Raw genomic sequence first — 84802 nt, forward strand, 5'->3', positions numbered from 1 at the left:
GGTGTCCTGTATCCACCCAAAGAGAGACGGGCGTGAGGGAGGAGTGCGTCCAAAATCGAGCCGATCGGGCCAATGATGCCGGTCGCGCCAGGGCGACAGGGCGAGGCCTTAGACGCCTTCAAAAGACGCCCAGTAGGCCAATCAGGTTAAGCACACCCCTTCATGCAAAGCCCTCCTTGTGGGAGAAGGTGGATTGGCGCGCAGCGCCAAGACGGTTGAGGGGTGCTGGACGGAGTGCCGTCCTTGCCAAGCTGGAACACCCCTCATCCGACCGAGCTTCGCTCGGCCACCTTCTCCCACAAGAGGAGAAGGAAGAAAGCGAACCGCCCTACTCCTCCGGCTCCGTCGTGAACATCAGCGGGTAGCCCTTGGCCTTGCCGGCATCGGTTGCCCGCGCCGCCTTGGTCTCGGCGACATCCCTGGTGAAGACGGCGACAACGCAGACGCCGCGCCGGTGCGCGGTGATCATTATCCTATGCGCCTGGTCTTCGCTGAGCTTGAACTCGGACTTCAGCACCGTCACGACGAACTCGCGCGGCGTGAAATCGTCATTGACCAGGATGACCTTGTAGAGCTTCGGCCGTTCGACCTTCGGCTTCGTGCTGGTACGGGGTTTTGTCGTGATTTCAGGCATTGGACCGGCAATTGCGTACGACAGCTTTGCGGTCATTTTGACATGGGCAAAAGCGGTCGTCCATTCAACCGCGCGCGATCGGCTTCCCGGCAGGCGCAGTTCAAAGTCCGTGCCTATGTGGGAACTGCCGTCTGGCGTTCAACCGGGGGTGTGGGCCGGGCCTGGCCCTATTGTATGCACGCAACAAAAAAGACGACCGCTCCAGGCAAATCGCAACTGGAGCGGTCTTCTCATAGGGTAGAAAGATGTCGCTTGATCAGGCCTTCGGGGCTGCCTTGACCGCGTGCTTCTTGTGCTTCTTGACGGTCTTCTTGGCAGCGACCTTCTTCACGGCCTTGGCCGGCGCAGCGGTCGTCGTTGTCGTCGCAGCCGGGGTGGTGGTCGCGGCATTGGCGCTGCTGGCGCCGAGAACCGGCATCGAGACGGCCAGCGCGATGGCGAGACCGAGGGCGGAGAGGAGGGACTTTTTCATGGCTTCACTTCCTTTTTGTGCAGATCGGATTGAGTGTCACTGAACGGGATCGATCGGTGTCACTCCAAGCAGCTTCAAAGCGTTCGCGAGCATCCGGATTCCCTGTGCCTGTTTCTTGTTGGCGCAGAACCGGTTTCCCTTTCTTTGAAGTGCTTTCGCCGCGGTGACCTGCGTTGCCGCGGCATGGGTTTCGAGGGCTTCGTCAAACTGGCGGTTCAGATCGATGCAACGCTCGCTGCGGGTGGTCGCCACCTTTGCATCGGCCGCCTTTGCATTGGCCACCTTCGCATCGGCCAGTTTTGCATCGGCATGTTCGACCGCGACCGTGACGAGCGAAATGGAAAGCAACGCACCCATCAGACTGATCGAGAACCTTTGCATTGGTCTGTCCGTAATCCCGTAACGCGTGTCGCAGCCGATGACCTGACCGCCACGGCACCACTTATGCCTTTGATTTTTTTCGGCAGTTTTTCCGGATTGTAGAATTTTGTTTCTGGATTGTTTCTGGGCAGCCCGGATCGGGCCGCCGATCTCCACTGGCCAACTTATGGCCTGAATTCTATCGTCTGGCTGACAGCCGAAGCAGCGCTTGGGCGATCCACAAATGACAGGTTCCCTGTGAAATCCGACCCCCACATACTGATCGTCGACGACGACAAGGGCATTCGCGACCTGCTTCAGGAATTTTTCCAGAAGCGAGGGCTGCATACATCGGTCGCCGCCGACGGCACCGAGATGGAGACCATCCTACGCCGCGCCCAGGTCGACCTGATCGTCCTGGACGTCATGCTGCCCGGCAAGAGCGGGCTGGAGCTCTGCCGCGAGTTGCGCGCCAATTATTCGACGCCGATCATCATGCTGACCGCGGTTACCGAAACTACCGACCGCGTGGTTGGGCTGGAGATGGGTGCCGACGACTACGTGCCGAAACCCTTCGATCCGCGCGAGCTGCTCGCACGCATTCGTGCCGTCTTGAGACGCAATGGCGCCGCCGAACCGCGACGCGCGGCCTCGCGGCAGATCTACCATTTCGCCGGCTGGACGATGGACTGTTCGCGCCGCCGGCTGATGGCGCCCGGCGACGTCAGGATCGAGCTGACGATGGCCGAATTCAATCTACTGCAGACCTTCGTCAAGAGCGCGCAACGCGTACTGAGCCGCGAGCAGCTGATCGAGCTGTCCGGCGGCGACAGCGGCTACAGTTTCGACCGCAGCGTGGACATTCTGGTCAGCCGGCTGCGGCGCAAGATGGAGGATGACCCGAAAACGCCGAAGCTGATCTTGACTGTGCGCAGCGGCGGCTATCAGTTCCTGCCTGAGACGACCGCCGAATGAGACGTATTCTGCCGCAAACACTGCCGGTCTGGGTGCTGCTCATCGTCATAGCCGGCCTGCTGATCAGCCAGATCGCGACCCTCTACATCGTTTCGCGCGACCGTGCCGCCGCCAATGACGTCGTCGATCTCTACCGGCTGAACGACCGCGCCTTCTCGCTGGTACAGCTGATGCATGACGCCACCCCCGAACAGCGCAAGGCGACGGCCTCCGGCCTGTTCAACGCCACTTATGCGCTCACCGTTTCCAACACGCCCGCCGTTACTTCCTCGATAGCCGGCGACGACGAGCTGGCCGAATTGGAGGACATATTGGTCGGCCGGCTATCGAAGTTCGGCATCACCGACGCGCGGGTCCGCCGCGACCCGGCAACGCACGAAGCCGACGCTCCCGGCGGGACGGTCGCCGGTCCCGATATTGGCCAGGTCGAGCGCGACCTGCTGGTGCTGGCGGCCGATTTCGCCCAGAGCGACAAGCTGACCGCTTCGCTTCGCTTTGCCGACGGCCAATGGCTGAACTTCACCGAGCCGAACACGCCGGCCGGGCCGATACTGAGCTTCGATAGCCTGCCACTCTATGCCTTGATCGCCGGGCTGGTGGTGGCTTCCTCGATCTGGTCGCTGCGCCGGCTGACGGCGCCCTACCGGATGATGGAGACCGCGGTGAAGCGGATCGGCGAGGACCTGAAGAGCCCGCCGATCGCCGAGAGCGGCAGCCGCGAGGTGCGTACCGCGGCAAAGGCGGTCAATGCCATGCAGGCAAGACTGCGCGCCTACGTCGAGGACCGCGAGCATCTTGCCGCCGCACTGGCGCACGACCTGCGCACGCCGCTGACCAGGATGCGGCTGCGCCTCGAGCTGCTGAGGAATTCGTCCGTGCGCGCCGCACTGGCGCACGACCTCGCCGACATCGAAGGCATTGCCAGCTCGGTCATCGACTTCGCCACTTTCGAGGTGACCGAGGAGAAGAGCGAGAGGATCGATTTCTGGTCGCTGGTAGAATCGATCGCCGACGGCTTCGACGAGGTCTCCTTCGACAATGAGGACGCGCGCTCGCGCGGCCTGATCTGCGTCGCGCAGCCGGTCGCGCTACGGCGCTGTGTCACCAACCTCGTCCAGAACGCGGTGACCTATGGCAAGAGGGCGCATCTCAGCCTGCGTCAATCAGGCAAGACAATCACGCTGGCGATCCATGACGAGGGTCCGGGCATCCCGCAAGCCGAGCTCGACGCCGTGTTCGGCTCGTTCGTGCGCCTGGAACAGTCGCGCAGCCGTCAGACCGGCGGCCTCGGCCTCGGCTTGACCATCGCCCGCAACATCGCCCGTAGCGCCGGCGGCGAAGTCAGCCTGTCCAACCATCCCGATGGCGGCCTGATGACGGAGCTGCGCCTGCCGCTGGCGGTTTAGCTTGCGTATCGGGCTAAGCCGGCGTTCCTTCGCGCCCCCTCTGTTCTGCTGGACACCTCCTCCACAGGTGGGGAGATTGGCCGTCATCGCCGATTTCGTCAATTACAAACGTTGGAATGTGAGAGCCGTCCGCGAAGCCGCCGATCTCCCCCCAAGTGGGAGAGATGTCCGACAGGACAGAGGGGGGCGCGACAGAACTCGGCGTTTGGTCTTGGTTCTCTCCCCAAGGAGAAAAACTATCTTCGCAGCACCGCGCTCAACACATCCCTGACGCCGATGGCGCCGACGAAGCGCGACTGCTCGTCGAATAGCGCGACGGGTGCGGTCTGCGAGCGATGCATGGCCAGCATCACGGTCTTCAGCGAGGTGCCGGGATTGGCCCAGAATACCTGAGCCGTCTCCTCCGGCTGGGCTTCGACATCGGCGCAGGACACCCAGACCGCCGGCTTGCCGTCGCGCTCGGCCGCCGCCACCAGCCCATGCTCGTCGATCTTGAAACGCGTCGTCCTGCGCCGGTCGAGCCACACCCAGCCGTTCTCGCCATGTTCGAGGTCGCGTCGGTCGCGCATGACGTTCCACGCGGTCAGCACCGAGAGCGGGTTCACATTGGCGATGAAGTCGCGGACATAGTCGTTGGCGGGCCGCAGCACGATGTCTTCCGGCGCGCCTGTTTGCACGATGCGCCCGCCTTCCATGATGGTGATATGGGTGCCGATCTTCAGCGCCTCCTCGAGGTCGTGGCTGACGAAGATGATGGTCTTCTTCAGCTCGGCCTGGAGCTGCAGCAGCTCGTCCTGCAGCTTGGTCCGGATCAGCGGATCGAGCGCCGAGAACGGCTCGTCCATGAGCAGGATCGGCGCCTCGGTGGCAAAGGCGCGCGCCAGGCCGACGCGCTGCTGCATGCCGCCGGAAAGCTCATGCGCATATTTCTTCGACCACTGGTCGAGATGAACCAGCTTCAGTTGCTTGTTCACCCGCTCCTTGCGCTCGGCTTCGGGTACGCCGGCGAGCTCGAGGCCAAGGCCGACATTCTCCTCCACCGTGCGCCACGGCAGCAGCCCGAACTGCTGGAACACCATCGCCACCTGCTTCTGCCGCAGCCGCCGAAGCGTCGCCTCGTCGCAGGTGACGACGTCGACCGTACCGTCGCCGTCCTTGACCAGCACCTGGCCGCGCGAGACGACGTTCAGCCGGTTGACGGCTCTGAGCAGCGTCGATTTGCCGGAGCCGGAAAGCCCCATCAGCACCGAGATCTCACCCTCATGCACGGTGAGGCTGGCGCCGGCGCAGCCCAGCACGTTGCCGGTCTGTTCGAGGATCTCGGCGCGGGTGGCGCCGCTGTCGATCAGCGCCAGCGAGCCTGCCTGGTCGGCGCCGAAGACGATGTCGACATTCCTGAAATCGACGGCGACGGTCATTTCTTGCCTCCCACGCCGATGCGCGTCATCCGGTCGAGCACGATGGCGAGCACGACGATGGCCAGCCCTGCCTCAAGCCCGAGGTCGATCCTGCGCGAACCGAGCGCCCGGTTGATTTCCGTACCGAGGCCGCCGGCGCCGATCAGGGCGGCGAACACCACCATCGACAGCGACAGCATGATCGACTGGGTCAGCCCAGCCATGATGGTCGGCAGCGCTGAAGGCAGCTCGACCTTCCACAGCAGCTGGCGCTTGGTGGCGCCGAATGCCTCGCCCGCCTCGACGATCGATTTCGGCACCGAGGTGACGCCGAGATGGGTGAGCCGAACCGAGGTCGGGATGACGAAGATGATGGTGACGATCAGGCCGGGCGCGTTGCCGAGGCCGAACAGGGTCAGCACCGGGATCAGGTAGACGAAGGTCGGCAATGTCTGCATCAGGTCGAGCACCGGCAGCATGACGCGATACACCTTCGGCTTGTGCGCGGCCCAGATGCCGAGCGGCACGCCGATGGCCATCGACACGGCGGCGGCGGCGACCACCAGCACCAGCGTCTCCACCGTCTGCTTCCACAGGTTCTGGTTGAGGATGAACAGCAATCCGATGAATACCGCCAAAGCCAGGCCTTTCGAGCGCTGCAGGAAATAGGCGAGCAGAGCGATCAGCGCGATCAGCAGAACCGGCGGCAGCAACAGCAGCCCGTCGACGATGCCGTCGAGCAGGAAGTTGAGGCTGTTGGAAAAAGCCCTGAAGATGGTGTCGAAATTGTCGGTGAGAAAGCCGAAAAACGCCTTCCCCCATGCCCCGATGGGAATCTTGTAACTGACCAGGAATTTGGAGATCGGATCCATCTAGCCCCTCTTCTGCCGGCGCCGTCCTTCGCCGGACGGTCATCTTGTCACAGGATATGAAAAAGGGCAGCCATTTCTACCGTGGCTGCCCCTTGTCTCGTCATGCCAGATGGTCGGGTCAGCTTCCGAGCGCCGTTTTCACCGCAGCCGCCGCATCGCCGCCGTCGAAGGTGGTGACGCCGGCGATCCAGGGAGCGACCGCGTCCGGGTGCTTCTTCAGCCAGTCGGTCGCGACCGTATTGGCATCGCCGCCCTTCAGGATCGCGTCCATCATCTCGCCTTCCATGTCGAGGTTGAACTTCAGATTGGCGATGAACTTGCCGGCGTTCGGGCATTCGCTCATGTAGCCCTTGCGTACATTGGTATGCACGGTGGCAGCACCAAAGCCGCTATCTCCCATCCCCTCGAGATAGGTGATCTTCATGGCGCCCATCACCGGATGCGGCGTCCAGCCGAGGAAGGCGATCCATTCATTGTTCTTCATCGACTGCTCGGCCTGGGTGAGCATGCCGGCCTCGGAAGATTCGACCAGTTCGAAGCCTTCGAGATTGGTCTTCGGATCCTTGATCATGTCGAGGATGATCCGGTTGCCGTCATTGCCGGCTTCAATGCCGTAGATCTTGCCGTCAAACTTGTCCTTGAACTTGCCGAGATCGGTCAGCGTCTTGACACCGGCATCGGCGACATAGGTCGGAACGACGATGCCGTAGCCGGCACCGCTGAGATTTTCGCTGACGGTCTCGACCGAGCCTTCGGCGGCATAGTCCTTGATGTCGTTGGTCATCGACGGCATCCAGTTTCCGAGGAACACGTCGAGGTCTTTGTTCTTCAGCGACGCATAGGTCACCGGCACCGAAAGCTGGATCACCTGCGGCTCGTAGCCGAGCGCCGTGAGCAGCACCGAAGCGACGCCGGTGGTCGCCTGGATGTCGGTCCAGCCGACATCGGACAGCCGCACCGTCTTGCAGCTTTCCGGATCGCCGGCGAAGGCCCCAGTCGTGGATAGAAAAGCCGCCAGGCCGAGGCCGGCGACGAATGAACTCATACGCGACATGAAAATTCTCCCATTTCAGTTCTCGGTGAAACGACGCGACGGTTTTATCTCCGCCTTTGTTCCGTCAGCCAAACATCATTCTGCTGCGGTTTCAAGCACTAAGGCAATCACGAACAACGGCGCAGGCTGGCCGATCAGCGACACGCCCGCCGCTTTCCGGATGGAAGCCGTCTTTTCCCGGTGGAATGTAGGCGCTCCCCCTCCCCGCTTTGTTGCAACTCGGCTTAAAAGGACGGCATGGCCAAGCTGTACTTCCATTATGCGACGATGAATGCCGGCAAGACGACGATGCTGTTGCAGGCCTCGTATAATTACCGCGAGCGCGGCATGACGACGATGCTGTTCATCGCCGGTCACTACCGCAAGGGCGATACCGGGCTGATCTCGTCGCGCATCGGCCTGGAGACGGAAGCCGAGATGTTCCGCGACGGCGACGATCTGTTTGCCCGGGTCGCCGAGCATCACGACCACGCCACGGTCCATTGCGTCTTCGTCGATGAGGCGCAGTTCCTCGAAGAGGAGCAAGTCTGGCAACTCGCCCGCATCGCCGACCGGCTGAACATCCCGGTCATGTGCTACGGCCTGCGCACCGATTTCCAAGGCAAGCTGTTTTCCGGATCGCGCACCCTGCTGGCAATCGCCGACGACCTGCGCGAGGTGCGCACCATCTGCCGTTGCGGCCGCAAGGCGACGATGGTGGTGCGCCTCGGCGCCGACGGCAAGGTGGCGAAACAGGGCGAACAGGTGGCGATCGGCAAGGATGTCTATGTCTCGCTCTGCCGCCGCCATTGGGAAGAAGAAATGGGCCGCGCCGTGTCCGACGATTTCATCGGCTTCACCAAAACCTGACCAGCGCTATTGCTTTCATCCGACCTCCCGGCCGACATTCGTTCGCCAATCGCGCCATCGTGCGGCGCTTGTTTAAGGCCTGCTTGCTATTCAGAACCTCTCAGCCAGAGCCGTCGGGGAGTTCCCATGCTTCGAGCCATTTCGTCTGCCGCTGCTTTCCTCATCGCCGGCGCTCTTGCCGCGCATGCCGACGGCGATGCCGCTCTCGGCAAGAAAGTCTTCAACAGATGCATGGCCTGTCATGAGGCAACGAGCGACCACGACAAGGTCGGGCCGCATCTGCTGGGTGTCGTCGGCCGCACCGCCGGCACCGCGCACAGTTATCTCAGCCGTTACTCGCAGGCGATGAAGGACGCCGGCGCCGCCGGCCTGGTCTGGGACGAAGCAAACCTCGCCGAATACCTGCGCGCGCCGCGGCAGAAGGTCCCCGGCAACAAAATGGCCTTCTCCGGCCTGACCAGCGACGACGACATCGCCAATGTCATCGCCTACCTCAAGGCCGATCCCAAGCCCTGAGCGTCGCTCCCGACCTAAAGTCCAGCCGCGGTTGAAGCGGTGTCTGACCGGACGGCAGTTACACCGTAATCATTGCCTGACTATCCTGCGGTCGGCCTCCTGAAATTCTTTTGTTTTCCTGTAATCCCATGTCTTCCGTCTTTCATTCGCCAAACCCGGCACATATATTCGCGGCGGTTTGCGAAACGAAACCGATGCCGAAGCGGGAGGCCCCAATGGCGACATTGCAGAATTTCGACGCCGAGATTGCCAAGACCAAGCAGGTCGTAGAGGACATGCGCACCAAGATCGAGCAGTCTGGTACTGTGCTCGACACGCTCGCCACCGCCGACAAGAAGATCGGCGACGCCAATTTCGACATCGAGAATGCCCGCATTGAGGATGTGCTGAAGCAGCAGAAGGTGATGGAAGGCAATATCGCCGACCTGATTATCGGCCTCGAGGACGCCACCAACGTCTTCGGCGCCGAATTCGAGAGCATGAAGAACTACACCGGCTGGGAAAATTTCGTCGGTGTCTTCTCCAGCCAGCGCAAGCAGCGCCTGCGCACCGACCGCGTCCGCAACATGTCGCTGGCCGGCAATCTGCAGGAGCTGCTGGCGAAATCCGACACCATCGTCGGCATCCTCAAGGCGCAGAAGCAGGTTCTCGACACGCGCTACAAGACCTCCGAGGCCAGCCTGTCGCAGGTGATCGAGCGCCGCAAGACCACCATGTCCAATCTCGAGACCGTGCAGAAACGCATAGAAGAACTCAACCCGATGCTGCTCGACATCGAGAACAAGATCGCCGCCTCGACCAGCCAGAAGGAGCGCACGCAGCTGGAAGGCGAACGCTCGAAACTAGCCACGGAATACAACGAGAAGCAGGCCAAGGAGCAGGAATTGCTGGCCGAAAGCCAGACGCTGGAGCGCTACACCTCGATGTTCCAGACCTTCGTCGATTCGCTCAACAACCAGATCGCGGCGCAATCGACGCTGATCAACAAGCTGACCATCGATACCGAGCAGCGCATCGTTCTGTACAAGGCGCTGGAAGATTCGCTGAAGACCGCCGCCCAACAGGATGTCGCCCACAAGATCAACACGCTGGGCAGCCAGGTCGACAACACCGCCGAAGAGACCATGGCCGGCATTGGTGCCGCCTCGCAAAAGCACATCGGCGATCTGCTTGAAATGCACGAGAAGAACATGGTCGCCACCGCCGACATCCAGCGCCGCAAGAAGCTCGCCGACGATGCCTTCGCCCGCCGCTTCGACGATGTGATGAAGAAGCACAATTCGGCAAATTACGTGCAGTCGTAATTGCTGCACGTGCATTGTTCCCAAGGGCTGGCAGCATGACCCCCGAAAACGAAGCTGCGGCGCGCTATTTCTCGGCGATCGCGGCGGCACTTGGCGGCCTCGAAGTGTTCATGCGCGACGATCGCTCGCCGCTCTACCGGCACGGCATCGTCGCCAAGGTCGTCGCCGAATATATTGCGCGGCTCGACAAGTCGTTCTCGTGCTGGCGCAACCGGCTGGGCTTCACCGAGACGTTCCGCATCTCGCGCGCCGAAAGCGGTTTTCCGGTTTTCCAGAACCTGCTCGAACTGGAAAACGACCGACTCCAGGCCGACAGCCGTCTCGCCGTCATCCCTTCAGCCAGCGAGCTGCGCGAGGAAATGGCCGACTTCATCCTGCGCCACAAGGAATTCCCCGAAGCGCTGCAGAAGTCGATGGCCGAGCGGCTTTACCTCGAGGACGTCAAGAGCGAGACCACCTTCGGCCCGTTCACGCTAGCCCAGACGGTCAAGGTGTCGGTCAATCCGAAGACGTTGCGCCCCTATTATCTGGTCCACTGGGCCTGCTTCGACGGCAGCGCCAACCTGCCGCTTGTCTATATGGTGACGGTCGAGGATTCCTCGGACGACATGATCCGGCAGCTTGTCGACTCCAGCGGCAAACTTAATGAGAGGGTCGACATTCCGCTGCCGGTCGACGGCTTGCTCAATCCCGAGCTTGCCCACCGTTTCGACGATTTCACCGAGAAGAATTCCGCCTACGCGCTGTCGCCGGCGACCATCGCGGTCAACCTCGACAAGGATTTCGAGCCGCTGCATCCCAAGCAACTGCGTCGCGTCGTGCTCGGCCCGTTCTATTCTGCAGGGATTACCGACAACAATTCGACGGTGAGCGAAGTGCTGGCCAAGGTGCGCAAGCCGGAAAACGCCTGGCTGCTGACCTGGACCATCCAGGAGGTCTTTTCCAAGGCCGAAAAGCCAGGCCGCAAGGGGCTGTTTTCGAGCGAAAAGACGACGCAGGAATTCTTCATCAATACCGACGATCTCGAGGCCGCGCGGCAAGGCGTGTCGAGCTATGAGAACCATGCGCTGATTCCGCACGAGGCCTATCAGGCGCTCTATGCCGCCGGCGAGGCGCAGAAGATCTTTTCGGGCTACAAGGTCCACATCCTGTCCAAAGGGCAGGTCATCAGCGACGTCTGACCGTCAAATCGCGGAGCATCCTCCATGGACACCGGCCTGACCACCATCCCGGAAGCGGCAATTGAAAAGCACCGTGGCACTGCGCAAAGTTTCATCACTCGCATCGTCGTGCTGGAGGACCCATCGCGCGAGTCCGGCACCGCGCTTGCCGGCACCAACCGCCGCTTCGTCTCTACCGTCTCGGTCGGCTCGGTGCGCCGCACGCGCGAGGTCGAGCTCGCCAAAACCGTCGCCGCCGTCCATTCCGACGACCAGTTGCTGACCATCCCGCAGCACACGCTGTTGTTTCGCGCCCGGCGCGGCACAGCGATAGCGCTGGCCATATCGGATGTCTTCGCCGAGGGCTCGGACCTCGAAAGTCTGCAGGCGAAAAACGCCCGCACGCCGCTCGAAGGCGATGAAGCTGCCACCTTCAAGAAGCTGCTGTCGGCCTCTGCCTACATCTCCGCCTTCAGCCTTGCCTCCTATTTGTTCCAGCTGATCGACAGCGACGGCGAGGCGCCGAACGACACGCCCGAGCCGGACTTTCTGTTCGACACGCCACAGGATGCGGTGAAGTCGATCGTGGCCGGGCTCGACAGGGCGATAGCAGGTTCGAAGGACGATGCCGACCTGATGACCCGCGCCCGCGCCTTTGCCCGCGTCGCCATCGACGGGCTGTTGGCGCGAAAGGGCCGCTTCGACGGTATCGGTCCGTTCGAGAACGCGCATATCCGCATCGACGTCGACGATTTTACCCTTGACGGCTTCGACGTCGCGCCGGGTAAGCGGGCAAAGCCGCTGGTGATGACCTTCAAAAAACCGGAAGAGGTCGTCGGCAACCACATCGCCAAATACCAGTCGGTCAAGCTTGCCAAGATGCTGATGGCCTACGATTTCGAGCGTGAGCTGAACCCATTCGTCGAGCTCGGCGGCTTCCTGTTCACCTTTATCGGCGATGGCGCGCCCGGCACCGGCAAGACAACGTTGATCCAGATGATCGCCGGCCTTCTCAATGGATATTGCCAGGTCGCCGGCTATCCCTTCGCCTACGAGAATTTCGGCGTCGACCAGATCTCGTCCTACCAGGGCAAGTCCGGCCAGAACTGCCGCCAGTTCATCAACAATGTGCTGAACCCGCGCGTCATCGGCTTCGGCACCATCGACGATATCGACCAGGTGGCGGCACGCCGGTCCGACGACCGCGCCTCGGCCGGCCAGCAGGAAATCACCGGCGTCCTGATGGACGCCTTTGGAGGTGCGGCGACCGTGGTGCGCGGCAACTGCTCGTTCGGCATGTTCTCCAACTATCCCGAAAACGTCGACGACGCGCTACGCCAGCGCGCCGGCGCGCGCTGGCTGGTCGACGGCCCGCAGAGCCGCGACGACTACATCGACATTTTCGTCCTGCTCGCCGGCAAGAACCACAAGATCCCGCTCGGCGACCACAAACTCTACGCTGCCCAGGAAATCCAGCGCGCGGTGATGGAAGCCTACGAGGAACATGAAAAGCCGCAGGAAGACGGGCTGATGAAGGTCTATGAGCGCTACATGAAGGAGAATGGCGCGCCAAAGACGATGGCCGACATCGGCACCTATCTGCACTTGATCAAGGATGCCGAGCCGCGCTTTACCGGCCGCGCCATCAAGAACGTCACCGATGCCATCAAGATGCGCGCCATGGACATCGAATTGCCCGACGAGTGGTTCGAAAAGCCGGAAGCCTTCATTCACAAGGGTTACGACGACAAGAAAGCCATGATCGAGGAGCTGCGCGGGCCATTCTCGATGGACATGGTCATGCAGGAGATCAACCGCTACGCGGATTCCGAATTCCGCTATTCCGACAAGTCCGATGATGCGGCGGTGACCAAGATGATCCGCGACACCCGTCTGCGGGAGCGTGCCGTCCGCGAGATCGAGGGGTTGAAGAAAAAGGGGCTGTGGAATGCGTGAGATGCGCCGACGCCACCTTCTCCCCTTCTGGGAGAAGGTGGCGTCGAAGGCGACGGATGAGGGGTATTCGTCAAGCTGGAACACCCCTCATCCGACCGAGCTTCGCTCGGCCACCTTCTCCCACAAGGGGAGAAGGAGCGTTCGCGCCCCTCATCCGCCCTTCGGGCACCGTCTCCCCGTGAACGCGGAGAAGGAATAATGGCCAAGAAACCCGATCTGTTGCGCGACAACGAGCTGATCTACGGCCGGCTGCTGACGATCGACGAGCCGCACCTGATCCAGCGCTACAACAAGGCGATGGTCGCGTTCGGCTTGAAGCCGACCAAGTTGAAAAGCTTCGAGATCGACCGCACTGGCTTCTCGCCGCAGGTCGCCGAGGAATGCGGCGACTACAGCTACCTCGATCCGAACGAGGTCAACCGCCGCTTCATCATCCTGACGCCGTCGCAGATCGACCTGCCGGTGGTGCACACGGCGTTCTCCAACACCTCGCTGCTGATGTACGAGTTCATGTCCAAGAACCAGCGCGCCATCGATGCGCTGACGATCAAGGACGTCATCTACGGCGAGATCGAGGATTCGGTCCCCAAGGTCGACGACATCGAGGACCTGCTGTCGATCAACCAGGTCGAGTTCAAGGTGCTGTCGGCCGAGGATGTGCTCGGCAAGGCCGCCGAGCTCGGCAAGCTGGTCGACCGGCTGAAGCAGGAGCCGGATGCCTGGCGCGACAACGCCATGCTGGCCCACATGGTCGAGCTGGCGAAGGTCTGCGGCGACATCCGCGAGAATGCGCTGGTGCCGGACCAGGTGATCTTCCGTCACAATGCCTATTGGACCAGCCATTTCGGCGGGCTCTATGTGTTCGTCGATCCCGACGTGACGACGGTGATCAGCGACCCGGCAGCGCCCGGTTTCCGCCGCTCGCGGCCGTGGCAGGTGAGTTACCTTTCGATCCACGATGCCGACAAGGTGTTCAAGTTCCTCGCCTCGACCGGCCGCATCGAGCTGCCGCGCGCCTCATGGATCGAAACCTCCGGTTATCTCGAGCATCGCGCCGAAATGGTGGTGCGCGCGCTGATCCGCGACGCCGATCCCGACCGCAATCTGGCCGACGTCGACAAGGTCTGGCTGCAGACCTGGATCCACGGCCATACCGATCTGATCACCAGGGACGGCAATTTTCCCTTCCTCAACGCCGCCAAGCGCGAGATCGCCCAGCTCGGCCATCTCAAGATCGAGGACGTGTTCCCGCAGCAGCGCTTCCTGGTCATCCGCGCCAAGCCGGACCATCCCGACGCCTGGCTGACCAACCAGCTGATCTCGGACTTCGTGCCGCAGGACTTCGTTTCGCGTTACGTCTTCAACAAGCCGGGCTTCTACAGGGACTATGAGGGCTTCAGCGACGCCTGGCGATCGCATGTTGTGGACGTTCTGAAAACCACATATCTGAAGGACAAGGTGGCGTTTCGCACACGCCTCTACGGCTTGACTGACTGAGGGGTGACATCGCCATGCTTGATCCGATCGTGAGTTTCTTCACCCGGATTTTCCAGTGGATTGGCCGCGGCATCGGCCTGCTCATCGGCGCGATCCTGTGGCCGTTCCTGTGGGCGGGGCGCTGGTACACGCAACGCGGCTGGATCCTGAAGGCGGTGCTCGGCCTGGCTGTGCTCGTGCTGATCGGTCTCTATGTCAACTTCTTCTACGCCACCCAGTGGTGGAACAATTTCGACCCGAATTACGTCGACAAATACACGTTCGAAAAACGCAACAGCTCCGCCGGTGAACAGGTTTCCGCCGGCGCCGGCACCGACACGGCCAAGACCTGCGGAAATTCAGCCATTGCCCAGGTTGCGGCCGACCTGACCGACTTCAACGTCAACCAGAATGCCTGGGTGTCGTCGATGATCCTTTACAAGCTCGGCCTGTTCGGCATCGACTGGGATCACACGCCGTTCATGGACAACAAGGCTTCGTTCCAGCGCGGCATCAACCAGGCGGTGCGGCGCACGGCGACCGAGCTTGCCGATAATCTCGGCCGCGTCCGCACCACCTCGCAGATCGACGCCGACCTGCAGGATGCCCGCGGCAATCTGCAGTTCGACGAGGAAACCTGGTATTTCGGCTTGAACCCGTTCGGCCCCAAGACGCCGACGCCGAGCTACTATCGCGACGCGGTGCGCAAGCTGCGTTCCTTCAACGCCCGCCTCGCAGCCTGCCAGGCGACGTTCGATGCCCGCGCCGACAATCTCAAGCAGTATATCGACCGCATCTCGTCCGACATCGGTTCGACCTCGGCGATCCTCAAGGAGCGTGCCGAAAACCACAATAATGGCTGGTTCGACACTCGCGCCGACGACCGCTTCTGGTTCGCCTATGGCCAGCTCTATGCCTATTACGGGCTGATGAAGGGCGCACAGGCCGACTTCGAGGACGTCATCAAGGAAAAGCACCTGCAGAACCTGTGGGATACGATGGACGCGCAGTTCGTCTCGGCACTGCGCATCCAGCCCTTCATCATCGCCAATGGCCGCGAGGACGGCTGGCTGTTGCCGACACATCTGACGACTATGGGCTTTTACATACTCAGGGTGCGCTCGAACATGGTCGAGATCAGCAACGTCCTGACGCAGTAGCGGATCGTCCCGCACAGCCGGCGCTGGTGAATTTGCGCCGTTGCTTCTGTCGCTTTTCGCGTATTACGCGGCTGTTTTGAGACGGCGGAACCGCGCCTGCTCTGGCTTCTATACGGCGCGGCAACCGGCGCGAAAAGAACCTGTAGCAGGGCAGCCGGCCGCAGAGGCATTTTCTTCGTAGGAAACATAGTTGCATGAAAGTTGACGCCGCGGCAGCGACAGGGGTAGAACATGCCCGCGCCTGCAATGCCGGGCTATTCTTGCGACCACACTAGTCAAATCCGTCCAATTCAGAGGGAAGTCGTCCATGGCCGAAGTGAAGTCCGACATCGAGATCGCGCGCGGCGCCAGGAAGAAGCAGATCCAGGAGATCGGCCAGAAGATCGGCATTCCGAGCGAACATCTTCTGCCCTACGGCCACGACAAGGCGAAGATCTCGGCCGAGTTCATCAAGTCGGTGAAGGGCAACAAGGATGGCAAGCTGATCCTCGTCACCGCCATCAACCCGACACCGGCCGGCGAAGGCAAGACGACGACGACGGTGGGCTTGGGCGATGGCCTCAACCGCCTCGGCAAGAAGGCCATCGTCTGCATCCGTGAGGCTTCGCTCGGACCGAATTTCGGCGTCAAGGGCGGTGCCGCCGGCGGTGGCTACGCGCAGGTCGTGCCGATGGAGGACATGAACCTCCACTTCACCGGCGATTTCCACGCCATCACCACCGCCCATAACTTGCTGTCGGCGCTGATCGACAACCACATCTACTGGGGCAACGAGCTCGGCATCGACACCCGCCGCGTCGTCTGGCGCCGCGTCATGGACATGAACGACCGGTCGCTGCGCGAGATCATCTGTTCGCTCGGCGGCGTCGCCAACGGTTTCCCGCGCGAGGCCGGTTTCGACATCACAGTCGCCTCGGAAGTCATGGCCATCCTGTGCCTGTCGACCGACCTGAAGGACCTGGAAAAGCGCCTCGGCGACATCATCGTCGCCTATCGTCGCGACAAGTCGGCCGTCTATGCCCGCGACCTCAAGGCCGACGGCGCCATGGCCGTACTCTTGAAGGACGCCATGCAGCCCAATCTCGTGCAGACGCTGGAGAACAACCCGGCCTTCGTGCATGGCGGCCCCTTCGCCAACATCGCGCATGGCTGCAACTCCGTCGTTGCCACCACGACGGCGCTGAAGCTTGCCGACTACGTCGTCACCGAAGCCGGTTTCGGCGCCGATCTCGGTGCCGAAAAGTTCTTCGACATCAAATGCCGCAAGGCCGGCCTGAGGCCCGCCGCGGCGGTCATCGTCGCCACGGTTCGCGCCTTGAAGATGAATGGCGGCGTCAAGAAGGAGGACCTCGGCAAGGAGAACGTCGAGGCGGTCAAGAAGGGATGTGCGAATCTCGGCCGCCACATCGAGAACATCCGCCAGTTCGGTGTGCCGGCTGTGGTCGCCATCAACCATTTCTACTCCGACACAGAGGCCGAGATCCAGGCGATGAAGGACTACGTCGCCTCGATGGGCGAAGAGGCGATCCTGTGCAAGCACTGGGCCCAGGGATCGGCCGGTATCGAGGAACTGGCCAAAAGAGTCGTGGCGTTGGCCGAATCCGGCGCGTCGCAATTTGCCCCGCTGTATCCCGACGCCATGCCGCTGTTCGAGAAGATCAACACCATCGTCCAGCGCATCTATCGCGGTTCGGAAGCGATCGCCGACAAATCGGTGCGCGACCAGCTCCACGCCTGGGAGCACGCCGGCTACGGTCATTTGCCGGTCTGCATGGCCAAGACGCAATATTCCTTCTCCACCGATCCGAATCTGCGCGGCGCGCCGACCGGCCACACCGTACCGGTGCGCGAGGTCAGACTGTCTGCCGGCGCCGGCTTCGTCGTCATCATCTGCGGCGAGGTGATGACCATGCCCGGCCTGCCCAAAGCGCCATCCTCGGAAAAGATTTTCCTGAACGAAATGGGCCAGATCGAAGGCCTGTTTTAGGGATAATCAACGCTTGAACGGCAAAGGGCGCCGCAACGCTGCGGCGCCCTTTTTGGCGTCTTCGCGACGATCTCGTCCCTACGCCGCGCTTCGCGCCAGCGCGCGCTGGTTGGAGGCATAGGGTGTGTCGTGCTGGGGTACCACGCCGGTCTTCAGACAATCGATCCACTCGGCGGTTTTGAGAACGGCCGCGAAGCGCGACTGCAATACGATCGTCACGACGCGATGGATTTCCTCCCCCGAAGCGTAACCGGCGCTGTTGGCGTACGGCAACGACCCCGTTGCGTCCGACAGGAACTCGACCTCAAAACCCATATGCACGGCGTGGATGACCGTCGACAGGTCGCAATTATGCGTCATGTAGCCGATGACTGTGATCGTATCGATAGAGTTGGCGCGCAGCCACTCCTCGAGGTCCGTGCCGGTGAAGGCGCTGGGCAAGTTCTTTTCGATGTAGTGGTCGCGGTTTCGCCTGGCGATTTCCGGGTGCAACTCGGCGCCATGGCTGCCCTTGGCGAACACCGGTGAGGTTTCCGGCGCCAACTGTTTGATGACCACCACCTTGACACCTGCCTCGGTGGCCGCATCCATCGCTCGCGCCACATTGACGACGCTATCGCGGAAGGGCGGATGCTGGATGGCGAGGTTGCCGCCGTCATAGTCGTTTTGAACATCGATGACGATGAGGGCGCGGCGTGGAGCTTTGCCTTTGGCTGGTTGCGACATGGGGTTTTCCTTTCCCGTTGGACATTGACGGGTGCACGATAAGCTCGGCACCGGATTGCAAGAAGTGTCCCGATTGACATTATTCGAAAGAATTGGGACAATCGGCCTCACCCGTTGCTGGAGCTCCCATGACCGATCCTGCCGTTGCCGCCATCGCCTTCGATGGCATCAGCCCGTTTCATCTCTCCGTGCCGTGTCTCGTGTTCGGCGCGGATCGCACGGAGCTCGGCCTGCCGCGCTTCGACTTCCGGGTCTGCGCGATTGAGGACGGGCCGATCCGCACCGATGCCGGGCTGACCATCAGCGTCCCGCACCGGCTTTCCGCGCTCGATGACGCCGACATCGTCATCGTGCCAAGCTGGAAGGATCTCGGGAGCTCGCCTCCAGCCGCATTGATCGACGCGTTGCTTGGCGCGCACGAGCGCGGCGCGCTGATCGTCGGACTGTGCTTGGGAACGTTCGCTGTTGCGGCGACCGGACTGCTTTCGGGGCGGCGAGCGGCGACGCACTGGGCCTACGCGGATCAGCTGCAGGAACTCTATCCCGACATTCTCGTCGAACCGGAAGTGCTCTACATCGACAATGGCGATGTCGTGACATCCGCCGGTGTCGCCGCCGGGCTCGACTGCTGCCTGCACGTCGTACGGGCTCGTTACGGCGCCGAGGCGGCACTTCGCCTTGCCCGGCAGATCGTGCTTTCTCCGCACAGGCAGGGCGGGCAGGCGCAATTCATCGAACGTCCCATCGCCAGGACCGGCAATGCGGACCGCTTCACCCAGGCTCTCGAAACGGTGCGCAAAACCCTGGGTGGTCCGCACAGTCTGGACAGCGTTGCCGGTCTCGCCGGCCTCACCCGCCGGACGTTCACGCGCCGTTTCCAGAAAACGATCGGCACCAGTTTCGGCGACTGGCTGACCGACCAGCGTGTCCAGCTGGCGCAGCAGCTGCTGGAAGCAACGGAAAAATCGATGGACACGGTTGCCTTCGAGGCCGGCTTCGGCAGCGCTACCTCGCTGCGCCAGCACTTCGCAGCGCGCCTCAGAACCTCGCCGGCGCAGTACCGGCGCGAATTCTCGAGGAGTGCTCAGGAGCAGCGCGTGGCGCACATGCCGAGGTGAAATTCGGCTCGCGCTCGATTCCAGGGCAATCGCTTCAGGCCGACGTTGGACTGCCATCTGGCCCGAGTAGGCTATCTTTTCTCTCGAAGCGATTGCCCTGCTCTCGATCCTGTCGTGCTTGAAAGGCTTTGCGTCATCTGTCATATATTAAAGCGACAGATGACGCGAAGAGGGCTCGCCGTGGCGATGGCATTGGAAAAGGCTGCGCCAGCAGCAAAAAACAATGAACTTCAGAAGGTGGCGAAATTGCTAGGCGGCAGCCGCATTCTGGCAAGGCGCCTCAGCAGCGCTTTGGATGCCCACGAGTTGCTTCTGCACGGCCTGCCGGCTTCAGCGCTGGACCATCTTATCGGGCAACTCGTCTTCATCCAGAAGACCGATTCGCTGGAGAAGGCCATCGGCATGAGCCTGCGCACCTACCAGCGCCGCAAGGATGCTCCGTCCAAGCCTCTCAGTCAGGACCAGAGCGGACGAACCTGGAAGTTCGCGGAGATCCTGTCGAAAGCGACCGACGTGTTCGGTTCGCAGGCGGAGGCAGAGCAATGGCTGGAGCGCCCGGCGATTGGGCTCGACCAGCGTCGTCCAATCGACCTTCTGGCGACGCCGGCGGGGATCGAGCTTGTAGAAGACTATCTGGAACGGCTTGAATATGGCGTTTATGCATGACGCCGCTGCCGGCGGCGCTTGGTGGCTCCGACCTCATCGGATGGCGCCTCGATCAAGCCGCGTTTGCGCCTACATGGGATAGTGGCGAGGGCGCATACAGGGTGGGCGGACGCTGGAACAGCAAGGGCGTGCGCGCCGTCTACTGCTCGATCGATCCGTCGACTGCGATCCTCGAGGTTGCGGTCCATAAGGGCTTCAGGGCGCTCGACACGATTGCGCATGTCATGACGGCAGCAATCGTCAGCGATGTCGCGGATGTGCATATCGTCGACCCCGCCGCCGTGCCCAACCCCAACTGGTTGCGCCCGGGCATTCCGAGCTCCGGGCAACAGGCGTTTGGCGACGATCTTCTGCAACGGCACCGGTTCGTGGTGATTCCGAGCGCCGTATCGCAGCATAGCTGGAACCTGATCTTCGACGCGAGCCTCGCCAGAGGGGCATACGCCATGAAGACCCAGGAGGCGTTTGCGCTCGACACACGGTTGCATCCACCTCCGGCCAAGTGACATAGCCGCCCCCATGTCCATCAGAACGAGGACGTGACCGGCGACAGAAGCACGGTGCTCAGTTGTTGCTGATTACCCGTGCCGGATTGCCGACCACCGTGGTGTTCACCGCGACGTCGCGCGTCACCACAGCACCGGCGCCGACGACGGCGCCATCGCCGATCCTGACTCCGCCGAGGATGACGGCACTGCCGCCGATCCAGGCATTGTCGCCGATCTCGACCGGCTTGGCGATCTCCAGCCCTGCCCGTCGCCCGGCAGCCTCCTTGTGGTGCTCGGCACAATAGATCTGCACATTGGGGCCGAGCAGCGTTCCCTTGCCGATGCGCACTGGCGCCGTATCGAGAATGGTGCAGCCGGCATTGAGAAAAACGCGGTCGCCGAGAAAGATGTTGAAGCCATAGGCGCAGTGGAACTGCGCCTCGATCCGGGCGCCCTCGCCCGCAGCGCCGAGCAGCGTCCGCAATCCAGGCCCGATGTCGCGACGCTGCCGGGGCGGCAGGCTGTTGTGCTCGAACACCGCGTCTCGCGCCGTGATGCGCAACGCCTCCAGTTCCGGATCGAGGCAGCAATACCACTCGCCCGCCGCCATTTTCGTGCGTTCGCTTTCGGCCATGGCCGCAACTCCAGTCTCAATCTTTGCCAAAGCACAAGTGCTGCAAATGCGGAAGCGCCGGCGGCGACACCACCTCTGGTCAAATACCGGACCTATGGTAGCTTGCTCTCTCGGACCTGTCCCAAGCCGGCCATCGAGGGGATCAATCATGCTGTACATTTTTGCACTCCTGATTGGCATCGTTGCCGGGCTTCGCGCCATGACCGCGCCCGCCGCCGTCGCCTGGGGCGCCTGGCTTGGCTGGTTGCCGGTCGCGGACACCTGGGCGAGCTTCATGGGCCACTGGATCGCCGTCGGCATCTTCACCATCCTGGCCATCGCCGAACTGGTCACCGACCAGCTGCCCTCGGCGCCGAGCCGCAAGGTGCCGCAGCAATTCGGCACGCGCATCGTCTTGGGCGCTTTCACCGGCGCGGTGATCGGCGCGACCGGCGGCGCCACCATCGGCGGCCTGATCGCCGGCGCCATCGGCGCGGTGATCGGCACGCTGGGCGGCGCCGAGGCGCGTAAACGCCTGGCCGCCGCCTTCGGCAAGGACCCGCCGGCCGCCTTCATCGAGGACGCGGTGGCGATCGTCGGCGGGCTTCTGATCGCGGCGGCGGCGGCATGACGGCAAAGACATTCGACGCCATTATCGTCGGTGCCGGGCAGGCCGGCCCACCGCTCGCCGGCCGGCTGAATGCGGCCGGCATGAGCGTGGCGCTGATCGAGCGAAAGCTGGTCGGCGGCACTTGCGTCAACACCGGCTGCACGCCGACCAAAACGATGGTGGCAAGCGCCTATGCCGCGCATCTCGCCCGCTCGGCCGCGGATTACGGGGTGACGCTGTCCGGTCCCGTCGGCGTAAACTACAAGGCGATCAAGGCGCGCAAGGACAAGGTCTCCAACGACGCCCGCGGCAATCTCGAAGACTGGATTGCCGGCATGGACAAATGCACGCTCTATCGCGGCCATGCGCGCTTCGTAAGCGCCAACACGGTGCGCGTCGGCGACGATCTGCTGAGCGCCGAAAAGATATTCCTCAACACCGGCGGGCGCGCCTCGGTGCCCGACCTGCCCGGCATCGACGGCATCTCTTACCTGACCAATTCCTCGATGATGGATCTCGACGTGCTGCCGCGCCATCTCATCGTCGTCGGCGGCAGCTATGTCTCGCTCGAATTCGCGCAGATGTTCCGCCGCTTCGGTTCCGAAGTCACGGTCATCGAAAAAAGCCCGCGTCTGATCGGTCGCGAGGACGAGGATGTCTCGGACGCCATTTTGTCGATCCTCGAAAACGAAGCCATTGCCGTCCATCTCGGCGCCGACGACATCCGCTTCGCCAGGCGAGGCAACGAAATCGCCGTGACCTTCTCGCCAGGCAAGGCGGCTGCGGTCAGCTCGCATGTGCTGCTGGCGCTCGGCCGCACGCCAAACACCGACGATCTCGGCCTCGACAAAGCCGGCGTCGAGGTCGACAAACGCGGCTTCATCGTCGTCGACGACCAGTTGCGCACCAGCGTGCCCGGCATCTGGGCGATGGGCGACTGCAACGGCAAGGGCGCCTTCACCCACACCTCGTACAACGATTACGAGATCGTCGCCGCCAACCTGCTCGACAACGATCCGCGCAAGGTCAGCGACCGCATCGAGGCCTATGCGCTCTATATCGACCCACCACTCGGCCGCTGCGGCATGACCGAAGCCGCGGTAAGGAAATCCGGCCGCCGCGCCCTGGTCGGCCAGCGGCCAATGACCCGCGTCAGCCGTGCAGTCGAAAAAGGCGAGACGCAAGGCTTCATGAAGATCCTGGTCGATGCCGACACCAGGGAGATCCTCGGCTGTTCGGTGCTCGGCCCGGGCGGCGACGAGGCGGTGCACTGCGTACTCGACCTGATGTATGCCAAGGCGCCGGTCAGCACGCTGGCGCGCGCCGTGCACATCCACCCGAACGTCTCGGAGCTTCTGCCGACCATCGCCCAGGAACTCAAGCCGCTGGTGTGACGGCCGGGTAGAATCTTGCGCCCATAGCGGCAGCGACTGGACCAATCGACAGCCCAGCGGCAAAAGGGCATGTGTTCCGCCTCTTCTTCCGGAGGCATCCCATGCAGAAGTCCATCGAACGCGTCGCCGGCGACAGCGAAGGCGCTTCCTACGAATTCCCCATCTTCCGCTTCGCCGGAACGGACAAGACGGCGCCTTCCGCCTATCTGCAGGCGGCACTTCATGCCGGCGAATTGCCGGGCGTCGTTGCCATCGATGCGCTGATGCCGATGCTCAGCAGGGCGGAAGCCGAAGGCCGCATCAGCGGCAATATGACCATCGTGCCCTGGGCCAATCCGATCGGCCGCGCGCAATATCTCTATGGCGACCATCAGGGCCGCTTCCATCTGGGGACGCGCACCAATTTCAATCGCGGCTTTCCGCGGCTCGCCGCGCCCGACCTCACGCTCCTGCCGGCGCACGGCACGGTCGATCAGCGGCTGAAGACGCGGCTGCTGCAGCTCTCCATCGGCCACGACATCGTGCTCGACCTGCACTGCGACGATGAAGGCCTCGCCTACCTCTACGTCCACACCAGCCTGTGGCCGGCCATGGCGGATTGTGCGGCGGCTATGGGCGTCGATGCGGTGATGCTGTGGCACGAAGATCCCGACGGCACCTTCGAAGGCGCCTCGATCATGCCGTATCAGAACGTTCCCGCCGACGTCGCGCGCCTCGATCGGCGCGTCGCCACCACCGTCGAATATCGCGGCATACTCGACGTCGACGGCGCCCTCGCCAGCGCCGACGCCGAAGGGCTCTACCGGCTGCTGGTGGCGCGCGGCGTCATCCGGGATCAGGCGCTGCCCGCGTCTGGCAGCTTCGGAGGACTCGTCGCGCCGATCGAAAATATCGAGATGATGCCGGCGCCCCGTTCGGGCGCGATCCTCTACCACGTGAAGCCGAGCGACCGCGTCACCAAGGGTGCGCGCCTTGCCACCATCGTCCACGCGCCCGGCGAGCCCGACGGCCGCACGGAAGTGTTGGCGCCGCAGGCGGGCCTCATCCTGACGCGGCGTTCCCGCCGCATCATTCGCGCCGGCGAAGACCTCTTGAAGCTGGTCGGCGACGGGACGAGCGCCGATGCAAGGTCGGGAACGCTGGAGGACTGACGCACCCCGCCAGGCTACCCCGAAATCGCCTGTCGCGCCTTGGCCTCCAGCCATTCGGCCATCTGCCGGTACGGCACCGGACCATGGCTCACGCGGGCGACGCCGAGTTCGGCAAGCCTCTGGCGCGGCGGCACATGCGCCAGGGTAACGCAGAGTCTAGGCAGGACAGCCGGTCTTGGCCATGTGCTGGGTTGCGAAAGCGGCAGCCACCCCACAGACTTTCAAACCTGTTGCGCATACCGCTTTTCGCGGCTATGGATTTCGCCATGAACATGCGCTCGATCAAGACCATTTGGTGGTGGGCTCGCTGACAGCGGCCTGTTCGAACGCGTTCGCGTGACAATAGAGGGTGGCCGCAGCGGAATGTCCGGGCGGCCATTTGTTTTTTCAAGCCATTCCCGGGTCCGTTGCCCCAAAGACGCTGATGGAGACGGCAATGACGACGAAAATTCTGGAGAATGGCGCCGAGCGCTTCGTCACGGCGGGTGGCGTGGCGATTACCCGCCAACGCCATGACCGGCCTTACGAGGGGGCGATCGACGGCTATGTCGATGGCCTGAATTCGCGCCGCGGCGCCGTGTTTTCCTCGAATTACGAATATCCCGGCCGCTATACGCGCTGGGACACCGCCATTATCGATCCGCCGCTGGTGATCTCGGCACACGGCCGCGCCATGCGCATCGAGGCCTTGAACAGCCGTGGCCAGGTGCTTTTGCCGGTGATCGGCAAGGCGCTTGCCGGTCTTGACGACGTAACGATCGCGGAGACAACGCAGAAACTCATCCGCCTCGAGGTCGCCAAGCCCGGCCGTGTCTTCACCGAGGAGGAACGCAGCCGCGTACCCTCCGTCTTCACCGTGCTGCGCGCCATCACGGCTTTGTTCAAGACCGAGGAAGACGCCAATCTCGGCCTCTATGGCGCCTTCGGCTATGACCTCGCCTTCCAGTTCGATCCGGTCGACTACAAGCTCGAGCGCAAGCCAAGCCAGCGCGATCTCGTGCTGTTCCTGCCCGACGAGATCCTCGTCGTCGACCACTATTCGACCAAGGCCTGGACCGACCGCTACGACTATTCCGGCGATGGCTTCTCGACCGAAGGCCTGCCGCGCGACGAAATCGTCGAGCCGTTCAGGACCGCCGACCGCATCCCGCCGCGCGGCGACCACGAGCCCGGCGAATATGCCAAGCTGGTGCGCAAGGCGATGAAGAGCTTCGAGCGCGGCGACCTGTTCGAAGTGGTGCCGGGGCAGATGTTCTACGAACGCTGCGAAACCCAGCCCTCCGAGATTTCCCGCAAGCTGAAGAGCATCAACCCTTCGCCCTATTCCTTCTTCATCAATCTCGGCGAGGGCGAATATCTGATCGGCGCCTCGCCGGAAATGTTCGTGCGCGTCAACGGCCGCCGCGTCGAGACCTGCCCGATCTCCGGTACCATCAAGCGCGGCGACGACGCCATCTCCGACAGCGAGCAGATCCTGAAGCTGCTCAATTCGAAGAAGGACGAATCCGAACTCACCATGTGCTCGGACGTCGACCGCAACGACAAGTCGAGGGTCTGTGAGCCGGGCTCGGTGCGCGTCATCGGCCGCCGCCAGATCGAAATGTACTCCCGCCTGATCCACACCGTCGACCACATCGAGGGGCGGCTGCGCGAAGGCATGGACGCCTTCGACGCCTTTCTGTCGCATGCCTGGGCGGTCACCGTCACCGGCGCGCCGAAATTATGGGCCATGCGCTTCATCGAGCAGAACGAGAAGAGCCCGCGCGCCTGGTATGGCGGGGCGATCGGCATGGTCAATTTCAACGGTGACATGAACACCGGCCTGACGCTTCGCACCATTCGCATCAAGGACGGCATCGCCGAGGTGCGCGCCGGCGCCACGCTGCTCTTCGACAGCATTCCCGAGGAAGAAGAAGCCGAAACCGAACTGAAGGCATCCGCCATGCTCTCCGCCATCCGCGACGCCAAATCAGGCAATGCCGCCAGCACCGAACGCAGCACCGCGCGTGTCGGCGACGGCGTCAACATCCTGCTGGTCGACCACGAGGACAGTTTCGTCCATACGCTCGCCAACTATTTCCGCCAGACCGGCGCCAATGTCTCGACGGTGCGCACACCAGTGCCGGACGAGATCTTCGACCGGCTGAAGCCAAACCTGGTCGTGCTGTCGCCCGGCCCCGGCACGCCGAAGGACTTCGACTGCGCCGCCACCATCAAGCGGGCCCGTGCGCGCGACCTGCCGATCTTCGGCGTCTGCCTCGGGCTGCAGGCGCTGGCCGAGGCCTATGGCGGCGAGCTGCGCCAACTGCACATCCCGATGCATGGCAAGCCGTCGCGCATCCGCGTGTCGAAGCCGGGCATCATCTTCTCCGGCCTGCCCAAGGAGGTGACGGTCGGCCGCTATCATTCGATCTTTGCAGATCCGGTGCGGCTGCCCGATGGTTTTGTCGTCACCGCCGAGACCGAGGACGGCATCATCATGGCCTTCGAGCACCGCAAGGAGCCGATCGCCGCAGTGCAGTTCCACCCGGAGTCGATCATGACGCTCGGCCACAATGCCGGCATGCGCATCATCGAGAACATCGTCGCGCACCTGCCGCGCAAGGCCAAGGAAAAGGCCGCTTAATTCGAGGGCTCAGTGTTGGGATCTTTTCCCCAGTGACCGCGGCAGAAATCAAAGCCGCCGCCAGGCAGAAGGTCGCCAGCCTCGCCTTCTGGTCGATCGTCGTCGCCTGCGTCGTGCTCGGCCTGAAGCTGGTGGCCTGGTACGTCACCGGTTCGGTCGCGCTTTATTCGGACGCGCTGGAATCGATCGTCAACGTCATTGCCTCTGCCGCCGCCTATTGGGCGATCCAGGTCAGCTACAAGCCAGCCGACCAGGACCATCCGTTCGGCCACCACAAGGCCGAGTATTTCTCAGCCGTCCTCGAAGGCGTGCTGATCGTGCTTGCCGCCTTGCTGATCCTCAACGAGGTCTGGTGGTCCTGGCAGCATCCCGCCCTGCTGGAAAAGCCATGGACCGGCCTTGCCGTCAATGGCGTCGCAACGGTCATCAACGCCGTCTGGGCCTTGACGCTGATCCGCACCGGCCGAAGCGAAAAATCGCCGGCTCTCGTTGCCGACGGCAGGCACATCATGACCGATGTGGCGACCTCGCTCGGTGTGTTCATCGGCCTGGTCGGCGCCGTACTGACCGGCTGGCAGGTTCTCGATCCGGCTCTTGCGGTGATCGTGGCGCTGAACATCCTGTGGCAGGGCTGGCACGTCATCGGCTCGTCGATGAACGGGCTGATGGACCGCGCCGTCGACACCCAGGAACATATCCGCATACGCGACATCATCTCGGCCAATTGCAAGGGCGCGCTCGAGGTCCACGACCTGAAGACGCGCATCGCCGGCCGCGCCACCTTCATAGAGTTCCACCTGGTCGTCGACGCCGACATGTCGGTCGGCGCCAGCCACGTCATCTGCGACCGCATCGAGGACGCGCTGCAGGCCGAAATCCCTTCCGTGCGGGTCATCATCCATGTCGAACCCGACGATGAAGCGAAACTGCCCAAAGGCACGACAGCCGTGCCTTTCGCGTGAGGCGATAGCGGGACGCCGCCATCCAAAACCTTGAGGTCGGCGGGACAGCACCCCCTCTGTCCCGCCGGCATCGCGTCTCTGAACTGCTACAGCCCGCAGGCAGCCTGCGGCATCGGCTCCAGCCGGTAGACCTTGTCGTCGGAGCTGGTGTCACCTTCCGCCGCTTTCGAGCACAGATCGATGATCGGCAGGCCGCTGTTCGGGTTGGCCAGCATCATCGTGCCGTTGGCGCCGCGGCGAAGGAAGACCTCCCTTTGCGCGATGTCACAGGACGCAGCACCCGTCTTCGCGCTCGCCGCACAGCGCCACTGGTCGCCCTCGCCCTGACAATTATAGACCTGCGTGACCTTGGCCGATTTCTGCCGCGTGGTAACCGAAACGGCGATATCGGCGCCGCTTGGCCAATTGGCCGGATCGCCCTCCTTGGCGAAAGACGCCAGCTCGACCGCTCCGCGGAACACCCTGATCGACTGGGTCAGCTGGTCGGGATGCGAGCCGAGATGCTCGGCGTCGTAGTCGCGTCCGTAGCAGAAGGCCTGGTCCGGCTTCAGCCGCTCGCGCAATGGCGGGCCAAGTGCCGGATCGATCGGGTCGATGCGCGCGAACTCCGCCTTGCAGGTGGCGGCCGGCATCGGATCGAGCCTGAAGCCGTTGTCGTCCTTGCCCAGCGCCTGCCTTTCGTACTCCGCCTTGCCGAGCTCGTCTTCCGATCCGGCGTCGAGATAGAGGTCGGGCTGCACGTCCGAGACGATCAGCCGGCCTTTGTCGTCGACCTTCAGCGAAGCCATGGTGCGGTCGCAGTCCATACCGCAGCGGATCGGGCCGGTCTTGCCGTCCTCCGACTCATGACTGCACCAGCCGCCAAGCCATTCAGGCGCCTCGGCGCCGCGCACCGTCGTCGCCATGAAGCCATTGTAGGAGGAATCGATGCCGGCGCTTGGCTCCTCGTTTGGCCGGCTGACCGGATCGCGGCCGTAATAGAAGAAGATGCGCGTCACCTTCTGCTGCGGATGCGACTTGAGATGCGCGGCGTCATAGACGCGGCCGAAGCAGGCGTCCTTGCCGTCGGGGCTGAGCTCGGTGAGTTTGAGCGTGTCGTCGGCGAAAGCAGAGCCGGCGACGGCGGCGAGCAAGGCAACCCCATCTCCGGCGCCCATCACGGTCCTTGATATCATGCTGGCGCCCCCTGCCCCGACAAGACGTGGCTTCAATTTATGTTAGGATCGAGGCCGAGGCCATGCAATTTGCGCCGGCCGGATAAATGGAGATAAAGCCATGCGACGCCGCGATATTTTCCGCGTCGGTCTTGCCGGGGCCGCCGGGCTTTTCGGGCTGCGCCCCACCAAGGCGGCAGCCATTAAAGTCAAGGCCGTCGAAGAGGAAAGGCAAAAGGTCGCCTATCACCTCAGCGATCTCGACAAGGTCAATTTCGTGCTCGGCAACATCAAGAACCACTTCGAAGGCACCGACGGCAAGGTCGACATCGCGCTTGTCGTGCACGGCCCAGCACTTGCCGCCTTCAAGTCGAAGGGCATATCGGCCGCCATTTCCGGGCGGTTCGCCGGCCTTGTCCAGGATGGGCTCAGCCCGCACGCCTGCGCCAACACCATGCACGGCATGGATATCGGCCTGGCCGACCTGCTCGACGGCTTCCATGCAGCCGACAGGGGCGGCGTCGTCAAGCTCGCCGAATTGCAACGCCAGGGCTACGCCTATCTCAGGCCATAGGGCAATTCCAGGAAAAGCGTGAAACGGTTTTCCGTCCGGAATTGCGTCAAGACAAAGAGGGAGCGGTTCGCCGTTTCCGTGAAACGGTGAACCGCTCAAGACTTTTACGGACTTGAACGCGAGGACTGCGAAGGCTTACGAAGAGCAGGCAGAGTCCCCGGAGGAATAGACGTGCCAGCCACCACCACCCTTGTCAGCCCCTCTCTGGTCATCCCCGACCTTGCCGGAAAGGCGGTCCTGGTCACCGGCGCCTCGACCGGCATCGGCGCGGCGCTTGCACTTGCCTATGCCGCGCAGAAATGCCGCGTCGCGCTGCATTACAATTCGAGCCGCGCGGCTGCCGAAAACCTGGCCGCGACCATTCGCAACGGCGGCGGCGACGTGTTCCTCGCCCAGGGCGATTTCTCGATCCCCGCCGATGTCGAGCGCGTCGTCGAGGACAGTGCGCAACATTTCGGCCGGCTCGACGGCCTCGTCAACAATGCCGGCGGCATGCTCGGCCGCGTGCCCTATGCCGAGCAGACCGAGGCGCATTACGACGCGGTGATGGACCTCAACGCGCGTTCCGTGCTGACAGCTTCGCGCAAGGCAATCCCATGGCTGAAGCGGCAGGGCGGCTTCATCGTCAACACCTCCTCGATCGCCGCGCGCAACGGCGCCGGTGGCGGCGCCGGCCTTTACGGCTCGGCCAAGGCCTTCGTCTCCAACGTCACGCGCGGCATGGCCAAGGAGCTGATCGGGTTCAACATCCGCGTCAACGCGGTGGCGCCCGGCACGATCGCGACACCTTTCCACGAGCGCTACTCGACCGACGACCAGATGAAAGGCATGATCGCCACCATCCCGCAGGGCCGCGCCGGCACCGCGGAGGACTGTGTCGGCGCCTATCTGTTCCTCTCCTCCGATCTGTTGAGCGGCTACATCATCGGCCAGGTGATCGAGGTCAATGGCGGGCAGTTGATGCCGTAGACGGCGAACTGCATACTCCCGGTTGCGTCATCTCAACGGAGCAAAGCGAATGTACGGACTGATCGGCAAGATGCGGGCGATGCGCGGCCAGCGTGACGCAATGATGGATATCCTGCTCGCCAGCACCGGTGCCATGCCCGGCTGCCTGAACTACATCATCGCCACCGACCCGGCCGATGCCGACGCGATCTGGGTGACCGAAGTGTGGACCGACGCCGAAAGCCACAAGGCTTCGCTGCAGCTGCCCGAAGTCCAGGCGGCAATCGCCAAGGCACGGCCGATCATCGCCGGCTTCGAGTTCCAGGTGGAGACGCATCCTGTTGGCGGGTTCGGCTTACCGGCGAAGGCGGGATAGAGGGAGAGGCCGGTAGGCCAGAGGGGCGCGCGAAGGATCGCTGCGGATGGTTGGTGCCATTACCACCCAAGCCCTTTTCCGCGCAAAAAGGGTTCGCATTTTTTCGCGACCGGTCTAAGAGCCCATCTATGGATTCCTCCCCGAACCCGCCGGCCATCGAGCACCTGGCGCGGATCCACAAGGCCTGGCAGTGGCCCGTCCTGGTGGTGGTCTCGGTGCTGTTTGCCGGCGCGCTGGAGCTCGCCGCCCTGCCCGCCGCGCTCTTGATCGGACCGATGCTGGCGGCCATAGCTGCCGGCACCAACGGCGCCACGGTGCGTGTGCCGCGGGTTCTGTTCGGCTCAGCCCAGGCGGTCGTCGGCTGCCTGGTCGCCAGTTCCATCTCGGCCGATATCTTTCCCGTCTTCTACAGGGAATGGCCGCTGTTCCTTGGCGTCGTGATGGCGACGGTCGCGGCATCCAGCCTGCTCGGCTGGCTGATCAGCCGCTGGCGCATCCTGCCCGGCACCACCGCGGTCTGGGGCTCGTCGCCGGGCGCCGCCACCGCCATGGTGCTTATGGCCGGTGCCTTCGGCGCCGACCAGCGCCTCGTCGCCTTTATGCTGTATCTGCGCGTCATCTGCGTCTCGATGACGGCAGCCCTGGTGGCCAAGCTCTGGGTCGACACCCCGGGCATCGAGGTGCCGGGCATCGTCTGGTTTCCGCCGATAGACCCGCAAGGCTTGGCCGCAACATTCGGCGTGGCGCTGGTTGGCGGCCTCGCCGGAAAGCTTTTCCGGCTGCCGTCGCCGTTATTCCTCGGCACCTTCATTTTCGGCACCGTGATCCATCTCGGGCTCGGCGTGACCATGCAGTTGCCGCCCTGGCTGCTTGCCTTGAGCTATACGATGATCGGCTGGAGCATCGGCCTGAATTTCACCAGGGCCATTCTGCGCCACGCGGCCCGCGCGCTGCCGCAGATCGTCGGCTCGATCATTGCCCTGATCGTCTTTTGCGGCGGCCTCGCCTTCCTGATCAGCCGCCTGCTCGGCATCGATCCGCTGACCGCCTATCTGGCAACCAGCCCCGGCGGCATGGACAGCGTCGCCATCATCGCCGCCGCCGCACAGCATGTCGACATCTCCTTCGTCATGGCGCTGCAATCGGCACGCTTCCTGATCGTGCTTCTGGTCGGCCCAAGCGTGGCGCGGCTGGTGGCGAGAAGCCTCAAACCATAGCAGCTCGCCTCTCCCTGATTGGTAGCCTTTTCTTGAAACCGGTCGCACTTTGCTGTCGCCGACCGTATCGGGCCAGCACCCGCACGAGCTCAAAAAATAACTTGACTCAAATACTCAGATTTGAGAGCCCCTTCCGTCAATGTACGGAAGAGTGGAGACGAGTTGATGCGGAAACGGACGATGACATGGCTCCTGGGGTTATCACTGCCGGGCAGCGTTGCCCTGCTCGGCCTGTCCGGGCCGGCTCACGCTCAGGACCAGGGCGGCGTCACGGTTCTCAACAAGATCGAGGTCGATGCCGAGAGCGACGAGATCCTCGTGCAGGACGGCTATGTCGCCAAGAAGGACCGCATCGGCACCAAGACCGACACGCCGATGGTCAAGATTCCACAAGCCGTTTCGGTTGTGACGCAAAAGCAGATCGAGGACCAGAAGCCACGCACGCTGAACGAATCGCTCGGCTATGTCGCAAGCGCCAATCCCAACAGCTTCGGCTTCGACACCCGCTACGACGCCTTCTTCCTGCGCGGCTTCCAGGCCTTTTACAACGGCATGTTCCGCGACGGGCTGCGCCAGTACAACGGCCCCTCGGCCTGGTTCAAGACCGAGCCCTACGGCATCGAGGGCGTCACCATCCTGAAGGGTCCGGCCTCCTCGCTTTACGGCATCAGCGGTCCGGGCGGCATCGTCAATCTGGTCACCAAGCGCCCCAAGGAAGAACAGTTCCGCGAAATCGAAATGCTGCTAGGCGAACACAATCGCTTCCAGGCCGCACTCGACGCTTCCGGCCCGGTGAACGACGACGGCAGCATTCTCTACCGCTTCACCAGCCTCGGCCGCACCAGCGACACCGACCTGCCCGGTTATCCCGACGACAAGATCTATCTGTCGCCGGCCGTCACCTTCAAGCCGGACGAGGATACCAGGCTGACCATCCTCGGCGAATATTCGAAATCCGTCACAGGCGGCACCGCTGCCTTCTACAATTCAGGCGGCGCTCTGACGAACCTCTACGAGGGCGATCCCGCCTGGAACGACTTCGACCAGACCCAGGGCCGCATCGGCTACGAGTTCGAGCACCGTTTCAACGACGTGCTGACGGTCCGGCAGAACCTTCGCTACAGCGCCGTCGACAGCGACATCGAATATAGCGGTCATTACCCGGACGGCGTGGATCTGAAACGCTATTGGGGTCACTACACCGAGACCATGAAGAACTTCGTCGTCGACAACATGGCGCAGTTCGAATTCGATACCGGCCAGGTCAGGCACACGGCGGTAGCCGGCATCGACTACGCCTGGTCGAATTATGACGCCGGCAGCGGTATCTCCTACGTTTCCGTCGGTGACATCAAGGCCGCTCCGGTTCCTTACTCTGGCGGGCAGGAGATGAACCAGCTCGGCGCTTATCTGCATGACCAGATGGAGTGGAACGATTTCACCCTGTTCGCCAGCGGTCGCTACGACTGGGCCGACACCACCTCGACCGCCGCCGACTTCACCAGGTCCAAACAGGACGACAGTGCCCTTTCCGGCCGGCTCGGCCTGTCCTACCAGACCGAATGGGGCATCACGCCCTATGTCAACTATTCGACGTCGTTCTCGCCCAATATCGGCTTCGTCTATGACGATGTCAGCAGCCCGATCGGTCGCGTCGCCCGTCCGACCATCGCGACGCAAAAGGAAATCGGCGTCAAATACGAGTTTGCCGATTACAACGCCGCCGTCAGCGCCGCTCTGTTCGACATCGACCAGAAGGATGGCGTCGTCTTCGACGCCTCGACCGGGATCAACAAGCAGCGCCAGCTCGACCTGAACTCGCGCGGCGCCGAACTGGAAGCCAGCGCCTCGCTCGACAACGGCCTCAGCATACTCGCCTCCTACACCTATCTGCGCGTGAAAATCGAACGCGGCGCCACGGGAACCGCAGGCAAGGAACTGTCGGCGACGCCAAATCACATCCTGTCGCTCTGGGGGCAGTACCAGTTCGAGGACGGCACGCTGCAGGGGCTCGGGCTAGGCAGCGGCGTTCGCGTCGCCGGCTCGAGCTATGGCGATGACACCAATACCTTCAAGAACGACGCGCGCGCCTTCGTCGACGCCTCGCTCTCCTATGATTTCGGCTACCGCAACCCCAAGCTCGAGGGCGTGAAGCTGCAGGTCAACGCCAAGAACCTGTTCGACACTCAAAAATCCATCTGCTCGGCCGGCTATTGCTACCGCGACGAGGGTCGCTCGCTGTTCGCCAGCCTGCGCTACCGCTTCTGATGTCGATCGCCGTTTCCAGCCGGGCATCGACGCCTGTCGCGATCGTCCTGGCGATCGGCGGGCTCTACGTCGCGCAGAGTGTGATCGGCGGCATCACCTGGGCGGGGCTGCCGGCGGTGATGCGCGACCAGGGCCTGCCGCTCGACCGGATCGGCCTGGTTTCGCTGATCGCGCTGCCATGGGCGCTCAAGTTTCTATGGGCGCCGGCCGTCGAGCGCTATCGGCTGCCGCCGGTCGGCAAGAACCGCACCGGCACGATCGTCGCCGCCGGTGGACTTGCGTCCATCGCCGGGCTGTGGGCCGTCGGCGCGCTCGGCCCGGAGGCCTGGTGGCCGGTCCTGGCCTGCCTGACCATCGTCGCCTTCGCCGCCTCGACGGTCGACATTGCCTGCGATGGTTTCGCCGTGCAGAGCCTGGCCAGGGAAAACCACGGTTGGGGCAATGCCGCGCAGGTCGGCGGCGCCTATCTCGGCTCGGCCATCGGCGCCGGCCTGTTTCTGCTTCTGGTCGACGCTTATGGCTGGCGCATCGCCGTTTGGGCGATGGCCTTGCTGCTCCTGCCGCTCGGCCTCCCCTTCCTGCTCGGCGCGGCCGGCCGCGCGCGCGAGGAGACGCGCGAGCATGTTCCCAGCCTCCTCGACGCGTTGAAGCGTCCCGAAATTCGGCGCGGCCTGGCAGCGTCGGCCATCTATGTCCTGGCCCAGAAGGCGGCACTCGCCATGCTCGGACCATTCCTGATCGACGCCGGGCTCGACCTCTCGATGGTCGGACTTGTCAACGGCGTCGGCAGCATGTTCGTCGGCCTGGCTGCCGCACTCGCCGGCGGCGCTCTCGTCAAATGGTTCGGCCCGCGCAACGTGCTCGTCCTGGCGCTTTTCCTGCAGGCCGGATCGCTGTTCTTCTTTTCGGTCTTCGATTTTCTTGGTGGCTTCTCGACCACCGCTTTGATGGCCATCGCGGTGCTCAGCTCGTCCGGCTTCATGGCTCTCGGTTTCGTCGCGCTTTACGCGCAGTTCATGCGCTGGTCAGATCCAAGACAGGCGGGCGTCGACTTCACGCTGTTCCAGTGCATGGACGCACTGATGAGCATGGCCGGCGGGATCGCGGCCGGCTACGCCGCGCAGTATCTCGGCTATGGCGCGTTCTTCGCAGGCGCCGGCCTCGTCGCGATGCTGGCGGCCCCGGCGATCATCATCGTATCCGACCGCCGCTGACCGCGGAGCATCGTCGCGCGCTATTCTTCGCCGCCGTCCGCTTGCGTCCCGCGGCGCCAGTAGGCGGTGACCAGGTGCCGGTCGCGCGGCACACCCCATTCTTTGCGGACGATCCTGCGGATCTCGCGGAAATCGCCGAACTCGCATCCGGCCCAGACATAGAGATTGTCGATAAGGGCAGTGCGGTTCCGCTGCTGCAGCACCGCCGGTAACAGCCTGGCTGTACCGGCCTCGCCCCCATGCCGATAGAGCCAGGTGACGGCAACGGCCTCGCCCGCGGCCAGCGGCATCCGATCGTCGGGACCATCGACCTCGATGAACGCTTCGGCGCGGGTTGACGGCGAAAGCTGCTCCAGGATCCTGCCGATCGCCGGAAGCGCGGTGTCGTCGCCGAGCAGCAGCAGGTTTTGCGCCTCGGGCACGCCGCCTCCGCCCGGTCCGATCATGCCGATGATCTCGCCGGCAACTGCCTTTTCGGCGAAAGCGGCCGCCGGCGTCTCCATACCGGGGTGGAGGACGAAATCGACATCCAGCCAGCCGCTTGCGGCGTCCAGTGCCCGGATCGTGTAGACCCGCACGACGAGCGCGTCCTTGCCCGACGGCCAGACCATCAGGCCGTCGGCGCCCATCGACGGCCACACCGGCAGCCTGCCGCGCGGCGGCAGCAGCAGCCGCACATGCAGGCCGCCACGGCCAAAGCGGCCGAGATCGTTGCCGGTGAAGCGGACGCGCTGCATATGCGGAGAAATCCGCGTCGAGGACAGCACCGTGATCTCGCGGAAGAACACCGGCGTGCCGGCATCGCTGCCGTCGCCCTGCCAGGCGATGCCCCTGGTCGTGCCGAGATGTTGCGAAAAATGGCCGGCGACCGCCATCTTCATGTAGGACAGGCAGGTTTCATCCTCGGCCGCGACGCGGATCAGCACGTTGTCGTCACCGAGCGTCGCCTTCAACGAGCCGTAATGCGTGCGAAATTCCCAATGATCGGCAAGGCCGGTATCGATCTCGGATTCCCCATGCTCGGCGCGCAGCCTGTCCATCACCGACCGGATGGCGGCACCGCTGATCCGGGTTTGCGCACTCAATTGCTCCATCGCTAAGCCTTTCGATGCCGTTGAATTCGAGATCGCCATACGGCGGCCTCGCCACGCCGGAATGCCACAGCCGGCCCGGCGTTTCCACTAAAAGATGATAAGTATAGTCATGTTTTGAAATCAGGCTGAAGGGAAGTCCATTTGCAGGCCGCATCACCTAGATATCGACATGCAATAGGTCGTAAACTCGTAAAGCGGGGCGTCGCCAGCGGCAGGGATCGAACCCGCACCTGAACCAAGAGGCTCAGGATCACTGTGGTGATACGTTTACCAATTCCGTCACGCTGGCACCTGCCTCGTAGCGCAAATTTGCGCGGATTGCCATTCGAGGCTTCTCTTGTGGCGTCCGAGCCGATTCAGCGTCGGCATGAGCCGATACGACCTGCCCGACTTCGAGTGGCGTGATCGAGCCGCTCCTGCCCAACAAGCCGCCAGGCGTGCCGCGTGTGGATGATCGCCGCGTGCTGAACGACATCTTCTCAAGGCGACTGTGGCTGCGCTTGTGAGTCTACGGTAATCTAATCCAGCCGGTGCATCAGATCGTCGTCCAGCCAGCGGGCGAAGAAATAGACCAGTTGCTTGTGCCACCACGGCCAGTCATGGGCGGCATCGCCGCCCCAGTAGTCGACCCAGGCCGGAATCGACTTGTCACGCAGGATCTGTTCCAGCGCCTGCGTATCGGCAAGCATCCGTTCCTCCCAGGCACCCTGCCCGCAGCAGAAGATCAGCCGCAGCGCCTTCAGCCTGACAAGCAGCCCCGGATCGACGATACCCGGCAGGTAGTCGAGCGGCGAGTTGAAGAAAATTTGTCCGTCGAGCGCGCTGCCGAAGAAATCGTGGGTGGAGTAAACCCCCGACAGCGCGATGACGCCGCTGGCCAGTTCCGGAAAGCGGAAGACGAAATTCGATGAATGGTAGCCGCCCATCGAGCAGCCGCAAAACAGCGGCTTCAGCGTACGCCCGCCATTGGCCTCGGCCGCGGCAGACAGGAGTTCCGGCAGCGCCTCCTCGCGCACATAGCGGAAATACGCTTCATGCCGGGCGATGCGATGGGCCGGCTCGGCATGGCGGTCGAAGAAGGATTCCGCATCGATGCCGTCCAGCGTGAACAACTGGATGCGACCGGTGTCGACGAACTCGGCGAGAGCCGAGACGGCGCCGGAATCCTCGAACTGGTAGAACCGCCCTTGCGAAGTCGGGAACACAACCACGGGTCGGCCGGCATGGCCGTAGCGCTTGTATTCCATGTCGCGGCCGAGGTTGCGGCCAAAACCCTTGTGGTAGGAAACGTCCATCGCCTCACGCCTTTTCCGCATGGATGTAGTCGACCGCCCGGCGCAGCGCCTTCGGGTCGGTGGAGCGCAGCTGATAGGCGTAGTTTCCCATGGCGCGGCTGAAAACCTCCTCGATGGCGTGATGATGGACGATCATGCCGCCATGGGCGGCCAGCACGTCGGCATGGCTGTGCACATAGTTGAGGTGCCGCTTGCGGCTGGCATAGGCGGTGAAATACTTGCCCCTGTAAGGGCCGCCGGCGGCGTCCTTGACCACCATGTCGGCCCATGCGGCATAAACATCGATATCGAAGGTGTAATTGATGGCATCGGTCATCCAGGCGCCAGGCGGCCGCATGTTGACCTCCAGCGCGATGACCCTGTCGTCCCTGGTTTCGAACAGCTCGATGTGGAAGAAGCGCTCGCGCACGTCGAACGCCTTGAGGATTTTCCTGCCGGCCTCCTCGACCGCCCGGCTGATCTCGGGAAAACAGACATAGCTCATATGGCGGTCGCGGTTGACCACCTCCATGACGCTCTGGTCGTAGCGGTGGCTGGCGGCCAGCACCACCTCGCCGTCGCGGTTGACCAGCCCGTCATAGGTCACCACCAGCCCTTCGATGAATTGCTCCATGACGAAGCTGACGCCTTCCGGCTTGTCCCTGAAGAAGCTGTCGAGTTCGCCGGTGTTGGAGATTTTGAAAGTGTTCGAGGCGCCGGAGCCCGAATCCGGCTTCACCACCACGGGATAGCCGACACGTCGGATGAAGGTCATGGCGCCGGCGCGGTCGGAGCATTTGCGTTGCGGGATGGTTTCGACGCCGCTCTTGCGGAAGAACGCCCGCATGCGGCTCTTGCGTTTCAAATTCTTGACGAAGTCGAGCTTGGTGCCGAAAATGTTGAAGTCGGTGCGGATATTGGCTTCCAGCTCCAGCCAATGCTCGTTGAGCGATTCGAACCGGTCGACGCGGCCCCATTTGTGGATGAAATGGCCGATCGCCCGGAACACAGGCTCGTACTCCTCCATGTCGTCGATGCGGTAATATTCCGAAAGGGCTGCCTTCAATTTGCCGTCCAGCGCATCGAACGGCGCGTCGCCAATGCCGAGCACGGTGGCGCCGGCCTTCTTCAGCCGGTCGCAGAAATCGGCGCCATTGGCTGGAAAATGCGGCGAGAAGAACACGAAATTCATGGACCATCCCTCCCGGCGGCGAGCCATCGCACCCCGCCGACAATCGACTCTGGCGCATTTGCCGGGCTCGGGGAAGAGCAACTGGATCAGGTGAGCGGCTGGGCCCGCGAAAGGTGACGCCAAAACCGTGAAATAAAAAACCCGCCACGACAGCGGGTCCTCGGCGCCAGTCAGCACCATACCCAAATTAGTAGCATAGCTGCCGGCACAAAGCAAGAACAAAGTTGCTGTAATCAGGAAAAATCGCTTGATGTCGGCGCCGCGCCTTCATTGCAGCTTGGGTTCCTCTCCCCCGTTTCGCGACGGCGAGGAACCCAGGTCTTGAGAGGCTGGATCGGCAGCTTCACCCACCTCCAATGCCCCCACTTGCCTCGCTTTGCCCGCTCCTGTATGAAAACCGCATGAGCCCGCGCGCCACCTCTTTTGCGTCTCGTCCGACCGGCATTGCCGGCCAGACCGTCCGCGCGTTTGCCTCCACCCTGCTGCTTCTCGGCCTTATCGGCGATCGCCGGGTTCGCTGAAGGAGCGCCCGGCGGTCGAATTCGCCGCTCACGCGCACGCTCCTTGGCCAGTCACAAAATTGGCACGTCACATCAAGCGAACGAAATTCTGGTAAAGGCGCCGCTCGCCACCAATCCGCCTGAAGCTGGATCCGCGAGCCGCCGGGAGAAAAGACGATGAACGCACGAGAAGATATCCGTCTGAATGTAGAGGAAACCGCCAGCCCCGCGAGGGGCATGCCGGATGCTGCCCGCAAGTACCAGCCCTATCCGACCGTCGGTCTTGCCGATCGCACCTGGCCCTCGAAAGTGATCGATAAGGCGCCGATCTGGTGCTCGGTCGACCTGCGCGACGGCAACCAGGCGCTGATCGATCCGATGGGCCAGGAACGCAAGGCGCGCATGTTCGCCCTGCTGCTCGACATGGGCTTCAAGGAGATCGAGATCGGCTTCCCGTCGGCCTCGCAGACGGACTTCGATTTCGCCCGCTGGTGCATCGAACAAGGCAACGTGCCCGCCGACGTCTCGCTGCAGGTGCTGGTGCAGTGCCGGCCGGAACTGATCACCCGCACTTTCGAGGCGCTGAAGGGCGCCACCAATCCGATCGTCCATTTCTACAACTCGACCAGCGAGCTGCAGCGCCGCGTCGTCTTCGAGAAGGACGTCGCCGGCATCAAGCGCATCGCCACCGACGCGGCCAAGATGATCACCGACATGGCGGCCAAAGCCGGCGGCGGCTACCGTTTCGAATATTCGCCGGAGAGCTTTACCGGCACCGAGCTCGAAGTGGCACTGGAGATCTGCAACGCCGTCACCGAGATCGTCAAGCCGACGGCGGAGAACAAGCTGATCATCAACCTGCCCTCCACGGTCGAGATGTCGACGCCCAACATCTACGCCGACCGCATCGAATGGATGTGCCGCAATCTCGACAACCGCGAGAACCTGTTGATCTCGCTGCATCCGCACAATGACCGCGGCACCGGCATCGCCACCACCGAACTCGGCCTGATGGCGGGCGCCGACCGCGTCGAAGGCACGCTGTTCGGCAACGGCGAGCGCACCGGCAATGTCGACATCGTGACGCTGGCGCTCAACATGTACACGCAAGGCGTCGATCCCGGGCTCGACTGCTCCGACATCAACCGCATGAAGGACGTCTACGAATACTCCAACCAGCTGAAGATCCCCGAGCGCCATCCCTATGTCGGCGAGCTCGTCTACACCGCCTTTTCCGGCTCGCACCAGGACGCTATCAACAAGGGCATGAAGGCGCTGCGCAAGGCCAACACGCCGCATTGGGAGGTGCCCTATCTGCCGATCGACCCGGCCGATGTCGGCCGCAGCTATGAAGCCATCATCCGCATCAACTCGCAGTCCGGCAAGGGCGGCATCGCCTATGTGCTGCATGCGGATTACGGCCTCAACCTGCCGCGCAACCTGCAGATCGAGTTCAGCCAGGCCATCCAGGCGATCACCGACGCCGAAGGCAAGGAGGTGCCGGCCAGGCGCATCTACGAGCGCTTTCTCGACACCTATGTCGACCAGCCCGGCGCGCGGCTGAAGTTCCTCGACCACCACACCTACCCCGACACCGAGGTCAAGGGCCGGCGCGTGGTTGAAGCGGTGATCCTCGACAGGGGCAAGGAGGTGACCATATCGGGCACCGGCACCGGCCCGATCGACGGCTTCGTCGATGCGCTGTCGCGCCATGTCGGGGTGCCGATGTCGGTGCTCGATTATTCCGAGCATTCCATGCAGCGCGGCTCGAACGCCTCGGCCATTTCCTATGTCGAGATGGAACATCCCAGCGGCAAGCTGTTCGGCGCCGGCATCAACACCAACATCGTCGCCGCGTCGCTCGAAGCCGTGGTTTCGGCCGCCAACCGCATCGTCGGCCGAAAGGGCGGCTAGCCGGGACTGCCAGGCCCGCGCATCAGCCCACCGGAAATTTTATCCGGTGGGTACGCTATCGCACCATAAGCACATGCTTGTAAGGCGCCGCCAGCGCGATATGATTGTACCTCAACCTGTGCCGAATTCGAAGGGATCGACACTTGCAGCATACCACGCCTGCCGCCCCCGCAGTGCGCGAAACGCTGGAGCGATTGCTTGCCAGCGAAACGTTCGGACGATCCGAGCGCGCGCGCAAGCTGCTCCGCTACCTGGTCGAGCGCGAGCAGGCAGGCGAAGCCGACAGGCTCAAGGGCTTCTCCATCGCGATGGACGTGTTCGGCAAGGACGGCGATTTCGATCCGTCGACCGATGCGGTGGTGCGGGTGCAGGCCGGCAGGCTGCGCGAGCTTCTGCAGCAGTATTTCGCCAATGAGGGCGTTGCCGAACCGGTCCGCATCGCCATTCCGCGCGGCGGCTATGTTCCGTCCTACGAACTCAACGCCATTCGCTTGCCGGCGGAGGTGGAGCCCAAGGCAGAAAGCAAGCCGGAGCTGGCAACAGAGGAAGCGGCGACGACCGCCCCGCCCGGATCGCTGGAGGACGCCCGCAACCGGGCACATCCGGCCGCATTGCTGAGCGTTCCAGCCGTCGCCCCTGCTGCTCCTTCGCTGCAACGCCATTTGCAGTTCTTCTGGCTGGCGATCGCGCTGGTCATCCTCATGCTGGGTGTGCTGATCCTTCGCCAGGGTAGCGTGGTATTGCTGACCGGCGGCGACACGGCGGTCGAGACTGCGGTGGCGACCGGCAGCATAGCAGCGCCTCCGGTTGAAAACCTCCCCCAGGTCTACATCGCCATCAAGGCCGACAGCGACCTGGCTCGCCGTGTCGCCGCATCGCTGCGCGCCGGCCTCAGCGGCTTCGATACCATCAATTTCATCGGCCGTGATGCCGACAGCCCGCCCGATCCAGTAACCGACGCCGCCAGCTTCGTATTCGATGTCCTGCCCGGGCCGCGTAGCGGCGACATCATGCTCGAGCTGCAAAGCGTGGCGACCGGCCGCGTGCTGCTCTCACGCAACCTGACCGCCGGCGACAGCGCGAACACCGCCATCGAGGACCAGATCTCCGGCATTTTGACCTCGGCTCTTCCCGCCTCGGGCACGATCTACAACTACATCGAGCAGAGCGGCATCCAGACCGGGCTGACGGCGTGTCTGGTGCTCAACGGCAAATATTATCTCGACCAGAATGCCCAGACGCACGAAGCCGCCTACCGCTGCCTCGAAGATCTTGCCAACCGGGAGGCGAAGTCGTCGCTCGTCTATTCGGAACTTGCGTCCTTGCATCTCGAAGCGGTCACCGACCACTATCCCTACCCCGCCGACGCGACGATCGACAAAGCCATGACGTTTGCCCATCGCGCCATCCAGATGGGCCCGACCAGCCCCTACGCGCACCGCGCCCTTGGTTACCTCAATTCGCGCATGGGCGATTCCGCGGAATCGATCCGCTGGATGCGCAAGGCCTATGAGCTCAATCCCTACGATCTCGCAATGGCCGCCGCCTACGGCTACGGGCTGGTTTTCGCCGGCAAGTACAGCGAGGGCGCCCCGATCCTTGCTCACGCGGTGGACATCGCCAGCGCCCATCCGACATGGTGGGATTACGGGCTGTTCGCCGGAGAGTTCATGATGGGCGACATGAACAGGGCCACGCTTGCCAGCGACGGCTTGCGAACGACTGAAATGAAATCGCATTATCTGGCGGCGCGGCTGATCGGCGCCAAGGCTGCCGGCCGCGAGAAGCTGGCGAGCAGGCTGCTGCAGGAACTGACCACCAAATTTCCGAAATTCGCAGCCGATCCGCGCACAACCTTCGTCGAACGAAGATATCCCGCCGATCTGACCAACCGGCTGGTGGAGGCCCTGCGTGCCGCCGGGCTTGGCGGCGCCAGCTGACGTCTCCCGGCGCGTGCACGACGTCAGGTGATCGCGAAGATTTTACTGGCCATCCGGACGGCCAAAGCGCAATTCAGACACAATTTGAACCGGCCAATCTGATCCCCCATAGGTCTGATCCTGCATAGATTGATCTCCACATAAGTCTGACCTCCCGCAAAGACTGATCCTCGCATAAGACCGCCCCGGCATCCTGACTGATTCCGGCACCAAGCCATAAAGTTTGCATGACCCCATCCCTTTACGCTGCCGAACGGGGCGCCGGCCCGACAACGATCGCCTTCCTGCATGGTTTCGGTGGCTGCCACGACGACTGGCGCGATGTGGCCGAGTCTCTGGCGCCCGGCGCGCGGACCCTGGCCTATGATCTGCCGGGACATGGGCTGTCGCTCGATTTTCCGGGCGGCGGTCCGGCCAGGATCGCAGCGAGTGCCGTCCTTGCGGATCTTTCCGCTCGCGGGATAAAGCGGGCCCATCTCGTCGGTCATTCGATGGGCGGCGCGGTGGCCGCCCTGATGGCATTGAGCGAGCCCGAAAGAATGGCGTCGCTGACGCTGCTGGCGCCGGGCGGTTTCGGTCCTGAGATCAATGGTCCGCTGCTGCGTCGCTACGCCGCCGCTGCCGGCATGGATGAAATCCGCGCCTGTCTTGCCGCCATGTCGGGACCGCAAAGCCGGCTGCCGCAGCATAGGGTCGAACTCGTCAGCGAGATGCGCCAGCGGCCCGGCCAGTTGCGTACACTTGTCGAGCTCGCAGCCGCCATGACCAGGGATGATCGGCAAGGCGTCATCCCGAACGAGCGGCTTGAAACGCTGAATATGCCAATCATGGTGGTTTGGGGAACCGACGACGCGATGCTGCCCGTCAGCCAGGCGGACAGCGTGCCGAAGCATTTTCATCTGCACCACGTGCTGGAAGCCGGCCATATGCTGGTCCAGGAAGCGCCCGGCCTGGTCGTCGAGGCCGTCCGTCGCAATATGCGGCGCCGCAGCAGGCGACTTCGTCCAGCATTCGCCGCTGCGGCGAGCTGATCGGTCTTGGCGCAGGCACGGCGGCGGCGCTTGTGCTCATCCAGCGAACCCCTTGCCGGCCCATCGATCTCGCAAGTGCATTTTGCCGGCGGCTGTGTTAATTCGGTGTTAACCAAACCCGCGAGGCAACGCCGATGAAGGACGCAGGCGAGAACATCACCCAGATCGATCAGTCGCGAAAACTGTCCGATGCCATTCGCGACGTCAAGAACGCCTTCGCCGACCGCGATGACGTCGTCGTCGACATGCGCGAAGCGCATCGCATGCGGCTCGATCTGCTTGCCGCCGAACTCGCGTCGGTCTTCGCCGACGTGCCCACCGACATGGACAGTTTCGACTTCGCCGTCTCGTCCGGCCTGCAGCCACGGCTGTGGATCGACGCCGTCAGCCATGTCGCCATGGGACGCGACCGTCGCACCTACCGCTTTCTCAAGGACACGCGCATCGGCCGCGTCGTCCTCGCCGAATCGACCGACATGAAGGTCGTTGCCGACCAGGTGACGCGCTATGTCGCCGAGCGCGTTGTCGAACACCAGAGAATGATGGAAGGCGGCATCGAGCAAGCCGTCGCCGGCCTGAAACGCGCCCTGGTGGCGGAGGCCGAGCCGCCGCTGCAGATCGCTGCGCGCAGCAACGGCTGGTCGGCGTTCTTCTCGGGCCTCGGCCTGATCGCCGCCGGCGCGCTGGTCGGCCTGGCGATTTCGCTCGTGTTGTTCTGGGACCGCATCGTCGCGATGAAAATCAGCTTCTAGAGCGGTTCAGCGTTTCACGGAACGCTGAACCGCTCTATTTCTTTGTTTTGACGCAATTCCGGACTGAAAACCGCTTCACACTTTTCCTGGAATTGCTCTGGCCATCGACGCCTCGGCCCCCACGCCAAGCTCCAGCGTCTGCAGATCGCTGGGCGGCAATGCCGGCCCGGTCAGGCCGCGGCGCGTCAGCCTGATCCGCCAATTGTCCTTTTCACCGTCGATGTCGAGCAGATTATATTGCGCCGGCGCATGCGAACTGCCGGGCGCCTGCCCCGCCGCGGCGACCCCGACCACCGGAATTTTGATCTTGCGGGCGCCGATGAAGAACAGCGACGGCACATGCGAATGGCCGTGCAGCACAAGCTCGGCACCATGCCGGTGAAGAACCTTGTGGAAGCGCGAGATGCCGAACAGCCGCTTGTTCTGCGAAACCGCGCCGCGCACCGGCGGATGGTGGATCATGATCACCCGGAACAGGCCGCGCTTGCCCGTGGCGTCGAGCATGTCGCGCAGCCGTTCCGCCTGGCCCTCCAGAAAGAAGCCGTTGGCCATGAACGGAGCCGTGGCGCGCGCCGTCGTGACGCCGACCAGCGCAACATTGCCGCGTACGCGCAAATAGGGAAAGGTGTTGCGATCGACCGGCGTATTGACGCCGTCGCCGGTCATCCACGCCGCCCAGGACCGGCAGGTCTTGTCGAAGGCGCCCGGCACATAGGCATCATGGTTTCCCGGCACCACCGACACGTCATTGGGCGAGCCCAGCGTCTCCAGCCAGTGCTTGGCCATCTCGAGCTCACCGTCGAGCGCCAGATTGACCAGGTCGCCGGTGATGGTGAGATGGTCCGGCCCGCTGGCCTTCATGTCGGCGACGATCGTGTCGATGACGGCATCGTGCATGTAGCGGCGGCGGTTGCGCTGCCAGTTGACGTAACCGACCACGCGCTTGGAGGCGAGATCGCGATAGGTTACATCGGGAAGCGGCCCCAGATGGACATCGGAAATATGCGCGAGCCTGAACATCTTTTCTTCATAGGCGAGCCGCGCGCCGCTTTCCACTCACGGTTTCGCGGACGATGACGCCGGATCCCGAGCAAGCCCTGCGCCAGACCGGCTGGCCGGGCTTCAGGGCAAGGCTGTTTCACCTGTATTTCGTACTGCGGCGGCCGATGACGCTCGGCGTGCGCGGCTTGATCCACGACCGCCCCTCCAATTCCGTCTTCCTCATCCGCCACACCTATGTCCCGGGCTGGCACCTTCCGGGCGGTGGCGTCGAGTTGGGCGAGACGATGATCGAAGCGCTGACACGCGAAATCTTCGAGGAAGGCAACATCGCGCTGACCGGACCGCCGGTGCTGAAGTCGCTGCATTTCAACCGCCGCGCCAGCCGCCGCGACCATGTCGGCCTCTATCTGGTCGAGGCGTTCAACCAGACAGCGCCCAAGCTGCCCGACCGCGAGATCGCCGAAGCCGGCTTCTTCCCGCTCGACCGCTTGCCCCAGGGCACGACACCGGCGACGCTGCGGCGGATTGCCGAAGTTTTTGGGGGGAATTCGGCATCGCCTTACTGGTAGATCATCTCTTCAACAGCTTTGGCTACGTCGGTATAGACCGGCAGCATTCATTGTTCTCAGAGAGATAAATGCTGAGCGATGAGGAGAAAAAATGCAACACAGCCAAAACGATAGATTTAGAATCGCGCTCTATGTATCACTTTACACGGGAATTAATGTGACAACATTTTCCGTTATAGCGTTAATTTCGACAATAGTTCTTGGGATAGATCCATACATGTTAGCAAAAGTTGGAAGATTCATCCAATTCACAATACAATTAGTTGCGGCATTCGTGACATATTTCGTTTTTATAAAGCGACATGCTCAGCTTTTTACTCGCACTGAATTCTGGAAAATGGTCGGATTCTCAACCCTGATAGAAATGATTTTGGGAATGGCTGTGCTTCTGCCGTCGGGATTGTTACGCGCAATCCCGCCCCAGATGTCGGTCGTGATCGTCATGATCAGCGGCATCGTTGCGTTCCTTGCAACGTCGCTCGGCTACTCCAATCGATTTGGAAATACCATATTGAAAGCTGAACTCGTTAGAAGGGCAAAGATGGACTCCGAGACCTTCCGCTAGATCGCTGATTTCACGCCGCCTTCCTGAACCTGTCCCGGTCATGCGGCGCGCCGTAGTCCAGCTCCGGCCCGACCGGCACGATGCGCGTCGGGTTGATGGTCTCGTGGCTGCCGTAATAATGCGCCTTGATGTGGTGCAAATTCACCGTGCCGGCGACGCCCGGCACCTGGTAGAGATCGCGCAGGTAATTCGACAGGTTCGGATAGTCGGCGATGCGGCGCAGATTGCACTTGAAATGGCCGATATAGACCGGGTCGAAGCGGACCAGTGTCGTGAACAGCCGCCAGTCCGCCTCGGTGATGCGGCCGCCGACGAGATAGCGCTGCCTTGACAGACGGTCCTCCAGCATGTCGAGCGCCGAGAACAATTCGCCGAATGCCTCCTCGTAGGCTGCCTGCGTGGTGGCGAAGCCGGCACGGTAGACGCCGTTGTTGACCGCGGGATAGACCAGCGCATTGATCGCATCGATCTCGCCGCGCAACGGTTGCGGATAAAAATCGAGCCTGGCATCGCCCCATTCGTCGAAGGCCGAATTGAGCATGCGGATGATCTCGGAGGATTCGTTGGAAACGATGGTCTGCTCGCGTTTGTCCCACAGCACCGGAACGGTGACTCGGCCCGAATAGCCGGGATCGGCCCTGGTGTAGATCTGGTGCAGGAAATCGAGGCCGTAGAGCGTGTCGCCGGTGGCGCCGTCCTCGGCCAGGAACGTCCAGCCGTCGGCGCCCATGAAATGATGGACGACCGAGACGGAAATCACGTCCTCGAGTTTTTTGAGCACGCGAAAGATCAACGTCCGATGCGCCCACGGGCAGGCGAGCGAGACATAGAGGTGGTAGCGGCCGGGCTCGGCCTTGAAGCCGCGTTTTCGCCCTTCGGCCGGCGCGCCGTCGCGGGTCACCCAGTCGCGCCACTGCGACTGCGCGCGCACGAATTTGCCGCCGCTCTCCCCGCTATCGTACCGGCGGTCCTGCCATTGGCCTTCGACTAGCAATCCCATGCAATATCCTTTCGCGTTCCTACCCGATGTAGGGCACCAAGCGGCGCCGCGGAAATCCCCGATGCTGAACAGATCGTCAACGGCTGCGTCGTCGAGTGCGCGTCGGCTGCGCGGGCCGATTGCGGCGGCTGAAAATTGGTGCTAGCGGACATCCGCATGTTCGACTTTGCCGTGATCCGGTTCGACCGACGACGAAAGAGCGCCCGCGCTTGATGAAGCGCTGACTGGCGAACGCTGCCGCTTGCAGCAAACCTTTCCTCGCATACCGGAACGCAAAGACCATGAGCCTTGCCGACTTGAAATACCTGGCCGACGTGAAATACCTGCCGGAAACTCCGGCGCACGATCCTGAAATCGAAGCCATCAATGACGAGGCCTTCGGGCCAGGCCGTTTCGTGCTCGCCGCCTACAAGATCCGCCAAGGTGGCCCGCATGAACGGGCTTTGTCCTTCGTGGCCGTCGATGGCGCAATCGTCGTCGCCTCGGTACGGATGACGCGCATCGCCGCCGGTGCCGGCCGCGCGCTGATGCTCGGGCCGCTCGCTGTGCGGCCGGCCTTCAAAAATTTCGGCATCGGCCGCCGGCTGGTGGCAATCGCGCTGGAAGCCGCCGCCAAGGCCGGCGCGCCGGCGGTGATGCTGGTCGGCGACGAACCCTACTACGGCCCGCTCGGCTTCAGGAGGCTGCCGCGCGGGCAGATCTCGATGCCGCGTCCGGTCGACCCCGACCGGCTTTTGGCGCACGAGATCGTGCCGGGCGCGTTGGCGAGGCTGGCGGGCGAGGTTTGCCACGCCGACCAGGCAAGGATTGCCGCGCACATCGCCGCGATGGCATGACCATGCCGGTGCTGTCGCACGGTGGCTTGGCGGCATAGTCTGGGCACGGAGGAGGACGTCGAGATGAACCCGAACGGCCAGATTGCGATCGTCACCGGTGGCGGCTCCGGCCTTGGCGAGGCGACGGCGCGCGCTCTTGCCGCCGGCGGCGCCAGGGTTGCCGTCCTCGATCTCGGTATCGAGCGTGCGGCCAAGGTGGCGGCTGACGTCGGCGGCATCGCCGTCCGATGCGATGTGAGCGACGCCGAGAGCGGTGCCGCCGCAGTCGCGGAAGCGGCAGAGACGCTCGGCGCGCCGCGCATCCTGGTCAATTGCGCCGGCATCGTTGTCGGCATGAAGACGATCGGCAAGGACGGACCGCATCCGCTCGATCAATACCGCAAGGTGATCGAGGTCAATCTGATCGGCACCTTCAACATGATCCGCCTGGTCGCCGACCGGACCGCCAGGCTCGAGCCGCTGCAGGGCGGCGAGCGCGGTGTCATCGTCAACACCGCGTCGGTCGCGGCCCATGACGGCCAGATCGGCCAGGCCGCCTATTCCGCGTCCAAGGTCGGCGTCGTCGGCATGACGCTGCCGGTGGCGCGCGATCTCGCCCGCTCCGGCATTCGCGTCTGCACCATCGCACCCGGCATCTTCAGGACGCCGATGATGGCCGGCATGCCGCAGGAGGTGCAGGATTCGCTCGGCGCCGCTGTGCCCTTCCCTTCCCGTTTGGGCGAGCCTTCGGAATACGCGGCACTTGCCTTGCACATCATCGAGAACCAGATGCTCAACGGCGAGACAATTCGCCTCGACGGCGCCATCCGCATGGCGCCGAAATAAATGCGACGGTGATGCCTTGGACGAACCCAGGAAAGACGTGATCCGCGCGACCGATACCGAGGCGATCAGGCTGGCAAAGACGCTGATCCGCAGCGCCCGTTTCGGTGCGTTGGCAGTGCTCGAACCAGGAACCGGTTCGCCGCTGGCCAGCCGGGTCGGCGTCGCCACAGACATCGACGGCACGCCATTGATCCTGGTATCGATGCTGTCCGCTCATACCGGCGCCATCCTTGCCGACCCGCGCTGCTCATTGCTCGTCGGCGAACCCGGCAGGAGCGATCCGCTGGCGCATCCGCGATTGACGCTCGTCTGCCGCGCCGTGCGGCTGGAGCGCGGATCGAACGAACACGCCCGCGCCGAGCGGCGCTACCTCAACCGCAACCCCAAGGCAAAACTCTATGCCGGGCTCGGCGACTTCTCGATTTTCCGGCTCGAACCGGAGCGCGCCAGCCTGAACGGAGGCTTCGGCAAGGCCTATCTGCTCGACCGCACCGATCTGGTCGCGACGGGAGCGATCGTCGAAGAGCTTGCCGCCGGCGAGCAATCGGCGCTCGACCACATGAACGCCGACCATCTCGATGCGATTGCCCTCTACGCAAGTCATTTCGGCGGGGCCGAGAGTGACGGCTGGATCGTCACCGGGTTCGACGCCGACGGGATGGATCTCATATCGGGCGACAATGTCTGTCGGGTTTTCTTCCCCGAGCCGCTGAGAGCGGCGCGCGACCTCAGGCCTGTCCTGGTTGACATGGCCAAGGCGGCCCGATCGGCAAATTAATCACAGCCGCACAGTTAATCGGCTTGCGTGGAAAGCAAGCCTTGAGATTTGAGCGAAATGTTCTACCTTTGCGAGTGACGCTGAATCGCTGGCGTGCATCTATAGGGAAAGTCTATGGAATCCGACGCTATTGCCCCCATAGCGGCGGATGAGCAAGAAGGCATGGGGGATCTATGGTCTCGAACAAACTAGTCGCCAACGCCGGAACCGCGGCTGCGTTTCTGACGCTGATGGGCAACGAAAAACGTTTGTTGATCATGAGCTATCTGGCCGAGGGCGAGATGTCGGTCGGCGCCATAGCCGAGAAGGTGTCGCTCAGCCAATCCGCCCTGTCACAGCATCTGGCCAAGCTCAGGGCTTCCGACCTTGTCGAGACCCGCCGCGACCGGCAAATGATCTATTATTCCTGCAAGTCCGCGGCGGTGCACGAATTGCTGCACATGCTGGACGGCATTTTCGGCGAAGGTGAACTGTCGCAGATGGCTCACCGGCTGCGTCGCGCCGGGACCTGAGCGGCCGGAGCGGAGAACGCCCCGCCAAATCCGCTTTGCTGCCAAGTCCGCCTTGCTGCCAAGTCCGCTTTGCTACTGAACGCGCTCGTCGGCGGCCTGCGCAATCTCGCCCTTGAACTCGACATTCGTGCCCGGCTGCACCATGGAGGCAAGGTCTTCGGCATCCCAATTGGTCAACCGGATGCAGCCATGCGAAAAGGTCGTGCCGATCTTGCCCGGTTCGGGCGTGCCGTGGATGCCGTAGCTTTCGATCGAGAGATCGATCCAGACCGATCCCACGGGGTTGTTCGGCCCGGCAGCGATGGTGAAGGGCCGCTTGGTCTTGACCCCCTTGAAAGCGAAGTCCGGATCGTAGTGATAGGTAGGGTTGTGCACCACGCGCCTGACCTCCGCCATGCCGCTTGGCGCCGGCTTCTCCTCGCTCCCGATCGAGGCGGGGTAGACCGCCAGCCATTTGCCGGCACGGTCGAGCACACGCACCAGGCGAGCGCCCTTGTCGACCTCGACGGTGGCGACGCCGGCGGGAGGGTCGCCTCTGCCGACATCAGGCACCACCAAGGTCCTGCCTGGTTTCCTGAGGCTGGTGCCCGGATTGAGCATTCGCAGCAATTGGTCGCTGACGTGGAAGCGCTCGGCCAACCTCTCCACCGCATTGCGGTAGCCGAGCCGCCGCAAGCGGGCCATCCTCTCCAAGCGAGCCGGAATACGCCTGGTGAAAGGTCCGCGCACATCCTTGCGCATCACCTCATAGGTCACCAGCACCGGCCTGGCGGAGGTTGCGATGAGTTTGCTCCAGGTTTGTGGACTGAGCTTGCCCTCGGGCGGAAGTCCGTTTGCCGCCTGAAACGCGGCGACGGCCTTGGCGAAGTTCTGGGAAAGGCGCCCGTCGATCAGGCCCGGCGAGAAGCGGGCCCGATCCAGAAGGATCTGCGCCTTCAGCAGCATCGGATCGACACCCTTCGGTTCGCCGATAGTGAATTGGGCCTGATTGACGGTGGCTGGATCGAGCTTGGCCGCGCTGGCCACGCCACATGCAAGGGCAAGCGTGGCGGTAAAGACGAGGAGGAGCCTGATCATCGATGTCCTCCCAGGACCGCAGCAGGAGCCCGCCTCTATGACGCGGCATGGCCCCGTGGGGTTCCTTCGCCCCATCGAAATTCTGCATTGAAGCGGCTTGGCCGAAGTGCCGTGCCGCGGGAATCAATATCTCCATGCCGCCAGGAGGCCAGGCAAGGCGTCTCGGCCCGGCGCCTTGTGATTGGATTTGACCGTTAGAGCGGCGTGCATCCATTTGGACGCTGAGATACGGTCAGAGCTTCGGATCCGGCATCATGCCTTCCGAAGCCGAATCCCGATTCGCGGCCGACGCCAAGATCCGCCCAGGAAGCCATGAATCCGATCCGCATAGACGACCCGCAGGATCCTCGCGTCGCCGCCTATCTCGACATCCGGGAACGCGATCTTGCCGGCCGGCAGGGCCGTTTCGTCGCCGAAGGCAAGGTGGTGCTCGACACGCTGCTTGCCGCCCGTCGCTTCGAGGCAGAATCGGTGCTGGTGCTCGAGAACCGGCTGGCCGGCCTCGATGACGTCCTGCGCAAGGCGCCTGCCGGGCTTCCGATCTATGTCGCATCCGGCGAAGTCATGGACAGGATTGCCGGATTCCACATGCATCGCGGCATATTGGCGATCGGCCGCAAGGGCGCGGCCGTCTCCGCTGAAGCTTTGCTCGGCGCACTGCCCGCCCGCGCGCTGATCGTGGTGCTGGTCGGCATCGCCAATCATGACAATATGGGATCGATCTTCCGCAATGCCGCCGCCTTTGGCGCGGATGCCGCGCTTCTCGATCCGACCTGCTGCGATCCGCTGTACCGCAAGGCAATCCGCGTCTCGGTGGGCGCGGCCTTGAAAGTCCCCTTCGCCTGCTTTGCCGATACCGCGGGCTGCACCGCAATGCTCGACCGGCAAGGCTTCAGCCAATTCGCCTTGTCGCCGCGCGGGCAGATCGACATTCGCGATGCCAAGAGAAACGAGCGGCTGGCGCTCTATCTCGGCACCGAGGGCGAAGGCCTGCCGGAAAGCCTGCTTGCCCGCCTGCAGACGCTGCGGATCGGTATGGCGCAGGGCTTCGACAGCCTGAACGTCGCCGCCGCATCAGCCATCGCGCTGCATCATTTTTCCGGAGCCTAATTTAGAGCCGGGGCGTCCCGCTCGCGCTTGTGGAATCTTAGTCGGTCGAAGCGGCCTTCTGCAGCGCCCGCACCCGATCGGCAAGGCTGCGTCCGCCGCTCCCCGGCCGCGTATCCTCAGGCGCTGCAAGCGCCCGGGCGATCGGCGAATCCGGCCCGTCGAGCTTTGCCGTCAAGGCCACGACTTGCGCCGCCAGATCGTTCATCTCTTCGCGCAATGCCGCGCTGGCGCTGCCGGTATCGTCTCCGGTCCGCGATTTCGACGTTTCGACGGCAGCAAGATCTGTCTTCAGCCGCCTGTTCTCGCGTGCCAGCGACGTCAGCCTGGCCTCCAGCCGCTCGCGGTCGGCGTCGAGCTTGGCGGTTGTCTGTTCGATGTCGCCGTTGGCGGCCACATTGACCTGACTGCCTGGCACGCCGGCAAGACCCACCGCAGGCGCCCTTTCAGCGCCTTTCGGCTTTTCGCGAAGGCGCACCAGTTCCTTCTCGCGGCGCTCGAGCCTGTCCTCGCGATCGGCCAGCGAGGCGAGCAGGCGTTCGACCTTCTTTTCCAGGTCGCTGGTTCTTTTCTTCTCGGCCTTCAGCGCGTCCCGCAAAACCTTGCTTTCGGCTGCCAATTCCTGGCTGCGCCTGTCCGCCTCCTTGCGCTGGCCGCGCAGCAGCGAAATGTCGCTTGCCAACTTCTGCAGCTCGGATTCGCGCGCCACCAGCTCGATCTGCCGGCTGCTGGATGAAAAACTGGCGTCGTCATACATGTGCTCCAGTTTCCGCAGTTCGAGCCCGCGCTTTTCGAGGGCGCGCTCGGTCTCCGCAAGCCGTTCCGACAGCTGCTGCAGTTGCTCATCGCGCTTGCGAAGCTCCTCGCCGCTGGCTGTAAGATCGGCGACGACCCGGTTCTTGTCCTGTCGCTCGGCCGCCAATTCCTTCAGGGCTTCGCGGTCGCGGCCGATCTCGACCAGCTGTTCGGCGGCTTTCTCGCGCAATGACTTGACGTTCATTTCAAGCCGGCGCACCGAAACCGCGAACTCGGCGCGAATGCGATCCTTGTCCGCCTGGATCTCGGCCAGCGTCAACGGCATCGAGCCCTCGACGCGCTTGCGCGTCAGCGCCACCGCCCGCCGCCACACGGCCGGAGCAATCATCAGCGCCAGAAAGCCGGCGCAGAGAAAGCCGAGAACAAAGAACAGGATCGACTGGACCAAGATGACTATCCGTTGTGCATGGCAACCGCCAAAGGTCGACTTTGCCATCTTCGCATGACGGAAATCCGGCACCACGGCAAGAGTATGCTGCGGCAAAGCTCAGACCGTGGGATCACAGCTCCAATCGCAGTGGCGCCATCATGCAGGTCAGAACGGATTCCAGGTCGCGCGCTGGGTGAGCTTGAGGTAGCCGAGATTGACGCCGAGACGAGCGCCGACGCCGGTACGGATCGGCACGAGCAGCACATTGTTGTTCTTCAGCACGTTGAAGCCGACGCCGGCGACGACATAGGCGGAGCCGGCGACGCCGCCAAAACGATTATACAGGCTGCTCACATCGTCGAGATTGTAGACCAGCATCATGACGCGCGAGCCCTCGCCGCCGAAATCCCAGCCGAGCGAAGGGCCTTGCCAGAACACTTTGTGGTCGCCGGCATTCTTGGTGTAGAGCGTGCCTTCGCCATAGGTCAGGCCACCGATCAGCGCCCCGGACCCCTCTTCGCCGAGCAGATAGCCGTTCGGCAGGCCATAGGTGGCGAAAATCTTCTCGACGACGGTGGCGAGCCCGCCCGACGTCGCGCCGAAGAATTTATGACCGGAATCGACGATCTCCTGCGCGGTGTATTCCTGCGCCCGCGCGGCCGATGCCGAAAAGGCGACAAGGCCGATGAGCGCGATCGTCATTGAGATGACACGGAAAAAAGTCCGGTCGTAGAATCGGGAAACCATGCTTCCAATCTCCGTCAGGGAGCACTTTCGCCGACGCCTCGCACCCGTACGGCTCTTTGGCGGCCGTTAAGGATGACTGTTAGGGGCAAACTATGCCGTAATCCTTTTTCAACCATTAAACTCCCACATGAAGATGGCGGTTCGAAGGCTGTTTTCACATCGCCCGCGCAGCACCCTGCTGCGTGAACACGCCATTTTCGACAATCATGATTTCGGATTTGTTGCTGCACGCACAAGCGCTGTGTATTCAGAATGCTTGGGAGAGAGCGTGATTCGTGTGGACAGGCGTGATCATGATCGCCCGGTCATTGTGTTGTGAAATTTGCAGGGATTTTTGCCGATGGCCGAGCTTTTCACCCTTTCCGCACCCGATCTGGCAGCGCTGCTGTGCAGCCGGGTCTGCCACGACATCATTTCGCCGGTCGGCGCCATAAACAACGGGCTTGAGCTGCTCGACGAAGGCGGCGCCGACGAAGACGCCATGAAGCTGATCCGCCAAAGCGCCAAAAACGCCTCCGCCCGCCTGCAATTCGCCCGCATCGCCTTCGGCGCCGCCGGTTCCGCCGGCATGCTGATCGACACCGGGGACGCCGAGGCCGTGGCCATCGCCTTCCTGAAGAACGAGAAGCCGGAACTGATCTGGAACGGAACCCGCGCACTGTTGCCCAAGAACAAGGTCAAGCTGCTGCTCAATCTCATCCTCGTCGCTAACGCCGCCATTCCGCGCGGCGGCAGGCTGGTGGTCACGCTGGAGAACCTCGAGACCGAGCCGCGCTTTGCGCTCGCGGCGAGCGGCCCGATGCTCCGCGTGCCGCCCAAATTCCTGGAATTGCATTCCGGCCACAGGCCGGAAGAGCCGATCGACGCGCATTCGGTGCAGCCCTATTACACGCTGCTCCTGGCCCGCGAAGCCAACATGACGATTTCGATCCATGCGACCGCCGACGAGATCGTCCTTTCGGCAGCCTGAAGTTCTCCTAAAGAGTGGGGAAAGTATTTTTCTCAAGTCATATTTGCGGCGTTGTTCCTAACATCTGTGGGGCGGGCTTGCGGATTGATTGCGTGAAGCATTGCGAAAGAAGATTTCACTTAAAACACCTTCAGGAAAATTTTACCTAACGGCTTTTCGGCTTCTTTACCAGATCGGCCTATGTTCCCCGGCAGATGCCACGACGCTGCCGGTTCGCCGCATGGCAAAGAGGGTCCCGGAATGAAACGCTGCATGTTCGTCGACAATTCGAGCGTCATCAGGAAGGTCGCAAGGCGTATCCTGGGCGGTTCCGGCATGATGGTGATCGAAGCCGCCAGCGGCCACGAGGCGATCGAGATGTGCGCGGCCGACATGCCTGATATCATCGTCGTCGACGGCGCCTTGCCGGACATGCAGGCGCAGGACCTCATCCGCCGCCTGCGCGCCATGGAAAGCCCGGTATTGCCGCAGGTTTTGATTTCGCTGGTCGAGGTCGATGTCGGGGCGATCATGCGGGCAAAACGAGCCGGCGCCCAGGGCTACCTGCTGAAGCCGTTCAACCGGCCGCAACTGCTCGAGTGCTTCCGCGCCTTGAAGATTGCCGCCTGATCAGAGCTGTTCCATTCCGACGAAAATCGGATCGGCTCTATCTTGTTGTTCTGCCGGGTTCTTTTCCGAAAAAATCGGCGCCCACCTTGGGATCACGCCCCTAGTTCAGGCGCTGACGCGGATATCTTCGGGCTCACGCAGCACATAGCCGCGGCCCCAGACGGTCTCGATGTAATTCTGCCCGCCAGACGCGGCGTCAAGCTTCTTGCGCAGCTTGCAGATGAAGACGTCGATGATCTTCAGTTCTGGCTCATCCATGCCGCCATAGAGATGGTTAAGGAACATTTCCTTGGTCAGCGTGGTGCCCTTGCGCAGCGAGAGCAGTTCCAGCATCTGATATTCCTTGCCGGTCAGATGCACGCGCTGGCCACCGACCTCAACGGTCTTGGCATCGAGATTGACCACTAGGTCGCCGGTGGTGATGACCGACTGGGCGTGGCCCTTGGAACGCCGCACGATGGCATGGATGCGGGCGACCAGTTCGTCCTTGTGAAAGGGCTTGGTCATGTAATCGTCGGCGCCGAAGCCGAGGCCGCGCACCTTGTCCTCGATGCCGGCCATGCCGGAGAGGATTAGGATCGGCGTCTTCACCTTGGACAGGCGAAGTGTTCTCAAAACTTCATAGCCCGACATGTCGGGGAGATTGAGGTCGAGGAGAATGATGTCGTAATCGTAAAGCTTGCCTAGATCGACGCCCTCTTCACCAAGGTCAGTCGTATAGACATTGAAACTTTCCGATTTCAGCATCAGCTCGATGCTTTGTGCGGTTGCACTGTCGTCTTCTATCAGCAGAACGCGCATTTCATTCCCCTTTTCTGCTGCCGGACCATTTCACGACCCGTCCAGGACCGGAGCAGTGATTGCCTGAGCAGAGGCTGCCATCGAATGGTTAATAAAACCTAATTCCCCGTCCATGACGGTATCAGATTTTTTAACCCCTTTCTACACCTTGTTGAATCCAATAACGAATCACAGACCCAAACCGTTAACGCAGCACATTAATAAGCCAGACTAAGTGACTCTTCGGACTCGTTGGCCGGGTTTCCCGACGAGAAGCAGAATTTTTACCCGCCCTTAAGTCCTGAGCCGTATGATTAACAATGCCCGTAAACGAATGGTTACCGCCGGCAAAAAACTTTAGGAGTTTGTTTCCCATAGTTCGGGGAAAGCCGGTGGAAACGGGTCAAGCCTGGGCCTTGCCGGGTGAATTGGACGATATGTGCAGGTGTGCGTTTCCGGGAGTACCGAATCATGAAGTCACGTGAAAACCTCGTTCGGCTGAAGCAATTTCAGGTGAGCGAGAAGCGGCGGCAGCTGCTGCAGCTCGACATGATGATCGCCGAATTCGAGCGCATGGCCGTCGAGCTGGAACTTCAGATTGCTGCCGAAGAGAAGAAGGCCGGCATCACCGACATCAATCACTTTGCTTATCCGACCTTCGCCAAGGCGGCACGTCTGCGCCGCGACAACCTTAGAAATTCGCAAAGCGACCTCGCCCAGCAGCGAAATGTCGCCGAATCATTGCTGAGCGAAGCCGAAGCGGAGCTTTCCAAGGCCGAGATGCTGGAATCGCGCGACACCAAGGCGCGCGACACAGAAGCCGGCGGCCGCAGCGCCATGATCGGGTGAAAACAAGACGTTAACGCGCGTCGCGCTTGCGCGCTATTGCTGCGCACCGAACTGTGCCCGCCTCAGGCATCCAGATCTTCTTGCTGTTCCGCCGCCCGTGCGCGCGCATTTTTGATGTCGGGCACATGCTGCTCCGACCAGGCTCTGATCTGATTGAGCAGCCCTGCCAGGTTCTGGCCAAGTTCGGTCAACTCATATTCGACCCGCGGCGGAATGACCGGGAAAACCTCGCGCCGCACAAGCCCGTCGCGTTCCAGGATACGCAGCGTCTGCGTCAGCATTTTCGGCGTGATGCCTTCGAGCTTGCGCGCCAATTCGCCGTTGCGGAGCCGGCCCCGGCGCAGCGCACAGATCACCAGGTAGACCCATTTGCTGGCGAGCGTCTCGAGCACGGCGTGTGACGGGCACGACCGCCGAAAGGCGTCATAGCCAAAAGGGGAACCATCTTCACTATCCATGGGGTGCATATATATCAAAAAGGTACATACTAGACAAGAGAAAATAACTATCCAAATGATAGTGGCACATCAAAACCAGCAGGAGAGCCTTCCATGCGTGCCATTATCCAGAATTCCTTCGGCGGACCCGATGTCCTCGTCATTGCCGATCGCCCCGCGCCATCACCCGAAGCCGGCGAAGTGCTCGTCCGCATCGAAGCGGCCGGCATCAATCCGGTCGATGGTGCGGTGCGCGGCGGCCACTATCCGCTGCTTGGCGAGCCGCCTTTTGTCCTTGGCTGGGATGTTTCGGGGACTGTCGAGGCGCTGGGCTCCGGCGTCTCCGGCCTCAAGGTCGGCGATGCCGTGTTCGGCATGCCGCGCTTTCCCAAACAGGCGGCAGCCTACGCCGAACTCGCCGCTGTCCCGGCTGATGAGCTTGCGCCGAAACCTGAAGGCATAGATCACGCGCAAGCCGCCGCGCTGCCGCTGGCCGGCCTGACGGCCTGGCAAGGCCTTGTCCGCCATGGCCGGCTCGATTCTGGCAAGCGCGTGCTGATCCACGCCGGAGCCGGCGGCGTCGGCCACCTGGCGGTGCAGATCGCCAAGGCGCACGGCGCTTACGTCGTCGCGACCGCCAGCCCGGAAAAGCTCGATTTCGTCCGCTCGCTCGGCGCCGACGAGGTGATCGACTACACAAGGGATGATTTCACCGCGAAGGCCCGCGACATCGATCTGGTTCTGGACCCGTTCGGCGGCGTGCATGCGGAGCAATCACTGAAAGTGCTCACTGCCGGCGGCGTTCTGGTGTCGCTGCTCGATGTCAGCGATGCCACCAAGGCAAAGGCCAGGACGCGAGGCATCCGCGTCGAGCGCATGTCCGTAGTGCCCGACCGTGCCGCTCTGGTGGAGCTCGGCAAATTGATCGACGCGAAAAAGCTGGCCGTCCACGTGGCAAAGGCGTTTCCGCTCGAACAGGCCGGTGCCGCCCATGCCTTTCTCGCCACCAGGCCGATCGGCAAGGTGGTGCTGACGGTCTGAAATTGCAGATCGTCGACCCTCGCAGACGTAAGGGCGCTGATCAGCGCCCTTATCGGCCTAATGCCGGTATTGCTGGATGCGCGTGGTGCGCAGGCCGGCAAGGCCGTATTCGTCGATCGACGCTTGCCAGGACAGGAATTCCTCGGTGGTGAGCTTGTAGCGCTGGCATGCCTCTTCGAGGCTCAAAAGCCCGCCACGCACCGCCGCCACCACTTCCGCCTTGCGCCGGATAACCCAGCGACGTGTGTTTGTCGGCGGCAGATCGGCGATGGTAAGTGGGCTGCCGTCCGGCCCGATAACATATTTGACTCGCGGTCTAATTAGATCGGTCATCGTACTCTCTACAAAAAACTCAAAGACCCAATCCCCACCACATTACCGCCACAGCTTTAAAATTTGCCTAAGCAGACCCTAATGGTTAGGTAAGGATCATGAACGCGGCGTTAGCCTTTTCATCGGCATTTGAAACATCTGCCGGCAAGCGCATTGAACCCGGCAGGAAAAATGAGCCGGCCCGGCAAAGCTGGCGCAGCCGAGACGCTTGACCTATATTCCGGCCATTGGCATTGAAGCGCCGCGCAGAACGAAAGAACCATGAACAGCCTCGATCTTCCCGGACGCCCCGAAAACACCCGCGTCGTCGTCGCCATGTCGGGCGGTGTCGATTCGTCGGTCGTTGCCGGCCTCCTGAAGCGCGAGGGCTACGACGTCGTCGGTGTCACGCTGCAGCTTTATGACCACGGCGCGGCAACGCACCGGGCCGGCTCATGCTGCGCCGGCCAGGACATCGACGATGCCCGCCGCGTCTCCGAGACGCTCGCCATCCCGCATTACGTCCTCGATTACGAGGAGCGCTTCCGCAAGGCGGTGATCGACCCGTTCGCCGAGAGCTATGTCGCCGGCGAAACGCCGATCCCTTGCGTTTCCTGCAATCAGACGGTGAAATTCGCCGACCTTCTTGCGACCGCCAAGGAACTCGGCGCCGACGCGCTGGCGACCGGCCACTACATCCGTTCCGGCGCCAATGGCGCCCACCGCGCGCTTTACCGGCCGGTCGACGCCGACCGCGACCAGAGCTACTTCCTGTTCGCCACCACCCAGGCACAGATCGACTATCTGCGTTTTCCGCTCGGCGGCCTGTCGAAGCCTGAGGTTCGCGCCATCGCCGAGGAGATGGGACTGACGGTTGCGGCCAAGCAGGACAGCCAGGACATCTGCTTCGTGCCGCAGGGCAAGTATTCCGACATCATCGCCAAGCTGAAGCCGGCTGCCGCCAATCCAGGCGACATCGTCCATATAGACGGGCGCGTGCTTGGCCGCCACGAGGGCATTTTGCGCTACACCGTCGGTCAGCGCCGCGGCATCGGCATCGCCTCGGGCGAGCCGCTCTACGTCGTTCATCTCGACGCCGACCGGGCCCGCGTCGTCGTCGGCCCGCGCGAGGCGCTGGAGACCCACAAGATCTTCTTGCGCAACATGAACTGGCTGGGCGATGGCCCGCTGACCGCTATCCCGGCGGCCGGGCTTGAGCTTTTCGCCAAGGTGCGCTCGACGCGGCCGCCGCGCCCGGCCGTGCTGCATCACCGCGCCGGTGTCACTTCGGTGGAACTGGTAGACGGCGAATCCGGCATCGCGCCCGGTCAGGCTTGCGTGCTCTATTCCGACGATGGCAACGAGGCGCGCGTGTTCGGCGGCGGCTTCATCGAGCGCTCCGAGCGCGGCGCCGAGGCCGAGGCGATGCTGACGCGGCTTGCCGTCCAGCCGGCGCGGGTACCCGCCGAATAGACGGCGTTTTCTCTTAGGGCCTTGTATGGGCGACGGTGCCGGCGGTCAGGATGCGCAGCACGCGGATGGCCTCCTCGCCGCTGGTGCGCGGTTCGGCCCGCGTCTCGATGCAGTGGATGAAATGCTCCAACTCGCGCGTCAGCGGCATGCCCTCACCGACCGCGACATAGGACGGCTCGTTGGCGGTGAACGCCCATTGGCCGCTGTCCTGCCACACCGCGTGGCGATAGACGGCAAGCTTGCGCTCCCACGGCTCGACATCGTCGAACACCGCCATCGCCTTGGTGCCGACAACGGTCAGCCGCCGTTCGCGGTAAGGGTTGAGCCGCGAGGCGAACAGATGGCCGCGCAGGCCGTTGGGAAAGCGCATGTGCAGATGCGCAAAGTCGCTGAGATTGTCGAGAAGAGCAGCGCCTTCGCCGCGCACTTCGACCGGTTCGGTGCCCGTGATGGCCAGGATCATCGACAGATCGTGCGGCGCCAGATCCCATAGCGCGTCGTTTTCGGTGTGGAACTTGCCGAGGCCGAGCCGATGCGAATGGATGTAGCGGACTTCGCCGAGTTCGCCATTGTCGATCAGCGCCTTCAGCGTCTCGAAGGCGGGATGAAAGCGCAGCACGTGGCCGACCATGAAGACACGGCCATTATCGGCGGCCGCCTGCACCGAGCGTTCGGCATCGGCCACCGTCAGCGCGATCGGCTTCTCCACCAGCACGTCCTTGCCGCCGAGCACGGCGCGCACCGCCATGTCGGCATGGAACTGCGGCGGCAGCGCCATGACGATGGCGTCGACATCGTCGCGGGCAAACAGCGCCTCCGGCTCTATGGCCAGGCAATCCTGCTCGCTGGCAAAACCCTCCGCGCGCGCGGGGTTGACGTCCGAAACCGCATGCAGCGCGCCGAGCGCCTTTAGGGTGCGGATGTGGTTGCTGCCCCAGTATCCGCAACCGAGGACTGCAATGCGCGGTTTCATGAATTCATGACCATGACTTTCGTGGCCGAGACATAGCGACGTGCCTCGCTGAACTCAACCCCGGCCTGTGCGCCCAAATGTCTGCCCGGCAAAGCTTTCGGCGCCAGCAATATGCCGGCGCGGCAGCCACTTCGATGCTTGACAGGCTTGGCCTCGCAACCTTATATCCGCGCGACCTTGGCGAACGCGCCGATATGCCTGCCGATTTAAGCTGGATTTCGGGCCTTCGCCGCCCTGGCGGGGTAGCTCAGTTGGTTAGAGCACGGGAATCATAATCCTGGGGTCGGGGGTTCAAGTCCCTCTCCCGCTACCATCACTGCAGCGCTAGGCGCTGTTCCTGGTTTACGATTTGGCAGGTTCAGAAGCTCCGCCAGCGCACCGCGGACTTTCAGCTCAACCTTTCCCCTACCCTCCGTCGGAATGATATCAATCCCCGTGACCAGCGAGCGGATGATCCTCGCCGCCTCGTGGCGCTCGCGCTCATCGGATTGCAACGCGTCCTGGAGCTCGGATACTTGCCGACGGTAAACCTTCACCGCAGCCGGATGAAACTCCACAATGCTGTCCGCGGCCGCCATCGCCTGAAGCTCTCGGGCTAGATTCTCCTTTTCGCGCTCGAGGTCCAGCAGCTTCGATTTCAAGCTGGTCGTCGCGACACCGTCAGCGATAGCATCAACGATATTGCCGATCTGCCTGTCGATGCCGGCATGCCGCCTTTCGGCTTCCCTTTGCCGTTCGCGGTTCATGGCGTTCAGTCGCTTATGCTCAGCATGATATTCAGCAAGGAAGCCCGCAATGGCATCTGGCGCCAGCAAGCGCCGCTGGATGCCTTCAAGCACGCGCTTCTCTAACTCGCCAACGCGGATCGTCTTGTTGTTGGTACAAGTGCCTTTCTCACGGTGCGCGGCACAAGCAAGCTGGTCTCTGTTCTTCACCGTATAGGAAGCGCCACAGCAGCCGCACCGCACAAGCCCCGAGAACATGTGCTTTGGCCGCCGGCGGTGATGGAGTTTCATGCCTCCATAAAGCTTCTTGCGGGCTTGCACCGCATCCCACAGCTCATCGTCGATGATACGCAGATGCGGCACTTCAACAACCTGCCAGGTTTCCGGCAGATTTGGCCGCGAGATGCGCTTCCCAGTCTCGGGGTCCTTGCGCATTTGGATACGATTGAAGACGAGCAGCCCGATATAGGCTTCGTTATAGAGAAAGCCGCTTCTCCGCTTGAGATTGCCATTGATGGTCGAGGCGCCCCACGCACCCCCGAAGGGTGATGGAATACCTTCCTTGTTGAGGCTTGCAGCTATCGTACGTGCTGATTGACCAGCCGCGAACTCCCGAAAAATCCGACGCACGACCTCGGCTTGATCCTGATCGATCTCGCGTAGACCGCGGATCGGTTCGCCGCGTTCATCGAGCTTCTTGATCACACGATAGCCGTAGGAGAGACCGCCGGCGTTGTAGCCGTTCAATATGCGGCCGCTTTGGCCCCGCCTGATTTTGGCGGCAAGATCGCGCAGGAACAACGCGTTCATCGTTCCTTTGAGGCCCACGTGCAGTTCGTCCACGGCACCCTCCGAGAGGGTGACGATCCTGACCTCGGCAAAGCGCAGTCGCTTGAAGAGGCCGGCTACGTCTTCCTGATCGCGAGACAAGCGATCGAGTGCCTCGGCTAGGACGATCTCGAATTGCCCGCTTTGAGCATCTGTCAGAAGGCGCTTGATGTCTGGTCGACGGATGATGCTTGCACCGGATACGGCGGCGTCGGCATAGGTCCCAACGACAGTCCACTTCTCCCTGGCCGCGTGCTCTCGGCAAAGCCGCAACTGATCCTCGATAGAGGCTTCGCGCTGGTTGTCGGATGAGTAACGAGCGTACAGCGCGACACGGGTCATGGATCGCTCCTCAGCCTCTGCTTGCTAATGTCCGCCGCCGCCGTCCACACCCTCCCCTTCTGACGGTGCTTTCTCAGGAGGATGAACTTTGTTGTCGTTGGCCGTCTGCAATTCCTCGAAATGCTCCCGAGCAACCCGCCGACCCAACAAACAGGCGATCGACAGGACGGCTCGTTCAGCCATGTCTCGTGCCGACATGTCAGCTTTGTAATCATGGCTTGCGCTGTCGTTCCCAGGTTTGGCCTCGTCCACCATGGCATGCCCGCTCTTCTGTGTAGATCAAGGGCATTGAGCGGCGTGATGATCAGCAAGACAAGTTCAGTTGCAGCGCGGTCGTACGGTGGCGTGCAAATACTTGCGCGCTGCGATTTGGGGATTCCGAAACCAAGCCAAATTGTCGAGGCTCCTGCAATATTACAGGCGATATCCAATATGCTTGCATGAGACTGCTTCTCGATACGGCGACCTTGGTGGCGGCGATCCGAAGTGACGCTGGCGCCTCGCGCCAACTGTTGGTGGCGGCTTTGGAACGCCGGTTGACACTCATTGTTTCGGTGACGTTGATGATCGAGTACCAGGCGGTCATGACAAGGCCCAAGCACCTTGAGGCTTCCGCCCTGTCGCTTCCACTTCGGAGTCGGGCCGGCCCAGTTGAAGACAGGCGAATACCCGAAACCAGAATGGGCAGTTTCATGTCCGACCGTCGTAACGCCCCGACACGGCGCACCAAGCGATTGCGGTCGCGGCTGTCTCTCCCCAAAGGGCTTTCGCTGCCTCTGCCGCTTCAGGCACGGTCCATTTTTCCAAGGCGGCATCACGGTTGAAGGCGTCCAGCAGATCGGGATCTGCTCGCCGCCGGATGGTGAGATGCCGCAGAAGCGTCCAGTCCTGCCAATTCCCTGGCGGTTGAAGGTGACGGGAAATAGATGCTTCGCTGCAAGTCGAGGGATTCTCCGCTGAAGCGGGACGTTGAGTTGGGTGGATCTTCATACCCCCTCCTCCAGTTTCATCGTTCAGGCACGGAAACAGCAGCCAGCCCCGGGCCTGCGGAGCTTGGGACGCCGCTCGCCGGGAAAGACCTGCTCCGGCGTCATCTGCTCGGCGATGCGCACAAGATCGCTGAGCGCCGAGCGGATTTGCGGCCAGGGAAACTCGGAGCATTCCTCCCAGGCCTCGCCCTCGCGCAATACGGCATCGAGCTTGCCCGCCACCCCGGCGAGAGTCGTGGCGGGGGTGGCTGAGAACGCTTCCAGCAGATCCTCTGCCCTATCGCCAGCCTCGCGCTCGGCCCTGAGCGCGGCGGTGTAACCGGTCTCCTCGGCAGCCGCATTCCAGCGTGCCTGGTGGGCCGCCAACTCAGCTTCTGCCTTCGGGCGGAGAGCCGTCAAATCCGGTCCTTTGCCGAGCACTTCATTGAGCGCCTCGATCGAGTGGATCGTCACGTCCCCACCCTCGGGCAGGCGGACGGTCACACAGGGAAAGCCGACACTCTCGACAAGCCTCGTCTCCATGCGCTGTTGGCTGCGGCAAAGCCGCTCGGTCAGCGTGTGGGCTGTCTCCCATTCCCGCCAAAGCGTTAGCGCTGGGTCGGGCAGCGTACTTGTTGCAGCTCCGTTGCTGGCAAGCGCGCTTTTCTCAAGCACCAAAGCGGTGGACGTGATCATCCCTCCCGCAAGCACTCGCCTGCGGGTGACGAAAGGCAGAGTCATGCTATTGTCGGAATCAGCCATGATCCGAGCTCCCTTACAGCTTGGGTGCGGTCAGGTCGGGCGGTGTGTGTCATCACTCCGTCCGACGTCTTGTGTGCAGTTTCAGAATACAGGTCGAGACGTGAGCGGGCAACAAAAATCATTACAGTGTGATGAAATCAGCCCTATCCAGTGCAGGATGGCGCGAGCAGCTCTCGGTTGGGGGGTGCGAGAACTGGCAGAGGTTGCTCAAGTCGCAACGCAGACGATTACTCGCCTGGAGCAAGGCGATCAGCTCAAGCCCAGCACTCGTCAGGCCGTTCGTACCGCCTTTGAAGCAGCAGGAATCGAGTTTATTCCCGAGAACGGAGGGGGACTAGGCGTCCGGCTTTCCCGTCGGCAGGACGGGAAATGACACCAGTCGAAAACTGATGCTTCCTATGACTTTTGTCGCCCACCGCGAATGAAGTGTCCTGACGCAAGCGACGACTACTCCTCAAGATCCGCGTGTTCCGCCTACCGGCGTTTGGGAGCCAGTTCCTCATCGTTCTGGGTGTTCGGCAGGCTAAGCTCCTCTCCCAACGCGGCTATCAGGGCCGAGACACGGTTCCGAACTCGCGGATGAAGGCGCATCAGCCCCTCGACTAGCCGCCGGCCTTCCGCACTAGCGATGAAATTTATGCGTTCATCCACCGGCAAAGGCGAAGCTTCCCCATTAGCTTGCTGATTCCCCGGCAGCCCCTCAAAGAAGCGGCTGACGGGGACACCCAGCGACTTGCCGATTTCGTAGAGCATCGACGCGCTCACGCGGTTCCGCGCGTTCTCATATTTTTGAAGCTGCTGGAAGCTAATGCCGATCGATCGGGCGAGCTGTGCCTGCGAGACATCCGACTGCACGCGAACCGTGGCAACCTGCCTGCCGACATGCTGATCGGCAGGCCGCCGCCGCCAGCCGACTCCCTCTTCGGAGCTTCCGCGATCATGGCCTCGGTAGTGACAAGCAAGCCGGCGACCGAGGCCGCGTCTTGGAGAGCCGCCCTCCGCGAACTGTCAAACTCTATGATCATCCCGACATCCGCTAGTTCCACGCTTGAAAATTGCGCATGGCTTGCGCAACCGGCCTACAGGATGGCATCTTGGCTCGCGATTAATAGCATGGCACTTAAAATCTCGCTCATGACAACTGAGGACTATTTCTGACCGCGAATGCCTCTTCCTCCAAGCTGCTGAGCAATCACCTGGTCTGGACGGTGCTGCGGGATCGCCGGAGTTTCGTGGTTCGTCTCGTCGAGCCCAGCGTTTACGCACCTGCCGCCCACGGCGACATCTTCGAGCAGGTCATCATGGAACTTATCAATCCGACGCCGCGTGCGATGGATGGCTATACCAGGACCAGCTTCCAAGCGGGTGCGCCCTTCGACCTGCTCACTTTCCCCGAAGCGTTCGCGCCGGCAGAGGCCTTGCTGTCGGTGTTGCGGTCGCTCAGCCAAGTTCAGACGCTTGGCTGTATTCATGTCGGCCTTCGGCCGGATGGTGATGATGAGAACCATCTCTTCTCGAACGCCGAGATCACGTCACTCCTTAAGGCGCTGCTCGCTATCCCGGCCATTGTGCCGCAGGATCTGGCGTCCTTTCGTTCATGGTTCGAGAAACAGCCGGCCCACTTCCATTTCAATCTGGGCTGCCTGTTCACGCTAGACGTGGACGCGCGCCCACGTATCTGCATCCATCCCAAGCTGGTGCGTTCGCAGTACGAGAATAGCCCGCTTCCCGAGAAGACGATGGCAGAAGCGAACCTGCTTTCGCTCGTGACGCTGTTGCCTGCAGACAAGCGCTACCTGTCGGTTACGATCCAGCCGTTGATCTGCTCGGACGCTCTCAACCTCCCCACGGACCGCGCCACACCCCCGCCGCTTACTGCTGTGAACTCCGCCGAGACACCGTTCGACATCCCACCTGATCATATCGACGTGGTGTCCATCTCGACTCACACGCCACAAGTCGAATATGGGCCGCAGGCGACCCAGCCGCGTCCGCGGGAATGGCACCTGGAATTTCGCGACACCTTCTGCCGCGCGGCACAAGACGGCGAGTTGCCGCGCCACCATTTCGCGACCTTCATCCTTTCAAACTTCGAGACCCTGAAAGGAGGATCGAAAGGCGGGCTCTCGGGCATCTTCCAGCCGATCGATCCGCGTGAGCAGCAATTGCACCGTGCGGTCGGCCTGAACCGTTATGGGCGCAGCAAAATTGATGGTGGGAACAATGGCTGGCATCAGTCCGCGCCAGGCAAACCGGGAGACTGGCAATGGCGCGGCTATATCGCCGCACTGACGCAGCCCTCCAAAGACGAGGCGGTGCGCGTTCTCGGGTTCAATCTCTCGAGTATGCTGCGCGATTCCTCCATGTGGCGGCCGATTGGCGCGCCAAATAGCTGTGAGGTATTGCTTGGTCGCTGGCAGTCGCCGAACCACCTCGCATTCGCCGATTGGGAGGCAGGCCAGACATGACGGATCCTAGCACGCTACGAATGATCAGCTTCGGTAGCAACGCTCCGGCATGGGCTGCACTGAGCCATTTCCTCTCCGCCGGTCTGGTCCGCGAGCTCTGCGCTGCGACCATCGACGCGACAAGCGACGGCACGATCCAACTCGGCGACTTGTGCATCGAGCAGATGTCGGGCGGCCCGCCGCACCTGGCTACCTGGACGATCCGCCTCAAACCCGGCCAGGAAGGCTTGGCGGGCTATCTACAGAATGTGCTGCGTGTCTTGACCTGGCAATCCGATGCGAGCGTCCACTACGACGACAGCCGCATCCCAGAAGCTTTTCGTGAACGCTGCCGGACGATCGCATTTGCCTTTGAACTGGCCACCGTCGACTTCGGCTCGATCAGCTCTTGGCTCGCCAACACCGAGGGTGGATCCGCCTCCCTGAACGTGATCGGAAAGGCGATCGGTCTTGTCGCCGCCATTGGCGACCAAGCGGACTCGGCGACCATTCGAACGGCCGACGAGGCCCTTGCGCCGCTCGACCCTGCACTGCGGATAGTCGCCACAAAGCATCTGGGCGACCTCGCGCTGGACGCGGACCGACCGAGTCTCGCCGGCGCGTTCTACGGGACGACGCAGCGCTTGTGCGACGGTTTTTCCGATCCGAGCTGGTCCGAGTTCGTCGAAGCCGTTGCGGACATGACGCTCCAATCGCTTGCCACCGTCTCCGGCATGACGGGTTCGCTCAAAACCACCCACGCCATGCTCGGTGCGGTCCAGGCGCCCGAAACCCTTGTGACCAAGCCCTTGCTCGCGCTGAATGCAGCGCTGGCGGCAATGCATGCCGCTTATCAAAGCAGAGAAGGGCTGTTTTTTCCGGATGTGCGCGCCTGCGTGCTCGACACGCCCTTGCTCCAAAACTCGCACGATCTGGGCGCCCCTCTCGATCATTGGGCAAACAGGAAGTTCACCGACGCTCATCGACGTTTCTGGGCTGCGCTTCGCCGCCTGAACGCGCTGGGCGGCTCCACGCTTTCGAGCGAGGCTATGGCATTCTACGGGCGGTCGGTTTTCGACGAACTGTACGAGCAGATTGGGCGTCATCGTCGGCCAGAGAGTTTCGATCTCGCGCTTCGGCTGGTGATCACCAGTGGGCGTGAGGGTGCCGTTGGCCCCGAAGCCAGCCGCGAGGATCTTGTTGATGCCTATGTGACACAAGAGGTGATCGGCGTGGCGACGGAAGTCGCCCAGAGGCATACCGGCGTCCGGCGCGAGCGTCTCAATGTGCTGGTGAAGCTCTTCATCGCCTGGCTGGGCACGTTAAGCGCCGAAAAGGAGCATCTCGCGCGTCTGTTAATTGACGCCATCGCAAAGCTTGCTCAGGAACCGCCAGGAGACTCATTCATCCAAGGGCATAGCCTGCCGAAGACAAGCCTTGTCGCAATTAAGGACATTGCACGGAAACGCCCTGAATTTGTGCAGCCCGCTTCGCGGATCATTGCCGACGCGATCCTTGCCGGGTTTGCTACCAAGCAATTTGACCTGACAGTAGCTGGTCTGGAAGCGGCGGTCGATTGTGCGGTAGCGTTCGCCCCCGATGATCTGAACCGTCTGGCAGATGTTATTCTCACCATTCTCGAAGACGGGCCGCCTTCAGAAAGCGCCTGGCCGATCGTCTCACCCGCCATCACCTTCATTTCCTGCGACGAGGTGCGGGCGCTTTGGGCTGAAAACTCAGAATTCGGATCCCGGTGCGCACAAACGATCTTGCGACACGGTCTCGGCGCCGCAACTGAAAGCACCCGTCTCCTCGCGTTGCTCGACGATATTGTTCCTTATCTCGATGCGCCGGTTGTGAAGGACGAGCGCATTCAGGAGGTCGTTCGGGCGGTGCGGGATGGCGCCCTGAAGTCGAATCACTCTGGCGTCACGGGAAATATCGGTGTGCTGTTTGCCACGCCTGCGTTGGCCGGCCGAGACGGGATCAACGATGCCGTGCGCGGCCTGATTGTCCTGCTGGGCACGGCAACCACGCAGCGGCACAACATTGCCATCGCGACTGCCTACCAGCCTCTCAGCACCCTGACCTACCAACTGGACACGATCGCCGATACCCTGTCCCTCTCCCCAAGCAACGTGGATGCACTGCTTGATCCGATCGTGAGCGCACTTGAACAGTTCTGGCGAGCGGCTCGGCAAAATGCGTTGCTCTTTGCACCCTTCGCAATCCCATTGCCCACGGCGCCGAACGTCATCACGGTACAGAATTGGGCTTTTGTGACCCTCGGCTTCGCGCGCCGGGCAGGCGCGTTCGACCGCCTCAGCAAGGTCGTCGAAGAGGCTGCGGACAACGATCAGCTTGCTGGCCCCATCGCATTGGCGAAGGCTGTCCGCATGACCGCAGGCGATCCGATCGTGCTCGATCCGGACGCCGTCCGTTTGGAGCGTCGCGAGCCCTTCTATGCAGCCTTGGGCGAGCGCATGACCTACATCGCGGCGATGCCGCCGAGCGAGGATACGACACGGGCGGTCGCGGCTCTAGTCGAGCGGTGTCTGGTACTTGGCCCCGACGGCCTTGATGCCGGCGTGTTCGTCATCGCGTTGCGCCAAGAGGCGATCGACCTTCCGACTGCCGCCGTCAAAGGCTATCGGCAACGTCTCGAACGCAATCGCGCATTGATGCGGGGCTTGTTCCCGCTGTTTCGATCACTGACAACGCAAAGTCAGTAATGATCGTCTTTCGTTGCAGCGTAGAAGCTGCCGAGCGAACGAACGACCGCATTTGGGACCGGCGACGCAGACAGCGAACGACCATTGTTGGGCGCCAAGCTGCCGTTCGCATTTCGCGAAGTTGTACGTCGACTTCGGGTCGGACGAGGCCTTTCGCTTGAGCCATTGTCGACCCGTTCTGACCGACATTTGCCATATAAGCCGCCACGCTCACAGCCCCAGCCCCCGCTTTCTGCCGAAAGTCCATTCGATACCGCCGCCGTCACGTGCGATGCCGGCGATGTGCTGGCCGATATGTTTTTCGAGTGTTGGTTGCCAAGGCACCAGCTGGAAGCCTGTTGCGTCGTCGATCATAGCAAAACGGCCGGAGGCGAGATTAGCCACTCCGACCAGCCGGCCGCTGACATATTCGTCAGCCTGAGCCTTCATGAAGCTCAGCCCGCGCTCGGCCGCCATCACACGGCCGACGCGGGCGACTTCGGCCTGCTCGAGCCGCTGCAGCAGATCCTTCGGCGCCCGGATCCGGCCGTCGTCCAGCCGGCTGGCGTAGCCCATGTCAACGAGGCTCTGCCGGCGTCGATCTATTGCCTCGGTGACGTCCCGGCCGAACCCGACCTGTGTGAGCGGCGTCCGGGTTGCCGACGCCAGTTCCCGATCGAGCCAGGTCGCGCCATCGCTTGTCACCTGGTTGTCGAGGTCGAGGAAGGAGAGCGTGCGGACAGTAAAATCCCTGCCCCGGTTGCGGGCGTCGTAGGCCGCACCTTGCTCGGCGATGTCGTCGGGGATTTTCCAGTGGTCGGCATCGATGCGTTCGACAACACCGGCACGCCGCAGCGCTTCAAGGCGGCGCACGTGCGCGCGAATGAAAGCATCGGGATCACCCTTCACGCGCTCGATCCGCGGCCGTGCCGCTTCCAGATGCTCGCTCGGTCGGTAGATACCGCCGTGTTCGGCTGCTATTTCGCGGATGTTGAGATCGGCTACGCGGGGCTCTGCCTTTGCCGGGACCGGCTCGAGGGCGACGATGTGGCCGCGCGTAACCTCGTCGAACTTGGTGTCGTCGCCGGTCTCAAAATAGTGGGTGCGTCCGTCGACGCCATCGACGACGACATAGAGCCCGCCATCCATGCCGTCGCCGGCAAGCCCCTTGGCCAGCACCCGTCCTATCACCGGCTCGGTGATCTCTCTGCCATGGGTGATGTACTGGCCGGGGCCGCGCTCCTCGGCGATGCCATGGTCGGCGAGCGCTTGGTGCATGGTCTTGATAATGTCGTTGCGCGTGCCGAGATCGCGCAGAACGTGCTCGGCATCATCGGCAATCATCCACCGGCCGGGCTCAGTCTCGGAGGCGAGGCCATACTGCTCCAGACGCTTGGCACGATCGACCAGGAGATGGCGGTTGGCGCGCAACGTATAGGTCTCGCTTACACCGGGCCTTAGGTCGACGATGCCACGTTCCTCTTGCTCGGCAAGCAGCATCCGGTCGAGGCGGGTCAGCCGCTCGGCCTCCACCTCGGCTCTCAGCTTGTGGGCGATGTCGATCTCGGTCTGCGGTCCGAGCTCAAGCGTCACCAACTCGCCAGCGCGATGGCGGATGCCGTGGGCGATATAATCGCCGGCGATGTTGAGCACCTTGCCCTGATCAGTCACGCCGCGCACCAGGATGTGAGTGTGAGGGTGGCCGGTGTTGTGGTGGTCGACGGCGATCCAGTCGAGCCGGGTTCCGAGATCGCTCTCCATTTGTCGCATGAGATCGCGGGTGAAGGCGCGCAGATCCTCCATCTCGACGGCATCCTCGGGTGCGACGATGAGGCGGAACTGATGCCGGTCGCCACGGCAGCGCTCGATGAACGCTCTGCCCTCCTCTCTGTCGCGACCGTCCTCGAGCGCGGAATAAACCCGGCCATTCTCTCCGTCGCGCGCCACGCCGTCGCGTTCAAGATAGCGCAGATGCGCATCGACTGCCCGGGTTGAGACGCCACGCATCTTCGGGCCGCGCGCGCCACGCTGGGACGTGAACTTGACCACGCGTGCCTTGACCATCACCCGCCGCGTCCGGAAGCGGCCTCGGCCCCCTTCCCGGCCCCAGCCGCTGCCGTCGTGCGACAGGCCGGCGGCGATGCTTGCGCCGCGTCCCCTTGTGTTAAACCGGCCGCCGCCCTTGCTCCCCGCAGAACCACCGATCCTGCCTGGGTTGCCGCTGGCCTTGCGCACGGCGATTTTCACCTGCGCGAGGAACGGTTTTGCACCTGGGGCGACCCGCGTGCCACTGCTTCGCACACGCCCAGGTCTGACACGGAAATCTCTGTCGTCACGGTCCACCATGGCGGCAGAATCAGCGGCGGATTGCGGCTCCGCAAGACGCCGCAAGCGCTGATCGTGCTCCAGCGTGCAAAGACAGGCTGTGGCGCGGAAACGTCGGATCGCACATCACGGCGGCAAATCGGATTTGCAAGCATCACCAGTGCTTTACCGGCAATTCCGCCGCTGCCCATACACCTCAAAGTTCCGGAAGGGCTCTGTTTTCGCAAGCGAAAACAATGTGCAGACAACAACTTACCGAGCAAAGCGAGGTGCGAGCGCAAGCTCGCTTTATCTTGCCGTCTTAATTGGTTATTCTTCCGGTGATCTTTCTGAAATCGTGGTCCCTCATCAAAGTTGCGATAATACACGAATCTATGCTCAGCGCTACGATTCCGCTTTTGGCGTCGAGTTCCGATGCGCAGTGCAGTCTTCCGCGCTCTGCGACCGAGTAGTTGCGCTGCTTATTTGCAGCTCTCGAATCGCCGTGGCGCACTCTTCCATCGGACTAACGGAGCGTCGTCACAAGCAATCGAGCGCGGTCCGACCGTCTGTCGCCGGCGCGGCCGCAGGCAGGATAATTTGCGTTCAGTCGTTCCCGGTCGGCATCGGTCCTCATCCGCCGGAGCGGATCTCCTTGTTCAATTCACGTCCGTCAGCGTGCGGACGTGATGCATTTCAAACGCCGCCACACGGCTCATCGATGTGCACCCAGAAGCTTGCGGGCCTTGCCATGCGCGCGCCATGCGGCGTCGCCCTCACCCACCGCCGCATCACCGAGGTAGAACATGCCGTCGGTCCAGATAATGGTATGGACCGGCCGCGCTCCGACGGCGCGACGGCCATGCTGTAGATGCGCAACCGCAAAAGGAGCACACCATGACTGAAACCGTTGGGCATCACGATAGTATCGCCACGATCGGTATGGATCTCGGCAAAAGCAGCCTTCATCTCATCGGGATGGACGCGCGTGGGAAGGTAATCTTACGGCAGAAACTGTCGCGTGGACGATTGGAAGGCCATATTGCCAACCTTCCGCCTTGACTTGTGGGCGTTGAAGCTTGTGCAGGCGCGCATCACATTGGCCGTCGACTGAGGGCCTTCGGCCATGACGTTCGGCTGATCCCGGGACAAGCCGTTGCGGAAAGGGCAGAAGAACGACTACCGCGACGCCGAAGCGATCGCCGACGCGGTGCGGCGGCCTACGATGAGCTTTGTCCCAATCAAGAGCGCCGAGCAGCTCGACCTTCAGGCCTTGCATCGAATTCGCAGCAGGCTCGTCGGCCATCGCAACACGGTCGTCAATCAGCTCCGCGGCTTTCTTCTCGAGTGCGGGGTTATCGTCCCGCAAGGGCCTGCGAGACTGTGCCAGATGCTGCCACCTATGTTGGCTGAGCGCACCGACGTGCTTTCGCCGCGCCTGGTTCGTCTTGTCGAGGAATTGGCGCAGGACTGGCGTTGGCTGGACGATCGGGTCGATGCAGTCACGGGTGAAATCCAGGCGCTCGCGCATCAAGACGAAAGCTGCCAACGGCTGATGAGCATTCCAGGGATCGGGCTTTGACCGCGAGCGCGACGATTGCGACGATCGGCTATGGCGCCACGTTTTCGTAGGGACGCGACTTTGGCGCCCGGCTCGGCCTGGTGCCGAAGCAGCTCTCCACCGGCGACAGAACGGTGCATGGTGGGCTTAGCAAGCGCAGCAAAAAGTATATGCGCGCTCTTCATCGTCGGTGCGCGCGCCGTACTGGCGAAGCCCGCGAGTTGGGCCAAGTTTGGCCTTGAGGGATGGCCGAGTGCTGCGGCCAGGCGGCTCCATCACAACGCCCTGGCTGCGGCACTGGCCAAAAGCTCGCACAGTTTTCTGTAGCCGCGGGGCCTACAGCATCGCCTCCATCAGCTCCTCGGCCAGCGGATCGCCGGGCATCACTTCGCGCATCGCCGCAGCAAAGCCGACGTGCCCGGTGCGCTTGAGAAGGTTGCCGAATGCCTTCAGCGAGTGGCAGATGGTGTTGTCGAGTCCAGGAACTTGCGCCTCCTCTGCGGCGGCAGCAGCCACGGCCTGTAGCAGCCCGCGCTCCTCACATGGGCGCTGCGGAACCAGCCGATGCGCATGGCGAGCGATCCCGAGCGCGTCGGCGGCGCGTTGTGCCGATATCGCGGCGCGCGCATCCTTCGTGAGTCTACTTTGAGACCTAATTGAGACCGACTAGCTGGCATCAGAGGTGGGAGGCATGCTATCGGTTGCGGACCGACACCTACAACGCCAAGACACGACTTGCCGAGTCAAATTCTTTTGACCTCCTGTTCGCGTAGGCGATTGGCTCAAAGGTTCGCCTTGAAGGCCCTCCGAGATGGTCGGGCGGTGGCATGGGGAAGATAGTTGCCGTCCCCAGGCTTGATATTTTAAATGCTTGATTCAAAACTTAGGTGGCACAATATACAGATATCCGATACTGTGGCAAAAAGGACATAAGTCTCTCAATTCTAGAGGACGCAAGATGGGTAAGACGAAAACATTTGTAAGCTATGACCATTCGGAAGACGTACACTACAAGCGGCTCCTGCAGGCATGGGATGCCAATCCGGAGTTTGATTTTGATTTTGATAGCCGCGGCCCTGACGTAGCCATCAACAGCAGCGACGCCCCTGTCATTAAAGCTGCGCTTGTAAAAAAGATGAAAGAGGCAACGCACTTGCTCGTCCTTGTTGGGGAGAAGAGCGCCAATAGCTCTTGGATGGAATGGGAGATCGACCGGGCGAAAATGGACGACACCAAATTGAAGCTCGCTGCTGTAAAACTGGGAAAGTCGAATACGACGCCCTCCGGTCTCCTGGGTGTTGGGACATCTTGGGCAACAAGCTTTGAACGAGATCGAATCGTCGAAGCACTTCGCAGCGCGACTAATCGCTATTGATGGAAAGCGTCGCGGCATTGGCTGGTAGGCGTATCGACGCGGTGGGGGCAGAGCGACGATTCCCTCTGAGCAACCTGCCCGCCGTAAGAGCGCGGATCGGCAAGGCCTTTAAGCAGCTAAAGGTAAAACAGCTGGTCTGCTCCGCCGCATGTGGCGCGGATTTGACTAGTTTGCAAGTTGCATTGGCCCATAATATTCCCCGCAGAATTCTGCTCCCGTTCGACCCAATGACCTTTAGGAGGTCCTCGGTTGTCGACAGACCTGGTAATTGGGGAGAAATGTTTGACTACGTTTTGGCAAACACTCCTGTCGAGGATGTAGTAAATATGGAACTCCAGAACAAAGACCCCGATGAAAGCTATTCGCTGGTTACGAGAGAGATTGTAAGGCAGGCTTCCGAGATTGCAATTACATCCGGCCTGAAGCCAATCACCCTATTGGTCTGGGACGGTCATCCTAGGGCTTCAGGTGATGCCACACAGGACATGCTTGAGGTATCCGAGGCGGCCGGTTTCGAAGTCCATCACATTCATACTGGCAACGCATCTTAGGGTCAAAACTGCATCTTAAGGGTCCACTTCATTGTCAGTGGAGTCGCTGATTGCCCCCTTCCGTCCTGGTCACTCGCAAGAGACTCAAACCTTGCCAATTATCCCAGGCATGTATCTCAGCACCCTGTCGGCTGTGTCCTCCGGCGACAGACTGAAATCAGCAATCACAGGCTCACGTGATGCGAGCAAACTATCACCAGCAACACTCGCTTGGGGCGAGACTATCGGTATTATTTCAACATCGTTTCTAACCAGCTCAGTTACCTCTCTAGCCTGCCACTTGCTTAAATTTTCTCCAACGAACACTAATGCAACATCCGGATGCAAGCTATCGAGCTTATCCTGTAGTGTCTCTCCGGATGCAACGCTAGAGTTTACCGCGTTGACCACCCTTGCTCCTTTGTCCCTCAGAGCGTTTGTAACTTTTTCGACTGCTTCAGTATCTGAAAAAGCATAGGAGACGAAAACACGAAGTTGGTTGGGTGCGATTACCCCCTCAATCGGTCGGGAGCTTAATCTTAACCAATGAGCAAGTCGCAAATCATCCCCGCTAGTTTTGAACTTAATCGAAGCGTGAAGCAGAAACTCACCCCACCCCGAAGACGCCAATGAGAACTTACTGGAACGATCCCGCACTGTCCGAACGGGTTCCGGAAATGTCGGGTGCAACTCGTATCGGACCATCTCAATTCGGTCGAGTTCTTCTGACGATGCATCAATCCATACCCGCCAGCGCCAACGATCATCCGGGTACTCGGACTCGACTGCCACGGCCTGCTCAATGCGGTAAGTCACGAATTGACCCTTTCGAATTTGACCGAAATGTATTGACGCGATACCGCGCATATCCACTGCGCTCGGTCGGCAGAAATCTCGACTTCGACGTGATGATCCCTGCTCGGAACTGTTGGCAGTGTGATTACCAAGCCTCCTGCATCTAGCATAACACGGTCCGTGTCTCTGAATTGGGAGAAGCGGGCTTCACGGCCACAACGGTATCGCACCTGAAAACTCCTCCGATTTGTAAGGAACGCCCGAATAATTTCCTCGTCATCAATCAGCAGTTGGATCGGTGCGCCCGCGTCGGCCCTCCAAACACCTAGATGCTCAACCATATCCAACAAGGCCAGGTATGGCGCTCCCGCATCGAACGGTATGTATTCACGATCCGGGTAGGGCGTCTTGTCCCATGCAACTCGGCTATCGACCAAGGCAATGCAAGGCCTATTTAGTTCAAGAGCGAAGCCAAACTCAGTCAATACCCACGGGTGCGTAGGCCAGCCACTCTTGTCCTCGCGATAAGTGCAGAGCGCGATAAGGACATCGGCATCTGATATTCTTGATTTTATCTCTTGCGTCAGCACTGCCCCGCCAAGGCGGCGTCCCGTCACCGGGGTTGCGCCAAAAGCATGGACGATGTCGCCGAGGCGTTGGACCAGAGGACGGTCGGCATCAGAAAATGAGTGAGCGATAAAAACCCTATCCATTGATTGACCGCTTGCTATGGCCTGCCCGAAGAGGCAATTTGACACTATAGATATAGTTTTGGCAGCGAAGCATATTCGATGCTTTCTTGACGCCAGGGGCGACACCTCTGTGCAGGATTCTTTTCAGCAGCGAGAACAAACTCATGCCCCATGTTACGTTCATTCACGGTATTGGCAACAAACCGGCACCCGATCCCCTGCTTAATATTTGGCGGAACGCGCTAGGTTCCGGCCTCGACGGGTTGGATCTAGGAGCCGAAGGAGTGTCCACGTCAATGGTTTACTGGGCGGATGTAATGTATCCGGAACCGGACGCAAACGTCGCTGCCTATGAGAGCGTCGGAGAACTAGTTCCCTCAGATGTCGATGCATCATCATCAGCCTTAGTCCCTGGGATAGAGACCCCTAGTGAGGCGCTTTTCTTAGCTATGATCGCGGCGAAAACCGGAGGCCTCCTCGCAGCCGCTGAAGCTGCCGAAGCCGTTCCTGAGAACCGTATGCTCGACGGTGTAAGCTTGGAACGGGTGCCGCTACCCTGGGGGTTAAAAGCAAAATTTTTGGAAACCTATCTCAGAGACGTTCACCATTACCTATTTGATGCGGACTTTGAATGCAGGCCAGGAAGCCGGTTCCACGTTCAGCAGGAGATACGCTCACGCTTTGTCTCAGCTCTTGCTGCCGCTCCGAATGGCGAGCGCCATTATGTTGTCAGCCACAGCATGGGTACCGTTATAGCATATGATTGCCTAATGCGGGTTCCTGAGTGCCCTCCCGTTGACGGGCTAATTACTATCGGAAGCCCGCTCGGCCTTGACGAGATTCAGGATAAGCTTGCTCCCGAGTGGTCTAGAGCAATGGGATATCCCATAAAATTGAGAGGTGATTGGGTTAACATATTTGACAGATTGGACGTTGTTGCTGGATTTGATCCATTTATCGCTAATGATTTCCTTAAAGATGGGATCAAAGTCGTTTCCGACATTGCGGTTCGCAATGATGGTGCTTGGAGACACTCTATTACGAAGTATATGCGGCAGGCATCACTCCGAAAAGCGTTGACTTCTATGCTTGGCTTCTGATTTTAGCCATACTAGGAGCCAACGTGATTATATCACATTTGCACAAAGAAGAGGCTTTACGCTTTATACACGAGCTGGCCGTGGGGAATCCCCCTCCCGCTAATGACACCGCCATTGTTGCATTGGGCTTAAGAGATTCTCGGGATTTCGGTTTGTTGATTGATCTCGCCAAATCCGCTAGGAACCACCGCTCAGATTCACCAATTCTTCAGACGTACCACGCGCAGGCGGCGATCGAGTTGGGTGACTACCAAGGCGCACTAGGTATTCTCTCAACCGTCGAACTTATGCCAGGACTGAACAGCACGATATCTTCGGAAATCTACGGCCTTCGAGGTCGAGCTCTGAAAGAGATTTTCCTCCATCTTCCTGACAAGACTTCCGAGATCGGTCACGCCTATCTTTCAGGCTCAATTGCGGAATATAGAAAGGCGTTCAGGCTTGGGCGAGATTGGGCCGCCGTCAATATATTGGCACTTTCGCGGCTGGGTCAGCACAACTTCGGACAATTGGACCAGAATTTCCAATCTGAAGTTGAAGGCCGGGAATTGCTGACAAAGCTTGATCAAGCTCCCCACTCAACTCGTGACCTTTGGTATCACGCTACACGTGCAGAACTCCGAATAGGGTTCGATGACATTTCTGGTGCCCTTGACGAGATCGCTGCGTATCTAAGCGATCCCAGCGTTACCAGCTTTGCTGTCGCGGGCACGCTCAGACAGTACACCGAAGTTTGGAACCTGCCAGCCGTGAGCGACGAGGGCGCGGGAATAGTCGAGGCCCTACAGGCGCGATTGTTGCAGATGAATTACGGCCAACTCAGACTTAACCATGCTGTGGATGCGGCGGCAGGTAAGGCAGAGGCACTTGGAACCAGAAACCTAGAGGCCTTACTTGGCCCAGAGGGAGTAAAATCTATACAGTGGATGAGGCGTGGTACCGAAGTGGCCCGTTCGGTATGCGCAATTCGGCAAATCGGAGGGGGAAAGATTGGCACAGCATTTGTAGTCGCTGGCGGCGATTTCATTCCATCTCTCGGCGCTGAGCGTGTCGTGCTCACGAACTCTCATGTTGTCAGCGGAACGCAACCAGGGTCGTTACATCCGGACGAATGTGAAGTAGTATTTGAAGAGATCGGTGAGCTCTCTAATACACCGATTCCAATCAAAGAGCTGGTTTGGAGTTCACCAATCGAAAGGCTTGATGCAGCCATCATTAGATTGGTTCTACCCATAGTTGCCAGCCCACTTTCGCTCGCCCCGAGACTACCACTGGCCGATGGCCTGCAGAAGGTCTACCTGATCGGTTACCCACGTGGTGACAACTTGAGCATCTCGATCGACGGCAATGTGTTGCTAGACCACGAAGGGCCGGCTACCGGAACTCCACCGGAGCCAACTATCCGACGACGTTTACACTATAGCGCTCCTACGGAAAAAGGCAGTTCAGGCAGTCCAGTCTTCAATGCCTCGAAATGGGAAGTCATAGGATTGCATCACGCGGGAGGGCAAATACCGCGCCTAAACGGGAAGAGTGGCCTTACCAGTGCAAATGAGGGCCTGTGGATCCAAGCCGTTGCCGAGGAGGCAAAGCTCACGTCTAACATCTAGCTGGCAATTGAGAGAGCGCGCCTGAGAACAAATAAGGACAACCGGAGGTCGAGGACGTTCATCCGAAACTCCCTCGCCAGCCAATCTTCACGGCGTCTTATATTGTGCTCATTGAATAATATTTCTGAGTTGATAGATTTCAAGCACGGATCTGTATGTCTTACATTTTAGCGGCGGCGGAGGGGAACCAATGGGGTACAGAAATAAGACGTACGTCATTTTTGACGGCGACAACGACATGTGGGCATATGCCTACATGAAAGGTTGGAAGAAAAGTGAGCACATAGATTTCGATTTTCACGACGCTCATGACATCAACGGCATCCGCGACGGATCGAGTGAGGATACCGTCAAAAGGAGACTAAGGGAGAGGCTTAAGAATACGAAGCAAGCAATAGTTCTTGTCGGCACCAGCACGAAGAACCTTTATAGATATGTCCGATGGGAAATTGACATGTGCTTGGAGCTCGGCATCCCGGCTTTGGTTGTCAACCTTAATGGAAGCAAAGCAATCGATGATTATTGCCCCCCGCTTCTTCGGAAGAAGGACGCAATGTTTGTGTCGTTTAGGGCAAAGATAATCTCGTACGCGATGGACGACTATTTCGATAACTATCGGGGATCTTATCACGGCCACTCAGACGATTGGCATTATCCTGATAAGATATACCAGAATCTAGGCCTATGACTTCGGCATATTTGCCAGCTTTTCACCTTACAGGAACATCGTTCGATGTGGTGTCACGGCAGATGCGGAATGCTTATAGCTTCGCTTCAAAAGGCACGATGTAGGTGCGAATCGGCGTGCAAAATTGGACGCCAATCCATGGTCAATTTTGAAAGCCATTCGACATTCGGCTAACGCCGGCCGTGCGTAGTCGTCGTCGCGTCCTGACTGACCTTGATAGTACGTTTGCCGCGGCTGGAGGCGCCAAAGCAGGACAAGGAGGGTCGAACCTTCGAGGCATCCATGCCCGCCAAAGAATCTCTCGATGCTACATCCGAGGATGCTGGCCGGATCGCAGCCGCCGTCTAGTGGGCGACTTCAGGCCGGAAGAGGCGAGGCGGATTTGGTCGTGTGGCAGCAGGCCACATCGAGTAAAGAGCCGTCTGAACGGCGGCTTCAGGCCGGGACCAGAACTCTGCCTGGACTTTAAGGGCAGCGATGCGCTGCATCATTTCGCGGAAGGAGTCATTGGGAGAGGGCTTGGGTCAAACCCGACCACATCCTTGAGCAGGCGTATCAAGTTAAATTGGTACCGCTATGATATAGACTACTACAACGGTACTCCGCTGGATTCGGACCGTATCGTGTTCGAGGTCGAACCACACAGGCACAAGTTTTTACGAGGGCGTATTGGCGAGCGTATTCTTCTCATATTCTCACGCGGACGAGGCACTCAGGGATCAGCTCGAAAAGCAGTTGTCGATGCTCAAGCGCCAAGGAGTAATCGATACCTGGCACGATCGCAGGATCGGAGCCGGCCAGGAATTCGCCCAGTCGATCGACGAGCAGATCAACCGTGACGACATTATCTTGCTGCTCGTCAGCGCTGACTTCCTAGCCTCCAACTACTGCTACGACATCGAGATGAAGCGGGCGATGGAACGCCATGAGGCCGGGGAGACGATCGTCATCCCGATCATCCTGCGGGCTTGCGACTGGCATCATGCGCCATTTGGCAAGCTCAACGCGGTGCCGCGCGACGGTAAGCCGATCACCCAGTGGGCGGACATCGACGAGGCATTCCTTCAGGTCGCGAAAGCCATCCGGGAGGCAGCGGTTGGACGAAACAAGGCAGCGCCATCACAAGTATCTGCCATGGACACATCGGCCATCGCCCAGCCAGCGCCAGGTGCCGCTGAAGGGCCCCGTTCCAGCAACCTGCGCTTGGCCAAGTCCTTCACACAGCGGGATAAGGACCGCTTCCAAGAGGAAGCATTCGAGTTCATGGCGCGCTTCTTCGAGAATTCACTGGCCGAGCTCGCAGAGCGCAACCCGGGCATCGAAGGAGTGTTTCGACGGGTCGACGCAAACCGTTTCTTCGCGACCGTCTACCGTGACGGCAAGGACATTGCCAAGGCAACCATCTACATGGGAGGCGACAGCTTCGGACGGGGCATCAACTACGTCCAGGGTCACACGACGGCCAGCAACACGATCAACGAGTCCATCAACGTCGAAGCCGACGATCAGACCATTTACCTGACGACTATGGGCATGATGCATTTCGGCGGCCAGAACGAGAAGAAGCTCTCCCACGAAGGCGCTGCGGAACTCTATTGGGAGAATCTGATCCGCCCGCTGCAGGAAAGGTAATCGATGCTTGCACCTGAAGAGTTTACGGTAGGAACGTTTGCCTCGGCACCCGCCGGATGCCTGATCCTGCCCCGCAACAAGCACGAGGCGACCGCCATTGTCGGGCTACTCAACGAGGCACCGACAGCTGTCTTTCTCGGCGATCGGTTCCAATTCCACTATTTCCCAACTGCCGGCTCGCAGAATTGGTCCGGCCTGATCATTCCGAATGTCCGTGTTGAGGTCGATGAGTCGACTGCCTTCGATCCCGCTTATGGCAATTCATCCTTAGGTACCATGGTGAGGGCAGCCACCCAGTTGAGCATCTACGCCAGGACAGAACGATCTTTTGGCCGGCACGCAGCGGTGCCGCTGGTGTCAAACCTGCCAGCTACCTATGACGGCGAAGTCGGGTTCACGAAATGGCAAGTCGTGCTTGGGTCAGGCCCCGAGAAGCGGATACTCCTCAAGATCGACGTTCAGACCGCAGATCAATTGACCTGAGACCCTTGTCTCCTCTGGTTTGGGAGAGAGTCCGGGGTTTCGTTTCTGGCCTTAGGCGGCCTGTTTTTCCAGTGTGCATTTCATTGCGAGTTCGGCCGGCGTCATGTTGCCGATGGCCAAGTGTGGTCGGTGATGGTTGTACAACACGACGAGAGAACGCCCACGGGACCGAGGAACGCAAGTTTCTTTATCCATGGCATCCCTGGGCCGGGCGTTGTGTT

General features: G+C 61.7%; 83 protein-coding genes, 2 tRNA genes and 2 pseudogenes. 55 read left to right on the top strand and 32 right to left on the bottom strand.

All coding sequences use genetic code 11. The annotated features are described in order from the left end of the window. Positions 1-328: 328 nt before the first annotated feature. From clpS to NKH59_RS23545, 3 genes are all read right to left on the bottom strand, one after another. Positions 329-634, bottom strand: a complete 306-nt coding sequence (gene clpS / locus NKH59_RS23535) for an ATP-dependent Clp protease adapter ClpS (protein WP_352540995.1) — start codon at positions 632-634, stop codon at positions 329-331. 256 nt (positions 635-890) lie between these two features. After that, complete coding sequence (locus NKH59_RS23540; protein WP_352450529.1) at positions 891-1106, bottom strand: hypothetical protein; 216 nt, start codon at positions 1104-1106, stop codon at positions 891-893. Between the two features lie 36 nt (positions 1107-1142). Next, complete coding sequence (locus tag NKH59_RS23545) at positions 1143-1487, bottom strand: hypothetical protein (protein ID WP_352469825.1); 345 nt, start codon at positions 1485-1487, stop codon at positions 1143-1145. Positions 1488-1724: 237 nt separating this feature from the next. Here NKH59_RS23545 and NKH59_RS23550 point away from each other — a divergent pair, with 237 nt between their 5' ends. Together NKH59_RS23550 and NKH59_RS23555 are read left to right on the top strand one after the other, a co-directional pair. Further along, a complete protein-coding gene (locus tag NKH59_RS23550) occupies positions 1725-2441 on the top strand; it encodes a response regulator (protein ID WP_352469721.1) in 717 nt (238 codons plus the stop codon). Then, positions 2438-3847, top strand: a complete 1410-nt coding sequence (locus tag NKH59_RS23555; RefSeq protein WP_352540994.1) for an ATP-binding protein — start codon at positions 2438-2440, stop codon at positions 3845-3847. The genes NKH59_RS23550 and NKH59_RS23555 overlap by 4 nt, the downstream gene beginning before the upstream one ends. A 236-nt stretch (positions 3848-4083) precedes the next feature. Here the strand turns inward: NKH59_RS23555 and choV are convergent, their stop codons facing one another. From choV to NKH59_RS23570, 3 genes are all read right to left on the bottom strand, one after another. Next, positions 4084-5265, bottom strand: a complete 1182-nt coding sequence (choV, locus tag NKH59_RS23560) for a choline ABC transporter ATP-binding protein (RefSeq protein ID WP_352815255.1) — start codon at positions 5263-5265, stop codon at positions 4084-4086. Beyond that, positions 5262-6116: a choline ABC transporter permease subunit gene (gene choW / locus NKH59_RS23565; RefSeq protein ID WP_254819158.1), complete on the bottom strand. Its 855-nt coding sequence runs from the start codon at positions 6114-6116 to the stop codon at positions 5262-5264. The genes choV and choW overlap by 4 nt, the downstream gene beginning before the upstream one ends. Before the next feature lie 118 nt (positions 6117-6234). Continuing rightward, the gene (locus NKH59_RS23570) at positions 6235-7170 is read right to left on the bottom strand and encodes a choline ABC transporter substrate-binding protein (protein ID WP_292660734.1); all 936 of its coding nucleotides are present in this window, start codon (positions 7168-7170) and stop codon (positions 6235-6237) included. Between the two features lie 237 nt (positions 7171-7407). Here NKH59_RS23570 and NKH59_RS23575 point away from each other — a divergent pair, with 237 nt between their 5' ends. From NKH59_RS23575 to NKH59_RS23610, 8 genes are all read left to right on the top strand, one after another. Continuing rightward, the gene (locus NKH59_RS23575; protein WP_353023232.1) at positions 7408-8019 is read left to right on the top strand and encodes a thymidine kinase; all 612 of its coding nucleotides are present in this window, start codon (positions 7408-7410) and stop codon (positions 8017-8019) included. 126 nt (positions 8020-8145) lie between these two features. Beyond that, on the top strand, positions 8146-8535 hold the full coding sequence (locus NKH59_RS23580) for a c-type cytochrome (protein ID WP_353023234.1): 390 nt from the start codon (positions 8146-8148) through the stop codon (positions 8533-8535). A gap of 215 nt (positions 8536-8750) precedes the next feature. Next, entirely contained in the window at positions 8751-9839 is a 1089-nt protein-coding gene (locus NKH59_RS23585) for a hypothetical protein (RefSeq protein WP_352450536.1), read from the top strand. Positions 9840-9874: 35 nt separating this feature from the next. Beyond that, positions 9875-11020, top strand: coding sequence for a hypothetical protein (locus NKH59_RS23590; protein WP_352797238.1), 1146 nt, complete (start codon positions 9875-9877; stop codon positions 11018-11020). Positions 11021-11044: 24 nt separating this feature from the next. After that, a complete protein-coding gene (locus NKH59_RS23595) occupies positions 11045-12955 on the top strand; it encodes an AAA family ATPase (protein ID WP_353023236.1) in 1911 nt (636 codons plus the stop codon). 198 nt (positions 12956-13153) lie between these two features. Continuing rightward, a complete protein-coding gene (locus NKH59_RS23600) occupies positions 13154-14452 on the top strand; it encodes a DUF6638 family protein (protein WP_353023237.1) in 1299 nt (432 codons plus the stop codon). Between the two features lie 14 nt (positions 14453-14466). Then, complete coding sequence (locus NKH59_RS23605; protein ID WP_352450540.1) at positions 14467-15591, top strand: DUF2333 family protein; 1125 nt, start codon at positions 14467-14469, stop codon at positions 15589-15591. Positions 15592-15898: 307 nt separating this feature from the next. After that, the gene (locus tag NKH59_RS23610) at positions 15899-17578 is read left to right on the top strand and encodes a formate--tetrahydrofolate ligase (RefSeq protein WP_353023239.1); all 1680 of its coding nucleotides are present in this window, start codon (positions 15899-15901) and stop codon (positions 17576-17578) included. Between the two features lie 78 nt (positions 17579-17656). Here NKH59_RS23610 and NKH59_RS23615 read toward each other — a convergent pair whose 3' ends face one another. Beyond that, entirely contained in the window at positions 17657-18304 is a 648-nt protein-coding gene (locus NKH59_RS23615; protein WP_023679515.1) for a cysteine hydrolase family protein, read from the bottom strand. Positions 18305-18432: 128 nt separating this feature from the next. Between NKH59_RS23615 and NKH59_RS23620 the strand changes: the two genes are divergently transcribed. The 3 genes from NKH59_RS23620 (at position 18433) to NKH59_RS23630 (ending at position 20594) form a co-directional block, all read left to right on the top strand. After that, complete coding sequence (locus NKH59_RS23620) at positions 18433-19422, top strand: helix-turn-helix domain-containing protein (protein WP_352680878.1); 990 nt, start codon at positions 18433-18435, stop codon at positions 19420-19422. A gap of 186 nt (positions 19423-19608) precedes the next feature. Continuing rightward, on the top strand, positions 19609-20088 hold the full coding sequence (parS, locus tag NKH59_RS23625) for a type II RES/Xre toxin-antitoxin system antitoxin (RefSeq protein WP_502904291.1): 480 nt from the start codon (positions 19609-19611) through the stop codon (positions 20086-20088). After that, on the top strand, positions 20085-20594 hold the full coding sequence (locus NKH59_RS23630; protein WP_352466798.1) for an RES family NAD+ phosphorylase: 510 nt from the start codon (positions 20085-20087) through the stop codon (positions 20592-20594). Before parS ends, NKH59_RS23630 begins: the two co-directional genes overlap by 4 nt. Before the next feature lie 58 nt (positions 20595-20652). Here NKH59_RS23630 and NKH59_RS23635 read toward each other — a convergent pair whose 3' ends face one another. Then, positions 20653-21210 carry a sugar O-acetyltransferase gene (locus NKH59_RS23635; RefSeq protein WP_352540984.1) on the bottom strand — a complete coding sequence of 186 codons (558 nt, stop codon included), beginning with the start codon at positions 21208-21210 and terminating at the stop codon, positions 20653-20655. 148 nt (positions 21211-21358) lie between these two features. On the opposite strand from NKH59_RS23635, the gene NKH59_RS23640 reads away from it, so the two are divergent. From NKH59_RS23640 to NKH59_RS23660, 5 genes are all read left to right on the top strand, one after another. Further along, positions 21359-21820: a DUF4126 domain-containing protein gene (locus NKH59_RS23640; protein ID WP_352450545.1), complete on the top strand. Its 462-nt coding sequence runs from the start codon at positions 21359-21361 to the stop codon at positions 21818-21820. Further along, the gene (locus NKH59_RS23645) at positions 21817-23193 is read left to right on the top strand and encodes an FAD-containing oxidoreductase (protein ID WP_353023241.1); all 1377 of its coding nucleotides are present in this window, start codon (positions 21817-21819) and stop codon (positions 23191-23193) included. The genes NKH59_RS23640 and NKH59_RS23645 overlap by 4 nt, the downstream gene beginning before the upstream one ends. Positions 23194-23294: 101 nt before the next feature. After that, positions 23295-24344, top strand: coding sequence for a M14 family metallopeptidase (locus NKH59_RS23650; RefSeq protein ID WP_352540982.1), 1050 nt, complete (start codon positions 23295-23297; stop codon positions 24342-24344). Between the two features lie 436 nt (positions 24345-24780). Beyond that, on the top strand, positions 24781-26970 hold the full coding sequence (locus NKH59_RS23655; protein ID WP_352540981.1) for an anthranilate synthase: 2190 nt from the start codon (positions 24781-24783) through the stop codon (positions 26968-26970). Between the two features lie 32 nt (positions 26971-27002). Then, entirely contained in the window at positions 27003-27932 is a 930-nt protein-coding gene (locus NKH59_RS23660) for a cation diffusion facilitator family transporter (protein ID WP_502896420.1), read from the top strand. Positions 27933-28018: 86 nt separating this feature from the next. Here NKH59_RS23660 and NKH59_RS23665 read toward each other — a convergent pair whose 3' ends face one another. Further along, complete coding sequence (locus NKH59_RS23665; RefSeq protein WP_353023243.1) at positions 28019-29107, bottom strand: hypothetical protein; 1089 nt, start codon at positions 29105-29107, stop codon at positions 28019-28021. Between the two features lie 100 nt (positions 29108-29207). Here NKH59_RS23665 and NKH59_RS23670 point away from each other — a divergent pair, with 100 nt between their 5' ends. The 6 genes from NKH59_RS23670 (at position 29208) to NKH59_RS23695 (ending at position 35683) form a co-directional block, all read left to right on the top strand. Further along, positions 29208-29660, top strand: a complete 453-nt coding sequence (locus NKH59_RS23670) for a DsrE family protein (RefSeq protein ID WP_352540979.1) — start codon at positions 29208-29210, stop codon at positions 29658-29660. 171 nt (positions 29661-29831) lie between these two features. Continuing rightward, positions 29832-30629, top strand: a complete 798-nt coding sequence (locus NKH59_RS23675) for an SDR family NAD(P)-dependent oxidoreductase (RefSeq protein ID WP_352478045.1) — start codon at positions 29832-29834, stop codon at positions 30627-30629. A gap of 49 nt (positions 30630-30678) precedes the next feature. Beyond that, complete coding sequence (locus NKH59_RS23680) at positions 30679-30984, top strand: putative quinol monooxygenase (RefSeq protein WP_352683881.1); 306 nt, start codon at positions 30679-30681, stop codon at positions 30982-30984. A gap of 128 nt (positions 30985-31112) precedes the next feature. Then, complete coding sequence (locus NKH59_RS23685) at positions 31113-32201, top strand: AbrB family transcriptional regulator (RefSeq protein ID WP_353023245.1); 1089 nt, start codon at positions 31113-31115, stop codon at positions 32199-32201. Positions 32202-32381: 180 nt separating this feature from the next. Next, on the top strand, positions 32382-34469 hold the full coding sequence (locus tag NKH59_RS23690; protein ID WP_352994439.1) for a TonB-dependent siderophore receptor: 2088 nt from the start codon (positions 32382-32384) through the stop codon (positions 34467-34469). Further along, positions 34469-35683, top strand: coding sequence for an MFS transporter (locus NKH59_RS23695; protein ID WP_353023246.1), 1215 nt, complete (start codon positions 34469-34471; stop codon positions 35681-35683). Before NKH59_RS23690 ends, NKH59_RS23695 begins: the two co-directional genes overlap by 1 nt. 20 nt (positions 35684-35703) lie before the next feature. Here NKH59_RS23695 and NKH59_RS23700 read toward each other — a convergent pair whose 3' ends face one another. Both NKH59_RS23700 and NKH59_RS23705 read right to left on the bottom strand, forming a co-directional pair. After that, positions 35704-36777, bottom strand: coding sequence for a siderophore-interacting protein (locus NKH59_RS23700; protein ID WP_352994445.1), 1074 nt, complete (start codon positions 36775-36777; stop codon positions 35704-35706). Positions 36778-36980: 203 nt separating this feature from the next. Further along, positions 36981-37066 (bottom strand) — tRNA-OTHER (locus tag NKH59_RS23705). 78 nt (positions 37067-37144) lie between these two features. On the opposite strand from NKH59_RS23705, the pseudogene NKH59_RS23710 reads away from it, so the two are divergent. Then, a pseudogene (locus NKH59_RS23710) lies at positions 37145-37262 on the top strand (IS5/IS1182 family transposase); the annotation flags it as partial. 33 nt (positions 37263-37295) lie between these two features. On the opposite strand, the gene NKH59_RS23715 reads toward NKH59_RS23710, so the two are convergent. Together NKH59_RS23715 and NKH59_RS23720 are read right to left on the bottom strand one after the other, a co-directional pair. Next, positions 37296-38072, bottom strand: coding sequence for an esterase family protein (locus tag NKH59_RS23715; protein ID WP_352994448.1), 777 nt, complete (start codon positions 38070-38072; stop codon positions 37296-37298). Positions 38073-38076: 4 nt separating this feature from the next. Further along, a complete protein-coding gene (locus tag NKH59_RS23720; RefSeq protein ID WP_352994449.1) occupies positions 38077-39243 on the bottom strand; it encodes an ATP-grasp domain-containing protein in 1167 nt (388 codons plus the stop codon). Positions 39244-39920: 677 nt separating this feature from the next. Between NKH59_RS23720 and leuA the strand changes: the two genes are divergently transcribed. The 4 genes from leuA (at position 39921) to NKH59_RS23740 (ending at position 45380) form a co-directional block, all read left to right on the top strand. Next, positions 39921-41657 (top strand): 2-isopropylmalate synthase, encoded by a 1737-nt coding sequence (gene leuA / locus NKH59_RS23725; RefSeq protein WP_352994452.1) that lies wholly within the window; start codon positions 39921-39923, stop codon positions 41655-41657. A 143-nt stretch (positions 41658-41800) separates the two neighbouring features. Next, positions 41801-43597: a tetratricopeptide repeat protein gene (locus NKH59_RS23730; protein WP_352822376.1), complete on the top strand. Its 1797-nt coding sequence runs from the start codon at positions 41801-41803 to the stop codon at positions 43595-43597. A gap of 227 nt (positions 43598-43824) precedes the next feature. Next, complete coding sequence (locus tag NKH59_RS23735) at positions 43825-44628, top strand: alpha/beta fold hydrolase (RefSeq protein WP_353023248.1); 804 nt, start codon at positions 43825-43827, stop codon at positions 44626-44628. 134 nt (positions 44629-44762) lie between these two features. Next, positions 44763-45380, top strand: a complete 618-nt coding sequence (locus NKH59_RS23740) for a hypothetical protein (RefSeq protein WP_353023250.1) — start codon at positions 44763-44765, stop codon at positions 45378-45380. A gap of 75 nt (positions 45381-45455) precedes the next feature. Here the strand turns inward: NKH59_RS23740 and NKH59_RS23745 are convergent, their stop codons facing one another. After that, on the bottom strand, positions 45456-46400 hold the full coding sequence (locus tag NKH59_RS23745) for a metallophosphoesterase family protein (protein WP_352980572.1): 945 nt from the start codon (positions 46398-46400) through the stop codon (positions 45456-45458). A gap of 53 nt (positions 46401-46453) precedes the next feature. On the opposite strand from NKH59_RS23745, the gene NKH59_RS23750 reads away from it, so the two are divergent. Beyond that, positions 46454-46951, top strand: coding sequence for an NUDIX domain-containing protein (locus NKH59_RS23750; protein ID WP_352540967.1), 498 nt, complete (start codon positions 46454-46456; stop codon positions 46949-46951). Positions 46952-47257: 306 nt separating this feature from the next. Here the strand turns inward: NKH59_RS23750 and NKH59_RS23755 are convergent, their stop codons facing one another. Together NKH59_RS23755 and NKH59_RS23760 are read right to left on the bottom strand one after the other, a co-directional pair. Next, complete coding sequence (locus NKH59_RS23755; RefSeq protein WP_352540966.1) at positions 47258-47407, bottom strand: hypothetical protein; 150 nt, start codon at positions 47405-47407, stop codon at positions 47258-47260. A gap of 119 nt (positions 47408-47526) precedes the next feature. Further along, complete coding sequence (locus tag NKH59_RS23760; protein WP_352540965.1) at positions 47527-48516, bottom strand: glutathione S-transferase family protein; 990 nt, start codon at positions 48514-48516, stop codon at positions 47527-47529. A gap of 281 nt (positions 48517-48797) precedes the next feature. Here NKH59_RS23760 and NKH59_RS23765 point away from each other — a divergent pair, with 281 nt between their 5' ends. The 4 genes from NKH59_RS23765 to NKH59_RS23780 all read left to right on the top strand — a co-directional run bounded on the left by NKH59_RS23765 (position 48798) and on the right by NKH59_RS23780 (position 51467). Further along, complete coding sequence (locus tag NKH59_RS23765; protein WP_352540964.1) at positions 48798-49352, top strand: GNAT family N-acetyltransferase; 555 nt, start codon at positions 48798-48800, stop codon at positions 49350-49352. 63 nt (positions 49353-49415) lie between these two features. Beyond that, on the top strand, positions 49416-50177 hold the full coding sequence (locus tag NKH59_RS23770; protein ID WP_352540963.1) for an SDR family NAD(P)-dependent oxidoreductase: 762 nt from the start codon (positions 49416-49418) through the stop codon (positions 50175-50177). A 16-nt stretch (positions 50178-50193) separates the two neighbouring features. Then, entirely contained in the window at positions 50194-50955 is a 762-nt protein-coding gene (locus NKH59_RS23775) for a HugZ family pyridoxamine 5'-phosphate oxidase (protein ID WP_352540962.1), read from the top strand. A 173-nt stretch (positions 50956-51128) separates the two neighbouring features. Then, the gene (locus tag NKH59_RS23780; RefSeq protein WP_352540961.1) at positions 51129-51467 is read left to right on the top strand and encodes an ArsR/SmtB family transcription factor; all 339 of its coding nucleotides are present in this window, start codon (positions 51129-51131) and stop codon (positions 51465-51467) included. Between the two features lie 72 nt (positions 51468-51539). On the opposite strand, the gene NKH59_RS23785 is transcribed toward NKH59_RS23780, so the two are convergent. Beyond that, on the bottom strand, positions 51540-52544 hold the full coding sequence (locus NKH59_RS23785) for a L,D-transpeptidase (RefSeq protein WP_352540960.1): 1005 nt from the start codon (positions 52542-52544) through the stop codon (positions 51540-51542). Positions 52545-52856: 312 nt separating this feature from the next. Here NKH59_RS23785 and NKH59_RS23790 point away from each other — a divergent pair, with 312 nt between their 5' ends. Next, positions 52857-53654 (top strand): TrmH family RNA methyltransferase, encoded by a 798-nt coding sequence (locus tag NKH59_RS23790; protein ID WP_352502237.1) that lies wholly within the window; start codon positions 52857-52859, stop codon positions 53652-53654. A 37-nt stretch (positions 53655-53691) separates the two neighbouring features. Here the strand turns inward: NKH59_RS23790 and NKH59_RS23795 are convergent, their stop codons facing one another. Beyond that, the gene (locus NKH59_RS23795; RefSeq protein ID WP_353023252.1) at positions 53692-54855 is read right to left on the bottom strand and encodes a coiled-coil domain-containing protein; all 1164 of its coding nucleotides are present in this window, start codon (positions 54853-54855) and stop codon (positions 53692-53694) included. A 147-nt stretch (positions 54856-55002) separates the two neighbouring features. Then, a complete protein-coding gene (locus tag NKH59_RS23800) occupies positions 55003-55584 on the bottom strand; it encodes a DUF1134 domain-containing protein (RefSeq protein WP_023679557.1) in 582 nt (193 codons plus the stop codon). A gap of 340 nt (positions 55585-55924) precedes the next feature. Between NKH59_RS23800 and chpT the strand changes: the two genes are divergently transcribed. Both chpT and NKH59_RS23810 read left to right on the top strand, forming a co-directional pair. Next, entirely contained in the window at positions 55925-56554 is a 630-nt protein-coding gene (gene chpT, locus NKH59_RS23805; protein WP_352452917.1) for a histidine phosphotransferase ChpT, read from the top strand. Between the two features lie 240 nt (positions 56555-56794). Beyond that, positions 56795-57163 (top strand): response regulator, encoded by a 369-nt coding sequence (locus NKH59_RS23810; RefSeq protein WP_352452918.1) that lies wholly within the window; start codon positions 56795-56797, stop codon positions 57161-57163. Between the two features lie 105 nt (positions 57164-57268). On the opposite strand, the gene ctrA is transcribed toward NKH59_RS23810, so the two are convergent. Continuing rightward, positions 57269-57964, bottom strand: a complete 696-nt coding sequence (ctrA, locus tag NKH59_RS23815) for a response regulator transcription factor CtrA (protein ID WP_006203583.1) — start codon at positions 57962-57964, stop codon at positions 57269-57271. A 450-nt stretch (positions 57965-58414) separates the two neighbouring features. Here ctrA and NKH59_RS23820 point away from each other — a divergent pair, with 450 nt between their 5' ends. Further along, positions 58415-58792, top strand: coding sequence for a flagellar export protein FliJ (locus NKH59_RS23820; protein WP_023719275.1), 378 nt, complete (start codon positions 58415-58417; stop codon positions 58790-58792). A gap of 62 nt (positions 58793-58854) precedes the next feature. On the opposite strand, the gene NKH59_RS23825 is transcribed toward NKH59_RS23820, so the two are convergent. After that, positions 58855-59250, bottom strand: a complete 396-nt coding sequence (locus NKH59_RS23825; protein ID WP_352540958.1) for a winged helix-turn-helix transcriptional regulator — start codon at positions 59248-59250, stop codon at positions 58855-58857. 93 nt (positions 59251-59343) lie between these two features. Between NKH59_RS23825 and NKH59_RS23830 the strand changes: the two genes are divergently transcribed. Beyond that, complete coding sequence (locus tag NKH59_RS23830) at positions 59344-60270, top strand: NADP-dependent oxidoreductase (RefSeq protein ID WP_352540957.1); 927 nt, start codon at positions 59344-59346, stop codon at positions 60268-60270. Between the two features lie 57 nt (positions 60271-60327). Here NKH59_RS23830 and sciP read toward each other — a convergent pair whose 3' ends face one another. Beyond that, entirely contained in the window at positions 60328-60603 is a 276-nt protein-coding gene (gene sciP / locus NKH59_RS23835; protein WP_023679563.1) for a CtrA inhibitor SciP, read from the bottom strand. 261 nt (positions 60604-60864) lie between these two features. On the opposite strand from sciP, the gene mnmA reads away from it, so the two are divergent. Then, entirely contained in the window at positions 60865-62055 is a 1191-nt protein-coding gene (mnmA, locus tag NKH59_RS23840) for a tRNA 2-thiouridine(34) synthase MnmA (protein WP_352456412.1), read from the top strand. Between the two features lie 13 nt (positions 62056-62068). On the opposite strand, the gene NKH59_RS23845 is transcribed toward mnmA, so the two are convergent. Next, complete coding sequence (locus NKH59_RS23845) at positions 62069-63028, bottom strand: Gfo/Idh/MocA family protein (protein ID WP_352466761.1); 960 nt, start codon at positions 63026-63028, stop codon at positions 62069-62071. Between the two features lie 236 nt (positions 63029-63264). Between NKH59_RS23845 and NKH59_RS23850 the strand changes: the two genes are divergently transcribed. After that, positions 63265-63341 (top strand) — tRNA-Met (locus tag NKH59_RS23850). On the opposite strand, the gene NKH59_RS23855 is transcribed toward NKH59_RS23850, so the two are convergent. Then, positions 63298-64923: a recombinase family protein gene (locus NKH59_RS23855; RefSeq protein WP_353023288.1), complete on the bottom strand. Its 1626-nt coding sequence runs from the start codon at positions 64921-64923 to the stop codon at positions 63298-63300. The two genes, NKH59_RS23850 and NKH59_RS23855, sit on opposite strands and share 44 nt — an antisense overlap. 24 nt (positions 64924-64947) lie before the next feature. Continuing rightward, positions 64948-65178 (bottom strand): hypothetical protein, encoded by a 231-nt coding sequence (locus NKH59_RS23860; protein WP_353023254.1) that lies wholly within the window; start codon positions 65176-65178, stop codon positions 64948-64950. Between the two features lie 185 nt (positions 65179-65363). Here NKH59_RS23860 and NKH59_RS23865 point away from each other — a divergent pair, with 185 nt between their 5' ends. Then, positions 65364-65747 carry a PIN domain-containing protein gene (locus tag NKH59_RS23865; protein WP_353023256.1) on the top strand — a complete coding sequence of 128 codons (384 nt, stop codon included), beginning with the start codon at positions 65364-65366 and terminating at the stop codon, positions 65745-65747. On the opposite strand, the pseudogene NKH59_RS33555 reads toward NKH59_RS23865, so the two are convergent. Continuing rightward, positions 65629-65913, bottom strand: a pseudogene (locus NKH59_RS33555) (Y4oE-related protein); the annotation flags it as partial. The gene NKH59_RS23865 and the pseudogene NKH59_RS33555 sit on opposite strands and share 119 nt — an antisense overlap. Positions 65914-65936: 23 nt before the next feature. Next, on the bottom strand, positions 65937-66653 hold the full coding sequence (locus NKH59_RS23870) for a hypothetical protein (protein WP_353023258.1): 717 nt from the start codon (positions 66651-66653) through the stop codon (positions 65937-65939). 157 nt (positions 66654-66810) lie between these two features. Between NKH59_RS23870 and NKH59_RS23875 the strand changes: the two genes are divergently transcribed. Continuing rightward, positions 66811-67026 carry a transcriptional regulator gene (locus NKH59_RS23875; RefSeq protein WP_502904980.1) on the top strand — a complete coding sequence of 72 codons (216 nt, stop codon included), beginning with the start codon at positions 66811-66813 and terminating at the stop codon, positions 67024-67026. A gap of 101 nt (positions 67027-67127) precedes the next feature. On the opposite strand, the gene NKH59_RS23880 is transcribed toward NKH59_RS23875, so the two are convergent. After that, the gene (locus tag NKH59_RS23880) at positions 67128-67508 is read right to left on the bottom strand and encodes a helix-turn-helix domain-containing protein (protein WP_502908716.1); all 381 of its coding nucleotides are present in this window, start codon (positions 67506-67508) and stop codon (positions 67128-67130) included. Positions 67509-67885: 377 nt separating this feature from the next. Between NKH59_RS23880 and NKH59_RS23885 the strand changes: the two genes are divergently transcribed. Next, positions 67886-69121, top strand: a complete 1236-nt coding sequence (locus NKH59_RS23885) for a hypothetical protein (protein ID WP_353023260.1) — start codon at positions 67886-67888, stop codon at positions 69119-69121. Positions 69122-69141: 20 nt separating this feature from the next. Further along, entirely contained in the window at positions 69142-71832 is a 2691-nt protein-coding gene (locus NKH59_RS23890; RefSeq protein WP_353023262.1) for a hypothetical protein, read from the top strand. 210 nt (positions 71833-72042) lie between these two features. Here the strand turns inward: NKH59_RS23890 and NKH59_RS23895 are convergent, their stop codons facing one another. After that, positions 72043-74046: a DUF3363 domain-containing protein gene (locus tag NKH59_RS23895; protein WP_353023264.1), complete on the bottom strand. Its 2004-nt coding sequence runs from the start codon at positions 74044-74046 to the stop codon at positions 72043-72045. Between the two features lie 790 nt (positions 74047-74836). On the opposite strand from NKH59_RS23895, the gene NKH59_RS23900 reads away from it, so the two are divergent. The 3 genes from NKH59_RS23900 (at position 74837) to NKH59_RS23910 (ending at position 75697) form a co-directional block, all read left to right on the top strand. Further along, positions 74837-74986, top strand: a complete 150-nt coding sequence (locus tag NKH59_RS23900) for a hypothetical protein (RefSeq protein ID WP_353023266.1) — start codon at positions 74837-74839, stop codon at positions 74984-74986. Positions 74987-75012: 26 nt separating this feature from the next. Then, positions 75013-75177: a hypothetical protein gene (locus tag NKH59_RS23905; protein WP_353023268.1), complete on the top strand. Its 165-nt coding sequence runs from the start codon at positions 75013-75015 to the stop codon at positions 75175-75177. 94 nt (positions 75178-75271) lie between these two features. Next, complete coding sequence (locus tag NKH59_RS23910; protein WP_353023269.1) at positions 75272-75697, top strand: IS110 family transposase; 426 nt, start codon at positions 75272-75274, stop codon at positions 75695-75697. Between the two features lie 315 nt (positions 75698-76012). On the opposite strand, the gene NKH59_RS23915 is transcribed toward NKH59_RS23910, so the two are convergent. Further along, positions 76013-76192 carry a hypothetical protein gene (locus NKH59_RS23915; protein WP_353023271.1) on the bottom strand — a complete coding sequence of 60 codons (180 nt, stop codon included), beginning with the start codon at positions 76190-76192 and terminating at the stop codon, positions 76013-76015. A gap of 442 nt (positions 76193-76634) precedes the next feature. On the opposite strand from NKH59_RS23915, the gene NKH59_RS23920 reads away from it, so the two are divergent. Further along, a complete protein-coding gene (locus NKH59_RS23920; protein ID WP_353023273.1) occupies positions 76635-77051 on the top strand; it encodes a TIR domain-containing protein in 417 nt (138 codons plus the stop codon). Further along, on the top strand, positions 77051-77602 hold the full coding sequence (locus NKH59_RS23925; RefSeq protein ID WP_353023275.1) for a hypothetical protein: 552 nt from the start codon (positions 77051-77053) through the stop codon (positions 77600-77602). The genes NKH59_RS23920 and NKH59_RS23925 overlap by 1 nt, the downstream gene beginning before the upstream one ends. An 84-nt stretch (positions 77603-77686) precedes the next feature. On the opposite strand, the gene NKH59_RS23930 is transcribed toward NKH59_RS23925, so the two are convergent. Both NKH59_RS23930 and NKH59_RS23935 read right to left on the bottom strand, forming a co-directional pair. Beyond that, positions 77687-78397 carry a pYEATS domain-containing protein gene (locus tag NKH59_RS23930; RefSeq protein WP_353023277.1) on the bottom strand — a complete coding sequence of 237 codons (711 nt, stop codon included), beginning with the start codon at positions 78395-78397 and terminating at the stop codon, positions 77687-77689. Further along, positions 78394-79089, bottom strand: a complete 696-nt coding sequence (locus tag NKH59_RS23935) for a toll/interleukin-1 receptor domain-containing protein (RefSeq protein WP_353023279.1) — start codon at positions 79087-79089, stop codon at positions 78394-78396. The genes NKH59_RS23930 and NKH59_RS23935 overlap by 4 nt, the downstream gene beginning before the upstream one ends. Positions 79090-79352: 263 nt before the next feature. On the opposite strand from NKH59_RS23935, the gene NKH59_RS23940 reads away from it, so the two are divergent. The 5 genes from NKH59_RS23940 (at position 79353) to NKH59_RS23960 (ending at position 84581) form a co-directional block, all read left to right on the top strand. Continuing rightward, positions 79353-80168: a lipase family protein gene (locus tag NKH59_RS23940; RefSeq protein ID WP_353023281.1), complete on the top strand. Its 816-nt coding sequence runs from the start codon at positions 79353-79355 to the stop codon at positions 80166-80168. After that, positions 80093-81778 (top strand): serine protease, encoded by a 1686-nt coding sequence (locus NKH59_RS23945; RefSeq protein WP_353023282.1) that lies wholly within the window; start codon positions 80093-80095, stop codon positions 81776-81778. Before NKH59_RS23940 ends, NKH59_RS23945 begins: the two co-directional genes overlap by 76 nt. A 190-nt stretch (positions 81779-81968) precedes the next feature. After that, positions 81969-82466, top strand: a complete 498-nt coding sequence (locus tag NKH59_RS23950; RefSeq protein ID WP_353023284.1) for a TIR domain-containing protein — start codon at positions 81969-81971, stop codon at positions 82464-82466. A gap of 669 nt (positions 82467-83135) precedes the next feature. Next, complete coding sequence (locus tag NKH59_RS23955; protein WP_353023286.1) at positions 83136-84098, top strand: toll/interleukin-1 receptor domain-containing protein; 963 nt, start codon at positions 83136-83138, stop codon at positions 84096-84098. A 3-nt stretch (positions 84099-84101) separates the two neighbouring features. Beyond that, complete coding sequence (locus NKH59_RS23960; RefSeq protein ID WP_353023287.1) at positions 84102-84581, top strand: hypothetical protein; 480 nt, start codon at positions 84102-84104, stop codon at positions 84579-84581. The last annotated feature ends 221 nt before the right edge of the window (positions 84582-84802 follow it).

Origin of the sequence: Mesorhizobium sp. M0998 (assembly GCF_040318885.1) — a bacterium.
GTDB lineage: Bacteria > Pseudomonadota > Alphaproteobacteria > Rhizobiales > Rhizobiaceae > Mesorhizobium.

Bases quoted from the DNA above. Each gene is read 5' to 3' on its own strand.
- clpS (WP_352540995.1), bottom strand. From the start codon at position 634: ATGCCTGAAATCACGACAAAACCCCGTACCAGCACGAAGCCGAAGGTC.
- NKH59_RS23540 (WP_352450529.1), bottom strand. From the start codon at position 1,106: ATGAAAAAGTCCCTCCTCTCCGCCCTCGGTCTCGCCATCGCGCTGGCC.
- NKH59_RS23545 (WP_352469825.1), bottom strand. From the start codon at position 1,487: ATGCAAAGGTTCTCGATCAGTCTGATGGGTGCGTTGCTTTCCATTTCG.
- NKH59_RS23555 (WP_352540994.1), top strand. From the start codon at position 2,438: ATGAGACGTATTCTGCCGCAAACACTGCCGGTCTGGGTGCTGCTCATC.
- choV (WP_352815255.1), bottom strand. From the start codon at position 5,265: ATGACCGTCGCCGTCGATTTCAGGAATGTCGACATCGTCTTCGGCGCC.
- choW (WP_254819158.1), bottom strand. From the start codon at position 6,116: ATGGATCCGATCTCCAAATTCCTGGTCAGTTACAAGATTCCCATCGGG.
- NKH59_RS23570 (WP_292660734.1), bottom strand. From the start codon at position 7,170: ATGTCGCGTATGAGTTCATTCGTCGCCGGCCTCGGCCTGGCGGCTTTT.
- NKH59_RS23575 (WP_353023232.1), top strand. From the start codon at position 7,408: ATGGCCAAGCTGTACTTCCATTATGCGACGATGAATGCCGGCAAGACG.
- NKH59_RS23580 (WP_353023234.1), top strand. From the start codon at position 8,146: ATGCTTCGAGCCATTTCGTCTGCCGCTGCTTTCCTCATCGCCGGCGCT.
- NKH59_RS23585 (WP_352450536.1), top strand. From the start codon at position 8,751: ATGGCGACATTGCAGAATTTCGACGCCGAGATTGCCAAGACCAAGCAG.
- NKH59_RS23590 (WP_352797238.1), top strand. From the start codon at position 9,875: ATGACCCCCGAAAACGAAGCTGCGGCGCGCTATTTCTCGGCGATCGCG.
- NKH59_RS23595 (WP_353023236.1), top strand. From the start codon at position 11,045: ATGGACACCGGCCTGACCACCATCCCGGAAGCGGCAATTGAAAAGCAC.
- NKH59_RS23600 (WP_353023237.1), top strand. From the start codon at position 13,154: ATGGCCAAGAAACCCGATCTGTTGCGCGACAACGAGCTGATCTACGGC.
- NKH59_RS23605 (WP_352450540.1), top strand. From the start codon at position 14,467: ATGCTTGATCCGATCGTGAGTTTCTTCACCCGGATTTTCCAGTGGATT.
- NKH59_RS23610 (WP_353023239.1), top strand. From the start codon at position 15,899: ATGGCCGAAGTGAAGTCCGACATCGAGATCGCGCGCGGCGCCAGGAAG.
- NKH59_RS23615 (WP_023679515.1), bottom strand. From the start codon at position 18,304: ATGTCGCAACCAGCCAAAGGCAAAGCTCCACGCCGCGCCCTCATCGTC.
- NKH59_RS23620 (WP_352680878.1), top strand. From the start codon at position 18,433: ATGACCGATCCTGCCGTTGCCGCCATCGCCTTCGATGGCATCAGCCCG.
- parS (WP_502904291.1), top strand. From the start codon at position 19,609: ATGGCATTGGAAAAGGCTGCGCCAGCAGCAAAAAACAATGAACTTCAG.
- NKH59_RS23630 (WP_352466798.1), top strand. From the start codon at position 20,085: ATGACGCCGCTGCCGGCGGCGCTTGGTGGCTCCGACCTCATCGGATGG.
- NKH59_RS23635 (WP_352540984.1), bottom strand. From the start codon at position 21,210: ATGGCCGAAAGCGAACGCACGAAAATGGCGGCGGGCGAGTGGTATTGC.
- NKH59_RS23640 (WP_352450545.1), top strand. From the start codon at position 21,359: ATGCTGTACATTTTTGCACTCCTGATTGGCATCGTTGCCGGGCTTCGC.
- NKH59_RS23645 (WP_353023241.1), top strand. From the start codon at position 21,817: ATGACGGCAAAGACATTCGACGCCATTATCGTCGGTGCCGGGCAGGCC.
- NKH59_RS23650 (WP_352540982.1), top strand. From the start codon at position 23,295: ATGCAGAAGTCCATCGAACGCGTCGCCGGCGACAGCGAAGGCGCTTCC.
- NKH59_RS23655 (WP_352540981.1), top strand. From the start codon at position 24,781: ATGACGACGAAAATTCTGGAGAATGGCGCCGAGCGCTTCGTCACGGCG.
- NKH59_RS23665 (WP_353023243.1), bottom strand. From the start codon at position 29,107: ATGATATCAAGGACCGTGATGGGCGCCGGAGATGGGGTTGCCTTGCTC.
- NKH59_RS23670 (WP_352540979.1), top strand. From the start codon at position 29,208: ATGCGACGCCGCGATATTTTCCGCGTCGGTCTTGCCGGGGCCGCCGGG.
- NKH59_RS23680 (WP_352683881.1), top strand. From the start codon at position 30,679: ATGTACGGACTGATCGGCAAGATGCGGGCGATGCGCGGCCAGCGTGAC.
- NKH59_RS23685 (WP_353023245.1), top strand. From the start codon at position 31,113: ATGGATTCCTCCCCGAACCCGCCGGCCATCGAGCACCTGGCGCGGATC.
- NKH59_RS23690 (WP_352994439.1), top strand. From the start codon at position 32,382: ATGACATGGCTCCTGGGGTTATCACTGCCGGGCAGCGTTGCCCTGCTC.
- NKH59_RS23695 (WP_353023246.1), top strand. From the start codon at position 34,469: ATGTCGATCGCCGTTTCCAGCCGGGCATCGACGCCTGTCGCGATCGTC.
- NKH59_RS23700 (WP_352994445.1), bottom strand. From the start codon at position 36,777: ATGGAGCAATTGAGTGCGCAAACCCGGATCAGCGGTGCCGCCATCCGG.
- NKH59_RS23715 (WP_352994448.1), bottom strand. From the start codon at position 38,072: ATGGACGTTTCCTACCACAAGGGTTTTGGCCGCAACCTCGGCCGCGAC.
- NKH59_RS23720 (WP_352994449.1), bottom strand. From the start codon at position 39,243: ATGAATTTCGTGTTCTTCTCGCCGCATTTTCCAGCCAATGGCGCCGAT.
- leuA (WP_352994452.1), top strand. From the start codon at position 39,921: ATGAACGCACGAGAAGATATCCGTCTGAATGTAGAGGAAACCGCCAGC.
- NKH59_RS23735 (WP_353023248.1), top strand. From the start codon at position 43,825: ATGACCCCATCCCTTTACGCTGCCGAACGGGGCGCCGGCCCGACAACG.
- NKH59_RS23740 (WP_353023250.1), top strand. From the start codon at position 44,763: ATGAAGGACGCAGGCGAGAACATCACCCAGATCGATCAGTCGCGAAAA.
- NKH59_RS23745 (WP_352980572.1), bottom strand. From the start codon at position 46,400: ATGTTCAGGCTCGCGCATATTTCCGATGTCCATCTGGGGCCGCTTCCC.
- NKH59_RS23750 (WP_352540967.1), top strand. From the start codon at position 46,454: ATGACGCCGGATCCCGAGCAAGCCCTGCGCCAGACCGGCTGGCCGGGC.
- NKH59_RS23755 (WP_352540966.1), bottom strand. From the start codon at position 47,407: ATGCCGCTGATCATGACGATCACGACCGACATCTGGGGCGGGATTGCG.
- NKH59_RS23760 (WP_352540965.1), bottom strand. From the start codon at position 48,516: ATGGGATTGCTAGTCGAAGGCCAATGGCAGGACCGCCGGTACGATAGC.
- NKH59_RS23765 (WP_352540964.1), top strand. From the start codon at position 48,798: ATGAGCCTTGCCGACTTGAAATACCTGGCCGACGTGAAATACCTGCCG.
- NKH59_RS23770 (WP_352540963.1), top strand. From the start codon at position 49,416: ATGAACCCGAACGGCCAGATTGCGATCGTCACCGGTGGCGGCTCCGGC.
- NKH59_RS23780 (WP_352540961.1), top strand. From the start codon at position 51,129: ATGGTCTCGAACAAACTAGTCGCCAACGCCGGAACCGCGGCTGCGTTT.
- NKH59_RS23785 (WP_352540960.1), bottom strand. From the start codon at position 52,544: ATGATCAGGCTCCTCCTCGTCTTTACCGCCACGCTTGCCCTTGCATGT.
- NKH59_RS23790 (WP_352502237.1), top strand. From the start codon at position 52,857: ATGAATCCGATCCGCATAGACGACCCGCAGGATCCTCGCGTCGCCGCC.
- NKH59_RS23800 (WP_023679557.1), bottom strand. From the start codon at position 55,584: ATGGTTTCCCGATTCTACGACCGGACTTTTTTCCGTGTCATCTCAATG.
- chpT (WP_352452917.1), top strand. From the start codon at position 55,925: ATGGCCGAGCTTTTCACCCTTTCCGCACCCGATCTGGCAGCGCTGCTG.
- NKH59_RS23810 (WP_352452918.1), top strand. From the start codon at position 56,795: ATGAAACGCTGCATGTTCGTCGACAATTCGAGCGTCATCAGGAAGGTC.
- ctrA (WP_006203583.1), bottom strand. From the start codon at position 57,964: ATGCGCGTTCTGCTGATAGAAGACGACAGTGCAACCGCACAAAGCATC.
- NKH59_RS23820 (WP_023719275.1), top strand. From the start codon at position 58,415: ATGAAGTCACGTGAAAACCTCGTTCGGCTGAAGCAATTTCAGGTGAGC.
- NKH59_RS23825 (WP_352540958.1), bottom strand. From the start codon at position 59,250: ATGGATAGTGAAGATGGTTCCCCTTTTGGCTATGACGCCTTTCGGCGG.
- NKH59_RS23830 (WP_352540957.1), top strand. From the start codon at position 59,344: ATGCGTGCCATTATCCAGAATTCCTTCGGCGGACCCGATGTCCTCGTC.
- sciP (WP_023679563.1), bottom strand. From the start codon at position 60,603: ATGACCGATCTAATTAGACCGCGAGTCAAATATGTTATCGGGCCGGAC.
- mnmA (WP_352456412.1), top strand. From the start codon at position 60,865: ATGAACAGCCTCGATCTTCCCGGACGCCCCGAAAACACCCGCGTCGTC.
- NKH59_RS23845 (WP_352466761.1), bottom strand. From the start codon at position 63,028: ATGAAACCGCGCATTGCAGTCCTCGGTTGCGGATACTGGGGCAGCAAC.
- NKH59_RS23855 (WP_353023288.1), bottom strand. From the start codon at position 64,923: ATGACCCGTGTCGCGCTGTACGCTCGTTACTCATCCGACAACCAGCGC.
- NKH59_RS23860 (WP_353023254.1), bottom strand. From the start codon at position 65,178: ATGGTGGACGAGGCCAAACCTGGGAACGACAGCGCAAGCCATGATTAC.
- NKH59_RS23865 (WP_353023256.1), top strand. From the start codon at position 65,364: ATGAGACTGCTTCTCGATACGGCGACCTTGGTGGCGGCGATCCGAAGT.
- NKH59_RS23870 (WP_353023258.1), bottom strand. From the start codon at position 66,653: ATGGCTGATTCCGACAATAGCATGACTCTGCCTTTCGTCACCCGCAGG.
- NKH59_RS23875 (WP_502904980.1), top strand. From the start codon at position 66,811: ATGGCGCGAGCAGCTCTCGGTTGGGGGGTGCGAGAACTGGCAGAGGTT.
- NKH59_RS23890 (WP_353023262.1), top strand. From the start codon at position 69,142: ATGATCAGCTTCGGTAGCAACGCTCCGGCATGGGCTGCACTGAGCCAT.
- NKH59_RS23900 (WP_353023266.1), top strand. From the start codon at position 74,837: ATGTGCACCCAGAAGCTTGCGGGCCTTGCCATGCGCGCGCCATGCGGC.
- NKH59_RS23905 (WP_353023268.1), top strand. From the start codon at position 75,013: ATGACTGAAACCGTTGGGCATCACGATAGTATCGCCACGATCGGTATG.
- NKH59_RS23920 (WP_353023273.1), top strand. From the start codon at position 76,635: ATGGGTAAGACGAAAACATTTGTAAGCTATGACCATTCGGAAGACGTA.
- NKH59_RS23925 (WP_353023275.1), top strand. From the start codon at position 77,051: ATGGAAAGCGTCGCGGCATTGGCTGGTAGGCGTATCGACGCGGTGGGG.
- NKH59_RS23935 (WP_353023279.1), bottom strand. From the start codon at position 79,089: ATGGATAGGGTTTTTATCGCTCACTCATTTTCTGATGCCGACCGTCCT.
- NKH59_RS23950 (WP_353023284.1), top strand. From the start codon at position 81,969: ATGGGGTACAGAAATAAGACGTACGTCATTTTTGACGGCGACAACGAC.
- NKH59_RS23960 (WP_353023287.1), top strand. From the start codon at position 84,102: ATGCTTGCACCTGAAGAGTTTACGGTAGGAACGTTTGCCTCGGCACCC.